The organism is Oxalicibacterium solurbis (assembly GCF_014635845.1).
Lineage (GTDB): Bacteria > Pseudomonadota > Gammaproteobacteria > Burkholderiales > Burkholderiaceae_D > Oxalicibacterium > Oxalicibacterium solurbis.
In genome coordinates this window covers 916,730-1,028,795 of the sequence record NZ_BMDP01000001.1, presented here as the reverse complement: position 1 = coordinate 1,028,795, position 112,066 = coordinate 916,730, and the positions used below count along the sequence as shown (strand labels likewise).

The 112,066-nt window shown below is 60.1% G+C and carries 110 protein-coding genes, 1 tRNA gene and 1 other RNA gene (1 of these 112 only partly in view); 65 read left to right on the top strand and 47 right to left on the bottom strand.

The features are described 5' to 3' along the window. Positions 1-69: 69 nt before the first annotated feature. Positions 70-705: a CDP-alcohol phosphatidyltransferase family protein gene (locus IEV40_RS04930; RefSeq protein WP_188419813.1), complete on the bottom strand. Its 636-nt coding sequence runs from the start codon at positions 703-705 to the stop codon at positions 70-72. A 229-nt stretch (positions 706-934) separates the two neighbouring features. Here IEV40_RS04930 and IEV40_RS04925 point away from each other — a divergent pair, with 229 nt between their 5' ends. Beyond that, positions 935-1,432 (top strand): hypothetical protein, encoded by a 498-nt coding sequence (locus IEV40_RS04925; RefSeq protein ID WP_188419812.1) that lies wholly within the window; start codon positions 935-937, stop codon positions 1,430-1,432. A 93-nt stretch (positions 1,433-1,525) separates the two neighbouring features. Here the strand turns inward: IEV40_RS04925 and queC are convergent, their stop codons facing one another. The 3 genes from queC to IEV40_RS04910 are packed head-to-tail and all read right to left on the bottom strand — an operon-like array spanning position 1,526 to position 4,166. Next, positions 1,526-2,248 carry a 7-cyano-7-deazaguanine synthase QueC gene (queC, locus tag IEV40_RS04920; protein ID WP_188419811.1) on the bottom strand — a complete coding sequence of 241 codons (723 nt, stop codon included), beginning with the start codon at positions 2,246-2,248 and terminating at the stop codon, positions 1,526-1,528. 46 nt (positions 2,249-2,294) lie between these two features. After that, positions 2,295-3,062, bottom strand: a complete 768-nt coding sequence (locus IEV40_RS04915; protein ID WP_188419810.1) for a DUF3108 domain-containing protein — start codon at positions 3,060-3,062, stop codon at positions 2,295-2,297. A 57-nt stretch (positions 3,063-3,119) separates the two neighbouring features. Beyond that, complete coding sequence (locus IEV40_RS04910; protein ID WP_188419809.1) at positions 3,120-4,166, bottom strand: DUF3108 domain-containing protein; 1,047 nt, start codon at positions 4,164-4,166, stop codon at positions 3,120-3,122. 163 nt (positions 4,167-4,329) lie between these two features. On the opposite strand from IEV40_RS04910, the gene IEV40_RS04905 reads away from it, so the two are divergent. Then, positions 4,330-5,124, top strand: a complete 795-nt coding sequence (locus tag IEV40_RS04905; protein WP_188419808.1) for a sulfite exporter TauE/SafE family protein — start codon at positions 4,330-4,332, stop codon at positions 5,122-5,124. Positions 5,125-5,157: 33 nt separating this feature from the next. Here IEV40_RS04905 and IEV40_RS04900 read toward each other — a convergent pair whose 3' ends face one another. After that, positions 5,158-5,598 (bottom strand): ProQ/FINO family protein, encoded by a 441-nt coding sequence (locus tag IEV40_RS04900; protein WP_188419807.1) that lies wholly within the window; start codon positions 5,596-5,598, stop codon positions 5,158-5,160. 125 nt (positions 5,599-5,723) lie between these two features. Here IEV40_RS04900 and IEV40_RS04895 point away from each other — a divergent pair, with 125 nt between their 5' ends. Continuing rightward, positions 5,724-6,137: a hypothetical protein gene (locus tag IEV40_RS04895; RefSeq protein ID WP_188419806.1), complete on the top strand. Its 414-nt coding sequence runs from the start codon at positions 5,724-5,726 to the stop codon at positions 6,135-6,137. A 96-nt stretch (positions 6,138-6,233) separates the two neighbouring features. On the opposite strand, the gene IEV40_RS04890 is transcribed toward IEV40_RS04895, so the two are convergent. From IEV40_RS04890 to IEV40_RS04875, 4 genes are all read right to left on the bottom strand, one after another. Continuing rightward, positions 6,234-6,950, bottom strand: a complete 717-nt coding sequence (locus tag IEV40_RS04890; RefSeq protein WP_188419805.1) for a TerC family protein — start codon at positions 6,948-6,950, stop codon at positions 6,234-6,236. Between the two features lie 286 nt (positions 6,951-7,236). Next, a complete protein-coding gene (locus IEV40_RS04885; protein ID WP_188419804.1) occupies positions 7,237-8,487 on the bottom strand; it encodes a sensor histidine kinase in 1,251 nt (416 codons plus the stop codon). Next, the gene (locus IEV40_RS04880) at positions 8,474-9,163 is read right to left on the bottom strand and encodes a response regulator transcription factor (protein ID WP_188419803.1); all 690 of its coding nucleotides are present in this window, start codon (positions 9,161-9,163) and stop codon (positions 8,474-8,476) included. The genes IEV40_RS04885 and IEV40_RS04880 overlap by 14 nt, the downstream gene beginning before the upstream one ends. A gap of 212 nt (positions 9,164-9,375) precedes the next feature. Then, on the bottom strand, positions 9,376-9,966 hold the full coding sequence (locus IEV40_RS04875) for a glutathione peroxidase (RefSeq protein ID WP_188419802.1): 591 nt from the start codon (positions 9,964-9,966) through the stop codon (positions 9,376-9,378). A gap of 254 nt (positions 9,967-10,220) precedes the next feature. On the opposite strand from IEV40_RS04875, the gene IEV40_RS04870 reads away from it, so the two are divergent. Together IEV40_RS04870 and IEV40_RS04865 are read left to right on the top strand one after the other, a co-directional pair. After that, complete coding sequence (locus IEV40_RS04870) at positions 10,221-11,072, top strand: ferritin family protein (RefSeq protein ID WP_188419801.1); 852 nt, start codon at positions 10,221-10,223, stop codon at positions 11,070-11,072. 70 nt (positions 11,073-11,142) lie between these two features. Beyond that, positions 11,143-11,610 (top strand): DUF411 domain-containing protein, encoded by a 468-nt coding sequence (locus IEV40_RS04865; RefSeq protein ID WP_188419800.1) that lies wholly within the window; start codon positions 11,143-11,145, stop codon positions 11,608-11,610. 115 nt (positions 11,611-11,725) lie between these two features. Here IEV40_RS04865 and IEV40_RS04860 read toward each other — a convergent pair whose 3' ends face one another. From IEV40_RS04860 to IEV40_RS04850, 3 genes are all read right to left on the bottom strand, one after another. Further along, complete coding sequence (locus IEV40_RS04860) at positions 11,726-12,211, bottom strand: copper chaperone PCu(A)C (protein WP_188419799.1); 486 nt, start codon at positions 12,209-12,211, stop codon at positions 11,726-11,728. 129 nt (positions 12,212-12,340) lie between these two features. Next, on the bottom strand, positions 12,341-12,823 hold the full coding sequence (gene trmL / locus IEV40_RS04855; RefSeq protein ID WP_188419798.1) for a tRNA (uridine(34)/cytosine(34)/5-carboxymethylaminomethyluridine(34)-2'-O)-methyltransferase TrmL: 483 nt from the start codon (positions 12,821-12,823) through the stop codon (positions 12,341-12,343). Between the two features lie 106 nt (positions 12,824-12,929). Next, positions 12,930-13,730, bottom strand: a complete 801-nt coding sequence (locus IEV40_RS04850) for a ComF family protein (protein ID WP_229723948.1) — start codon at positions 13,728-13,730, stop codon at positions 12,930-12,932. Between the two features lie 31 nt (positions 13,731-13,761). On the opposite strand from IEV40_RS04850, the gene IEV40_RS04845 reads away from it, so the two are divergent. From IEV40_RS04845 to IEV40_RS04820, 7 genes are all read left to right on the top strand, one after another. After that, complete coding sequence (locus IEV40_RS04845; protein ID WP_229723947.1) at positions 13,762-14,703, top strand: methyltransferase domain-containing protein; 942 nt, start codon at positions 13,762-13,764, stop codon at positions 14,701-14,703. A 229-nt stretch (positions 14,704-14,932) separates the two neighbouring features. Next, on the top strand, positions 14,933-15,394 hold the full coding sequence (locus IEV40_RS04840) for a DUF2244 domain-containing protein (RefSeq protein WP_188419797.1): 462 nt from the start codon (positions 14,933-14,935) through the stop codon (positions 15,392-15,394). A 32-nt stretch (positions 15,395-15,426) separates the two neighbouring features. Beyond that, the gene (coxB, locus tag IEV40_RS04835; protein ID WP_188419796.1) at positions 15,427-16,587 is read left to right on the top strand and encodes a cytochrome c oxidase subunit II; all 1,161 of its coding nucleotides are present in this window, start codon (positions 15,427-15,429) and stop codon (positions 16,585-16,587) included. A 17-nt stretch (positions 16,588-16,604) separates the two neighbouring features. Beyond that, on the top strand, positions 16,605-18,206 hold the full coding sequence (ctaD, locus tag IEV40_RS04830) for a cytochrome c oxidase subunit I (protein WP_188419795.1): 1,602 nt from the start codon (positions 16,605-16,607) through the stop codon (positions 18,204-18,206). Positions 18,207-18,231: 25 nt separating this feature from the next. After that, on the top strand, positions 18,232-18,348 hold the full coding sequence (locus IEV40_RS14635; RefSeq protein ID WP_229723946.1) for a cytochrome oxidase small assembly protein: 117 nt from the start codon (positions 18,232-18,234) through the stop codon (positions 18,346-18,348). A 7-nt stretch (positions 18,349-18,355) separates the two neighbouring features. Further along, on the top strand, positions 18,356-18,952 hold the full coding sequence (locus tag IEV40_RS04825) for a cytochrome c oxidase assembly protein (RefSeq protein ID WP_188419794.1): 597 nt from the start codon (positions 18,356-18,358) through the stop codon (positions 18,950-18,952). A gap of 94 nt (positions 18,953-19,046) precedes the next feature. After that, positions 19,047-19,907 carry a cytochrome c oxidase subunit 3 gene (locus IEV40_RS04820; protein WP_188419793.1) on the top strand — a complete coding sequence of 287 codons (861 nt, stop codon included), beginning with the start codon at positions 19,047-19,049 and terminating at the stop codon, positions 19,905-19,907. A 96-nt stretch (positions 19,908-20,003) separates the two neighbouring features. Here IEV40_RS04820 and IEV40_RS04815 read toward each other — a convergent pair whose 3' ends face one another. Next, entirely contained in the window at positions 20,004-20,204 is a 201-nt protein-coding gene (locus IEV40_RS04815) for a twin transmembrane helix small protein (RefSeq protein WP_188419792.1), read from the bottom strand. A gap of 55 nt (positions 20,205-20,259) precedes the next feature. Between IEV40_RS04815 and IEV40_RS04810 the strand changes: the two genes are divergently transcribed. The 5 genes from IEV40_RS04810 to IEV40_RS04790 are packed head-to-tail and all read left to right on the top strand — an operon-like array spanning position 20,260 to position 24,183. Beyond that, positions 20,260-20,967, top strand: coding sequence for an SURF1 family protein (locus IEV40_RS04810; protein ID WP_188419791.1), 708 nt, complete (start codon positions 20,260-20,262; stop codon positions 20,965-20,967). Continuing rightward, the gene (locus IEV40_RS04805; protein ID WP_229723945.1) at positions 20,954-21,559 is read left to right on the top strand and encodes an SCO family protein; all 606 of its coding nucleotides are present in this window, start codon (positions 20,954-20,956) and stop codon (positions 21,557-21,559) included. Before IEV40_RS04810 ends, IEV40_RS04805 begins: the two co-directional genes overlap by 14 nt. After that, complete coding sequence (locus IEV40_RS04800) at positions 21,552-22,652, top strand: COX15/CtaA family protein (RefSeq protein WP_371870027.1); 1,101 nt, start codon at positions 21,552-21,554, stop codon at positions 22,650-22,652. Before IEV40_RS04805 ends, IEV40_RS04800 begins: the two co-directional genes overlap by 8 nt. A gap of 51 nt (positions 22,653-22,703) precedes the next feature. Then, complete coding sequence (cyoE, locus tag IEV40_RS04795) at positions 22,704-23,588, top strand: heme o synthase (protein WP_188419790.1); 885 nt, start codon at positions 22,704-22,706, stop codon at positions 23,586-23,588. A 4-nt stretch (positions 23,589-23,592) separates the two neighbouring features. Further along, entirely contained in the window at positions 23,593-24,183 is a 591-nt protein-coding gene (locus IEV40_RS04790; protein WP_188419789.1) for an SCO family protein, read from the top strand. A gap of 95 nt (positions 24,184-24,278) precedes the next feature. Here IEV40_RS04790 and rpoH read toward each other — a convergent pair whose 3' ends face one another. The 4 genes from rpoH to ftsY form a co-directional block, all read right to left on the bottom strand. Then, complete coding sequence (rpoH, locus tag IEV40_RS04785) at positions 24,279-25,178, bottom strand: RNA polymerase sigma factor RpoH (RefSeq protein WP_188419788.1); 900 nt, start codon at positions 25,176-25,178, stop codon at positions 24,279-24,281. Between the two features lie 296 nt (positions 25,179-25,474). Beyond that, positions 25,475-26,404 carry a permease-like cell division protein FtsX gene (gene ftsX / locus IEV40_RS04780; protein WP_188419787.1) on the bottom strand — a complete coding sequence of 310 codons (930 nt, stop codon included), beginning with the start codon at positions 26,402-26,404 and terminating at the stop codon, positions 25,475-25,477. Then, positions 26,401-27,084 carry a cell division ATP-binding protein FtsE gene (locus IEV40_RS04775; protein WP_188420009.1) on the bottom strand — a complete coding sequence of 228 codons (684 nt, stop codon included), beginning with the start codon at positions 27,082-27,084 and terminating at the stop codon, positions 26,401-26,403. Before IEV40_RS04775 ends, ftsX begins: the two co-directional genes overlap by 4 nt. Before the next feature lie 9 nt (positions 27,085-27,093). Next, a complete protein-coding gene (gene ftsY / locus IEV40_RS04770; RefSeq protein WP_188419786.1) occupies positions 27,094-28,197 on the bottom strand; it encodes a signal recognition particle-docking protein FtsY in 1,104 nt (367 codons plus the stop codon). Positions 28,198-28,291: 94 nt separating this feature from the next. Here ftsY and IEV40_RS04765 point away from each other — a divergent pair, with 94 nt between their 5' ends. From IEV40_RS04765 to IEV40_RS04745, 5 genes are all read left to right on the top strand, one after another. Beyond that, positions 28,292-29,743 carry a M16 family metallopeptidase gene (locus IEV40_RS04765; RefSeq protein ID WP_188419785.1) on the top strand — a complete coding sequence of 484 codons (1,452 nt, stop codon included), beginning with the start codon at positions 28,292-28,294 and terminating at the stop codon, positions 29,741-29,743. A 109-nt stretch (positions 29,744-29,852) separates the two neighbouring features. Continuing rightward, on the top strand, positions 29,853-31,175 hold the full coding sequence (locus IEV40_RS04760) for a M16 family metallopeptidase (RefSeq protein ID WP_188419784.1): 1,323 nt from the start codon (positions 29,853-29,855) through the stop codon (positions 31,173-31,175). Between the two features lie 97 nt (positions 31,176-31,272). Beyond that, a complete protein-coding gene (rsmD, locus tag IEV40_RS04755) occupies positions 31,273-31,911 on the top strand; it encodes a 16S rRNA (guanine(966)-N(2))-methyltransferase RsmD (RefSeq protein WP_188419783.1) in 639 nt (212 codons plus the stop codon). A gap of 134 nt (positions 31,912-32,045) precedes the next feature. Further along, complete coding sequence (coaD, locus tag IEV40_RS04750; RefSeq protein ID WP_188419782.1) at positions 32,046-32,534, top strand: pantetheine-phosphate adenylyltransferase; 489 nt, start codon at positions 32,046-32,048, stop codon at positions 32,532-32,534. A gap of 66 nt (positions 32,535-32,600) precedes the next feature. Then, complete coding sequence (locus tag IEV40_RS04745; RefSeq protein ID WP_188419781.1) at positions 32,601-32,864, top strand: YfhL family 4Fe-4S dicluster ferredoxin; 264 nt, start codon at positions 32,601-32,603, stop codon at positions 32,862-32,864. A gap of 49 nt (positions 32,865-32,913) precedes the next feature. Here the strand turns inward: IEV40_RS04745 and IEV40_RS04740 are convergent, their stop codons facing one another. The 3 genes from IEV40_RS04740 to IEV40_RS04730 all read right to left on the bottom strand — a co-directional run bounded on the left by IEV40_RS04740 (position 32,914) and on the right by IEV40_RS04730 (position 36,114). Then, entirely contained in the window at positions 32,914-34,008 is a 1,095-nt protein-coding gene (locus IEV40_RS04740; protein ID WP_188419780.1) for a DUF484 family protein, read from the bottom strand. A 155-nt stretch (positions 34,009-34,163) separates the two neighbouring features. Then, positions 34,164-35,015: an MOSC domain-containing protein gene (locus IEV40_RS04735; RefSeq protein ID WP_188419779.1), complete on the bottom strand. Its 852-nt coding sequence runs from the start codon at positions 35,013-35,015 to the stop codon at positions 34,164-34,166. Positions 35,016-35,118: 103 nt separating this feature from the next. Next, the gene (locus tag IEV40_RS04730; protein ID WP_188419778.1) at positions 35,119-36,114 is read right to left on the bottom strand and encodes an aldo/keto reductase; all 996 of its coding nucleotides are present in this window, start codon (positions 36,112-36,114) and stop codon (positions 35,119-35,121) included. 199 nt (positions 36,115-36,313) lie between these two features. Between IEV40_RS04730 and IEV40_RS04725 the strand changes: the two genes are divergently transcribed. Continuing rightward, positions 36,314-37,162: a tetratricopeptide repeat protein gene (locus tag IEV40_RS04725; RefSeq protein WP_188419777.1), complete on the top strand. Its 849-nt coding sequence runs from the start codon at positions 36,314-36,316 to the stop codon at positions 37,160-37,162. A 79-nt stretch (positions 37,163-37,241) separates the two neighbouring features. Here the strand turns inward: IEV40_RS04725 and msrA are convergent, their stop codons facing one another. Together msrA and msrB are read right to left on the bottom strand one after the other, a co-directional pair. Beyond that, positions 37,242-37,982, bottom strand: a complete 741-nt coding sequence (msrA, locus tag IEV40_RS04720; RefSeq protein WP_229723944.1) for a peptide-methionine (S)-S-oxide reductase MsrA — start codon at positions 37,980-37,982, stop codon at positions 37,242-37,244. A gap of 71 nt (positions 37,983-38,053) precedes the next feature. Next, positions 38,054-38,572 (bottom strand): peptide-methionine (R)-S-oxide reductase MsrB, encoded by a 519-nt coding sequence (gene msrB, locus IEV40_RS04715; RefSeq protein ID WP_188420007.1) that lies wholly within the window; start codon positions 38,570-38,572, stop codon positions 38,054-38,056. Positions 38,573-38,725: 153 nt separating this feature from the next. On the opposite strand from msrB, the gene IEV40_RS04710 reads away from it, so the two are divergent. After that, positions 38,726-39,439 (top strand): response regulator transcription factor, encoded by a 714-nt coding sequence (locus tag IEV40_RS04710; protein WP_188419776.1) that lies wholly within the window; start codon positions 38,726-38,728, stop codon positions 39,437-39,439. Continuing rightward, positions 39,436-40,914 (top strand): sensor histidine kinase, encoded by a 1,479-nt coding sequence (locus IEV40_RS04705; protein WP_188419775.1) that lies wholly within the window; start codon positions 39,436-39,438, stop codon positions 40,912-40,914. Before IEV40_RS04710 ends, IEV40_RS04705 begins: the two co-directional genes overlap by 4 nt. A 60-nt stretch (positions 40,915-40,974) precedes the next feature. On the opposite strand, the gene ychF is transcribed toward IEV40_RS04705, so the two are convergent. Continuing rightward, positions 40,975-42,066, bottom strand: coding sequence for a redox-regulated ATPase YchF (gene ychF, locus IEV40_RS04700; RefSeq protein ID WP_188419774.1), 1,092 nt, complete (start codon positions 42,064-42,066; stop codon positions 40,975-40,977). A gap of 273 nt (positions 42,067-42,339) precedes the next feature. Here ychF and IEV40_RS04695 point away from each other — a divergent pair, with 273 nt between their 5' ends. Continuing rightward, positions 42,340-42,918: a chorismate mutase gene (locus IEV40_RS04695; RefSeq protein WP_188419773.1), complete on the top strand. Its 579-nt coding sequence runs from the start codon at positions 42,340-42,342 to the stop codon at positions 42,916-42,918. 95 nt (positions 42,919-43,013) lie between these two features. Here the strand turns inward: IEV40_RS04695 and pth are convergent, their stop codons facing one another. The 7 genes from pth to IEV40_RS04660 form a co-directional block, all read right to left on the bottom strand. Continuing rightward, positions 43,014-43,604 (bottom strand): aminoacyl-tRNA hydrolase, encoded by a 591-nt coding sequence (gene pth / locus IEV40_RS04690; RefSeq protein ID WP_188419772.1) that lies wholly within the window; start codon positions 43,602-43,604, stop codon positions 43,014-43,016. Positions 43,605-43,741: 137 nt separating this feature from the next. After that, positions 43,742-44,365, bottom strand: coding sequence for a 50S ribosomal protein L25/general stress protein Ctc (locus tag IEV40_RS04685; RefSeq protein ID WP_188419771.1), 624 nt, complete (start codon positions 44,363-44,365; stop codon positions 43,742-43,744). Between the two features lie 167 nt (positions 44,366-44,532). Then, positions 44,533-45,483 (bottom strand): ribose-phosphate pyrophosphokinase, encoded by a 951-nt coding sequence (locus IEV40_RS04680; protein ID WP_188419770.1) that lies wholly within the window; start codon positions 45,481-45,483, stop codon positions 44,533-44,535. Between the two features lie 125 nt (positions 45,484-45,608). Beyond that, positions 45,609-45,685, bottom strand: a tRNA-Gln gene (locus IEV40_RS04675). A 66-nt stretch (positions 45,686-45,751) separates the two neighbouring features. Beyond that, the gene (gene ispE / locus IEV40_RS04670) at positions 45,752-46,630 is read right to left on the bottom strand and encodes a 4-(cytidine 5'-diphospho)-2-C-methyl-D-erythritol kinase (RefSeq protein WP_188419769.1); all 879 of its coding nucleotides are present in this window, start codon (positions 46,628-46,630) and stop codon (positions 45,752-45,754) included. Between the two features lie 39 nt (positions 46,631-46,669). Continuing rightward, the gene (lolB, locus tag IEV40_RS04665; RefSeq protein ID WP_188419768.1) at positions 46,670-47,308 is read right to left on the bottom strand and encodes a lipoprotein insertase outer membrane protein LolB; all 639 of its coding nucleotides are present in this window, start codon (positions 47,306-47,308) and stop codon (positions 46,670-46,672) included. A 147-nt stretch (positions 47,309-47,455) separates the two neighbouring features. Further along, positions 47,456-49,225, bottom strand: coding sequence for a tetratricopeptide repeat protein (locus IEV40_RS04660; RefSeq protein WP_188419767.1), 1,770 nt, complete (start codon positions 49,223-49,225; stop codon positions 47,456-47,458). A 159-nt stretch (positions 49,226-49,384) separates the two neighbouring features. On the opposite strand from IEV40_RS04660, the gene mutM reads away from it, so the two are divergent. From mutM to mutY, 3 genes are all read left to right on the top strand, one after another. Beyond that, positions 49,385-50,206, top strand: a complete 822-nt coding sequence (mutM, locus tag IEV40_RS04655) for a bifunctional DNA-formamidopyrimidine glycosylase/DNA-(apurinic or apyrimidinic site) lyase (RefSeq protein WP_188419766.1) — start codon at positions 49,385-49,387, stop codon at positions 50,204-50,206. A 174-nt stretch (positions 50,207-50,380) separates the two neighbouring features. Continuing rightward, entirely contained in the window at positions 50,381-52,321 is a 1,941-nt protein-coding gene (locus IEV40_RS04650) for a dynamin family protein (protein WP_188419765.1), read from the top strand. Next, positions 52,322-53,470 carry an A/G-specific adenine glycosylase gene (gene mutY / locus IEV40_RS04645; protein ID WP_188419764.1) on the top strand — a complete coding sequence of 383 codons (1,149 nt, stop codon included), beginning with the start codon at positions 52,322-52,324 and terminating at the stop codon, positions 53,468-53,470. It begins immediately after the preceding gene. A gap of 25 nt (positions 53,471-53,495) precedes the next feature. On the opposite strand, the gene IEV40_RS04640 is transcribed toward mutY, so the two are convergent. The 11 genes from IEV40_RS04640 to ilvA form a co-directional block, all read right to left on the bottom strand. Then, a complete protein-coding gene (locus tag IEV40_RS04640) occupies positions 53,496-54,149 on the bottom strand; it encodes an LON peptidase substrate-binding domain-containing protein (RefSeq protein WP_188419763.1) in 654 nt (217 codons plus the stop codon). Between the two features lie 139 nt (positions 54,150-54,288). After that, positions 54,289-55,152: an RNase adapter RapZ gene (rapZ, locus tag IEV40_RS04635; RefSeq protein ID WP_188419762.1), complete on the bottom strand. Its 864-nt coding sequence runs from the start codon at positions 55,150-55,152 to the stop codon at positions 54,289-54,291. Positions 55,153-55,365: 213 nt separating this feature from the next. Then, positions 55,366-56,307 carry an HPr(Ser) kinase/phosphatase gene (gene hprK / locus IEV40_RS04630; protein WP_188419761.1) on the bottom strand — a complete coding sequence of 314 codons (942 nt, stop codon included), beginning with the start codon at positions 56,305-56,307 and terminating at the stop codon, positions 55,366-55,368. A gap of 27 nt (positions 56,308-56,334) precedes the next feature. Further along, on the bottom strand, positions 56,335-56,808 hold the full coding sequence (locus IEV40_RS04625) for a PTS sugar transporter subunit IIA (protein ID WP_188419760.1): 474 nt from the start codon (positions 56,806-56,808) through the stop codon (positions 56,335-56,337). Positions 56,809-57,022: 214 nt separating this feature from the next. Beyond that, positions 57,023-57,859 (bottom strand): NADPH-dependent 7-cyano-7-deazaguanine reductase QueF, encoded by an 837-nt coding sequence (gene queF, locus IEV40_RS04620; protein ID WP_188419759.1) that lies wholly within the window; start codon positions 57,857-57,859, stop codon positions 57,023-57,025. 106 nt (positions 57,860-57,965) lie between these two features. Further along, positions 57,966-58,292: a thioredoxin family protein gene (locus IEV40_RS04615; protein WP_188419758.1), complete on the bottom strand. Its 327-nt coding sequence runs from the start codon at positions 58,290-58,292 to the stop codon at positions 57,966-57,968. A gap of 25 nt (positions 58,293-58,317) precedes the next feature. Further along, a complete protein-coding gene (locus IEV40_RS04610; protein ID WP_188419757.1) occupies positions 58,318-59,529 on the bottom strand; it encodes a hybrid sensor histidine kinase/response regulator in 1,212 nt (403 codons plus the stop codon). Beyond that, entirely contained in the window at positions 59,519-60,115 is a 597-nt protein-coding gene (locus IEV40_RS04605; protein WP_188419756.1) for a chemotaxis protein CheB, read from the bottom strand. Before IEV40_RS04605 ends, IEV40_RS04610 begins: the two co-directional genes overlap by 11 nt. A 13-nt stretch (positions 60,116-60,128) precedes the next feature. Continuing rightward, a complete protein-coding gene (locus IEV40_RS04600; protein ID WP_188419755.1) occupies positions 60,129-60,956 on the bottom strand; it encodes a CheR family methyltransferase in 828 nt (275 codons plus the stop codon). Between the two features lies 1 nt (position 60,957). Further along, a complete protein-coding gene (locus IEV40_RS04595) occupies positions 60,958-64,431 on the bottom strand; it encodes a response regulator (RefSeq protein WP_188419754.1) in 3,474 nt (1,157 codons plus the stop codon). A gap of 231 nt (positions 64,432-64,662) precedes the next feature. Continuing rightward, on the bottom strand, positions 64,663-66,186 hold the full coding sequence (gene ilvA, locus IEV40_RS04590; protein ID WP_188419753.1) for a threonine ammonia-lyase, biosynthetic: 1,524 nt from the start codon (positions 66,184-66,186) through the stop codon (positions 64,663-64,665). 158 nt (positions 66,187-66,344) lie between these two features. Here ilvA and IEV40_RS04585 point away from each other — a divergent pair, with 158 nt between their 5' ends. The 21 genes from IEV40_RS04585 (at position 66,345) to IEV40_RS04485 (ending at position 91,999) form a co-directional block, all read left to right on the top strand. After that, positions 66,345-66,833 carry a YqaA family protein gene (locus IEV40_RS04585; protein WP_188419752.1) on the top strand — a complete coding sequence of 163 codons (489 nt, stop codon included), beginning with the start codon at positions 66,345-66,347 and terminating at the stop codon, positions 66,831-66,833. 161 nt (positions 66,834-66,994) lie between these two features. Then, positions 66,995-71,008: a DUF3683 domain-containing protein gene (locus tag IEV40_RS04580; protein ID WP_188419751.1), complete on the top strand. Its 4,014-nt coding sequence runs from the start codon at positions 66,995-66,997 to the stop codon at positions 71,006-71,008. Continuing rightward, positions 71,005-71,445, top strand: coding sequence for an HIT family protein (locus IEV40_RS04575; RefSeq protein ID WP_188419750.1), 441 nt, complete (start codon positions 71,005-71,007; stop codon positions 71,443-71,445). Before IEV40_RS04580 ends, IEV40_RS04575 begins: the two co-directional genes overlap by 4 nt. A gap of 51 nt (positions 71,446-71,496) precedes the next feature. After that, positions 71,497-71,919, top strand: a complete 423-nt coding sequence (locus tag IEV40_RS04570) for a gamma-butyrobetaine hydroxylase family protein (RefSeq protein WP_188419749.1) — start codon at positions 71,497-71,499, stop codon at positions 71,917-71,919. Positions 71,920-72,030: 111 nt separating this feature from the next. Next, positions 72,031-72,765 carry a bifunctional demethylmenaquinone methyltransferase/2-methoxy-6-polyprenyl-1,4-benzoquinol methylase UbiE gene (gene ubiE / locus IEV40_RS04565; protein WP_188419748.1) on the top strand — a complete coding sequence of 245 codons (735 nt, stop codon included), beginning with the start codon at positions 72,031-72,033 and terminating at the stop codon, positions 72,763-72,765. A gap of 9 nt (positions 72,766-72,774) precedes the next feature. Continuing rightward, positions 72,775-73,683: a Tim44 domain-containing protein gene (locus IEV40_RS04560; protein WP_188419747.1), complete on the top strand. Its 909-nt coding sequence runs from the start codon at positions 72,775-72,777 to the stop codon at positions 73,681-73,683. An 83-nt stretch (positions 73,684-73,766) separates the two neighbouring features. Further along, the gene (locus IEV40_RS04555) at positions 73,767-74,357 is read left to right on the top strand and encodes a ubiquinone biosynthesis accessory factor UbiJ (RefSeq protein WP_188419746.1); all 591 of its coding nucleotides are present in this window, start codon (positions 73,767-73,769) and stop codon (positions 74,355-74,357) included. Continuing rightward, positions 74,354-75,913, top strand: a complete 1,560-nt coding sequence (gene ubiB, locus IEV40_RS04550) for a ubiquinone biosynthesis regulatory protein kinase UbiB (protein WP_188419745.1) — start codon at positions 74,354-74,356, stop codon at positions 75,911-75,913. Before IEV40_RS04555 ends, ubiB begins: the two co-directional genes overlap by 4 nt. Positions 75,914-76,310: 397 nt before the next feature. Then, complete coding sequence (locus IEV40_RS04545) at positions 76,311-77,774, top strand: high affinity choline transporter 1 (RefSeq protein ID WP_188419744.1); 1,464 nt, start codon at positions 76,311-76,313, stop codon at positions 77,772-77,774. A gap of 130 nt (positions 77,775-77,904) precedes the next feature. Further along, a complete protein-coding gene (locus IEV40_RS04540) occupies positions 77,905-78,219 on the top strand; it encodes an FmdB family zinc ribbon protein (protein WP_188419743.1) in 315 nt (104 codons plus the stop codon). Positions 78,220-78,263: 44 nt separating this feature from the next. Then, on the top strand, positions 78,264-78,905 hold the full coding sequence (locus tag IEV40_RS04535) for a DUF502 domain-containing protein (protein ID WP_188419742.1): 642 nt from the start codon (positions 78,264-78,266) through the stop codon (positions 78,903-78,905). 53 nt (positions 78,906-78,958) lie between these two features. Further along, a complete protein-coding gene (gene aspS, locus IEV40_RS04530; protein ID WP_188419741.1) occupies positions 78,959-80,764 on the top strand; it encodes an aspartate--tRNA ligase in 1,806 nt (601 codons plus the stop codon). 72 nt (positions 80,765-80,836) lie between these two features. After that, positions 80,837-81,403, top strand: coding sequence for a dihydroneopterin triphosphate diphosphatase (nudB, locus tag IEV40_RS04525; protein WP_188419740.1), 567 nt, complete (start codon positions 80,837-80,839; stop codon positions 81,401-81,403). A gap of 90 nt (positions 81,404-81,493) precedes the next feature. Further along, positions 81,494-82,288 carry an endonuclease/exonuclease/phosphatase family protein gene (locus IEV40_RS04520; RefSeq protein ID WP_188419739.1) on the top strand — a complete coding sequence of 265 codons (795 nt, stop codon included), beginning with the start codon at positions 81,494-81,496 and terminating at the stop codon, positions 82,286-82,288. 57 nt (positions 82,289-82,345) lie between these two features. Then, positions 82,346-83,515 carry a phospholipase D-like domain-containing protein gene (locus tag IEV40_RS04515; protein ID WP_188419738.1) on the top strand — a complete coding sequence of 390 codons (1,170 nt, stop codon included), beginning with the start codon at positions 82,346-82,348 and terminating at the stop codon, positions 83,513-83,515. 129 nt (positions 83,516-83,644) lie between these two features. Next, positions 83,645-85,051: an MFS transporter gene (locus tag IEV40_RS04510; protein ID WP_188419737.1), complete on the top strand. Its 1,407-nt coding sequence runs from the start codon at positions 83,645-83,647 to the stop codon at positions 85,049-85,051. Positions 85,052-85,060: 9 nt separating this feature from the next. Continuing rightward, a complete protein-coding gene (locus IEV40_RS04505; RefSeq protein WP_188419736.1) occupies positions 85,061-85,432 on the top strand; it encodes an RNA-binding S4 domain-containing protein in 372 nt (123 codons plus the stop codon). A 78-nt stretch (positions 85,433-85,510) separates the two neighbouring features. Next, positions 85,511-87,301: an acyl-CoA dehydrogenase C-terminal domain-containing protein gene (locus IEV40_RS04500; RefSeq protein WP_188419735.1), complete on the top strand. Its 1,791-nt coding sequence runs from the start codon at positions 85,511-85,513 to the stop codon at positions 87,299-87,301. A gap of 91 nt (positions 87,302-87,392) precedes the next feature. Next, entirely contained in the window at positions 87,393-89,780 is a 2,388-nt protein-coding gene (locus IEV40_RS04495) for a 3-hydroxyacyl-CoA dehydrogenase/enoyl-CoA hydratase family protein (RefSeq protein ID WP_188419734.1), read from the top strand. Between the two features lie 23 nt (positions 89,781-89,803). Next, positions 89,804-91,000, top strand: a complete 1,197-nt coding sequence (locus tag IEV40_RS04490; RefSeq protein WP_188419733.1) for an acetyl-CoA C-acyltransferase — start codon at positions 89,804-89,806, stop codon at positions 90,998-91,000. Positions 91,001-91,243: 243 nt separating this feature from the next. Then, complete coding sequence (locus tag IEV40_RS04485) at positions 91,244-91,999, top strand: hypothetical protein (RefSeq protein WP_188419732.1); 756 nt, start codon at positions 91,244-91,246, stop codon at positions 91,997-91,999. A 62-nt stretch (positions 92,000-92,061) separates the two neighbouring features. Here IEV40_RS04485 and IEV40_RS04480 read toward each other — a convergent pair whose 3' ends face one another. The 3 genes from IEV40_RS04480 to IEV40_RS04470 form a co-directional block, all read right to left on the bottom strand. Next, on the bottom strand, positions 92,062-93,057 hold the full coding sequence (locus tag IEV40_RS04480; RefSeq protein WP_188419731.1) for a GlxA family transcriptional regulator: 996 nt from the start codon (positions 93,055-93,057) through the stop codon (positions 92,062-92,064). Between the two features lie 156 nt (positions 93,058-93,213). Beyond that, complete coding sequence (gene frc, locus IEV40_RS04475; RefSeq protein WP_188419730.1) at positions 93,214-94,464, bottom strand: formyl-CoA transferase; 1,251 nt, start codon at positions 94,462-94,464, stop codon at positions 93,214-93,216. 326 nt (positions 94,465-94,790) lie between these two features. Further along, positions 94,791-95,768, bottom strand: coding sequence for a GlxA family transcriptional regulator (locus IEV40_RS04470; protein WP_188419729.1), 978 nt, complete (start codon positions 95,766-95,768; stop codon positions 94,791-94,793). Positions 95,769-96,096: 328 nt separating this feature from the next. Here IEV40_RS04470 and IEV40_RS04465 point away from each other — a divergent pair, with 328 nt between their 5' ends. Beyond that, complete coding sequence (locus tag IEV40_RS04465; RefSeq protein WP_188419728.1) at positions 96,097-96,441, top strand: CidA/LrgA family protein; 345 nt, start codon at positions 96,097-96,099, stop codon at positions 96,439-96,441. After that, complete coding sequence (locus IEV40_RS04460; protein ID WP_188419727.1) at positions 96,438-97,163, top strand: LrgB family protein; 726 nt, start codon at positions 96,438-96,440, stop codon at positions 97,161-97,163. The genes IEV40_RS04465 and IEV40_RS04460 overlap by 4 nt, the downstream gene beginning before the upstream one ends. On the opposite strand, the gene IEV40_RS04455 is transcribed toward IEV40_RS04460, so the two are convergent. The 3 genes from IEV40_RS04455 to IEV40_RS04445 are packed head-to-tail and all read right to left on the bottom strand — an operon-like array spanning position 97,164 to position 99,638. Further along, positions 97,164-97,592, bottom strand: coding sequence for an NINE protein (locus tag IEV40_RS04455; protein ID WP_188419726.1), 429 nt, complete (start codon positions 97,590-97,592; stop codon positions 97,164-97,166). 31 nt (positions 97,593-97,623) lie between these two features. Continuing rightward, positions 97,624-98,934 (bottom strand): c-type cytochrome, encoded by a 1,311-nt coding sequence (locus IEV40_RS04450; protein WP_229723943.1) that lies wholly within the window; start codon positions 98,932-98,934, stop codon positions 97,624-97,626. Next, positions 98,913-99,638: a c-type cytochrome gene (locus IEV40_RS04445; protein WP_188419725.1), complete on the bottom strand. Its 726-nt coding sequence runs from the start codon at positions 99,636-99,638 to the stop codon at positions 98,913-98,915. Before IEV40_RS04445 ends, IEV40_RS04450 begins: the two co-directional genes overlap by 22 nt. Positions 99,639-99,721: 83 nt before the next feature. Between IEV40_RS04445 and rnpB the strand changes: the two genes are divergently transcribed. The 13 genes from rnpB to ftsW all read left to right on the top strand — a co-directional run. Continuing rightward, positions 99,722-100,050: RNase P RNA component class A (rnpB, locus tag IEV40_RS04440), an RNA gene on the top strand. A gap of 205 nt (positions 100,051-100,255) precedes the next feature. After that, entirely contained in the window at positions 100,256-100,405 is a 150-nt protein-coding gene (locus tag IEV40_RS04435) for a DUF3096 domain-containing protein (RefSeq protein ID WP_188419724.1), read from the top strand. Positions 100,406-100,472: 67 nt separating this feature from the next. Continuing rightward, on the top strand, positions 100,473-100,991 hold the full coding sequence (locus IEV40_RS04430; protein ID WP_188419723.1) for a DUF4124 domain-containing protein: 519 nt from the start codon (positions 100,473-100,475) through the stop codon (positions 100,989-100,991). A 183-nt stretch (positions 100,992-101,174) separates the two neighbouring features. Further along, positions 101,175-101,894, top strand: a complete 720-nt coding sequence (locus IEV40_RS04425) for a glutathione S-transferase N-terminal domain-containing protein (protein ID WP_188419722.1) — start codon at positions 101,175-101,177, stop codon at positions 101,892-101,894. Positions 101,895-102,310: 416 nt separating this feature from the next. Beyond that, on the top strand, positions 102,311-102,739 hold the full coding sequence (gene mraZ / locus IEV40_RS04420; RefSeq protein WP_188419721.1) for a division/cell wall cluster transcriptional repressor MraZ: 429 nt from the start codon (positions 102,311-102,313) through the stop codon (positions 102,737-102,739). Between the two features lie 7 nt (positions 102,740-102,746). Next, positions 102,747-103,724 (top strand): 16S rRNA (cytosine(1402)-N(4))-methyltransferase RsmH, encoded by a 978-nt coding sequence (gene rsmH / locus IEV40_RS04415; RefSeq protein ID WP_188419720.1) that lies wholly within the window; start codon positions 102,747-102,749, stop codon positions 103,722-103,724. Further along, a complete protein-coding gene (gene ftsL / locus IEV40_RS04410; protein ID WP_188419719.1) occupies positions 103,721-103,993 on the top strand; it encodes a cell division protein FtsL in 273 nt (90 codons plus the stop codon). Before rsmH ends, ftsL begins: the two co-directional genes overlap by 4 nt. Then, positions 103,990-105,738, top strand: coding sequence for a peptidoglycan D,D-transpeptidase FtsI family protein (locus IEV40_RS04405; protein ID WP_188419718.1), 1,749 nt, complete (start codon positions 103,990-103,992; stop codon positions 105,736-105,738). Before ftsL ends, IEV40_RS04405 begins: the two co-directional genes overlap by 4 nt. Next, a complete protein-coding gene (locus IEV40_RS04400) occupies positions 105,738-107,267 on the top strand; it encodes a UDP-N-acetylmuramoyl-L-alanyl-D-glutamate--2,6-diaminopimelate ligase (protein WP_188419717.1) in 1,530 nt (509 codons plus the stop codon). Before IEV40_RS04405 ends, IEV40_RS04400 begins: the two co-directional genes overlap by 1 nt. Then, positions 107,264-108,637: a UDP-N-acetylmuramoyl-tripeptide--D-alanyl-D-alanine ligase gene (locus tag IEV40_RS04395; protein ID WP_188419716.1), complete on the top strand. Its 1,374-nt coding sequence runs from the start codon at positions 107,264-107,266 to the stop codon at positions 108,635-108,637. The genes IEV40_RS04400 and IEV40_RS04395 overlap by 4 nt, the downstream gene beginning before the upstream one ends. A gap of 2 nt (positions 108,638-108,639) precedes the next feature. After that, positions 108,640-109,809 (top strand): phospho-N-acetylmuramoyl-pentapeptide-transferase, encoded by a 1,170-nt coding sequence (mraY, locus tag IEV40_RS04390; protein ID WP_188419715.1) that lies wholly within the window; start codon positions 108,640-108,642, stop codon positions 109,807-109,809. 23 nt (positions 109,810-109,832) lie between these two features. Then, on the top strand, positions 109,833-111,332 hold the full coding sequence (gene murD / locus IEV40_RS04385) for a UDP-N-acetylmuramoyl-L-alanine--D-glutamate ligase (protein WP_188419714.1): 1,500 nt from the start codon (positions 109,833-109,835) through the stop codon (positions 111,330-111,332). After that, positions 111,329-112,066, top strand: the 5' portion of a protein-coding gene (gene ftsW, locus IEV40_RS04380; RefSeq protein WP_188419713.1) for a putative lipid II flippase FtsW. 471 nt of this gene lie beyond the right edge of the window; 738 of the gene's 1,209 nt are visible here — the first part of the coding sequence; its start codon is at positions 111,329-111,331; its stop codon lies beyond the right edge, outside the window. The genes murD and ftsW overlap by 4 nt, the downstream gene beginning before the upstream one ends.

Sequence of the window (112,066 nt, the reverse complement as noted above, 5' to 3'; positions counted from 1 at the left end):
TTCAGGCTAAGGTATCGGCGCGGTAATTTCTGTGCGGAATCCCACGCTGAGCGATGTGCCGGGGGGGAGTTACAGTTTGGGAATGTGCAGCGTCTTGCTGATCATCAGCGTGCCGGACAGCGCAAACAGCAGTGCCACTGGATGCAATTCCCACGACAGGAAGGTCCAGACGCCGCCGAATAGCGCGCTGCCGATCTGCCCGTTGGAGGCCAGCCATGCCAAGATGCCGGTGAGGATGACGCTGGTGGGAATCGGCGTGCCTTCGAAATAGGCAACCTTGTCGCCATCTCCGGAAAGTTCTTCTGCCGTCACGTTGAAGCGCGCCAGACGACTGACGCCGCAGCAGACGAAATAGATCATCGCGATCCAGTCCCAGCCGCCATTCAGGCCGGCGGCAAAACCGAGCGTGGCCGGTGCAACGCCGAACGAAATCACGTCGGCCAGCGAATCGAGTTCGCGTCCCAGCGACGAGTGTTGCTGCCGCCAGCGTGCGATACGGCCGTCCAGCACGTCGAACAGGAAGGCGGCCGGCGCCATCGCGGCGGCGGCGTAGAAATGTGTCAGCGACTGGCTGCCCATGTACAGCATCGCAAGAAAGACTGCGGCGACGCCGCAGGCCGCGTTGCCCAGCGTAAAGAAGTCGGCGAGATGGAATTCGCGCAGCATCGAGAAGTGCTTGCGGCGGGAAGTTGGTGGAGAACCCATTGCGTCTCTCTTGGCGGTCAATGATGGTGAGATTGCTGGTGACTGCGGAAAGTTTTCCGCATTGCAGAATGTGCAGTCGCAAGTATGTCATCGAATGAAATGATTGTGCGCAGGAAATGCAACATTCCTCGCAACATTGCCGCTGATGGGGAAGCTTGCGTCCGCTACCGCACATACGTGGCGTCCCGTTTTTTCCTACCATGGAATTTTTCGATGACAGGAGACTGCCATGCCATTCGCTCATTGTTCGTTTTCCGTCATGTCCGCAGCCTCGCGGGCTGCGATTGCCGCCCTGGCATTCGGTCTGGTCGGTTTCTCCGGCCAGGCATTCGCGGCTCCCGCCGGCGGCAATACCTATCAGCAGGAAAGGGCGGCCTGCATGGACGGCAGATCCCAGCAGGATCGCACCACGTGTCTGCGCGAAGCGGGCGCAGCCCGTGGCGAAGCCAAGCGCGGCCATCTGACAGACAGCACCTCGTACGAGGAAAACGCGACAGCGCGCTGCAATGTGCTGCCGCCTTCCGACCGTCAGGATTGCGTCAAGCGCATTCATGGTCAGGGCACGACGTCCGGTAGTGTTGAAGGTGGCGGCATCTATCGTGAAACCACGACGACGGTCGTCGGCACGCCACCGCCGCCACCATCTTCGGTAACCCCGCCATCACCGGCACCTACTTCGGCTCCGGCACCGCAGCAGTCGTATCCGCCGATTGCGCCGCGTTATTGATACCGATTGATATTAGGTTGAGATAAGGTTGCGACAAAACGAAACGGCGGTGTTTTAAACACCGCCGTTTTTGCGTGCAGCCGGATGAATCTATCAGGCAGACTTGCCAGTCACAAAGTTTCCGTAACCGCGCGCGCGCAAGGCGCAGGCCGGGCAGGTGCCGCAGCCGTAACCCCAGTCGTGCAGTGCACCGCGCTCACCCAGATAGCAGGTGTGGGTTTCCTGGCGGATCAGGTCAATGAAAGGCCTGCCGCCCAAGTTTTCTGCCAGCGTCCAGGTCTGCGCCTTGTCGATCCACATCAGCGGTGTTTCCACTTTCAGGCGTGTGGCCATGCCGAGATTGAGTGTGACCTGCAGAGCCTTCATCGTATCGTCGCGACAATCAGGGTAGCCGGAGAAATCCGTTTCACACATGCCGCCGACCAGCACCGTCAGTCCACGACGGTAGGCGACAGTGGCTGCCACGGTCATGAACAGCAGGTTTCGACCAGGCACGAAAGTGTTCGGCAAGCCGTTTTCCTGCATCGCGATTTCGACATCCTGCGTCAATGCCGTGTCGGAAATCTTTGCGATCAGCGACAGGTCGATCATGTGGTCGTCGCCCAGGCGTTCATTCCATTCCGGTTTCAGCGCGCGCATCTTCTGCAGCACGGTCGGCCGCACGGCCAATTCGATCGCGTGGCGCTGGCCGTAGTCGAAGCCGATGGTTTCGACATGCGCATAGCGCGCCAATGCCCATGCCAGGCATGTGGTGGAATCCTGGCCGCCGCTGAACAGGACGAGCGCGCTTTCTGGTGTATTCGTGGTGTTTTTCATCGTCCGCATTATAGGGCCGACGCCATCCACAGCGGCGTGGCCGACATCAGGATTGCGGTGCGATCGAGGCAATCGTCTGTTCGATGAAGTCGCCTTCCGGTTCGGCAAAGCGGATGCGTACCGGATACCAGTTGCGCGACGGTGCGAACCAGATGTCGATCTTCTGTTCCTTGTCGCCGTCCTTGACGACCTTGCTGACTTTCACCGCGTTCAGATCGCCCAGCGGCGATTTGATCTTTTCGGACTTGCCGACCTTGAAGTGCCAGGTTTCTGCATCCTTCTGTCCGGCGACGACGATGGCAAGCGAAGCGCCGGTCTTTAGTTTCGACGGCGTGCTGCGTGCCATTGTCGCCAGTTGCCAGACGATGCTGTTGCGATCCTGTTCGCCGCCCTTGATCGGCTGGCTGTTGCCGGAAGCACTGAAGTTGATCGTGTTGGCCTGGCGGTCGAAGGTCGTGGTGGTCGCTTTCTTGCGATAGCGTTTTTCGGTGGAGGTCAGCGGCACGAGGCCGTTTGCATCGATGGTGCCTTCGCTTTTCGCTTCGAGGATCTTGCCGAGCAGCATGGCGCGCGTTTCCGTCACGATTGTGTAGTGTCCGTCCTTGTTGGTCCAGTGCACGTCGGCAGAGCCGTTGAGCGACAGGCCGTGCTGGTTGGCATTGATCGTGTAGTTCAGGTCGGCTGACGGCGGCGGGCTGGCGGTGCGTTTGCCTTGCGCTGCCGCGCCGTGCGAGGCGATCAGCGCGCAGGCCAGCAGTGCTGCATGCGCAGGACGGAAGACGGAGCCAAAGGAGCGGGAAAGGAGGAGCTTCATCGTTTTTACCGGTATGAAGAAAGAGGAAAAGAGGGAAACAAGAGCGGAAATGTCTGACTAAGGTACCGCAGAAACGTTCAAGTCGCTCAGCGTCATGTTCAGTACGTCGCCATTCGGTTCCGTGTAGCGCAGGCGCACCGGATACCACTGTATTTGCGGCGCAAGCCAGATATCGAGCCGTTGGTCGCGGCTTCGCGCGCGCGGCGCGCGCACCACATGCCATGCGCTGATCGTGTTGCCGTCGAAATCGATGTCTTCCCGGCCGATGACCTGAATCTGCCACGGCTCAGCGTCGCGCGTGCCGGTGACGATCACGTCGAAGACGGCGCCGGGTGCATAGCGTGTTTCATCGCCGCGCCCGATGCCGGCCAGTTGCCAGATGATGCTGGCGCGATCCTGCTCGGTACCGGTGCGGGGATAGCTTTTCGATGAAGTCGAAAAGCCGATCGTATTGGATTCGCGGTAGAAGTACGCATTGGTCTCGGCGCGACGGAAACGCTTTTCGCTGTAAAGCTCGGGCGCAATGCCATCACTTTCTATCGTGCCTTCGCTGTGGAAGTGCAGCGCGGTGATGAACAGGACGCCGAAATCCCCATCGATCGTGTAGCGACTGCCGTCCTGATGCCAGGCAATGGTGCCGCTGCCATAGGTGGGCTGGCCTTCGATCGGCGTCTTCTGCACGTCGTATTCCAGTTTGGCGGATGGCGGCAGATCGATTGTGTAATCCGGTTCCACCGGTTCGGCAATGTCGGCCGTCGGGCCGGTGGCAGCGCCTTGGGCGTCTGGTTGCGATATGGCCGCGGTCTGAACATCGGCAGGTTGTTCGGCCGAAGCTGTGGCGGAGGGCGGCGGTGCGGGTTTTGCCGGGGCTGGATGCGGTTTGGGGCGCGGTTTAGGTTTAGGTTTAGGCTTCGGTACCGGTGCCGGCGGAGGGGCAATCAGTTCCGCATCGATCACATCATCTTCCACTGTCGACGGAGATGGCAACCGTATCCATTCGCTGGCGTGGCCGATGACAAGCAGGTGCAGTAAAAGGGAAAAAACCAGCACGAAGAGCCAACGCAGCGATCTGCGCGTATCGGTGCTGGGGGCGGGGCGTGTCATGGGCGTTAGTGTAAACGAGCGCCTGTTCAGGTGTGCGTTCTGTTACTCTTGGGTATCCCGTTTCGGAGCGTTGTCGCATGCCAGATTCTCTGTCGATCGTTGTTCGTCCGCATGCCGTGCATGCCTTGTCGCCGACAGGTTCGCTGGCGGGAGGCGACGCCGCATGATCTGGTTCATCTCTTATGTATTGGCCGGGGCTTTCGTCGGCGTGCTGGCGGGGCTGCTCGGCATCGGCGGCGGCATGACGCTGGTGCCGATCATCGCGGCCTTGTTCGCCGCCCAACATTTCGCGCCGGATCATGTGGTGCATATGGCGCTGGCGACCTGCATGGCGTCGATCGTGTTCACCTCCAGTTCCAGTGTACGCGAGCATATGAAGTTCGATGGCGTGGACTTTCACATCGTCAAGCGGATGACGCCGGGGCTGGTGGTGGGTAGCCTGCTGGCGACGTCGGTTTCGGCCTGGATTCCGCAGCGCCATCTGGCGTTGAGCTTCGCCATCATCGTGTTCTTCGGCGCGACGCAAATTCTGCTGAACAAGAAACCGAAAGCGGCGCGGGAATTGCCCGCAAGCGGGCCGTTGTTTCTGGTCGGCCTGGTGATTGGCATCATCAGCGGCCTGGTGTCGGCTGGCGGCGCCTTTCTCACGATCCCGTTCATGCTGTGGTGCGGCGTGCCGATGAAGAAGACGATCGGCACTGGCGCGATGATGGGCATCCCGCTGGCCGTGGTGGGCACGATCGGCTACATCATTTCCGGCTGGCGCATTCCGGAACTGCCGGAAGGCACGATCGGTTTCATTTCGATTACGGCATTGATCGGCATCGTCTGCGGCAGCGTGGTGACGGCGCCCATCGGCGCACGCCTTGCGCACCGGCTGCCGGTGCCGATATTGAAAAGGATTTTTGCCTGCCTGCTCTATGTGCTGGCGGCGAAGATGCTGTGGACTTACTGGTAGCGCTCAGGACGAGCGCCGAGGTTAGGTTCCTGCTCAGTTCTTGCGCGAAAATTTCGCGGCCAGCTGATTCAGCTTGTCGGCACGGCGACGTTCCGCTTCATCGGCCTTGCGCTGGGTTTCTTCCGCCTGACGTTGTACCTTGCGCTGTTCGGCATTCTTCTTGAAGCGTTCCTTCAGCGTGGTGGTGGCATGTGCCCGGTGTTCGTCGGTCACAGCGTCGGCTTCGGTACCGTCGAGGTTGAAGCGTACCGTGGCCTTTTCCATGCTCTTCAGATAGCGCAATGAATTGGTGTGCATGCCCAGCGCCATGCGCAGCACGCGACGGCTGACGTCAGGCATCTGCGCGATCAATTGCTTGTCGATGCCGATGGCCAGCGGTTGGCAATCGCCGAAGACGGTGAATTTTTCCTGGATTTCCTTGAGCAGTGTGCGTGCGGTCTGAAAGGCGGTCGGTGCGGATTCGTTGGTCGTCATGAACGGCGAAGAACAATGGGTGGATACAGGGTGCGCAGGATATCATGCGCGCTGTGCAATTGCCTGCGACGGCGTGGTATTTATCCGACGTTGCCGTAATGAATGAAGAATGGCAGAAACGAAAAATGACGACGGATGACAATGCGGACGACGGCATCGAGGAAGCGATCGAGCGGCCGTGGATCGTTCTGAAGGATACCTACGATATCGAAACGTGGATCGATCACCAGAGCCGCCATCTGCAGCACAGGCTTGCGGGCGGCCGCATCGATACCGGCTATGGCATCGGTTTTCGATTGGCGGCAGGAGGAGAGATCTACATGCATACATCGCCGGAAGGCATGGTGCTGCTGGATGTGACGGAAGAGGCCGAATGGATTGCGCCGTTGATCGTCGCGGCGACCGGGGCGCAAATGCCGGCCGGGCGCATCTGGACCTTGTCGGTGGAGAGTCTGACGCAATTGCTGTTCGGTCTGAATGGATTGATTGCGACGACACGTATCGTGACGGATCACGATTTCCGTATTCGCAAGCGTTGAGCCAGGCGAACATCGGATAAAAAAACGGCCCGGTGAGCAATGCTCCCGGGCCGTTGTCAATCAACCACCGCGTTGCGGCAGAAGTACCGGTAATGATTACGCTGCGGTAGCAGGCTTGCTGTGGCGCTTGGCAAGGTAGGTGCCGACGATGACGACGCCGACAGCCAATGCCAGGCCAGGAATGCTCAGGTGACCAGCGCCGAACAGCGACAGTTCGTGGTGCGGAATGTTGGCTTCGATCCACGGTGCGACAGCGGTATCGGAGAACAGCATCTCACCGGCCAGATAGCCCAGCAGCGCGGCGCCCAGCGTGACGATGATCGGGAATTTTTCCATCAGCTTCAGCACCAGCGTGCTGCCGAACACGATCAGCGGAACGCTGATGGCCAGACCGATGATGAGCAGGACGATGTTGCCGTCTGCTGCAGCAGCAACGCCCAGCACGTTATCCAGACTCATCACCAGATCGGCGATCAGAATGGTCTTGATCGCACCCCACAGGTTGGATTTGCCTTCGATGTTTTCTTCGCCCTCTTCTTCTGCCAGCAGTTGCACGCCGATGTAGAACAATGCGACGGCGCCGATCAGTTTCAGGTAAGGCAGCGTCAGCAATTGCAGCGCGAAGATGGTCAGCACGATACGCAGGATGATTGCTGCGGCGCTACCGTACAGGACGGCCATTTTCTTTTGCTTTGGCGGCAGCGATTTGGCCGCCAGCGCGATCACGACCGCGTTGTCACCCGACAGCACGATGTTGATCAGAATGATGTTGCCTAGGGCGGCCCAAAAGGCCGGGGAGCTTAAGAGTTCCATTATCTTCCTCAAGTTTTCTAGCGCGCTCCGTACGGCTGAAGCGACGTTGGTCAGTGTGGCGGTCGTTTGTCGACCGTGTTGTTATCGATTATCAGAAAAATCTGAAAGATCGTTTGTGCCACACCATTTATTTGTGCACTTCATCCGGCGCCGTGCCGGATATCCGTCCACCGTCGGAACTGCATCGAATCGGTGGCGGCGGAAAGCTATATTTCCTAGGGAGATACAGCCTAAATGCACAGTCGCAGGTTATCGCCGGGAAGCTTAAGAAGACATGAAGATGATGTTAAATACTCGTTAAAGTTGTCGTAAAATCAATTCGAAAATTACTACCATTTTTGGGATTATTTTCTACATGCAAGCGGGCCCCGAGGTATTCGCAGATGCGCATCACGAGTGCCAGTCCGAGGCCGGTGCCAGCCGAGCCGATCAGCGGCTTGGTCGGGATGCCGTTACTGAGATGGGCGTGGACCGATTCCGACAGGCCGGGGCCGGTATCTTCGACGATCACGGAGTAGTCTTCCACGCGTACGGTGACGGTGCCGCGATCCGTGTATTGGCATGCGTTGCGGATCAGGTTGCCGATTGCGGAGGACAGCAGCTCCTTGTGCGCTGCAACCGCGAAATCGTTGTCGCCCTCGTAGCGTAATTCGACAGGCTTGTTGGCAAGCAACGGACGGCAGCGTGCGACCTGCTCACGGATGACGTCGTCGACATAGGTTTGCGGCCGGTTGATGCGATCCGGCGCGCGCGCCAGCATCAGCAGCACGCCGACGCATTCGGTGGCATCGCTGGCGGCGCGTAGCACGCGTTGCGCTGCAGCCTGTAGTGCCGGACGGTCGGCAGTCTGGTCGACCAGCAGTTCGGCGGCGCCGGTAATGATGGTCAGCGGCGTGCGCAGCTCATGGCTGACGTCGCCGGTGAAGAAGCGTTCGCGTGCCAGAAAGCGTTGCAGTTCGGCCGTGTGATCGGCGAAAGCGCGCGCCAGCACGCCGAGTTCGTCCTTGCTGGACAGTAGCGGCAGATTGGACGAAACGCCTTCGTTGCTGACGTAATCGGCCAGATCGATGATGGGTTCGACGAAACCGTGTGCGATGAAGCGGCCAAGGAACAGCGACAGCGCGACGAATCCGAAGAAGCCGGCGATGATCATCGCCCAGATCGTGCGTTCGATGCTCTTGTACTCGCTGGCGCGGTCGACGACGACATATTCGCCGGCGGCATCCTCGCCGATCAGTACATGGACGACCTTGCCTTCGAAGACGGGTTTGTCGACGCCGTGTTCCAAGTTGCGCAAGTCCTCGGGAATACTGTCGCCATGGTAGAAGCTGATGTCGGAGGGCATTTCGACCGGCAGGCCGGCGGCATGACGCGGCGAGGCCCAGGCGGCGATGCTGCGCAAGTGTTCGTCGACCAGCAGATCTTCGACGCCTTCGATTGCGACGGCGGCAACGATGCCGAAGAAGGTGCAGATCGCCAGCGCAAAGAACAGATACGCGATGACGATGCGGCGGCGCAGCGTGCTAGGCCGTGTCATCCGATGCCACCAATCGGTAGCCTATGCCCTGTACGGTGCGCAGCATGGCGAAGGAGTGGGACTTGTCCAGCGCCTGCCGCAGTGCGTGAATGTGCGTACGCAGCGCATCGCTGTCGGGCGGATGGTCGCCCCAGACTTCCAGTTCTAGCGTCTCGCGCGAGACGACCTTCGGCGCTTCCTTCATCAGGCAGGTCAGGATCTTGAAGCCGGTCTTCGTCAGATTGATCGGCACGCCGTTGCGGCTGACCTGATAGGTCGAAGTGTCGAATACCAGATCGCCTACCGTCAGCGCATTGGTCGTCTGGTTCTTGCCACGCGCGCGGCGGATCAGCGCTTTCAGGCGGACTTCCACTTCCAGCAGCGAGAACGGCTTGACCAGATAGTCGTCGGCACCGCTGTCGAAGCCGGCGACCTTGTCGTCCAGCGTGTCGCGCGCGGTCAGCATCAGCACCGGCGTGTCCTTCTTCAGTTCGTCGCGGATGCGGTGGCAGACGGCCAGGCCATCGATGCCGGGCAGTTTGACGTCGAGAATCATCGCGTCGTACTCGTGCTGCGCGGCCAGCGCGAAACCGGCATAGCCGTTGGTGGCCGAATCGAGTACGTAGCCGCGCGGCTCCAGGAATGCGTACAGGTTAGCGACGATGTCGGCGTTGTCTTCGATGATCAGGATGCGCATGGGTATGAAGGCGTCGGTGCGCCGTAGTCTTTCTGTTTTGTTACGGGGAATGGGATGCGCGGTGCGGCGTTTTGCGCCGGCGGCAAGACCGATCCAGCGCGTATCCTAGCATTCCGCCAGTGTGCGCCGCCAGCGGCGAGGCCGGCAGTCCGGGCTGGCCCCAGGTTGTTTGCGGTGGGTGATTATATGCGCGGATGGCGGCGCACGCGGCGTCAATTCTTCGCCAGCGCCTTTTCGATGGCCGCGATCAGCGCTGGGTCGTCCGGCGTGACTTTCGATGGATAGCTGCCGACGACATTGCCGCGACGATCGAGCAGTATCTTGTGGAAATTCCATTTCGGCTGCTGGGCGCCGACATGGAACAGCGATTGATAGAAGGCATTGGCCTGCGTGCCTGTCACCGAGCTTTTGGCAAACATCGGAAATTTCACGCCGTAGGTATTGGTGCAGAAATCGGCGATCTTGCTGTTGCCGTCGGGTTCCTGCCGGAAATCGTTGGAAGTGAAACCGAGCACGACGAAGCCTTGCGCCCCGTAGCGTGCGTACAGTTTTTCCAGCCCTTCATACTGGTTCGTATAGCCGCAGTAGCTGGCGGTATTGACGACCAGGATCACGTTGCCGGCATAGCGGCACAGGTTTTGCGGTGCTTCGTCCTGCAAGCGTGCGAGTGTGTGATTCAGCACGGCAGGGCAGGAAGCGGCAGGGGACGGTGCCGTTGCTGCGTTCTGGGCGTGGGAAGGCGCACCGAACAGCATGCCGGTCAGCAGTAGCAGTGATAAACGAAGAAGGGGTTTGAGCGTCATGGCAGATGAAAGTCTATCAGCAAGGAAGTGCTGTGCATGCAGGGAAGTGTCCTGCATCGTATTGCAATTTCATGACAAATGGCTGGCATCCGCTTTTAAACGGTCAATTTGGACAAATTGTTGCCATTCGTGAATTTCTTTCAGCGTTTTGCTTGACGAAACCTGTCGGATTTGTCGGTTGTGCGCGAATTTCTTGGTAGAATCAAGGACTTAACGCAATCCATCTCATCTCAATCCATATTAATAAGGGACGTATGCTGTACCCAGAATTGTTCAAATCGTTGGAGCAGGTTCGCTGGAACATGGAAAACGACATTCCATGGGATGAATTCGACGGTTCTAAACTGACCGACGAACAGGCACAAACGATTCGCATGAATGCGATCACCGAATGGTCGGCATTGCCGGCCACCGAGATGTTCTTGCGCGACAATCGCGGCGACAGCGATTTTTGCGCTTTCATGTCCGTCTGGTTCTTTGAAGAGCAGAAGCATTCGCTGGTGCTGATGGAATATCTGCGCCGTTTCCGTCCGGAGCTGGTGCCGACGGAAGAGGAACTACACAACGTGCGTTTCGAATTCGATCCGGCGCCCGCGCTGGAAACCCTGATGATGCACTTCTGCGGCGAAATCCGCCTGAACCACTGGTATCGCTGTGCCGCCGACTGGCATACGGAGCCGGTCATCAAGCAGATCTACAAGATCATCAGCCAGGATGAGGCACGCCATGGCGGTGCCTACCTGCGCTACATGAAGAAAGCCTTGAACGAAGTCGGCGACAGCGCGCGCGCCGCCTTTGCCAAGATCGGCGTTTTGATGGCATCGGCGCGTCGTACCGAGAAGCCCTTGCATCCGACCAACCTGCACGTGAATCAGGCGCTGTTCCCGAACGACACGGTGCAGTCGCGCCTGCCTGATCCGGAATGGCTGGAGCGCTGGCTGGATTTCCAGATCAGGTTCGACAGCGAATGGGAAAAGAAAGTGGTCGACCGCATCCTGCACAATATGTCGTTGCTGTTCGAACGCACGTTCGGCACGGTGCAGGAACTCAACCGCTACCGCAAGGAAATCGTCAATCGCATGGGTGCGCAGCCGGAACCGGCCTGAGCATCGATTTTCTTTTTCAATCCGAAAAGCCGCAATTGCGGCTTTTTGTTTATCGGCATCAGGAGTGGCAATGCAGCGACGTACGTTGATGAAGGCAATGATGGCGTTTTGCGTGTCGCCGGCTTTTGCGCATGCGGCCGGCGAACGGCGGGACGGCCCGATGATCGAGGTATACAAGAGCGAGACCTGCGGCTGTTGTACGCAATGGATTGCACATTTGCAGGAGAACGGTTTCAAGGTGAAGGCGCGCAACGTGCCCAACACAGCGGCCTATCGCGCACGCTTTGGTATACCGGCGGCCTTGGGAAGTTGTCATACGGCGGCGGTAAGCGGTTATGCGCTGGAAGGCCACGTGCCGGCGGCTGAGATACGCCGTTTGCTGGCAGAAAAACCACGAGCCGTTGGCCTGGCAGTTCCCGGCATGCCGCTCGGTTCGCCTGGAATGGAAATGCCGGGTCGCGTGGCCGATGCCTACGATGTACTGTTGTTGCGCACGGATGGGCGTCAGGAAGTGTATCGGCGCTACGGTACGCAATGAACGCCGTGGTTATACGTAAAAAAGCCCGCACGAATGAACTGACCCATAAAGTTGGGCAATCATTAGCCGGTTATGGACGGGCTTTTTTGTTTCTTTTTTCGGTCATTCTTGCGGTTCAGTGATGATGGCTCATCTCCGAGTGATTCATGCTGCCATCGTCGACAACAATGGTGGTTTCCATCTTGCCGCCTTTGCGGAAGGTCAGCGTCAGTGGCAGCCGGTCGCCAGCCTTCAATGGTGCCTTCAGGCCCATCAGCATCAGGTGATAGCCATCGCCGGGACGCATGGTGATCTTTTCGCCGGGCTTGATGTCGATCGAGCCGATTTCACGCATCCGCATCACGTTGCCGCTCATTGCCATCGTATGGATTTCCACCGATTGCGCAACGGGCGATTGTACGGCGATCAGGGTGTCGGGATGATCGCCGCGATTCTCCAGTGTCAGATAGGCGCCGCCGCTGGTCTGGCCCGGCATGGTGGCGCGCGCGTAGGAATGGTCGACGCGGATGGTGCCGGCCGGATTTTGCTGCGCGATGGCGGTCGAAGCGATCAACGCGGCCGATATGGATGCGATGAAGAACGTGACAGAGCGAAAGTTCATGATTTCTTCCGTATCGAAAACCGCAGGCGGGACGTGCCATGCGGCAGGTTGCAAAGGCGGCATGCGCCGCGGCCGCACATATCGTAGCTTAATTAAGTTTGTAATGCGGGTTCGTAGACGAGTTGCGGCTCAACTGCCGCCGGAAAAACCATTCTGCCGCCATGCCTCGTAGACCACGACGGCGACGGTGTTGGACAGGTTCAGGCTGCGATTGTCCGGGCGCATCGGCAGGCGGATGCGTTGCGCGGCAGGAAAGGAATCGCGTAACGCAGGTGCCAGGCCGCGCGTTTCCGAACCGAACACGAAGATGTCGCCCGGCTGGAACGTGACGCTGGCGAAAGGTGTCGAGCCGTGTGTCGTCAGCGCGAACATGCGCGACGGATCCAGCGGCGATTCGGGTGTGGCTGAATCGAGAAAAGCCTGCCAGTCGCGATGCACCTTCATCGTCGCATAGTCGTGATAGTCGAGGCCTGCGCGCCGCATCTTTGCATCATCCAGCGGAAAACCGAGAGGTTCGATCAGATGCAGCTGCGCGCCGGTATTGGCGCACAGGCGAATGACGTTGCCGGTATTGGGTGGAATTTCCGGCTCGACCAAGACGACATGAAACAAATGATTCTCCTTCGTGGTTCGCGCCGACGGCGCGCAATATGCATGGCGATGACGGCGATACACCACGGGCGCAATGATACTTGCCTTGCACCAGCGTTGTCGGCCGCTATTTCAGCGGTGTGCGTGCAAATACCAGATTGGTGACGCGGGAGGCGCCGCAGCGTTTCAGCGTGGCGGCGACCTCGTTAAGCGTTTCTCCTGTGGTCATCACATCATCGACGACGGCCACGTGCCGGCCTTGAATGTGTTTTGTCGCATATGGTTTCGGGACAAAGGCCTGGCGAATATTGCGATGCCGCTCGTCGGGATGTAGTCGCGACTGCATCAGCGTTTCGCGTGTACGGGCCAGCAGTTGCGGCGCAAGCGGGATTGCAAGCATGCGAGCCAGCGGTCGGGCGATTTCCAGCGCCTGATTGAAGCCGCGTTCTGTCAGGCGTTTGTCGCCCAAGGGAACGGCGGTAAGCAGCTCGGGCATCGGCATGTCGGTTTGTCGTATTGCCTGATGCAGCCGGCGGGCGAACAGCGGGGCGAGTGCGAGACGGTTGCCGAATTTCAGCGCCAGCACCAGTTGGTCGAGCGGTGCTGCGTAATCGGCGACGACGATGGTCGCATCGAAGGCGCGCGGTGTCGCCAGGCAGGTGCCGCATCGTTGCGTATGGTGGTTTTCGCTGGAAGAAACAGGCAGGCCGCATTGCCGGCAGCGATGATCGCGCGTAGCAAGAAAATGCTCGTCGCAGGTATTGCACAATGCGGTGTCTCCACTCGAACCGCACAGGATGCATGAAGACGGAATGACGCGTGACAGCGCATGCGGAATGGCAGATGGCAGGCGTTTCGCCAATTGTAGCGTCCAGTCGGAAAACCGATCGAGCATCGCAGCCTTGTCTCCATGCGTGTAAACTTGCACGCATTATCTCATTGCCTACCCTGCTGCTATCGTGCCTGTCGAACATACTCCCTCGGATTCTCACCTTAGCGCGCCCATCGATCTGGCGCGTGTACGTTCGCTGTTCGATGATCCGTCACGCATCGTCGAATCGCAATTCCTGCGCCGCGAAGTGGCGCAGCGCATGCACGAGCGACTGGCACTGATCAAGATCGAACCGCGGCACGTACTGGATGCCGGCTGTGGCGAAGGCGCGGATCTGGCGGCCTTGCAGAAACGTTTCCCTCAGGCGGAAGTGATCGGAGTGGATGCGTCGGTGGCGATGTTGAGCCAGGCGCAGTCGGTGCAACAGGAAGGATTGTCGGCATTGCATCGATTGCTGCAGCAATGGCTGCCGGGCAGAAACGGATCGGGCGGTGCACGCGGCGGACTGTTGTCAGGCAATTTTGCGCAATTGCCATTCGGTGTGGATGCGGTTGATTTGGTGTGGTCCAATCTGGCGCTGCACTGGCATCCGCAGCCCGATCGGGTATTTGCCGAATGGCGGCGCGTGCTGCGCCAGGATGGTCTGTTGATGTTTTCCTGTTTTGGTCCTGATACGTTCAAGGAATTGCGCGCCGCCTTTGCCGCTGCCGATGCCGCACCGCATGTGCTGCCATTTGTCGACATGCACGATTTTGGCGACATGCTGGTTCAGGCTGGCTTTGCCACGCCGGTAATGGACATGGAAACGCTCACCGTCACTTACGGTTCGGTCGAGCGCCTGATGGCTGATGTGCGCGCCTGCGGTGGCAATCCACTCGATACGCGCAGTCGGGGGCTGATGGGCCGCCAGGCGTGGCGGCGTGTCACGGAAGCGTTGGAAAGTATGCGATCTGCAGACGGCAAGATCCCGTTGACATTCGAGATCGTGTACGGCCATGCGTTCCGGCCGGTGCCGCGCACGACGTCGAGCGGAGAGGCGATTATTCGTTTCGATTTGCCAAAGAAATAAGAGGGATGATCTCTTCGGCAGTACGTGCCGACGTCTTGTTGCAGTGCGCAAGACGGGCGCAAAAAGACTGTGTGAAATAGGCGAAATCGGGCGCAAAGCCATGCGTGGCGTGCGCCGGGGCGCGAGATTTTTTATGCTTGATCAGTCTGACAATTCAGACTTATACTTCGACGGTTTTGCGCGATAGTGATATGGTGGGCGCAGTCCGTTCAGGCGGTGCACGATGAGTATGAACCGTGAATGGCTGCTGAGGCGTAACTGCTCCATTTCCCCGCGGCAGTTGGCGAAGGCTTATGCAATTCTGTGTACGGCATCGCTGGCGGTCGCAATCTATTTCACCTATCGCGGTGCGTGGTTCATCCTCGGCTTTTCGTTAATGGAATTGACGGCGGTTACCTGTGCATTCATCCATTACGCTCGCCACGCGACAGATCGCGAACACATCGTTCTGACGGACGACTGGCTGTTGGTCGAGCTGGTCCGGGGCGAGAAGTCGCAGCAGTTCCGATTGAAACGGAACCGGACAATCATTATTCAACCGGCTTCGCACAATCGATTGATTGGTCTGGAATCTTCCGGTATACGTGTCGATGTGGGACGATTCCTGACGGAAGGCAAGCGGCGACAGTTCCTGCAGGAGCTGCGCCGGGAACTGGGTGAGGAGACAAGCAGGTTTACCCGGTACCAATAACAAAATTCTTATTTTGGGCTTTTGGGGAAATCATGAAACATGCGAAGCGCCTTCAATCGTTGATGTTCGGTGCGTCGCTGCTGGCGGCAGGCATGCCGTCCTGGGCGGTGACCGATAGTCCCGGCGGACCGGCAGTACGTCAACTCAATTTTCAGCAGCCCGTCACGAAGATCGCCGAGGAAATCTACTCGCTGCACACCATGATGCTGATCATCTGCCTGGTGATCTTCATTGCCGTGTTTGCGGTGATGTTCTACTCGATCCTCAAGCATCGCAAATCCCTCGGTCACAAATCGGCCACCTTCCATGAAAGCACCGCAGTCGAGATCGCCTGGACTGTCGTTCCCTTCCTGATCGTCATCGGCATGGCATTGCCGGCGACGAAGACGGTGGTTGCGATGAAGGACACATCGAATGCCGACATCACGATCAAGGCCACCGGCATGCAGTGGAAGTGGGGCTACGATTACCTGAACGGTGAAGGCCAGGGCATCAACTTCCTGTCCAATCTGGCGACGCCGCGCGAGCAGATCGTCGATTCTTCCGTTGCGAAGAACGAGAACTATCTGATCGAGGTCGACAATCCGGTCGTCGTGCCGGTCAACAAGAAGATCCGCATGGTGCTGACGGCCAATGACGTCATCCATGCGTGGATGATCCCCGCCTTCGGCGTCAAGCAGGATGCGATCCCCGGTTTTGTGCGCGATACCTGGTTCCGTGCCGAGAAGATCGGTACCTATCGCGGCCAGTGCGCGGAGTTGTGCGGCAAGGATCACGCCTTCATGCCGATCGTCGTGAACGTCGTCAGCGAGGAAGACTACAAGAAATGGGTCGACGACAAGAAAAAGGAAATGGCAGCCAATGCCGACGATCCAACCAAGACCTGGACGCTGGATGAGCTGATCCAGCGTGGCGAAAAAGTCTATTCCGCCAACTGCGTGGCTTGCCACCAGGCCAACGGCAAGGGCGTGCCGGGCAGCTTCCCTGCGCTGGATGGCGGCCCGCTGGTGCTGGGGCCGAAGGCGGGGCAGATCGACATCGTGATGCACGGCAAGAATGCCATGCCGGCCTGGGGACCGGTGCTGTCTCCGACCGAGATCGCGGCCGTCATCACCTATACACGTAACAGCTGGTCCAACAAGGCTGCAGAGAACATCGTGCAACCGGCCGAAATCGTCGCCGCACGCAAGTAACAATCAGGAGACTTGAGATGAGCACAACTGCAGTCGATCACACGCACAATGCAGCGCATGGTCACGACCATGCACACGATCATCCGCACGGCTGGCGCCGCTGGGTCTACGCGACCAACCACAAGGATATCGGCACGCTGTATCTGTGGTTCTCCTTCGTCATGTTGCTGTCTGGCGGCACTCTGGCGATGTTGATTCGCGCGGAACTGTTCCATCCCGGCTTGCAGCTGATGCAGCCGGAATTCTTCAATCAGTTGACGACAATGCACGGCATCATGATGGTGTTCGGCGCCATCATGCCCGCCTTTGTCGGTTTTGCGAACTGGATGGTGCCGCTGCAGATCGGTGCTTCCGACATGGCGTTCGCACGCATGAACAACTTCTCGTTCTGGTTGCTGCCGCCGGCCGCCATCCTGCTGGTTCTATCCTTCTTTGTGCCGGGCGGCGCTACCGCTGCGGGCTGGACGCTGTATGCGCCTTTGACGGTGCAGATGGGCCCCGGCATGGACATGGCGATTTTCGCGCTGCACATCATGGGTGCGTCGTCGATCATGGGTTCGATCAACATCATCGTCACGATCCTGAACATGCGCGCACCGGGCATGACACTGATGAAAATGCCGATGTTCTGCTGGACCTGGCTGATCACCGCCTACCTGCTGCTGGCCGTTATGCCGGTGCTGGCCGGCGCCATCACGATGACGCTGACCGATCGCCACTTCGGTACCTCGTTCTTTAATGCGGCAGGTGGTGGTGATCCTGTGATGTATCAGCACATCTTCTGGTTCTTCGGCCATCCGGAGGTGTACATCATGATCCTGCCGGCATTCGGCATCGTTTCGCACATCATTCCGGCCTTCGCTCGCAAGCAGTTGTTCGGTTATGCATCGATGGTCTATGCGACGGCATCGATCGCAATCCTGTCGTTCATGGTGTGGGCGCATCACATGTTTACGACCGGCATGCCGGTGACGGCGCAGCTGTTCTTCATGTACGCCACGATGCTGATCGCGGTGCCGACTGGCGTGAAGATTTTCAACTGGGTGGCGACGATGTGGCGCGGTTCGATGACCTTCGAGACGCCGATGCTGTTCGCGATCGGTTTCATCTTCGTGTTCACGATGGGCGGCTTCACCGGATTGATTCTCGCCGTGACGCCGATCGACATCCAGCTGCAGGATACCTACTACGTGGTGGCGCATTTCCACTACGTGCTGGTGGCAGGCTCGCTGTTTGCGCTGTTCGCTGGCTTCTACTACTGGGGACCGAAATGGACCGGCCACATGTACAACGAACTGCGCGGCAAGATCCATTTCTGGGGCTCGCTGATCACCTTCAACATCACGTTCTTCCCGATGCATTTCCTGGGACTGGCCGGCATGCCGCGCCGCTATGCCGACTATCCTGCACAGTTCACCGATTTCAACATGATCGCCTCGATCGGCGGCATCGGTTTCGGCTTGATGCAGGTGTATTTCCTGTTTGCCGTGGTGTTGCCGACGATTCGCGGCGGTGCACCTGCGGCGGACAAGCCATGGGATGGTGCAGAAGGTCTGGAGTGGACGGTGCCGAGCCCTGCGCCTTTCCATACGTTCGAAACGCCGCCGACCGTCAAGTAAGCGATGGACGCCGACGGGCATCGATATGGATGTCGACATGAATGAGTTGAGACGACGCAATCTGCGCACCGCCATCATTCTGGCGGTGATCGCGGTCATGTTCATGTTTGGCGTGATCGCCAAGCATGTCTGGTTTATGTGAGACGAAGATGACAAAGCACAACGACAATGCGACGAGCCGGCTGAATGCCCGGATGTTCGGCAAGCTCATTGTCGTTGCAGTCATGATGTTCGGCTTCGGCTACATGCTGGTGCCGTTGTACAAGCAGATCTGCGAACTGACGGGCATCAATGTCCTGGCCTTTCAGGAAACGGAAGGCGTAAAGGTCAAGCCGATCGACAATTCGCAAATCGACAAGAGTCGCACGATTACGGTTGAGTTCGATGCGAATACGCAGGGGCCGTTCCGCTTCCGTCCGACGGTCAGCAGCATGCAGGTGCATCCGGGCGAAATGACGCAGGTCATGTACGAGGTGGTCAATACGCAGCCACGTACCGTGGAAGCACAGGCGATACCGAGTTATGCGCCGCAACAGGCGGCGGCGCATTTCAAGAAGGTGGAGTGTTTCTGCTTCCAGCAGCAGACGTTGACAGCCAGCCAGGCAAGACAGATGCCTGTCGTGTTTTATCTGGACAAGGATCTGCCGAAGGATGTAAAGACGATCACGCTGTCGTACACGTTTTTTGAAATCGGCGGCCGGGATAACAAGAAGGCAGAAACAAAATCGCCGGCGACGGCAGGTTGATACCGGATGGCGACTGGATATCTGCTGTTCCCGGTCCCATCGTTGCATCGCATGACTGATTGATGGATATATTCATAGATATCGGGAGATGGAGATGAGTACACAACATACGGAAGCGCCGTATTATTTCGTGCCCGGCCCGTCCAGATGGCCGCTGCTGGCCGGGATGTCGATGCTGGTCGTGATGATCGGTGCATCGGCGTGGGTCAATGGCGCCAGCTGGGGATCGTATGTCAACCTGATCGGTTTGATCGGCGTGCTGTACGTGCTGTATCACTGGTTCGGCGATGCAATCAAGGAATCGGAAAGCGGCTTGTACAACAAGCGCATCGACGTATCGTTCCGCTGGAGCATGAGCTGGTTCATCTTTTCCGAAGTCATGTTCTTCGGCGCATTCTTCGGTGCCTTGTTCTACGCGCGCAGCATCACGATGCCGTGGCTGGCCGATTTGGACCACAAGATCCTGTGGCCGGATTTTGCCGCGCATTGGGGCAATATCGGTCCAGCTGGCACCGTTGAATCCTTTGCGACGATGGGGCCGTTCTGGATTCCGACCATCAATACCGCGCTGCTGCTGACGTCCGGCATCACGCTGACGATTTCCCATCATGCGATTCGCGCTAATCATCGCAGCCAGGCTGCCATCTGGCTGTTTGCGACGATCCTGCTCGGTGCAATCTTCATGGGCTTCCAGGCATACGAATACATCCATGCCTATTCCGAGCTGAACCTGAAGCTGACCTCCGGCATCTACGGCTCGACCTTTTTCCTGCTGACGGGCTTCCACGGCTTTCACGTGACGATGGGCGCGATCATGCTGAGTGTGGTGCTGTATCGCATCCTAAAGGGCCACTTTACGCCGGATCATCACTTTGCCTTTGAAGGTGCAGCCTGGTACTGGCACTTTGTCGACGTTGTATGGCTGGGCCTGTATGTGGTTGTGTATTGGCTGTAGCGCGATACGCTGCAATGAATAAAAAAGCCGCACCTTGGTGCGGCTTTTTTACGGATGAAAATTACGGACGAAATCAGGAACGATTGAATCGAGATATCACCGGATACCGGTCGGCTGGATATAACCGAGACGCCAGGCAATCAGGATCAGGATGAACAGCGTTACCGAGAAGCCGACGCGCATGGCCAGCGCCTTCACGGTACGATTGCTTTTTCCCTTGTCGCGCATCAGGAAAAACAATGCGGAGGCGAGGCTGGACAGAATCAGGATGAAGGCAATGGCGACGAGAATTTTCATGCGTGTGACCGAATGGAAGAGCCGGCGCAGCCCTATTGAGTGAAATGACATTGTAATGCGATTCAGATTTCGGCTGGTTCCCTTTATTGCGACCGTCATTGTGATGGCGGCGGGGCTATCGCTTGCCCAGTGGCAAACACGGCGTGGCGATGAAAAACTGGCGATAGAGGCGACGATGCGGGCAAGGCAGGCCGAGCCTGCGATTCGCCTTGATGGCCGAAACGCGTCCGTGGCGGAAAGCGAATATCGCCATGTATTGTTGCGCGGCGAATTCGTGCGCGACTGGCCCATGTACCTGGACAATCGTCCGCACGACGGCATAGCAGGTTTCTATCTGCTGATGCCGTTTAAAATAGCGTCCACCGATTTGCATGTGCTGGTTGCGCGTGGCTGGATTCCGCGCAATCCGGCAGTGCGAACACAATTGCCGCCGCTAATCACGCCATCGGGATCGATGGACATCGAAGGCACGTTGCGCAGCAGTGCCGGTCATGTCATGCAACTGGGTTCGCCCGAGCCGCTGCGACCGGGGGCGATCGTGCAGAATCTGGATACAGCTGAATTCGCGGCAGCGAGCGGGTTGCATACGTATCCGATGATTGTCGAGCAGTCGAGCGATACGCATGACGGTTTGGTGCGCGACTGGCCGCTACCATCGACCGGTGTGGAAAAGCATCGTGCCTATGCCTTCCAGTGGTATGCGTTGACGGTGATGGCATTCCTCTTTTTTGTCGTGACAGGATTCAGACGTGGAAGCAAATAAGAAAATCGATAGGCCCAACAAACATGCGGGCCGCTGGAAGCTGTTCGCCGTCATCCTGGTCTGCGCATCGCCGATCATCGCCTCCTATCTGGCTTATTACGTCATCAAACCGCAGGGGCGGACCAACTACGGCGCATTCATCGATCCGCGCGATTATCCGATTCCCGATCTGCACAGCAAGGCGCTCGACGGCACGTCGATAGGACTGGACGCATACAAGGGAAAATGGATCATGCTGCAGGTGGACAAGGCGGATTGCACCGATGCCTGCCGCAAGAAACTGTACGACATGCGCCAGCTGCGCCTGACGCAGGGCAAGGAAATGGATCGCATCGAGCGGGTCTGGTTGATCACCGATGCGCAGCCGCTGGAGACGATGCTGCTGCGCGAATACGACGGTACGCACATGCTGCGCGCCAATCCCGATCTGGTGAAATCCTGGCTACCGACCGAAGACGGCACCACCGTCTATGACCATCTGTACATGATCGATCCGCTCGGCAACCTGATGATGCGGTTCCCGAAGGATGCCGATCCGAACCGGATCAAGAAGGACCTGAACAAACTCTTGAAAGCTTCATCAATTGGATAACTCCGGCCTGTTGTTTCAACTGGCGACCAAGGGCATTCTGGTCGCGCTGCTCGCATTTCTGATCGTCTGGTCCTCCAAGGATCGCAACAAGTACCGCAAGCTGGTGTGGGTCACGCTGTTCCTGACCTTTGACGTCATTATGTTCGGCGCCTTCACGCGGCTGACCGATTCCGGCCTTGGCTGCCCTGACTGGCCGGGGTGCTACGGTCATTCCAATCCGCTGCAGGCAATGGAGCATATCCGCGCGGCGGAAGCTGCGATGCCGGATGGCCCTGTCACGGTGATGAAGGCGTGGATCGAAATGATCCACCGCTATCTGGCGATGGGTATAGGCGTGCTGATCATTGCCATCGTCGTGATCTCCTGGCGATTCTGGTTACGCAGCGGCAGGACGCAATCTCAATTTTCGCCGCGCTTTCCGGTCGCATTGTTCCTGTTCGTTTGCCTGCAGGGCGCTTTCGGCGCGTGGACGGTGACGATGAAACTGCAGCCGATCATCGTGACGATCCATCTGTTGCTGGGCATGACGCTGCTGGCGATGCTGACGTGGGTTGCAGCGCGGCAGAGCGATCATCCGGTCGTCGATCGCACAGCGCTGAGGTTACGTGTGCCGGCATGCATCGCGCTGATCTTGCTGGCCATGCAGATTGCATTGGGTGGCTGGGTCAGTACCAATTATGCGGCGCTGGCTTGCATGGATTTCCCGCTGTGCCACGGAACGCTGGTGCCGCAGATGGATTTTCAGCATGGCTTCACGTTATGGCGCAGCTTGGGCAAGACGGCTGACGGCGACTATCTGCCATTCGAGGCGCTGACTGCGATTCACTGGACGCATCGGGTGTTCGCCTTTGTCGTCGCTGTCTGGATTGCATGGGTGGCCTGGCGGGCGTTGCGGATTCAAGGTCTGCAGCGAATAGGGCGTGCACTGCTGGGTGCGTTGGTGTTGCAGATCACGATCGGCATTGCGACCGTTTCGTTGAAATGGCCGCTGGCACTGGCGGTGGCGCATAACGGTTGCGCTGCGCTCCTCGTGCTGTTGACCGTCATGTTAAACTACAAGGTCAGAATTCCAGGGCGGCTCGACGAGAACTGACAGAATGGCAAGTCGTCGAACGCTTCACTGCGCCGTATCCACAAACCACGCATGACCACTTTGACCGCATCTCCCAATCGCATGGCCCAGTACTGGGCGTTGACCAAGCCACGCGTTACGCAGCTGGCCGTGTTCTGCGCGGTGATCGGCATGTTTCTTTCTACACCGGGCTTGCCGGATTTGCAGCGTGTGGTTGCGGCGACGATCGGCATCTGGCTGCTGGCCGGTGCTGCCTTCGCAATCAATTGCCTGGTGGAACGCGAAATCGATTCGCGCATGGCGCGTACGGCGCGTCGTCCGATGGCGCGCGGCGAAATCACCGTGATGCAGACGCTGGTCTTTTCCGGCGTCATCGGCGGTGCCGGCATGTGGGTACTGTACAACTTCGTCAATCCACTGACGATGTGGCTGACTTTCGCTACCTTCGTCGGCTATGCCGTCATCTATACGATGATCCTGAAGCCAGCAACGCCACAAAACATCGTGATTGGCGGCCTGTCCGGCGCGATGCCGCCGGCATTGGGTTGGGCAGCGATCGCCAACGATGTGCCGATGCAGGCGTGGATTCTGGTCATGATCATCTTCGTCTGGACGCCGCCGCATTTCTGGGCGCTGGCGCTGTATCGTCGCGATGAATATGCGAAGTCTGGTTTGCCGATGCTGCCGGTCACGCACGGCAAGGAATTCACGCAATTGCAGGTTTGGTTGTATTCGATCGCGCTGGTGGCGACGACGATGCTACCGTTTGCCGTCGGCATGAGCGGTCTCATCTATCTGGCAGTGGTAGTTGTGCTCGACATCATCTTCCTCTGGTATGCATGGCAGGTGTATCGCCATTACACCGACCGGATCTCGCGCAAGATGTTTGCGTATTCGATCGTCTATCTGTCGCTGCTGTTTGCCGCGCTGCTGGTCGATCACTATCTGTGGTTCTGACATCATGCGTCTGCGAATTCTTCTCGTCTTGTGTGCGACCGTTCTCGTGCTTGCAGCATGCGGCAAGAAGACGGAAGCTTTCCAGAACACCGATGTGACGGGATTGGCATACGGTCGCGATTTCTCGCTGCATGATCACAACGGCAAGCTGCGCACGCTGGCCGATTTTCGCGGCAAGGCGGTCGTCGTGTTCTTCGGTTTCACGCAATGCCCGGACGTCTGTCCGACGACGATGCTGGAAATGGCCAATGTGATGAAGGCGCTGGGGCCAGATGCCGATCGCGTGCAGGTGCTGTTCATTACCCTGGATCCGGAACGCGATACACAGCAATTGCTGGCGCAATATGTGCCGGCCTTCGACAAGCGTTTTCTGGGTTTGCGCGGCAGTCTGGACGAAACCGACAAGGTCGCCAAGGAATTCAAGGTGTTCTATGAAAAAGTGCCGGGCAAGACGCCGGGCAGCTATACGATCGATCACATGGCCGGCAGCTATGTATTCGATCCGCAAGGACGCATCCGCTTGTTCATCCGTCACGCGCAAGGCGTGGAGCCCATCGCGCACGATCTGAAGATTCTGCTAGCCGAAGAGTCCTGATGTAGCCAGTTGAATCCGGCATGAATCAGGAATAAAAAACGGAATGAAAAAAGCGCCTCATGGGGCGCTTTTTATTTGGAACGATTGCCGAGACCTCAGGATGCGTAGGCCGTCAACGAACCTTTCATCTTCTTCAGCGCGACGGCCTCGATCTGGCGAATACGCTCGGCGGAGACGCCGAATTCGTCGGCCAGTTCGTGCAAGGTAGCACCGGAGCCGTCGTCGTTCGCCAGCCAGCGCGCTTCGACGATGCGGCGCGAGCGCGGATCGAGCTTGCCCAGCGCGTCGGACAACCCTTCGGTCTGCAGGCGATCGTATTCCTGCGACTCCAGCACGCGCGTCGGTTCCTGCGATTCCGACGACAGGTAGGCGATCGGCGCAAACTTGTCGTCATCGTCATCGGTAGGTGCTTCGAGCGCGATGTCGCGACCGGAAAGACGGGTTTCCATCTCGATCACTTCCTCACGCTTGACCTTCAGCATTTCGGCCAGCGCATTTACCTGATCGGGCGTCATCGCATCGAGGCCGGTCTTGTGGCTGCGCAGATTGAAGAACAGCTTGCGCTGCGCTTTCGTCGTTGCAACCTTGACCAGGCGCCAGTTCTTCAGGATGTACTCGTGGATTTCAGCCTTGATCCAGTGCATCGAATACGAAACCAGGCGCACGCCCTGATCCGGGTCGAAGCGTTTGACTGCCTTCATCAGGCCGATATTGCCTTCCTGGATCAGGTCGGCATGAGGCAGGCCGTAGCCCAGATAGCCGCGCGCGATCGACACGACCAGCCGCAGATGCGACAGGATCAGTTTTTGTGCGGCAGCCAGGTCATTTTCGTCACGCAGGCGACGCGCCAGAGAAACTTCCTCTTCCTGCGTCAGCATCGGCATGCGATTGACTGCAGAAATATAGGAGTCGATATTGCCCAACGCGCCCGAAAATCCCAGTGACAACAAATTGTTGCCGGAAGGAATGATTGCGGTTGATGCAGCTGTTTTCATGGTTTCTCCTTGCATTCAGGAACGGATTTTCCGTTCAGCCAAATCCGTCAAGAACAAATATTAGCACTCTCTTTTAAGGAGTGCTAATCGATGTTTTATACCGGACTGATAGTCAAAACGCTATTGATAAATTGACTATCATTGCTCTTTGCTTCAATTGTTAGAACGGGAATTTCTGTCGAAGTTGCGTAAGTAAAGAAAACTTTACAAAACGATTGCAGCAAGTGAAGTCAGAGAAAATGAGAGGAAATAAGGGGTAAGCGGCGATAGTAACCGCTTACATTGATGAACGGCCGTCAATCGGAAAGGCGAGCCAGTTGCCGCGTGACGGACAGCAAGGCGCCGAACAGTCCGAGAAAGGCGCTGATCGCCAGCAGGATCAGCATCGCCAGCGGATCCAGCGAGACCAGACGGAATTCGGAAGCATACAGCCGGGCGAAATCGGCAATCGCCGCGTTCAGCGGATGCAGGGCCAGCGCCACGGCAATCAGCGCGACGCCGCCGGCGATCAGCCCCAGCAGGGCGCCGGTGTAATAGAAAGGGCGGCAGATGAAGGAATCGGTGGCGCCAACCAGGCGGGATACTTCGATTTCCTCGCGTTGCGTCATCACCTGCAAGCGGATGGTATTGAAAACCACGGCGACCACGACCACGCCCAGCGTGACGGCGAGGAACAGCAATACCAGGCGCATCACCTGCAGCAAGGCGGCCAAGCGCTTGATCCAGGCCGAGTCGACCTGCACGTCGCCGACGCCGTCGAGTTTCTTCAATGCGGCAGCGATTTCTTCCATCTTGCCGGCATCGTCGCCGTTCTTGAAGCCGGTCATTTTCACGACGTAGGCATCCGGCAGCGGGTTGCTGCCCAGTGTGGCAATCGCGTCTTCCAGTCCGGTGCGGTCCTTCAGTGTTGCCAGTGCCTTTTCGCGCGGAATGAAATCCAGCTGAACCTTGTGGCCGGCCTCCTGTGCGATGCGGCGGATTTCGCCGCCGATCGCGTTGGCATGGTCGCGCGTGGCGTCCATCTGCATGAAAACGCTGATTTCCGGTTCCACGGCCAACTGTTCAGAAACCGGCCGCACGTTTTCCAGCAGCGTCAGTCCGGCGAACGGCAGCGCCAGCGCGATCGCCACCACCAGTACGTTCAGCAGGAAATTGCCTGGCGTGCGAAGCAGATGGCGGAAGGCGTCGCTGAACGCGAAGGCATGATGCCTGATCCAGCCTTTCATGCGATCTCCTGCGGTGTGGCGCGGCGCCAGCTTTCGAGGATGCGGCCGTGGTCGAGATAAATCACGCGCGTCGCCGTATCGAGAAACTGTTCGTCATGGGTGGAAATGAGACAGGTGACGCCGACCGAATGGAACGCCTTCAGTGCATCCAGCACTTTGTTGGCGGCTTCGCGATCGAGATTGGCGGTCGGTTCATCGGCCAGAATGATCTGCGGTCGGTTGACGATGGCGCGCGCGATCGACACGCGCTGCTGTTCGCCGCCGGACAGCATCATCGGTGCCATCGGTGCCTTGTCGAGCAAACCGACCTTGTCCAGCGCAGCGCGCGCGCGGCGTTCGGCATCGCTGCGCGTGGCGCCGCAGACGATCAGCGGCAGCATCACGTTGGCCAGCACGCTACGGTCGTCGAGCAGGCGTTGCTGCTGGAAGATCAGGCCGAGATTGCGGCGCAGATAGGGCAGGCCGGACGGACGGATGCGGCCGATGTCGTAACCGCTGACATTGACGCTGCCTTCGGTAGGCCGCTCCATCGCGGCGATCAGTTTCAACAACGTGGACTTGCCGGCGCCGGACGGGCCGGCAAGAAAGACCAGTTCCCCTTTGTTGACCGACAGCGAAATGTCGGTCAGGGCCGCGATATTGGGCGGATAGCGTTTCGATACCTGGCGGAATTCGATCATCAAGATGGTTTATCCCAGCAACGCTTCAACGAACTCTTCGGCACTGAACGGCTGCAGATCCTCGATCTGTTCGCCGACGCCGATGAAATAGACGGGAATCGGCCGCGTGCGCGCAATGGCTGCCAGCACGCCGCCCTTGGCGGTTCCGTCCAGCTTGGTCACCACCAGGCCGGTGAGGTTCAATGCGTCGTCGAAAGCCTTCACCTGTGTCAGTGCGTTCTGGCCGGTATTGCCGTCGATGACCAGCAGCACTTCATGCGGCGCTTCCGGCATGGCCTTGGCGATCACACGCTTGACCTTTTTCAGCTCTTCCATCAGATGCAGCTGCGTCGGCAGGCGACCGGCGGTATCGACCATCACGATATCGATCTTGCGTGCCTGCGCCGATTGCACGGCATCGAAGGCGACTGCAGCAGGATCGCCCGATTCCTGCGCGATCACGGTAATGTTGTTGCGCTGGCCCCAGACCGCCAACTGCTCGCGCGCGGCGGCGCGGAAAGTGTCGCCGGCGGCCAGCAGCACCGATTGCCGGTGCGTCTGCATGTGCTTGGCCAGCTTGCCGATGGTCGTCGTCTTGCCGGCGCCGTTGACGCCGGCGATCATCATCACCAGCGGCTGATGACGGCCTAGCACCAGCGGTTTCTGCAGCGGCGACAGCATCTCGACCAGCAACTCGCGCAGCGCGGATTTGACCTGCGCGGCTTCGGTCAGCCGTTCGTTCTTCACCTTGCGTTTCAACGCATCCAGCAGGAACTGCGTCGCCTCGACGCCGGCATCGGACATCAGCAACGCCGTTTCCAGTTCGTCGTACAGATCGTCGTCGATCTTCGCGCCGACGAACAGCGTGCTCAGGTTGGAAGAGGTTTTCGACAGGCCGGCCTTCAGGCGCGCCATCCACGACTGCTTCTGCTCGACTGGGGTTTCGGCCGGGACGATTTCTTCGACAGCTTCTTCTATTGCAGCAGGGGCAGAGGCGGCGGGGGATGGCGTTTCCGTTATTTCTTCCGTAACCTTTTCTACGGCTTCTTCAATGGCCGGTTCTTCGGGCGCGCCTGCAGGTTGCGGCGCAACAGATTCTTCGGGGCGCGGTTTTTTCTTGAAGAAACTAAACATCGGGAATGGGGTCAGAGCAGCGTTTGGAGGCGGTCCGCCGCATGAATGCGAGGCCGCGGATACAATCGCCGTATTCTATCAGAGCAAAAAAATCATGAAATCGAACGTTGCAAACGTTATCAACATTAGCAGGCTGCTGGCCGCAACGGCGCTGGTGCTGGCATCCACTTCCGCCAGTGCCGTGCAGCCGGATACGGCAACCGTGGCGCAACCCGCCAGGACGACCGTCCAGACAGCCGAACATATTTCAGAACTGACGCTGAAGAACGGCATGCGCATCATCGTCAACGAGGACCATCGCGCGCCGACGGTGGCACACATGGTCTGGTATCGCGTCGGCTCGATCGACGAGCGCAACGGCACGACCGGTGTTGCGCATGCGCTCGAGCACATGATGTTCAAGGGCACGAAGAAGCTGGCGCCGGGCGAATTCAGCCGTCGTGTCGCCCAGCTCGGCGGCCGCGAAAATGCATTCACCAGCAAGGATTACACCGCGTACTTCCAGCAGATCGAAAAATCGCGACTGGAAAAGGTGATGGCGCTGGAAGCCGACCGCATGCGCAATCTGGTGGTCGACAAGAACGAATTCGCCAAGGAAATCCGCGTCATCATGGAAGAGCGCCGCCTGCGTACCGACGACCAGCCTGTCGCTTTGGTGCACGAGGCGCTGAATGCGACCGCCTTTGCCGTCGCGCCGTACCGCAATCCGGTGATCGGCTGGATGGACGATCTGCAACATCTGACGGCGGAAGACGTGCGCGACTGGTACGCGCAGTGGTATGCGCCGAACAACGCGACGATGGTCGTCTCCGGCGACGTCGATCCGCAGCAGGTGTTCAAGCTGGCGCAGAAATATTTCGGCAAATACGAACCGATGGCGCTGGTGCGCACGCGGCCGCAGAACGAGCCGCCGCAGACCGGACCCAAGCGCGTCGTCGTCAAGGCGCCGGCCGAAAATCCCTATGTCGTGCTCGGCTTCAAGGTGCCGGGTCTGCATGACGTGGACAAGGACGACGACGCACTCGCGCTCGAAGTGCTGTCCGCCGTTCTGGACGGCTACGACAATGCGCGCCTGACCGCGAAGCTGGTACGCACCGATCGTGTCGCCAATGAAGTCGGCGCTTCGTATTCCGGCATTGCGCGCGGCCCGGTGCTGTTCATGCTGGACGGCGTGCCGGCTGCAGGCACGACGACCGAACAACTGGAAAAACTGCTGCGCGCCGAAGTCGAACGCATCGCGCGCGACGGCGTATCGGAAGAGGAATTGAAACGCGTGAAAACGCAATTGATCGCCAGCCAGATCTACAAGCGCGATTCGGTGTTCGGCCAGGCGATGGAAATCGGCGTGATGGAAATGTCCGGCCTGTCGTACAAGGACATCGACCGCCTGATCGAGCGCCTGCGTGCCGTCACGCCGCAACAGGTGCAGGCCGTGGCGCAAAAATATTTCGGCGACGATGCGCTGACGGTGGCCACATTGGTGCCGTTGCCGCCGGACCGGAACAAGCCGGCGCCTGGCGCCCTGCCGGCCGATACGCTGCGATGAGTGCTGCAATGATTGTTGCGACAAATGTTGCAATGAGCGTGGTCGTTTCTCTCTCAACGAAATCAACAGAAACAAGCAGAACCCAACAGAACAAGGATCCGGAGTCATCATGTTTAGACTGATCACAGGCGCCGTGTTGTGCGCCGCATGCAGCCTGTCGCACGCTGCATTGAACATCCAGTCGTGGACGCTGGACAACGGCGCGCGCGTACTGTTCGTCGAAAACCACACGATCCCGATGCTGGATGTCAGTGTCGATTTCGATGCCGGTGATCGCCGCGATCCGGCTGGCAAATCCGGCGTGGCCGCATTGACGAATGCAATGCTGGCGCGCGGCGTGCATCAGGGAACGTCCGCTGCCGAGCCGGCACTGAACGAGGCACAGATTTCCGACGGCTTTGCCGACATCGCCGCACAGCGCGGCAATCGCGTCGAAGGCGATCGCGCCGGCCTGACGCTGCGCACTCTGACCACCGAACGCGATGCCGCGATTGCGCTGCTGGCACGCGTGCTGGCGCAGCCTAGCTTCCCTGCCGACCTGCTGGAACGCGACAAGGCGCGCACGATTGCCGCCATCCGCGAAAGCCTGACCAAGCCGGAAGTGATCGCCGACCGCGCCTTCGACAAACTGCTGTACGGCAGCCATCCGTATGGCGACAATCCTGGCTCCGAATCGATAGGCGCCATCACGCGCGATGATCTCGCCACCTTTTATGCCGGACACTATGTTGCCAACCGCGCCGTCATCGCGATGATCGGCGATGCCACGCGTGCCGATGCCGATCGCATCGCACGCCAGCTGACGATGCATCTGCCGCAAGGCGCACCGTTGCCCGATCTTCCACCGGTCGTCATTGCTGCTGGCGGCGAACAGCGCATTGCGCACAATTCGGCGCAGGCGCACATCCTGATCGGCGAACCGGCACTGACGCGGCACGATCCGGACTACTTCGCGCTGATGGTCGGCAATTACACCTTGGGCGGCGGCGGTTTCGTGTCGCGCCTGATGAATCAGGTGCGCGAAAAGCGCGGGCTGGCCTATGGCGTCTACAGTTATTTCGAACCGCTGGCGCAGCCGGGGCCGTTCCAGATCGGTCTGCAGACGAAGAGCGATCAGGCCGACGAAGCGCTGAAGATCGTGCGCGAAACGGTTGCCAGTTTTCTGCGCGACGGGCCGACCGAAGCGGAGCTGGCAGCAGCCAAGGACAATCTGATCGGCGGTTTCGCGCTGCGGCTGGACAGCAACCGCAAGCTACTGGAAAACGTCGCGATGATCGGCTTCTACGGCTTGCCGCTCGACTATCTCGATACGTGGACCGACAAGGTCTCGCGCGTCACGGCGGCGCAGATACGCGATGCATTCAAGCGCAAGCTGCAGATGGACAAGCTGTCGACCGTGGTCGTCGGCGCGGCGGCCAAATCCTCGCCCTGAACATGATGGACTGGCATGGAGCGTCTGCGGTCCTTACAATGCGCTCCTTTGCAACGAATATGCGTATCGCGCACCACGCTGCGCACTGCACCGAGCCATGGCCAAACCGTCTCCCGTGAAAAAATCGCCGCCCCGTTCGGCACCGCACCAGGTCCGCATCATCGGCGGCCAGTGGAAACGCACGCCGCTGGCGGTGCTGGACGCCGCAGGCTTGCGTCCGACGCCGGATCGTGTGCGTGAGACGGTCTTCAACTGGATCAATCACCTGATCGACGGCGGTTGGGACGGCCTGCGCTGTCTGGATGCCTTTGCCGGCACCGGCGTGCTGGGTTTCGAAGCAGCCAGCCGTGGTGCAGCCGAGGTCGTGATGGTCGAAATGCAGACACAAGCGGTACGACAGATCGAAACGATCAAAGACAAGCTGCACGCCGAGCAGGTGCGCATCCTGCGTAGTGATGCCATATCGACAATGCAGTCCTTGCAACGCAGCGGCACGCAATTCGACCTGATTTTCCTCGATCCCCCGTATCACAGCGACTGGCTGGCACGCAGCCTGCCGTTGTGCGTGCCGCTATTGCGTCCGGGCGGTCTCGTCTATGTCGAATCCGAGATGCCGCTGGCTTCCGAAACGCCGCCGGAATGGCTGCAGGGATGGCAAATTATGCGGGCCGGCAGTGCCGGCATGGTCTCTTACCATTTGCTTCAGCCTGAAAAAGGGGCCGAAGTTCAGGCATAATTCGCTTTCTGTTCAGTTGCGGCACCCCTTTTGTCGTGCCGCGCCATGTATCAGCCAGGGCAAAGATGTCCTTGCCGCGCTTGCGGCACCTGCGCCTCCATGCGCGCATGACAAGCCACCGTACGGGAGCCAATATGGTCACAGCTGTTTATCCGGGAACCTTCGATCCACTGACGCGCGGTCATGAAGACCTCGTGCGTCGTGCGTCGGGTTTGTTCGACAAACTGATCGTTGGCGTTGCCGACAGCCGCAACAAGAAGCCGTTCTTCACACTGGAAGAACGCCTGACGATTTCCAACGAAGTGCTTGGCCATTATCCGAACGTCCACGTCGAGAGTTTTTCGGGACTATTGAAGGATTTCGTGCGCCGCCACGACGCACGCGTGATCGTGCGCGGCCTGCGTGCGGTATCCGACTTCGAATACGAATTCCAGATGGCCGGCATGAACCGCTATCTGCTGCCGGACGTGGAAACGCTGTTCCTGACGCCGTCCGATCAATACCAGTTCATCTCCGGCACCATCGTGCGCGAGATCGCCAATCTGGGCGGCGACGTCTCCAAGTTCGTGTTTCCGTCGGTCGATCGCTGGCTGAAGGAGAAGATCGCTTCACAAAAGAAGTGATTGGCAGCAGCGAGAAGTAGTGAAGCATAGAATGGTGGCATCGATGTCCGAACGGAGTATTGCATCATGGCGCTGATGATCACCGACGAATGCATCAACTGCGACGTCTGCGAGCCCGAATGCCCGAACGACGCGATCTCGATGGGGCTGGAAATCTACGAGATCGATCCGCACAAATGCACCGAATGCGTCGGTCATTTCGATGAGCCGCAATGCCAACAGGTGTGCCCGGTCGAATGCATTCCGTTCAATCCTGCCTGGCGCGAGACGAAGGAAGAACTGCAGGCCAAGTACGAACATTTGCAGGCCGAAGCGAAAACCGCTTCCTGAAAAATCAAAGGGACCATCCGGTCCCTTTTTCATTTGAGTGACGTTGGCATCAGACCGCACTGACGACGCGATTTCTGCCTTCCTTCTTTGCGCGGTACAGCGCTTCGTCCGCATGCGCCAGCAGTTGCTGGGCGACTGTCGCTGCATCGTCGCTGCGTTCGATTCTGTCCAGCGTCGCCACACCGATCGAAACGGTCGCAACCAATTCCTCGCCGGTACTCAACTGCAACGGCGTGCCATTGACGCTACAGCGTATGCGTTCGGCGACGGCCAATGCGGCATCGTGCGGTGCATCGATCAGCAGCACGACGAATTCCTCGCCGCCGAAACGGCCCAGTGCGTCACTCAAGCGCAGCTCGGCCTTGATACGCGCGGCGACGGCGCATAGTACTTCGTCGCCGCCCTGATGGCCATAACTGTCGTTGACCTTCTTGAAGTGATCCAGATCGATGTACATCGCCGACAGCGCGTGGCCGTGGCGCCGCGTGCGGCCGACTTCTTCCAGCAGGCGGCGTTCGACGTAGCGCCGGTTGTTCACGCCGGTCAGCGGATCGGTCAGGCCGATATGTTGCAGGCGTTCGTTGTTGATGACGTTTTCGATACAGATCGCGACGATGGAAGCGCGGTGCTGCAGGATTTCGCTGCCGAGGCTTGGCGTGAAGCGCGTAGCGTCCAGGCTGCCCAGGCTCAACCAGCCGATCAGGCTGTTGCGGCGGATCAGCGGCAGGATGGCGACACTGGCTGGCTTCAATACCGAATCGGGAAACATGCGGCGATGCACCAGCGTATTGTAGGAGCCGAGCGAGGCGCGCCGTGCCGGATGTTCGGGATCGTGCACACCGTTCTGCTGTTCGACGAAGATCAGGTTCGGGTAATCGCTGACGTCGATGCGCAGGTCGGTCAGGATGCGGCGGATCTCGGCTTCCGGATCGATCAGCGTCAGCGTGACGACATCCAGCTCCGATGCTTCGGTCAGCGTGTCGAAGACGCTATCGATCAATTCCTGGAAGGTATTGGCGCCGATGAACTGCAGGTCGAGTTCCTGGTAGCGCTGCATGATCTGCTGGTTGCGATGCGCTTCCTTCAGCAGCAACTGAAGCTGGCTGCGCAACTGCGAATTTTCGGAAACCAGCGGGTTTGTCATGAGGCGGGCGGACTGCGGCGGCGCGGAATCGCGCAAGCGGACAGTCTACCCGGATGATTTCTGACGAGCAACTTGCAAACGGCGATGATGAGCCGAAGTTGGCGGAAATACGACGCAGTACGCCACCAGATGCATCAACAAATGTAAACGGTCTTTCAGAAGGCCAGTTCGATCTCTACCGGCTGGCCGACGCGCACGACATGGCCTTCGCCTTCCAGCAGGATCGTGTTGATGCCGAAGGTGATGCGATCCTCCACGCGTGGATTGGTGCGATAGGTCTGCAGGATATCCAGCGGATCGGGGCCGAATTCGCCGGTGGCCTGGTCGATGGACGGCATCGGGCAACGCGGGCAAGGTTTGACCGGCTTCAACAGCGCTTCGCCGATGCGGTAGGACTCGGCATATTCCTCCTCGAACGGCGGAATGTCGCCCAGCACGATGTTCGGGCGGAAGCGGTTCATCGGTAGCGCCTCGCGTCCCTGCGCCACCAGTTTTTGGTTCAGGTCGTCCAGCGAGCCGGTGCCGATTGCCAGCATCGGGAAGCCGTCGGCGAAGAAAGTTGGCACTTCCGCGCCGTCCGTCCATTTCGTGCTGGCGATGCGTTTTGCATTCGGATGGAAGCGCACCAGCCGGCACGGCGTGCCGACGGCGTTCGAGAACCACGCCGCAGTCGTTTCGTCGCAATCGTAGGCATCGACTTCGTCGTTCCACACGCGCACGCGCAGCAGGCGTTCGTCGTCCGGATGCGGCAGGTCCAGCGGAATATCCAGGCGCAGCATGCCGGGGGCTTTCACTTCCAGCATGTCGCCGCGTATGCGCGGCACGATCAATGCCATTTTCGGAAAATCGCGCTGCGTCAGCATTTCGCCGTCCGTATCGACCACCATCCATTCGCGATCGTAGATGCGCTCGTGCATCAGGCCGGTGGGCGTCAACGTCGCTTCGCGCAACGTGATGCCGGCGCAGGATTTGATCGGATACAGGTTCAGTTCGGCGAGGATGGGCATGGCAGTTTGGGTAGGGTGGCCGCACCCGTAGGTGTGGCAAAAATCATGATGGCGATCGTGGTGAAAACTGTGACGAAGATCGTGATGGCAAAAGGGTGGTCAGTCAGGCGACTTTCTTGCGCAGCGGCGGTGCCATGAATTCGGGGCCAACCGGATCGGTAACGTGTTCGGCCAACAGGGCATCGATATCGGCCAGATCTTGTGCACTCAGCTTCCAGCCGAACACGTCCGCAATGCCGTTCAGCTGATCTGGACGGCGCGCGCCCCACAGTGCAATCGTCGGCCCCTGATCCAGCACCCAGCGGATCGCCAGCGCCAGCACCGATTTGCCGTGGCGTTCGCGTGCGAATTTTTCCAGCGCATCGACTGCCGACAGGTATTGCGCAAAGCGCGGCTGCTTGAACTTGGGATCGGATTTGCGCAGGTCGTCGCCGTCGAAAGTCGTATCCGCGCGCATGCGGCCGGACAGCAGGCCACGGCACAGCGCGCCATATGCCAGCACGATCATTCCCTTGTCGCGCGCATACGGCAGTACGTCGGCTTCGATTGCACGCTCGAACAGGTTGTACGGCGGTTGCACGGTCGCCAGCGGTGCGACGGATGCGAATGCATCCATCTGTGCCGGCATGTAATTGCTGACACCGATTGCGAGAATCTTGCCCTCCTGCTGCAGCTTCAGCAGTTCGGCGGCGGTTTCCTCGAACGGCACCAGCGTGTCCGGCCAGTGCACCTGATACAGGTCGATGCGATCGGTACGCAGGCGGCGCAACGAATCCTCGATTTCCTGGCGGATGCGTTCCGGCGTCGCATTGCGGCGCACACGGCCGTCGTTCCATTCCAGTGCGACCTTGGTGGCGATGACGGCCTTGTCGCGCATGCCTTCCAGTGCGCGGCCGATCACTTCTTCCGAATGGCCGAAGCCGTAGACCGGCGCCGTATCGATCAGGTTGATGCCCTGCTCGATCGCGCCGCGTATCGTGGCAACGGAAGCTTCGTCGTCGGTGCCGCCCCACATCCAGCCGCCGATGGCCCAGGTGCCGAGGCCGACGCGGGAAACGGGAACGGGGATGTTGGTGATGCGGATGGTTTCGGTCGTCATGGAAACGTTCTTGCGAAGAAAAGTCGAGCGGCAAATATAACGCATTCGCGGGAAACGCATCGGCGGTGGCACAACAGCATGTCTATGTCTGCGCGGTCATTTTTACATTCCATTTACAGGCGGTAACGCTCTGTTTCCCTTCTTGATTCGACCGGCGCAAGGGCTAATCTGGCAACAGGCTATTGCGATGGAGGTTTTCATGTCTCGTCATCTTTTCAGTCATCTTTTTACCGGCATGACACTCAGTGCCGGCCTGTTGTTCGGCAATACAGCCTTCGCTGCCGATGCCACGATCGAACAAGTGTATGCCGCTGCGGATGGCGGCCATCTGGGGCAGGCGCAGCAGATGATGCGCGACGTGCTGCGCGATCATCCGGACAGCGGCAAGGCGCATTTCGTCGAAGCCGAACTGCTGGCGAGGCAGGGCGATCTGGCAGGTGCGCGCAGCGAACTGACGAAAGCGGAACGCCTGGCGCCCGGCCTGCCGTTCGCCAAGGTATCGGCCGTGCAGGAACTGGAAGGGCTGCTGAGAGCGGATAGCGTGCATGCTGCCGGTACTTCGCTGGCAAGAGCGTCGCACGGTGCATCTTGGGGATGGATAGTCGCGGCACTGGCCGCCGTGGCGATGTTCGCCTACTGGATACGTCAGCGTGCGCGCAATACTGAAACGGCGCCTTCCTATGGCTATAGCTATGCCAATTACGGCAGCGGCCCGGTTCCGCAAAGCGCCGGCTATGGCAGTGCACCGAACGTTTCAGGCGGGCTGGGCTCCGGCCTGTTCGGCAGCCTTGCTACCGGTGCGGCAGTCGGCGCGGGTGTGGTGGCAGGAGAGGCGTTGATGCATCGCGTGCTGGACGGCAGCAACAGCCAGTCGATGGTCGCGCCGGTGCCATCGCCGGTATGGGACGACATGCAACAGCGCGAGCGTAGCTACAGCAATTACGATATGGGCGGCAAGGACTTCGGCCTGAATGACGATACGTCGTGGGGTGATAATTCGAACGGAATTGCGGATAGCGGCAACGATTCGTACGACGACTGGGGCTGATGCAATGATGCAAACTTGAGCATGCAAACACAAAAACGCCCGATGTCCGCATCGGGCGTTTTGCATGATCGATACCGCATCACGCTGCCGGTTTCACCAGCACCGGTTCGATGCGATAGCGTTGCGGAAACAGGCGTTTGAGTTCTTCCACCTTCGGCAGATCGTTGATGACGATGTAGGGATTGGACGGATGCAGCGTCAGGAAATCCTGATGATAATTCTCGGCCGGATAGAAGCCGGTGTAGCTCTCGATGCGCGTAGCAATCGGCTCGCGGAACGATTTGGCTGAATCGAGCTGCGCGATGTAATCCTGTGCGATGCGCTGCTGCGACGCGTTCATCGGAAAGATCGCCGAACGATACTGTGTACCGACATCCGGCCCCTGGCGATTGCGCTCGGTCGGATTGTGCGCAACCGAGAAGAAAATCTGCAGCAATGTGCCATAACTTACCTTGGCCGGATCGAAGGTGATCTGCACCGATTCCGCGTGCCCGGTGCGCCCGGTTCCCACCGTCTCGTAGCGTGCCGTGTCCGCCGCGCCACCCGCATAGCCGGACACAACGCGTTGCACGCCTTGCACGTGCTGGAACACGCCTTGCACACCCCAGAAGCAGCCGCCGGCAAAGACGGCCGTCTCGCTTTTTGCCGATACTGTTTCATCGTGTGTTGGTGGCGAAATTGCGACGCCAGGCTCTGCACCGCCGGACGAATAGGCGTACTGCCAGGCGAAACCGCCAACGAGAATGGCGGCGCCGATGAGCATCAGCCATAGCGGCGAACGGTGCAAGGCGGTGGAAGATGGGGAAGGCGAGTTATGCATGGAATTCTCCTGAATCATTGTATTGCGGTCTTGCATCTGTGTCGTGGTAATGAACGACAAATGTGCATGCGCTAGGCGGACGCCGGCCGGAACGTCATCGCCACGCCATTCATGCAATAGCGCAAGCGTGTTGGCAGCGGACCATCGTCGAATGCATGGCCTAGATGGCCGCCGCAACGGCTGCAATGCACTTCGGTGCGACTCATTGCGAACGATGTGTCGCGACGGGTACCGATTGCGCCTTCCAGCGGCTGCCAGAAGCTCGGCCAGCCGGTGCGGCTGTCGTATTTCGTCTGCGACGAGAACAGCGCCTGATCGCAGCCGGCACAATGGAAAGTTCCATGACGATGCTCGTTGTTCAGCGGACTGGTGTATGGCCGTTCTGTACCCTCATGGCGCAGCACCCGGTATTGCTCTGGCGTGAGAAGCCGGCGCCATTCTTCATCGGAATGCGTGACAGTGAAGGCTTCCTCTCTGGAAGTTGGTGCTGCATGAGCAGAACGTGGCACAAGGCGCGGCGAAATCAGCGCACCTGTCACAGCGGCGGCGAGGCTGCCACCGGCAAGCAGGAATAGTCTTCTGAGTCTCATCATGCGTCTCCGAAGGCGGCAGGTTTGGGTATTCGATGACGGCAGCTTAGCCCTGCACCGGTCGCGGAATCCTCACGCAATGTTAAAAATTTCGTGATAATCCCCGGCGAAAAAGCCGGCATACTTGGCGGCAAGACCACGATCCTCCGTTCTATGGAACAACCCAAACGCATACTCCTCGTCGAGGATGATCCGCACATTGCCGATCTGCTCGCTCTGCATCTGCGCGACGAACGCTACGACGTCGTCCACAGCGCCGATGGTGCCGAAGGCTTGCGCCTGCTGGAACAGGGCGGCTGGGATGCGCTGGTGCTGGACGTAATGTTGCCCAACGTCGACGGCCTGGAAATTTGCCGCCGTGCCCGCGCGATGGTGCGCTACACGCCGATCATCATCATCAGCGCGCGCTCCAGCGAAGTGCATCGCATCCTCGGTCTGGAACTGGGCGCGGACGACTATCTCGCCAAGCCGTTCTCCGTGCTGGAACTGGTCGCGCGCGTGAAGGCGCTGCTGCGCCGCACTGAAGCATTGGAGCGCAATGTGCGGATGGATGCAGGCAGCCTCTCCATCGACGGCATCTTCATCGATCCGCTGGCGCGCAGCGCCACGCTGGACGGCCAGTTGCTGGACCTCACGCCGCGCGAATTCGATCTGCTGTACTTCTTCGCACGCCAGCCCGGCAAGGTTTTCTCGCGCATGGAATTGCTCGATACCGTCTGGGGCTACAACCACGAAGGCTACGAGCACACGGTCAACACGCACATCAACCGCCTGCGCGCCAAGATCGAAACCGATCCCGCGCAGCCGAAACGCATTCTCACCGTCTGGGGCAAGGGCTACAAGTTCGTCGCCGGAGATGTCGCATGAAACTCACGCTGACGCAGCGGCTCTCCATTGTCTTCGCGTTGCTGCTGTTGATCTGCAGCGGCACGTCCGCCTGGCTGCAGTTGCGCTCCAACGACATGCATGAGCAGGAAGTCGTGCAGGGCGTGTCGCGCGGCCTGGCCGAACACATTGCCAGCCGCACGCAGCTGATGGACGAGCAGGGTCCGATGCCCGGTGCTGTGCAGCGGCTGTTCGGCCAGCTGATGATGGTCAACCCCAGCGTCGAAGTCTATCTGCTCGATACCGAAGGCCGCATCCTCGAACATGCGCTCGGCCCCGAACTGCTGAAGCGCGATAGCGTCGATCTGGCGCCGATACACCGGCTGCTGCGCGGCGACATGTTGCCTATTCTCGGCGACGATCCGCGCAGCGCCGACGGACGTAAAGTCTTCAGCGTCGCGCCGTTGATTGTGAACGGGCACGACAAGGGCTATATCTATGTCGTGCTGCTCAGCGAAGCACACGATCGTTTCGCCGCACGCGGCATCACCGACGCGGCATTGATGACGACGTTGTGGTCAATTGCACTGGTCGCGTTGTTGTGCCTGATCGCCGGCCTCATCGCCTTCACATGGATTACGCGGCCGCTACGGACCTTGACCGAAGAAGTGCGTCGTTTCGACATCGACGCCGAACCTGTTGCGCCGGTAGCGAAAGAAAAGAAGACAAGTCGTAACGACAACGACGAAATCGCCGTCCTCGATTCCGCCTTCACGCAGATGATGGCGCGCCTGAGCGAACAATGGCGCAGATTGCGACGGCAGGATCAGGAGCGCCGCGAGATGATCGCCAACGTGTCGCACGACCTGCGTACGCCGCTGGCATCGATCCACGGCTATCTGGAAACGCTGCTACTGAAGGATGTATCGCTGACGCAAGAAGAGCGCCGTCGCTATCTCGGTATTGCGCTCGACCAGAGCAGTAAGGTCGGCGCATTGGCACGTTCACTGTTCGAACTGGTACGGCTGGAGCAGGGCTTCATCCGACTGGAGCCGGAAACGTTTTCGCTGACCGATCTGGTGCAGGATGTGTTCCAGAAATTCGAACTGACGGCGGAGACGAAACACATTGCGCTGAATGCAGCTTTTTCGCCGAACGTGCCACCGGTGCATGCCGATCTGGCGTTGATCGAACGCGCGTTGACGAACCTGATCGACAACGCGATTCGTCACACACCGGAAGGTGGCGAGGTGGAAGTTGCGATCGTGCCGGATGGTGACGATGCCGTGCATGTCACGGTGCGCGATACCGGTTCCGGTATTCCGGCGGAATTGCGTGACGGCCTGTTCGAGCGGCCGTTCAATATCAGCGGTGCACGGCGCGAAGGCGGATTGGGATTGCGGATCGTTTATCGGATTCTGCAATTGCATGGCAGCGTGCTGCGATTGCTGGATTCGGAACAGGGAGCGATGTTTGAATTCCAGTTGCCGACAAGAAAAGATAGGGACGCGTCCTGAAATAGCATAAGTAAAAAGCCCGGTGAAAACCGGGCTTTTTGTTTCATGCCGAAAATGTCGTCAGACATTGAACAGGAAATTCAACACATCCCCATCCTTCACCACATACTCCTTGCCCTCGGCGCGCATCTTGCCTGCTTCCTTCGCGCCGTTCTCACCCTTGTAGGCGATGAAATCCTCGAAGGAAATCGTCTGTGCACGAATGAAGCCGCGCTCGAAGTCGGTGTGGATCACGCCAGCCGCTTGCGGTGCGGTGTCGCCGACGTGGATGGTCCACGCACGCACTTCCTTCACGCCGGCGGTGAAGTAGCTCTGCAAACCAAGCAGCTTGAAGCCGGCGCGGATCAGGCGATCCAGGCCCGGTTCTTCCATGCCCATGTCGGCGAGGAAGTCGGCCTTGTCGGCATCGTCCAGATCGGCGATCTCGGATTCGATGGCGGCGCAGATGGCGACCACCGGCGCGTTCTGTGCAGCGGCGTATTCGGTCAGCTTGTCGAGCAGCGGATTGTTCTTAAAGCCGGAATCGGACACGTTGCCGACGTACATCGCCGGCTTGGCGGTGATCAGGCACAGCGGCTTGATCAGTTCCTGTTCTTCTTTGTCCAGGCCCATTGCGCGAACGGGTTTGGCTTCGTCCAGCTGCGGCATGATGCGTTCGAGCAGCGCAACCAGCTTGGCGGAATCCTTGTCACCGGAGCGCGCCTTCTTGTTTTCGCGATGCATGGCTTTTTCGACGGTGCCCATGTCGGCCAGCGCGAGTTCGGTCTGGATCACTTCGATGTCGGCGATCGGATCGACCTTGCCGGCGACGTGGACGACGTTGTCGTCTTCGAAGCAGCGCACGACGTTGACGATGGCGTCGGTTTCGCGGATGTGCGCGAGGAACTGGTTGCCCAGACCTTCGCCTTTCGATGCACCGGCGACCAGGCCGGCGATATCGACGAATTCGACGGTGGACGGCACGACGCGTTCCGGCTTGACGATCTCGGCCAGCGCCTGCAGGCGCGGATCGGGCACTTCCACCATGCCGACGTTCGGTTCGATCGTGCAGAACGGATAGTTCTCGGCAGCGATGCCGGCTTTGGTCAGCGCGTTGAAGAGGGTGGATTTGCCGACGTTAGGCAGGCCGACGATGCCGCATTTGAGACTCATCAAATTCCTTCTGAATTAATTGGTTCGCGTTGCTTCAGGTCGCCGGGTGGCGAGTGCGTACGCCGCATGGCGAAGGCTGGAGCAGGCTGCGCCGCAGGATGGGAAAATTGCGCGGCGCGTATCGCCCGCTATTATAGCGCCGCCCTGTGTCTATCCGGCAGGCGTTGACGGACTGGATAACAGTGCGCGGCCCAGTGAACTGCCGATCGGCAGTTCTGTCCAAGCCGGCGCATCGTGCATCCGTGCGATGTTTTTATTTAACAGGTGTTCATCATGCGTTCTCTTCATTCGATATTGCGTTTCTCTCTTGCTGCGCTGGCGCTCGGCGCATCGGCGCTTTCCCATGCGGCTTCCGTTGGTGATTCCGTGGATGCGCTGGTTGCCAGTTCGGCCGAACGGTTGACGATTGCCGAGCAGGTCGCGCTGGCGAAATGGGACAGCAAGGGACGCGTTGAAGATCCGCCGCGTGAAGCTGTGGTGATCGACAAGGCAAAGGAAGCGGGCGCGGCCAGTCAGATCGACGGCGATTGGGTGGCGGCATTTTTCCGTGCGCAGATCGAAGCGAACAAGGAAGTGCAATACGCACAGTTGGCCGCCTGGCACCGTGCCGGTGCGGCGCCGGCGCATCAACCGGTCGATCTTGTGCACGATATTCGTCCGCGCCTGGGCCTGCTGCAAACGCAGTTCATTCGACAACTGGCGATTGCTGCGCCGTTACGCATGGCGGTTAACTGCAATGCGCAAGTGGCGCAGGCAGTCGGCAACTATGCGATCGGCCACAATCTGGAGCTGGACAGTGCCCGCGTTGCGGCGCTGGATCGGGCGATGGCCGGCTTTTGCGGAGCAAAATGACGTGTGGTGAGAGTGCTGTGTTGAGAGGCCGGATAAGGCGTGCCAATGCATCGCGGATAGCGGCTGTCGATAATCAGTCCAGGCAAACCATCCGATTATTTCGCTTCCGTATGCAGTTGCGTTGATGCCTTGGCGAATTCGCCTGCGCATAGCAACGGAATGATCTTCAGGCTCTTTTCGATCGCTTCGTCGATCAGCGGCTGTTCTTCCTTGCGCGGACGATGCAACACGAAATCGACGACCGGCTGGTTCAGGTTCAGCGTGCGCGGGTGGCCGATGCCGATGCGTAGCCGCCAGTAATCCTGCGTGCCGAGCGCGGCGGTGATGTCTTTCAAGCCATTGTGTCCGCCGGACGAGCCGCCTTTCTTGAGCTTGGCGGCACCGGGCGGCAGATCGAGTTCGTCGTGCACGACGAGGATTTCGTCCGGTGCGATCTTGAAGAAGCGCGCCAGCGCGCCGACCGACTGGCCCGAACGGTTCATGAACGTCTGCGGTTCCAGCAGCCAGACTTCGTTGCCGGCGATGCTGGTCTTCGCCGCCAGCGCGTTGTATTTCGATTCGCGCACCAGATGGCAGCGGCCGATGTCGTTCGCGAGATTGTCGACCAGCCAGAAGCCGGCGTTGTGGCGGGTTTGTTCGTATTCGGCGCCGGGGTTGCCGAGGCCGACGATGAGGCGGATGGACATGGTGGGGCGCAAAAGCGTGCAAAAGGAAGGATTATCGGGGATTGCGGCGCGCTTGGCGACTGTGGCGTTCGGCTGGTACGGTACTGCAAATAAAAAACCCGTCGCGAGGACGGGTTTTTTGTTCGGCTGCGGAAGAATTACTTCTTCTCTGCATCGCCTTCCGGTTGCTCGGCTGCAGCGGCTTCGTCGGAAGCTTTGCCGGCCGGGACAGCGGCGGTAGCGATCGTCGGGTTCTCTTCGCCGCCGTGCTGGACAGCCGAGACGCCTTTCGGCAGCTTGATGTCAGCCAGGTGGATCGAGTGGCCGACGTCCAGGTTTGCCAGGTCGACTTCGACGTATTCCGGCAGGTCGCCAGGCAGGCAGCTGACGTCCAGTTCGGAAGTCACGTGGCTGATGATGCCGCCCGACAGTTTGACTGCCGGCGAGATTTCAGCGTTGACGAAGTGCAGCGGCACCTTGACGTGGATCTTCTGGGTAGCGTCGACGCGTTGGAAATCGACGTGCAGCACCAGTTGTTTGTAAGCGTGCATCTGGAAATCGCGCAGCAGCACTTTTTCTGCCTTGCCGTCCACTTCGAGGTCGAGAATCGACGAGTGGAACGCTTCTTTTTTCAATGCGTGGTACAGCGCATTGTGGTCGAGCGAGACGTTCAGCGGGGCAGCGGTGCCACCGTAGATGATACCAGGGGTCATGCCTGCAATACGCTGGCGGCGGCTCGCTCCGGTCCCCAGCTCTTTGCGTGCGAATGCAACTACTTTCATGATAGAGCTCCAATAGTGCAGAACACGGGTGTTCTGCGGTTAAATCCCCCGCGACCAGGGGATTTTGAAAAGAATGCGGCCGGAGCCGCATTCGGTTCGGATGTCCGGCGATGCCGTTTCATCCGCCACCCGCGCCATCGGCACGGGGTAAAACATTCTTGCTGTCTTTAGTCGGCGAACAGCGACATGACCGAATCGCCCTTCGTGATGCGCTTGAAGGTTTCGGCCAGCAGCGGCGCGCAGGTCAGCACGCGAATCTTCGGGCAGGCACGGGCCGCGTCGCTCAGCGGAATCGTGTCCGTCACGACCAGCTCGTCCAGCGGCGACGTCGTGATGCGTTCGATTGCCGGGCCGGACAGCACCGGGTGCGTGCAATACGCGATGACTTTCTTCGCGCCGCGTTCCTTCAATACTTCTGCAGCCTTCGTCAGCGTGCCGGCGGTATCGACCATGTCGTCCATGATCACGCAGTTGCGGCCTTCGACTTCGCCGATGATGTTCATCACTTCCGACACGTTCGCCTTCGGGCGGCGCTTGTCGATGATGGCCAGATCGCAGTTCAGGCGCTTGGCCAGTGCTCGTGCGCGCACCACGCCGCCGACGTCCGGCGACACGACCAGCAGGTCTTCGTAATCCTTTGCCACCAGATCGCTCAGCAGAACCGGCGATGCGTAGATGTTGTCGACCGGAATATCGAAGAAGCCCTGAATCTGATCGGCATGCAGATCCATGATCAGCACGCGTTCGACGCCGGCTTCCTGCAGCATGTTGGCGACGACTTTTGCCGAAATTGCCACACGCGCAGAACGTGGGCGGCGATCCTGGCGTGCGTAACCGTAGTACGGGATCGCAGCGGTAATGCGGCCGGCCGACGCGCGCTTCAATGCATCGACCATCAACATGATTTCCATCAGGTTGTCATTGGTCGGCGCGCAGGTCGATTGCAGCACGAAGACATCCTTGCCGCGCACGTTCTCGTTGATCTCGACGACGATTTCACCGTCGGAGAATTTCGAGACCACGGCCTTGCCGAGCGGAATGCCGAGTTGTTCGGTAACTCCCAATGCCAGATCCGGATTTGCGTTGCCGGTAAAAACCATCAGGTTCTCGAGTGCCATGGGGATTCCTGCTTGCAGTGGACTGTGTCGTGAAAAGGGTGAAGCCGCCAAAACCTGACTATGAAAAAGTCTTGTTATTGGCGGCTCGCACTTGTGCTTCTTACTCTTGGTACTGCCTGATTGAATGGCAGGGGAACAAGGATTCGAACCTTGGAATGCCGGAATCAAAATCCGGTGCCTTAACCGACTTGGCGATTCCCCTACACAACCTTTTTGTCTGCCGTTCTCTTCGCTTTGCAGCGGCGGAGATCGTCAAACGAATCCGGTGTTACGACTGCAGCAAGTGCGCCAGCGGATGTTGCGGGAGCGCTCTGGCTTTCCAGGCTTTCCACTTGGCGGGCATGGATGCCAGCACCGTATCAGCCTGTTGTTCTTCCATGAAGGGGCAGAACACGCATGCACCAGAACCGGTCATCCTTGCTTCCCCGTATTGCTTCAGCCATTCGATGGCGTCGGCGACCGGCGGAAACAGCTTTGCGGCCACGACTTGCAGGTCGTTTTTTCCGAAGCCGAAAGGCGTCTCAGAAAAGTCCGATATTGTGACGGGTTTTGTATCCCGTGTCAAACCTGTTGCAGAAAATATCTGCTGTGTCGGCACGCCGATGCCGGGTTCGATGACGACGTACCAGCAATCCGGTGTTGCCACTTCGATCAATTCCTCGCCGACGCCCTCCGCGAAGGCGTTGCGGCCGAACAGGAAGAACGGTACGTCGGCGCCCAGTTGCAATCCCAATGCCATCAATTCGCGGCGCGTCAGGCCGGCCTGCCACAGATGATTCAGCGCCAGCAGTGTGGTGGCGGCATCCGAGGAACCGCCGCCGAGTCCGCCGCCCATCGGCAACTGCTTCTCGACAGAAATATCGGCGCCGGGCCTGCCGTCGATATGGCGACCGGAGTGTCGTTGCTGCACGGCCTGCTGCAGCAGGCGCGCGGCGCGCACGACCAGATCGCTTTCCTCCGGTACGCCGGGCAGGTCGCTGGTGCGGTGGATGCGGCCGTCGTCGCGCGTGGCGAAATGCAGCGTATCGCCGCGATCGATCAACTGGAAAACGGTCTGCAGCAGGTGATAGCCGTCGGCACGCCGGCCGGTCACGTGCAGGAACAGGTTCAGCTTGGCTGGTGCGGGGCAGTCGTTCAGTGCAGGCATGGAAACATGATGAGGCGTGATGGGTAAGCGCGGTCCGGATCAGTGCGTCTGCCAGTTGTCGATGACGATGCGGATGGAAACGTTGCCGGCCTGTTCCGTTTCACGTTCGAGATCGAGGCGCCGCGGGTGGGTGTCGGCCGGATCGCTTTCGTCCCAACTGACGTAATGCAGGCGCCAGCCATCGTCGGTGGTGACGCTGTTGGCGTTCGGCGAGGCGATGAAACGCTTGCCGTTTGCATCGGTGGCGTATCCCTGCAGCCAGTTGCGCAAGCCGGCGACAGGTAGCGGCCAGCCCAGCGATTGCGCCGCCAGCGCGTCGACATCGGATGCTGTGCGTGGTGCCTTGCCGGATTCCGTCAGGGTGGCGCTGCCGGGTTCGACCGTGATCGTGGCCAGTGTTTGCCCGAGCGGCGACAGCAGCGTGATCGCATTGCGCTGCGCGGTCTGGCGCCACGTGAAGCTGCCGTGCAGCGCTTCATCCTGATTGTTGCGCTGATACTGAACGGACAGGCGGCCGTCCAGGTCGAGCGTGTTGCGATAACGGTGTGGCGTCGTGGCCTGTGCCGTGACGTCGGTATCGGTGCGCGGCGCAAGTTCTGCGCAGCCCGCCATCAGCAGTATCGGCAGCGCGAGCGTGGCAATGCCAAATGGTGAACGCAGGCGGAGAAGATTCGTCATTGTGTCGATGTCGGAAAGAGCAGTTAATAGGGTAATTGGGTAATTAATTAACCAGGATAGTCAGGCAGTTGCCAATGCAGTCGCAATGAAAAAAGGCGGCAGTCAATCTTGATTGCCGCCTTTTTTGTATTGGCGCGATTTTGCGATCTACAGATCGACGCGCAGGCGTGCCAGCGTGCTTTTCAGCAGATCGTTCAGCGGGTCTTTCTGGCTGGCGTCGCGCCAGAATTGTTGAGCGCTATCCTTGTCGCCTCTGGTCCACAGCACTTCGCCCAGATGCACGCCGATTTCGACGTCAGGCCGGATCGCATAGGCGCGGCGCAGGTAATCTTCAGCCTGCTGCAGATTGCCGAGGCGGAATTGCACCCAGCCCATGCTGTCGAGGATGAAAGGATCTTCCGGTGCCAGTTCCAGTGCCTTTTCGATCAGCGAATACGCTTCCTTCAGGCGGATGTTGCGGTCGGCCAGTGAATAGCCGAGGGCGTTGTAGGCATGCTGGTTCTGCGGGGCGAGCTGGATGACCTTGCGCAGCAGCGTTTCCATCAGGTCCATGCGATCGGCTTTTTCCGCCAGCATCGCGTAGTCGTACAGCAGGCTGGTGTCCTGCGGGAAGCGTTTCTCGCCGGCGGCCATCACGGCCAGCGCTTCCTGCATGCGGCCGGCATCGCGCAGCAATTGCGCTTCGACGACGATGACCTGTATCTGTTCGCGCTGTCCTTCCGGCGACAGATGTGCCAGCAGATTGCGTGCGCCGTCCATGTCGCCGCTTTCCGCCATGATTTGCGCGCTGCGCAACTGCGCTTCCATATAGGCCGGGCCGGGGTCGACCTGCGACAGCCATTTCAGCGCTTCCGGGTATGCCTTGCGGTCTTCGGCGATCTGCGCCAGGATCAGCAGCGCCTGCGCCGGGTCGCGCGTTTCGTCGGGCGTTTTTTCCAGTTGCGCCAGATAGGCGGTCAGATATTTTTCGGCCATCGCGCGGTCGTTCATCTGCGCGCCGAGAATGCCCATCGCATACAGAATGGTCAGGTCGTTCGGTTTTTCCTGAAGCAGCGTGTCGAGCTGCTTGTGCGCCGTGTCGTACTGCTTGTCGTCGATCAGCAGCTTGGCGTAGGCAATGCGTACGTCGCGCGCCTTCGGATGCGTATCGAGATACGACGACAGGTATTGCAGCGCATCGTCGCGATTCGTCATTGTCTGCGCCACCATCAGCGCGGCGATTTCGAGATCGGGCTTGATCTTCAGTGCCTGTTCCGCTTCGAGGCGGGCGCGTACCGGTTCCTTGTTGGAATAGGCGCTCTGCGCCAGTGCCAGATGGCTTTCCACCAGATCGGGATAGGGCTCGACCAGTTCTTCCAGCAGCGCAAACGCGGCTTCCTTGTCCTGCGAATTGGCGAGCAGGCGCTGCACCTGCAGGATCATCAGGCCACGTGCCTGCGGCCGTACTTCCTTCAGGCGTGCGGCGAGGATGGGTTTGGCTTCGTCCAGATTGTTGCCCAGCACGGACAGGCCCAGATAGAACTGGTTGGCCTCGTCGGAATTCGGTGCCAGTTCGCGCCACAGGCGGACGGCGGACAGTGCTTCGTTGGGACGCTTGACGCTCAATGCGATTTCGGCGGCGCGATGTGCAAGACGAGGATCGCGCGTCTGCTGCGCGGTCGTCATCATCGTGACATAGCCGAGCTGCCAGTCGCCGCGCTGCAGCGCAAACTCGCCGCGCAGGATCTTGTACATCAATTCATCGGTCAGTTCGAGCGACGGCAGGCCGGCTTCTTCCTTGTTGTCGGCATCGTCCTTGCCAGCAGCTTGCGCGCCATCCGATTTCGCCGGATTCGGCGACGTATCGTGATCTGGAGCGGCAACGGCGGATACGGAAAGAAAGGCGGACAGCGTTACAATGACGAGTGCATTTTTCAATTGAAGAAGCCCAGACTGATAGCAGATTTTCCATTCTACGCTGAACCGCCCGGCGATGCGTATCGCGCATATGCGGGAGGCGTGTCGGGTGCGCGTGCCGCCCGGTTGTGATCGATATTGCCGCTATCGTTTTTTCGTCTTTCCCAGAATTGCGTTCCCATGCCTGAATTGCCTGAAGTCGAAGTCACGCGCCGCGGTGTTGCACCGTATCTGGAGGGGCGGATTGTCGGCAATGTGACACTGCGTCATACGGGCCTGCGCTGGCCGTTTCCGCCGGAGCTGCCGCGTATCCTGACCGGCCGTACGGTGCGCGGCACGGGGCGGCGCGGCAAGTACCTGCTGGTTCGTTTCGACCACGGTACGCTGATCATCCATCTCGGCATGTCGGGGCATATTCGCATCCTGCCGCAGGACGTGCCGCCGCAGAAACACGATCATTTCGACATGCAGATCGGCGGCCAGGTGCTGCGGCTGACCGATCCGCGTCGCTTCGGCGCCGTGCTGTGGCATGCGGCCGAGGATGGCGACGTCGAGAATCATCTGCTGCTGCGCGCATTGGGTGTGGAGCCGCTGGAAGAAAAATTCACAGCGCAACTGCTGCATAGTCAGACGCGGGCCCGCACGGCGGCGATCAAGCAGGTGTTGCTGGCCGGCGACATCGTGGTCGGCGTCGGCAACATCTATGCATCGGAAAGCCTGTTCCGCGCGCGCATCAATCCGAAGACGCCGGCGCACCGCATCAGCCTTGCGCGGTACGAGCGGCTGGCACAGGCGATTCGCGAAGTGCTGGCCGAAGCCATCGCGCAGGGAGGCAGCACGCTGAAGGATTTCATTTCGGTCAACGGCCAGTCCGGCTATTTCCAGCAAAGCTATTTCGTCTATGCGCGCACTGGCGAGCCTTGCCGAATTTGCAATGCGCCGATACGTCAACTGGTGCAAGGGCAGCGTTCGACCTTTTATTGCGCAAATTGTCAAAAATGACGGCCGGTGCTAGTGTCCCGTTACTATGGATTGCGATCGGCGACCCTGGTCGCATCGCTGGCCGTACCTGCAGACGGTAATGACGAGACAAGAACAAGAACGGCAGCAATAAAAACGACAACAATAAAACGACGTTAACAATAACGGCAATGCGCCGCTTGAAGCGAGGTTCATGTGAGCAATCTGGTGCAGAAATTTCAGGAATACGGCAGCTGGCGCGACAACGTGCGGCAGGCGCTCGAACGCTATCGCGATTGCGTGCAGGAATTCGAACTGTCCGATGCCGCCAGCGAACAGCGCATCCAGCATGCGTTGACGCGCCTGAACGAAGACAAGCTGTCGATTGCCTTCGTCGCCGAATTCTCGCGCGGCAAATCTGAACTGATCAACGCGATCTTCTTCGCCGATTACGGCCAGCGCATCCTGCCGACGTCGGCAGGCCGCACGACGATGTGCCCGACCGAACTGCTGTACGACGAAACCTTTCCGCCGTCGATCCGTCTGCTGCCGATCGAGACGCGTGCCGAGGCGCAATCGACCAGCGACTACAAATCGCAAAGCCAGGTATGGACCGTGCTGCCGCTGGATACCGCGAGCGGTGACGGCATGCTGGAAGCGTTCAAGCAGGTCGGTTTGACCAAGCGCGTGCCGGTCGCCGAAGCGGCGCAGTACGGCCTGTACGACGAAGACGATCCTGACATGGCGCTGGCGGTCGATGAAGACGGTACGGTCGAAATCTCGCGCTGGCGGCATGCGATCGTCAACTTCCCGCATCCGTTGCTGAAGCAGGGGCTGGTGATCGTCGATACGCCGGGGCTGAACGCGATCGGCACCGAGCCGGAGCTGACGCTGAACCTGATTCCGAACGCGCACGCGGTGCTGTTCATCCTTGCTGCCGATACCGGTGTGACGAAGAGCGACATCGAAATCTGGCGCGACCACATCGGCGGCACCGGCGCCGGCCGTCTCGTCGTGCTGAACAAGATCGACAGCATGTGGGATGAATTGCGTTCCGAGGATGAAGTTGAACGCCAGATCGCGATGCAGGTCGCAAGCGTGGCGCAGACGCTGGAACTGACCGAGCGCCAGATATTTCCCGTCTCCGCGCAGAAGGGGCTGGTCGGCAAGATCAACGACGATGCGCCCTTGCTGGAAAAGAGCCGCCTGCCGGTGCTGGAAAATGCGCTGTCGAGCCGCCTGATCCCTGCCAAGCAGGACATCATCCGCTCGCAACTGCTGGCAGAGGTTGCCGAACTGGCGGCATCCAGTCATGCACTGCTGTCGTCGCGTTCGCGCAATGTCGTCGAGCAGTTGATGGAACTCAAGAGCCTGCGCGGCAAGAACCAGAACATTCTCGAGCACATGATGAAGCGCATCGACATGGAAAAGCGCGAATTCGACGGCAGCCTGTTCAAGCTGCAGGCGACGCGTGCAGTGTTTGCGCGGCTGTCGACCGAGGTGTTCACCAGCCTCGGCATGGGCGTGCTGAAGCAAAACGTTCGCGTCACGCGCGATGCGATGGAAAACAGCAAGTTCACGGCCGGCCTGCGTCAGGCCGTGCGCGAATTCTTCGAACAGGTGCAGGACAGTCTGAAGCAGTCGTCGCAGAAGACCGAAGAGATTGGCGAGATGATGTCGGTGATGTACCGCAAGTTCTCGACCGAGCATGGCCTCGCACTGGCGACGCCGATGCCGTTCACGCTGGAAAAGTACATGAAGGAAGTCGCGATGATCGAACGGCTGTATCACAAGCAGTTCGGTGCGGCGGCCGTGCTGACGACGCCGCAGGTCGTGCTGATGCAGAAGTTCTTCGATTCGATCGCATCGCGCGTCAAGCAGACGCTGCTGCAGGCGAACCGCGATGTCGAAGCGTGGCTGAAGGTCGTGATGGCGCCGCTGGAGGCGCAGATCGGCGAGCACAAGCTGCAATTGAAGCGTCGCAAGAAATCGATCGAAAAGATCCATGTCGCTACCGACAGCCTGGAAGAAAAGCTGCTGTCGTTCGAGCAGATGCAGATGGACATGGACATGCAGCGCGCGCAGCTGACGCGGCTGGAAAACGACCTGAAGGCTGCCGTTTCGGCGCCGCTCGGCACGATGAGGGCTGCGGCGTAGATGAAACGTGTAGTGGAGCGGGAAGGTGCGGCTGCATCGTTCCGCAAGCAGGTCAGGAAGACTTCAGAGGTTGTTGCACACGAAGCAGATCCGGGATTTTCCCGCGATGTGATCGACTGGCAGAAACGCCACGGTCGTCACGCGTTGCCGTGGCAGAACACGCGCGATGCCTATCGCGTCTGGCTGTCCGAGATCATGCTGCAGCAGACGCAGGTGTCGGCCGTCATTCCCTACTATCTGCGCTTTCTCGAAACTTTCCCCACGGTGCAATCGCTGGCTGCCGCGCTGCCCGAGCAGGTGATGGCACTCTGGAGCGGGCTCGGCTACTACTCGCGTGCGCGCAATCTGCACAAGTGCGCGCAGACGGTGGTCGCCGAATATGGCGGCGTGTTTCCGCACGATCCGGCGCTGCTGGAGCAGTTGCCCGGCATCGGCCGTTCGACGGCGGCGGCGATCGCTGCCTTTTCATACGGTGCGCGTGCCGCCATCCTGGACGGCAACGTCAAGCGCGTGTTCGCGCGTGTGTTCGGCATCGATCGCTTCCCTGGCGAGAAGGCAGTGGAAAACGATCTATGGCAACGCGCGGCCGTGCTCCTGCCGGAGCAGGATATCGAATCCTACACGCAGGGTTTGATGGACCTTGGCGCGACGCTCTGCACGCGCAGCAGCCCGGCCTGCCAGCGCTGTCCGCTTGCGCATCGCTGCGTGGCGTTCGCGACAGGACGCACGGCGGAACTGCCGGTGCGCAAGCCCAAGCAGAAAGTGCCGGAGAAGGAAACGGCGATGCTGGTGATCTGCCACCAAGACCGCGTGCTGCTGGAACAGCGGCCGGACAGCGGCATCTGGGGCGGATTGCTGTCGTTGCCGGAAGTGCCGGCGGATGAAAACGGAATCGATGCCGATCGTGCAGTTGCGCGTTTCGGCACGGCGGCACAGATGCAGAAGCTGGCGCCGTTCTCTCACGTCTTCACGCATTTCAAGCTGCACGTTTCCCCTTGGCGTATCGATCTGGCGCAGCGTCTGCTGGTCGTTGCGGAAGGCGAGCACGTCTGGCTGCCGGTAGATGATGTGCAAAATGCGCCATTGCCGGCGCCGGTCAAGAAACTGTTGCTGGCAGTGTTCGCCGCCGAACCCGATCTGCTGTCTTGAGGATGTCGGCTGCTCTATGATGCGTTCAGATGATGCGGTGTTGCAGCAGATATTGATGGATGATTTCCAGCCTGTTCTGCGGATCGGGTAGTTCCAGCAGTTTCTGTCGTGCTTTCAACGGAATCGGCAGTACTTCGCTCCAGCGGTTGGCGACCCAGCCGGCATCGTCCAGTCGCAGGTCAGGCGGAAAGGGATCGTCGAAATCCTCGTCCCTTTCTTCATCCATTGTTTCTTCATCCGGTTTTGTGCGGCTGCCGTTGCGCAGATCCGCGATGACCAATCCAAGCGTCGCGGCACAGGCTTCGTGCTTTTGCGTGACGGGCGACGGTGCATCGGGCGCGATCAGCTCGATGCGCGCTTCCAGATGCTGATCCTTGTGCACGCGCGTTTCGATGATACGAAACCGCTGCCCGCCTTGCGTGCGCAGCATCAGCAGTCCCAGTTGTTCCGCATCCCATTCCTTGATGTGCGCCAGGCAGCCGACGTCTTCCGGTTCGGCGGCGACGCCGACTTCCTTGCCCGAGCGGATCAGCACGGCACCGAAGGGAATTTCGCGTCGCATGCAATCGCGCACCATGTCGATGTAGCGGGTTTCGAAAACCTTCAGCGGCAGAATCCCGTCGGGAAACAGCACGGCGTGCAGGGGAAACAGCGGCAGCCAGGTCGGGATGTCAGGCATGGCGGATGAAAAGTTGGGCGACGTGCGGCGATGGCATGCCGCATTGCGTTCGACGAAAATGCCGGCTTGCGGCCGGCATGTGATTGGAGTGTGTGGCGGCTGTCAAGTTCGCGCAGTCGGGTTCGCTTGATAAGGTTTCTCAATCAAGCTCGCGATGGCGCAGCAGCACGTGTTCGGTAGGCCGGAAATGCGCGGCCAGCCGTTCGACGAAATAGACGGAGCGATGCTGGCCGCCGGTGCAGCCGATGGCCACCGTCAGGTAACCGCGATTGTCCTTCTTGAAGGCGGGCAGCCATTTATCGACGAAGCCGCGGATGTCGGCCAGCAGTTCGACCGCGTCCGGCTGTGCGGCGAGGAATTCCTGCACCGGTGCGTCGCGGCCGGTCAGCGGACGCAATGCTTCGTCGTAATGCGGATTGGGCAGCGTGCGCACGTCGAACACCAGATCGGCATCCAGCGGTACGCCGAACTTGAAGGCGAACGATTCGAACAGCAGCGTCAATGGCGCATGGCCGGTATCGGCAAAGGCCTTGATCCAGGCGCGCAGCTTGTTGGCGCGCATGCCGGAAGTATCGACGACGTGGCTGATTTCCTCGATGCCGGCCAGCATTTCGCGTTCTTCGCGTATGCATTCGGTCAGCGTGCGGCGTTCGGTTGCGTTGTCGCTGACGTAGCTGCGATGCGACAGCGGATGGCTGCGGCGCGTTTCGGAAAAGCGCGCGATCAGCGAATCGGTCTTTGCTGTGAGGAACAGAACCTTGACGTCATGCCCCTGGTTGCGCAGCCATTCGAGGTCGGCAGGCAGGCCGATCAGCGAACGCGCGCTGCGCGCATCCATCGATACGGCAAGCATGTCGCCGCCTTCTTCCTGACGGGCGGTGACCAGCGCGCGCAGCAATGGCGGCGGGAGATTGTCGACGCAGAAGTAGCCGGCATCTTCGAGCGCCTTCAGCCCGACCGATTTGCCGGAGCCAGAGATACCGGTGATGAGAATGATGCGCATGGCGGCCATGATACCGCAAGCATGGAATGCCGTCGGACGATGAATGGCCTGACGGCCTGCAATATGGAAACCGGAAACCGTGGTTGAAGTCGGTGATGGCCGACTTGGGATGGACGCCGGTGGCTGCTGTTTGGCGCTGGCTTGCGTTAACTATGGCGGCTGATTATTGCCGCCGATCAGCGCAGCCAATGTACATCCGCGATGTGCACCTGATTACTCGTCGCTTTCCATTGCCTTTTGCTGGCGCACGATGAAATCCTTCAGCGTATCGATGCCGCGCATCTGCAGAATGGTATTGCGCACGGCGGCTTCCAGCAGCACCGCGATGTTACGGCCGGCTTCGACCGGAATCACGACCTTGCGGATAGTCAGACCGAGAATTTCTTCCGACTGCGAAGACACCGGCAGGCGCTCGTAGTTTTCTTCCAGCGTCTTGCGGCGAACCAGATGCGCGATCAGGTTCAGCCGCATCTTGCGGCGCACGGCGGTCTCGCCGAAGATGGTGCGGATGTCGAGCAGGCCGAGGCCGCGCACTTCCAGCAGGTTCTGCAGCAGCGGCGGGCAGCGGCCTTCGATCATGTTCGGCGCGATGCGCGCGAACTCGACGGCGTCATCTGCCACCAGGCCGTGACTGCGCGAAATCAGTTCAAGGCCGAGTTCGCTCTTGCCGAGGCCCGATTCGCCGGTGATCAGCACGCCCACGCCCAGCACATCCATGAAGACGCCGTGCATCGTGATGCGCTGCGCGAGCTTCTTCGACAGGTAGACGCGCAGATAGTCGATGACCTGCGCTGCCGGCAGCGGCGTGGAGAACAGCGGAATGTTCTTCTGGTCGCAGATCGTCATGATGTCGGCCGGCGTTTCCAGGCCCTGCGCAATGATGACGGCCGGCGGCTGGCCGGCGATCAGTTCGGCCGTGTGATAGGCGCGTGCGCCCGGCGACAGCCGTTCGTAGTATTCGGTTTCCTGATGGCCGAAGACCTGGATACGGCCCGGATGGATCAGATTCAGGTGGCCGACCTGGTCGGCGGCCGAGGTGGCGTCGCCGGAGATCAGGCGCTCGCCGCCGGGAAAGCCTGCGAACCAGCCAAGCTGCAGCGATTCGCGATTGTCGTCGTAGATTTGCTGGATCGAGAGCGGGGTCGGTAGAGGCATGGGCATCTGCGCCTTGCGGCGCGGGAATCAGTCTGCGCCTTGCAGACTGGGTTGCCAGGTGATCAGGCGAGCATGCACGGCGGATGCATCGGTGGCGGTCGCCAGCATCGTGCGGAAGCTTTCGTCGGAAAACATTTCTGCCAGTTCGGACAGAATTTCCAGGTGCTGCTGCGTGACGTGATCCGGAATCAGCAGGAAAATCAGCAGGCTGACCGGCTGGCTGTCCGGCGATTCGAACGGGATCGGCTGCGCCAGGCGCACAAAGGCAGCCAGCGGCGCTTTCAGGCCCTTGATGCGTCCGTGCGGAACCGCGACGCCATGGCCGAGACCGGTGGAGCCGAGGCGCTCGCGGGCGAACAGATTGTCGGAAACGTCGGAGCGGGCGATGCCGCAGTTGTTCTCAAAAATCAGGCCGACCTGTTCGAATGTACGCTTTTTGCTGGAGACGTCGAGATCGAGCACGACATTGGCAGGGGGAAGAATCTGACTTAGATGGTTCATTGATGCAATGCACAAAAAAGGACTCTGCGAGGAATTATAGGCTTATTTTTTCCGATCAGGTCCGAAACGGGCGGGATGACCGGAAAGCCGGGGCGAATTGTTGTTCGTTGGATGCGTTTTGTTAAAAACCACACACGGATTGCTGTGGCGGCTTGACGTTTGCGATGCCGGATGCTTGCGGCGGCCGGTATCGCAAATATCAATATGCAAACGTTCATTGCCGTGCGTTGCGAATGTTCGACGGCGGCTGGCCGGTGCTGAAATTGCTGCGCCAGGGATTGATGTCGAGTCCGCCGCGGCGCGTGTAGCGTGCATAGACGGCCAGTTTCTGCGGCCGGCACTGGCGCAGCACGTCCATGAAGATGCGCTCGACGCATTGTTCGTGGAATTCGTTGTGCTCGCGAAAGCCGATCAGGTAGCGCAGCAGGCCTTCGTGGTCGATCGGCGCGCCGACGTAACGAATCTGCACGCTGGCCCAGTCGGGCTGGCCGGTGACCAGGCAGTTCGATTTCAGCAGATGCGACACCAGCGTTTCCTCGATCGGCGCTTCTTCGTGGTTGGCGCGCAGCACGGTGGCGTCCGGCTGGTAGCTGTCGACTTCGATGTCGAGGCGATCCAGCGGCATGCCGTCCAGTTCGCCCATCGTCACCTTGCCGAAGCCGTCCGGCGTCGTCAGCGTGATCTGCACCGGTGCGCCGAAACCGTTCGACAGGTCGGCGCGCAGCAGTTCCAGCAATGCTTCGGTGCCGCCGAGCTTGGTCTGGTTGAACGAGTTCAGGTAGAGCTTCAGCGATTTGGATTCGACGATGCTAGGCGAATCGGCCGGCACCATGAAGCGCGCGATCGCCACCTGCGGCTTGCCGCGCATGTTCAGCCACGACAGTTCGTAGGCGTTCCAGATATCCATGCCGAAGAAGGGCAGTGTGCCGGCGAGGCCGAGTTCGTCGCGTTTTTGCTGGCGCGGAATCGAAAAAAGCAGCGACGGATCGTATTGCGCGCAATAGACGGTGGGTTTGCCGAGCGGCGAAGACGAAGGGGAAGAATCAGTCATGGGGAAATGTTGTCCGAAGTGCATGCCGTCGATGACGGCGCAGGTGCGATTTTAAAACGTATCGGTAAAGCGTATCGGACGACGCCATCGACGCGAGGACTTGAGGTCAACCGTCGATTGCCGACATCGCATGTGCGATATCGCTGGCGCTGTCCGGGCGGACCAGGCGGGAAACTTCCACGCCGTCCTTCATGAAGACTAGCGTCGGCCACAGCTTGATGCGGAACGAGCGCCCCAGCCGCCGGCGCGGGCCGTCTTCAATCTTGATGTGCCGCAGGCCGGGGTGCGCGTCGAACGCATCGGACAGCAGCGGTTGCGCGCGCAGGCAATGCGGGCACCACGGCGCGCCGAATTCGATGACCGTGGCGTCCGGCAGCGCATCGATCGTCTCGCGTGCCGGTTCGATGTTCGCGTAAGTGTGATTCATGGCCATGCTGTTTCCCTGCTTCAGTGTGCCGTCACGCTTCGGGTGCCTGATGATGCTCGGGCGACAGCGGCAGCGTGACGGTGAAGACCGTACCGTTGTCCGGATTGCTTTGCACTGCGATTGCGCCGTTGTGCGCTTCGACCAGCTGGCGTGAAATGTACAGCCCGAGCCCGAGCCCCGCCGACACGCTGTTGCCGGCGCCGCGCTCGAACGGTTCGAAGATGCGCGCCTGATCTGCCGGCGAAATGCCTGGCCCCCGATCCTTCACATAAAAGCGCGCGCTGTTGGCTGTCTTGACGAGGTTGATCTCGATCGGCTTCTTCTGGCCGTAACGGATCGCATTGGTCAGCAGGTTGACGATCACCTGTTCGATGCGGAATTCGTCCCACAGGCCATGCACATGTTCGTAGGCGTTCAGCGTAATCGTGGTGCCGGCGGAAGCGGCCTGCGCGGTCAAATCGCCGACGATACGCGCCAGCAGGCCGGACAGTTCGGTCTCCGTCGGTCGGATCGACAGTTTGCCGCTGCGCATGCGCGAGACGTCGAGCATGTCGTCGATCAGCCGGATCATGCTCTGGATCTGGCGGCCGTCGCGCGCGACCATCTTTTCCAGGCGCTCCGTATTGAAGGTGGCGATGTCGCCGCGTTCCAGCTGCATCTTGCGCATCTGCGTTTCGAGAAACAGCGTGTTGAGCGGTGTGCGTAATTCGTGCGCGACTACCGACATGAATTCGTCGCGCATGTGCACGGCATTCTGCAGACGCTTCTGCGTCACGTGCAGTTCGCGCATCAGGATTTCCTGTTCCTGCCGGCTTTTTTCCAGAGCGGTGACCTGGCGGCGAATCTCGTTGCGTTGCTGATAAAGATCGACGAAAACATTGACCTTGCTTTGCACGGCGTAATAGTCGAGCGGCTTGTACAGAAAATCGACGGCACCGCTTTCATAGCCCTTGAAGGCATAGTTCAGTTCGCGGCCGGCTGCGCTGACGAAGACGATCGGAATGTGGCGGGTCTTCTCCGTGCCGCGCATCAGTTCGGCCAGTTCGAAGCCATCCATGCCGGGCATCTGCACGTCGAGAATGGCAAGCGCGAATTCATGTTCGAGCATCAGTGTCAGTGCTTCCTCGCCGGAACGGGCTTCGTGGATTTCCCGGTCGTCGTGGCGGATCAGTGCATGCAGCGCGCGCAGGTTTTCCGGCAGATCGTCGACGATCAGCAGCTTGGTGCGTTCTTCAGGTGGCATGGCGGTGGTCCAGTGTCAAAAGCAGAGTGCGAATGTCACGCAATTTCAGGATGCCGTCCGGTATGCACAGATCGAGCGCGGCGGCCGGCATCGTGGCCACTTGCGCTTCGGATGGGTCCTGCACGATCGTCATGCCGCCGCGTTGCTGTATTCGGCACAGTCCGGCGGCACCGTCATCATTGGCGCCGGTCAACAGGATGCCGAGCAGGTTGGTGCCGTAGGCGTCGGCTGCGGATTCCATCAGGATATCGATCGACGGTCGCGAGAAGCGCAGCGGCGGCTCGCAGCTCAACGAAAAGCTGCGATCCGCCTCAATGGACAGATGGTAGCCTGAACCTGCGAAGTAGACGGTGCTGGCGGCGATCGCTTCCTTGTCCGCCGCTTCGCGTACCGGCATGTCCAGCCGCAGCGCAAAGATGTTTGCCAGCAGGCTGTCGCGTTCGTCCGGCAAGTGCAGCACGACGACGATGGGCAAGGGATAATCCGCCGGCAAGCCGGGCAGCAGTTCCAGCAACGCATCGATGCCGCCGGCAGAACCGCCGATGACGATCGCTTCGATGGTATGGCCCGGATCGCGCGGAGTCATCTCGATTCGCCGTTCAGAGTTTGCGGAATATCCGCTCCTTGCGGATGAGCGGTTCGAAGCTGCCGGCATAGGCCGAGAAATCGATGCTTTCCTTGCTGCCCAGTCCGAGAAACCCACGATGGCACAGCGATTCGTGGAACAAGCCGAAGGCACGATCCTGCAGAGTCTTGTTGAAGTAGATCAGTACGTTGCGGCAGGAGATCAGTTGGGTTTCGGCGAACACGCTGTCGGTCGCCAGACTGTGGTCGGCGAAGGTGATGTTCTCGATCAGCGAGCGATCGAACAGCGCAGCGTCATAGGCGGCAGTGTAGTAATCGGAAAATGCACGCGTGCCGCCCGCCTTCTGATAGTTGGCAGTGTAGGTTTTCAGGTGTTCGAGCGCGAATACGCCCTTGCGCGCCTTGTCCAGCGATTCGGGATTGATGTCGGTGGCATAGAGGATGGTACGGTCCAGCAGGTCTTCCTCCTTCAGCAGGATCGCCATCGAATAGACTTCCTCGCCGGTGCTGCAGCCGGCAATCCAGATCTTCAGCGACGGATAGGTCTTCAGGAAGGGAACGACTTCGCGCCGCAATGCCAGGAAGTATTCCGGATCGCGAAACATCTGGCTGACCGGAATTGTCAGGTATTGCAGCAATTGCATGAAGATGCCGGGATCGTGCAGTATTTTTTCCTGCAGCGCGGAAATCGTCGGGCAGTTCAACTGGCGCAATGCATGCAGCACGCGCCGCTTCTGCGACGTGCCGGCATAGTCGCGGAAATCGTAGCTGTACTTCAGATAGATCGCCTCCATCAGCAGGCGCAATTCGATATCGACGTTGGCAATGTTCCGGTGCGGCATGTCAGATGCGTTCCATGTTCGGCATCCAGACGCGCAGCAGCGAATACAGACGATCCAGATGTACGGGCTTGGCGAGGTAGTCGTTGGCGCCGGCGCGCATGCATTGTTCCTGGTCGTCCTTCATCGCCTTCGCGGTGATGGCGATGATCGGCAGTTGCGTGAAGCGGGCATTGGCGCGGATGCGGCGTGTTGCTTCCAGGCCGTCCATGCCCGGCATCATCACGTCCATCAGCACCAGATCGATGTCGTCGCCGGAAACGTCCAGCTTGTCCAGCGCTTCGAAGCCGTTGCGCGCGACGTCCACCGACAGGCCTTTTTGCTCGAGCACGCTGGTCAGCGCAAAGATGTTGCGTACGTCGTCGTCGACCAGCAGGATGCGGCGGCCCTCGAATACGCGATCGCGATTGCGTACCGTTTTCAGCATCGTTTGCCGTTCGCTGGACAGTTCGGATTCCACCTTGTGCAGGAACAGCGTGACTTCGTCGAGCAGACGCTCCGGCGAGCGCGCCCCCTTGATGATGATGGAGCGCGAATACTTGAGCAAATCCGCCTCCTCGTCGCGCGTCAGGTTGCGACCGGTGTAGACGATGACGGGAGGAAACGAGCAGATTTCCTCGGTGGACATGTGCTGCAGCAGTTCATTGCCCTGCATGTCGGGCAGCTTCAGGTCGATGATCATGCAGTCGAAGATCGTTGCGCGCAGCAGGCGCAACGCTTCGTCGCCGCGTTCGACCGCCGTGATTTCGACGTCGCTGTCCCCGATCAGCTGCACCACGCTGTCGCGCTGGCGTTCGTCGTCCTCGACCAGCAGCACACGCTTGATCTTCTGCGTAAATTTTTCTTCCAGTTTGCGGAACACATCCATCAACTGTTCCTGCGAGGTGGGTTTGACTGCATAACCGATCGCACCCAGGTGCATGGCGGCATCGGCACGGTCGAAGGCGGACACGATATGTACCGGAATGTGGCGCGTCAGCGAATTTTCCTTCAACTGTTGCAGCACGCTGAGGCCGGAACGATCCGGCAGTTGCATGTCGAGCAGGATGGCGTCCGGTCGGCAGGCCGATGCCAGCTGCAGGCCGTCTTGTGCATCCTGGGCGACAACGCAGTGGTAATGCATCTGGTGCGCGAGGTCATACAGGATGCCGGCAAAGGCCGGATCGTCTTCGATGACCAGCACCGAGCGATCGTTGCCGCGTTCCTTGTCGCGGTCGTCGTCGAACAGCGGTACGGATGCTGCAGGCGTGCCCGTTTCCGGTTCATCGAGGTCCTCGATAGCGACGGCAGAGGTTTTGATGGAAACGGCAGGCTGTTCATTCTGCGACGGCTGCTCCTGCCAGACCGGCGGCAGCACCAGCGTGAATGTGCTGCCTTCCCCTTGTTCGCTGCAGACGTGAATGGTGCCGCCGAGCAGAACGGCAAGATCTCGCGAGATCGACAGTCCGAGGCCGGTGCCGCCGTAGCGGCGGCTGGCGGTGCCGTCGGCCTGATGGAAGGCGTCGAAGATCAATTGTTGCTGGTCGGCTGGAATGCCGATGCCGGAGTCCTGCACGGCGAAGCGCAACTGGCGATGCTCGTCCTGCGACACGTGCAGTTCCACATTGCCGCTGGTGGTGAACTTGATCGCATTCGACAACAAATTCTTCAGGATTTGCTCCAGCCGCTGGCGGTCGGTGAAAATATGCGAAGCAGTGTCTTCTGCGATCGTCATTTTGAAACCCAGCTTCTTCTGCGCGGCCAGCGGTTCGAACGTCATCTTCAATCCGTCGATCAGCTTGCGCAGCGGGATTTCTTCCGGCGCCAGTTCCAGCTTGCCGGCTTCGACTTTGGAGATATCGAGGATGTCGTTGATCAGGTTCAGCAGATCGTTGCCGGCCGAATAGATGGTCTGCGCGAATTTGACCTGTTCGTCGTTCAGATTGCCTTGCGGATTGTCGGACAGCAGCTTGGCCAGAATCAGCGAACTGTTCAGCGGCGTGCGCAGTTCGTGCGACATGTTGGCGAGGAATTCGGACTTGTAGCGGCTGGCGCGCTGCAGTTCTACGGCGCGTTCCTCCAGCTGTGTTTGCACCTGATTCAGCGCGGTGTTCTTCTGGTCCAGCAGCGCGGTCTGCGCGGAAAGCTGTTCGTTGGTCTGCTCCAGTTCGGCCTTCTGGTTTTCCAGATGCGCCTGCGATTCTTCCAGCACGCGCGATTGTTCTTCCAGTTCTTCGTTGCTGGTGCGCAGTTCTTCCTGCTGCACTTGCAGCTCTTCGTTCAACTGCTGGGTTTCGGCCAGCACATCCTGCAGCCGCTGGCGATAGCGTGCGGCTTCGATCGATACGCCGATGTTGCCCGCGACCAGCGTCAGGAACTCGATATCGCGCGGTGATGCCGTATGCAGGAATCCGAGTTCGACGACGCCGTTGATCGTACCTTCGTTGTCGACCGGCGCCACGATGATGTTGGTGGCCGCGCCATTACCGAGGCCAGAATTGACCTTCAGATAATTGCCAGGTGCGCTATCCAGATGGATCGTGCGGTTTTCGGCGGCGGCCTGGCCGACCAGGCTGTCGCGGTCATGAAAGAGGCGGCCGAACGATTCGTCTTCGTGACTGAATCCGTATGCGGCAATGCGGCGCAGCGTGCCGTCTTCCTCGCGCATGTACAGCGCGCCGATCTGTGCTTTCACGTAATGCGACAGAAAATCAAGAAGGGCGCTGCCCAATGCGGGCAATGCAAGGCGTCCGATGCTGCGTTCGGCCAGTTGCGTCTGGCCGCTGCGCAGCCATGCCTGATGTTGCAGCTTGGCCGCATGCTCCGCCTGCTCTCGCAATGCGTCGCTGTAGGTGGTCGACAGCTGCAGCAGTTCGCGCCGGCCGAGATAGGCCAGCAGGCCGCTGATGGCCAGGCTGAGGAAGACGAAGGCGGCGATGGCGATGTATGTCACCTTGCGCGCATCGTCGTTGCGCTCCTTGCGCAGCCGCTGTTCGGTCTCGAGGAAGGTTTGCATTTCCTCGCGGATCTGGTCGAACTGCACCTTGCCGATGCCTGCGTCGAGCTGGCTCCGGAAATCGCCGTTCGTGCGGCGCAGCTTGATCATTTGCTGTGCGTATTCGTCCCATTGCGCATGTAGTGCGGCGATACGATTCAAGCGGGCCACCTGTATCTGATTGTCGGCCACGCCCTCGCGCAGTTCGCCCAATTGAACGGCGAAGCGCGGCTTGCCCAGCAAATAAGGTTTGAGCGATGCGTCATCTCCGGTCAGCAGGTAGCCGCGCATGCCGGTTTCCATGTCGACGGCGAGTTTGTTGACTTCGTTGGTGGTGCCGATCACGCGTTCGCTGTGCTCGACCCACGTCATCACGGACAGCAGGTAGAGGATCAATCCGACGAAGGCCAGCGAGGTGACGAATCCCGCCACGAGCGGAACCGAGATATTGCGCATCAGGATGCGTCGGAACGCCTTCTGGTCGCCCGTGAGTACGTCGGTCATTGTTTCTCCCCTTGAATGACAGCAGCGGCGAATGCGCAGGCCGGCTCGCTGTTTCCCGCCATGCGTCATGGCATGGATGGGAATGGATGAACCGGGTGACTCTTGTCGGTGGCGCCGCGCAAACTCAGTCGCGTGGCAGAAGCAGGGGCGCAAGGATGCGACCGGCAAAGCCAAGATGCGACTGAGCGCGCATCTTAGGACGGCACTGCCGCAGCCGCAAGACTGTAAATTTTACAAAAACAACTTGTAGGCAGGATTGTCGGACTCGTCCCAGTGGCGATAACCGAGGCCGGCGAGAAAAGCGCGGAAATCCTTCATCTCTTTCTTCGGCACCTGCAAACCGACCAGAATACGGCCGACATCGCTGCCCTGGTTGCGATAGTGGAACAGGCTGATGTTCCAGTTCGGTGCCATGCTGTCGAGGAAACGCATCAGCGCGCCCGGACGTTCCGGAAATTCGAAACGGTACAGCAGTTCGTTCTGTGCCAGTTCGCTCTTGCCGCCGACCAGATGGCGGATGTGGCTCTTGGCCAGATCGTCGTGCGTCAGGTCCAGCGCCTTGAAGCCGTGCTTCTCGAAGTTCTTCGCGATCCGGGCCGATTCGTCGCGATCGGCGATCTGGATGCCGACGAACACGTGCGCCTGGCTGGCATCGCTGATGCGGTAGTTGAACTCGGTCACGTTGCGCGGGCCGATCAATTGGCAGAAGCGCTTGAAGCTGCCGCGCTCTTCCGGAATCGTCACGGCCAGCACGCCTTCGCGCGCGGTGCCCACATCGGCCATTTCGGCGACGAAGCGCAGGCGGTCGAAGTTCATGTTGGCGCCGCTGGCGATGGCGACCAGCGTGGCGTTCTTGAGCGGCCGTTTGTTCGCCTGTTCGCGTTCGATATACGCCTTGGCGCCGGCGATCGACAGCGCGCCGGACGGTTCCAGGATGCTGCGCGTATCCTGGAAGACATCCTTGATCGCGGTGCAGACCTCATCGGTCTCGACGACGATGACTTCGTCCACGTATTTCCTTGCGAGACGAAAGGTTTCCTCGCCGGCCAGCTTGACGGCAGTGCCGTCGGCGAACAGGCCGACATCCGGCAGCGTCACGCGGCGGCCGGCCTTCAGGCTGCGCGCCATCGCATCGGAATCGACGGTCTGCACGCCGATGACCTTGATTTCCGGACGCACTGCCTTGACGTAGGCGGCGATGCCGGCGATCAGGCCGCCGCCGCCGATGGGTACGAAGATCGCGTGAATGGGCCCCGCATGCTGGCGCAGGATTTCCATGCCGATCGTGCCCTGGCCGGCGATCACGTCCGGATCGTCGAACGGGTGGACGAAGGTGAGCTTGTGTTTTTTCTCCAGCGTCAGCGCGTGCTGGTAGGCATCGGAATACGAATCGCCGAACAGCACCACTTCACCGCCGCGCGCCTTGACTGCTTCGACCTTGACCGAAGGCGTGGTGGTCGGCATCACGATCACGGCGCGGCAGCCGAGCTGGGCGGCGGACAGCGCCACGCCCTGCGCATGGTTGCCGGCCGACGCGCAGATCACGCCGCGCTTGAGCTTTTCCGGCGGCAGTTGCGCCATCTTGTTGTAGGCGCCGCGCAGCTTGAAGCTGAACACGCTCTGAATATCCTCGCGCTTGAAGTAGATCTGGTTGCCGTAGCGTTTCGACAGCGTCGGCGCCAGTTCCAGCGGCGATTCCACGGCGACGTCATAGACGCGCGCGGTCAGGATTTTTTTCAGGTAGTCGGTCGTCATAAGCGCAATGTGAGGGACGCATGCCGGATTCGCATCACGGCAGGGTCGCGGCATCTTCGAAGCCCATCATTATAATGGACGCCCTTTCAACGTTTGAGCGACGCCTGCCATGAATGCACAAATGCGCAGAATGCGCTGCTGCCTGCCACGATAACTTCATGATCGAATCCGCCGTCCAGTGGCTGCTTGCCGTGCTGTCCGTTCCCCAGGTAGGCTTGTGGTCGGTCTTCATCATCAGCCTGGCGTCGGCCACCATCCTGCCGATCGGCTCCGAACCGGCCGTGTTCGCGGTCGTGAAGGCCAATGCGGCGCTGTTCTGGCCGGCGATCCTGGTCGCCACCGCCGGCAACACAATGGGCGGCATCATCGATTACTGGATGGGATATGGCGCCAAGCGGGTGTTTGCAAGGGAACGGGAAACGCGCTGGTTCGGCTGGCTGCAGCGCTACGGCGCGAAGACGATGGTGCTGTCGTGGCTGCCGGGCATCGGCGATCCGATCTGCCTGCTGGCCGGCTGGTTGAAGCTGCCATTCTGGGAGTGCGTGGTCTATATGGCGATCGGCAAGTTCTTGCGTTACCTGACGATGACCGGATTGCTGCTGTTCGTGCCGGACGGATTCTGGCATGCGCTGGTGCATCTGTTCTAGCGCCGAGGTTGGGCCGGAATCGAGCCGAAAAACGGCGCAAAAAGCGGGTTGGGCTTCTGCAGAATGCCTGTTGGGCGCCCGCCGAATGTCCGTTTCCTCACCGACGGCGGCTATCGCAATCGGCTAGAATGCGTCTTTAGCATCAGTTCGCGTGATCCTCGATGAACGCCCCAGCACAGTTTCAGACCCTCCTAGCCGACGCCCCGGATGGCCACACCGCTACGCGCCTGCGTGAAATTCCGTACAACTACACGTCGTTTTCCGATCGCGAGATCGTTATCCGCCTGCTGGGCGAGGAGGCGTGGCAGTTGCTGGACGAATTGCGCGGCGAACGCCAGACCGGCCGTTCAGCGCGCATGCTGTACGAAGTGCTGGGCGATATCTGGGTGGTGCGCCGCAATCCGTACCTGCAGGACGACATGCTGGACAACCCGAAGCGGCGCCAGGCATTGATCGATGCGTTGAATCACCGCTTGGGCGAAGTCGACCGGCGCCGCAAGAACGATCTGGCGGCACACGACGATGCGGCGGCACAGCGCCGTGCGGCTGCCGTCGAAGCGCTGGTGCAGGCGGCCTGCAAGGCGGTTGCCGATTTCGGCGAGGAATTCCGCAATACCTGGGACCTGCGCAAGCGCGCCACGCGCGTGCTGGGCCGCTATACCGACCGCGGCAACGTCAAGTTCGACGGCCTGTCGCGCGTGTCGCACGTGACGGACGCAACCGACTGGCGCGTCGAATATCCGTTCGTCGTGCTGACGCCGGACGACGAGGACGAGATGGCCGGCCTGGTCAAGGGCTGCATCGAACTCGGCCTGACCATCATCCCGCGCGGCGGCGGCACCGGCTACACCGGCGGCGCGATTCCGCTGACGCCGATGTCGGCCGTCATCAATACCGAAAAGCTGATCGGCCTGTCCGCCGTCGAAATGACACGCCTGCCGGGCGTCGACCGCGACTACGCGACAATCTATTCGGGTGCAGGCGTCGTCACCAAACGCGTGGCCGATGCGGCGGAAAAGGCGGGCTTCGTGTTCGCCGTCGATCCGACTTCGGCCGAAGCTTCGTGCATCGGCGGCAACATCGCGATGAACGCCGGCGGCAAGAAGGCCGTGCTGTGGGGCACCGCACTGGACAATCTCGCCAGCTGGAAAATGGTCGACCCGAACGGCGACTGGCTGGAAGTCACGCGCATCGAACATAACCTCGGCAAGATCCACGATGCGCCGGTGGCGAAGTTCAAACTCGAATGGACGCACCCGAACGAAAAGGGCCGCAATCGCAACACGCCGTTCAGGACCGAGACGCTGGATATTCCGGGTCGCATCTTCCGCAAGGAAGGCCTCGGCAAGGACGTCACCGACAAATTCCTCGCCGGCCTGCCGGGCGTGCAGAAGGAAGGCTGCGACGGCCTGATCACATCGGCGCGCTGGATTCTGCACCGGATGCCGAAGCACACGCGCACCGTCTGCCTCGAATTCTTCGGCCATTCGCGCGATGCGGTGCCGTCCATCGTCGAAATCAAGGATTACCTCGACAGCCTGCCGGCACGCGGCGGCGCATTCGAGAGCGTGCGGCTGGCCGGCCTCGAACATCTGGACGAACGTTATCTGCGTGCAGTTGGCTATGCGACCAAGTCCAAACGCGACATGCTGCCGAAGATGGCATTGTTCGGCGACATCGTCGGCGACGACGAAGATGCAGTCGCGCAGGCGGCGTCGGAAGTTGTGCGTATCGCCAATCAGCGCGTCGGCGAAGGCTTCATCGCCGTCAGCCCGGAAGCGCGCAAGAAATTCTGGCTCGACCGCGCGCGTACCGCAGCGATTTCAAAGCACACCAATGCGTTCAAAATCAACGAAGATGTGGTGATTCCGTTGAATCGCATGGGCGAATACTCGGACGGCATCGAGCGCATCAACGTCGAGCTGTCGATCAAGAACAAGCTGCAGTTCCTGGCCGAACTGCACAACTTCTTCGTCGCCGGCAATCTGCCTCTGGGCAAGAGCGACGATGCGGAGGGCGATGCGATTCCGCCGGCCGAACTGCTGGAAGATCGCGTCAACCAGGCCGAACAGCTGATCGAGGATACGCATGCACGCTGGTCCTTCCTGCTGTCGAATCTGGATACGCCGCTGCGCGATGCAAAGGACAGGATGCAAGCGCTCGGCGTGCAGGCGCTGAACGGCACTTTCGACGAACGGCTGGCAAAGCAGCCGGATGCGACCGTGTTCGACATCGTGCAGGATCGCACCGTGCGCGTGTCGTGGAAGACCGAAGTGCGCGCGCACCTGCGCCAGATCTTCGGCGGCGTCGCGTTCCGTCTGATCCTCGACGAAGCCGCTGCGATCCACAAGCGCGTGCTGCGCGGCCGCGTGTTCGTCGCGCTGCACATGCATGCGGGCGACGGCAACGTGCATACGAACATCCCGGTCAATTCGGACCACTACCAGATGCTGATGGATGCGCACGAAACGGTGGCGCGCATCATGAAGTTCGCGCGTTCGCTGAACGGCGTGATCTCCGGCGAGCACGGTATCGGCATCACCAAGGTCGAATTCCTGACCGATGAAGAACTGGCCGACTTCCGCGCCTACAAGCGCCGCGTCGATCCGGAAGGCCGCTTCAACAAGGGCAAGCTGATGGACATGCCGGAGCTGCGTGCCGATCTGCGCAATGCCTACACGCCGTCGTTCGGCCTGATGGGGCACGAATCGCTGATCATGCAGCAGAGCGACATCGGCGCGATCGCCAACAGCGTCAAGGATTGCCTGCGCTGTGGCAAGTGCAAACCGGTCTGCACCACGCACGTGCCGCGCGCGAACCTGCTGTACTCGCCGCGCAACAAGATCCTGGCGACGTCGCTGCTGGTCGAAGCCTTCCTGTACGAAGAGCAGACGCGCCGCGGCGTGTCGTTGAAGCACTGGGAAGAGTTCGAGGACGTCGCCGATCACTGCACGGTTTGCCATAAATGCGTGACGCCGTGCCCGGTCGATATCGATTTCGGCGACGTCTCGATGAACATGCGCAACCTGCTGCGCAAGATGGACAAGAAGTCCTTCAATCCGGGCACGGCGACCGCGATGTTCTTCCTGAACGCGACCGATCCGGCGACCATCAATGCAACGCGGCAGGCGATGGTCGGCTTCGGTTACAAGGCGCAGCGCTTCGGCCACGATTTCTTCCGCAAGCTGGGCAGGAAGCAGACCGCCGCACCGAAATCGACGATCGGCAAGCCGCCGATCAAGGAGCAGGTGATCCACTTCGTCAACAAGAAGATGCCGGGCAACCTGCCGAAGAAGACGGCGCGCGCGCTGCTGGATATCGAAGACAACAAGATCGTGCCGATCATCCGCAATCCGCAGAAGACGACGGCGGACAGCGAAGCGGTGTTCTATTTCCCCGGTTGCGGTTCCGAGCGGCTGTTCTCGCAGGTCGGTCTGGCGACGCAGGCGATGCTGTGGAACGTCGGCGTGCAGACCGTGCTGCCGCCGGGTTATCTGTGCTGCGGCTATCCGCAGCGCGGTACCGGCGATTACGACAAGGCCGAGAAAATCATCACCGACAACCGTGTGCTGTTCCACCGGATGGCGAACACGCTGAACTACCTCGATATCAAGACCGTGGTGGTGTCGTGCGGTACCTGCTTCGATCAGTTGCAAGGCTATGAATTCGACAAGATATTCCCAGGCTGCCGCATCATCGACATCCACGAATACCTGATGGAGAAGGGCGTCAAGCTGGAAGGCGTGTCCGGCGTGCGCTACATGTACCACGATCCTTGCCATACGCCGATGAAACTGCAGGATCCGCTGAAGACGGTGAATACGTTGATCACGACCGCCGATGCGCAGAAGATCGAAAAGAACGACCGCTGCTGCGGCGAATCCGGCACGTTCGCCGTATCGCGCCCGGACATTTCGACGCAGGTGCGCTTCCGCAAGCAGGAAGAAATGGAGAAGGGCGCCGACAAACTGCGCGCCGACGGCTTTGCCGGCAAAGTGAAGGTGCTGACGTCCTGCCCGTCCTGCCTGCAGGGCCTGTCGCGCTACAAGGAAGACACCGGCGCGGATGCCGACTACATCGTCGTCGAGATGGCCAAGCATCTGCTGGGCGAGGATTGGTTGCAAAACTACGTTGCCAACGCCAACAACGGCGGCATCGAGCGCGTGCTGGTATGACGGCGGTTTGCGAACTGTGCCGCGAAGAAGACGGAAGCGGCGGCGAAATCCTGTTCCGCAACGACAAGCTGCGCGTGGTGCTGATCGATGACGGCAATTACCCCGGATTCTGTCGCGTCATCTGGAATGCGCACGTTGCCGAAATGACCGATCTGCCGCCGGCCGATCGTTCGCTGCTGATGCGTACCGTCTGCCAGGTGGAAGAAGCGTTGCGCCAAGTGATGAAGCCGCTCAAGATCAACCTCGCCAGCCTGGGCAACATGGTGCCGCATTTGCACTGGCACCTGATTCCGCGCTATGCGGACGATGCGCATTTTCCGAATCCGGTATGGGCGCCGGCGGCCAGGCAGACTGCGCCGGACGTGCTTGCTGCGCGGCAGGCGCTGTTGCCGGCGTTGCGTGCAGCAGTCAAGCAGTACGCCGGATGCGCGGACTGAAGCATCATGGTGTCGGCTGTGCCGATGCCGCACTTTATTGAAAGGTCAACGATGAGCAAGCAGCCGCAACCAACCGAACTGACCGTGCGTAAACAGTCGCGCGTGCTGGAAATCGCCTTCGACGACGGCGCCGCCTTCTCGCTGCCGTTCGAATTCCTGCGCGTGTATTCGCCGTCGGCTGAAGTACGCGGACATGGCCCGGGACAGGAAACGTTGCAGACCGGCATGCGCGAAGTGGGCATAGCCGCGGTCGAACCGGTCGGCAACTATGCGATCAAACCGGTGTTTTCCGATGGCCACGACAGTGGCATCTACTCATGGGAATATCTGCACCATCTCGGTACGGATCAGCATGCGCTGTGGGAAGACTATCTGCGCCGGCTGGAGGCCGCCGGCTTCACCCGCGAATCCGGCCGCGATGCGCCGATGGACAAGGCCGCCGCCGCCGGAACCGGTTGCGGCCATCATCATTGATGCGTGAATATCGGCGATATTGCCAACAATTTGCCAATGTTTCCGTAAATTAATTCTATTTTCACGTTTTCTTAACATGCCGTATAATCACTTTCACTGGATTGCATTGCCATGACCAATTCCACCCATTTCGGTTACCAGACGGTCGCCGAGGAAGAAAAAGTCCACAAGGTCGCCGAAGTGTTCCATTCGGTCGCCGCCAAGTACGACGTGATGAACGATGTCATGTCGGCCGGGCTGCACCGCCTGTGGAAGGCATTCACGATCGCGCAGGCGGGTATCCGCCCCGGCTTCAAGGTGCTGGATATCGCGGGCGGCACGGGTGACCTGGCCAAGGCATTTGCAAAGCGCGCGGGATCGACTGGTGAGGTGTGGCTGACCGACATCAACGAATCGATGTTGCGCGTTGGACGCGATCGCCTGTTGAACAATGGGATGATCATCCCCACGTCCTTGTGCGATGCGGAGAAATTGCCGTTTCCCGACAACTATTTCGATCGGGTATCTGTAGCGTTCGGATTGCGCAACATGACGCACAAGGATGCCGCGCTGGCGGAGATGCGCCGTGTGCTGAAGCCGGGCGGCAAGCTGCTGGTGCTGGAATTTTCGAAGGTGTGGGAGCCGTTGAAGAAGCCCTACGACCTGTATTCGTTCAGCGTGCTGCCGTGGATGGGCAAGCGGATCGCCAACGATGCCGACAGCTATCGCTATCTGGCCGAGTCGATCCGCATGCATCCGGACCAGGAAACGCTGAAGAAAATGATGGAGGACGCGGGATTGGAGCGCGTCCAGTATTTCAATCTGACCGCAGGTGTGGCGGCATTACACACCGGAATCAAACTTTAGGAGAAAGCAATGAAGAGATTGTTGATGGCGTTGGCCGTCGTGACCAGTTCGATGATGTTCATCGCGCCCGAGGCGGAAGCCAAGCGCATGGGCGGCGGCGGTTCGTTCGGCAAACAGTCGCAAAGCTACAAGCGTGCGGCGCCGCCACAGCAATCGCAGGCAACGCCGTCCAAGCCTGACGCGACGGCTGCTGCCGGCGGTGCAGCGGGCGCTGCGGCCAAGCCGAGCATGATGCGCAACATCCTCGGCGGCGCGCTGCTTGGCCTCGGCCTCGGCGCATTGCTGTCGCACCTGGGTATCGGCGGTGCACTGGCCAGCATGATCAGCACGATCCTGATGGTGGCGCTGCTCGCATTCGCTGCGATGTTCATCTTCCGCATGATTCGCAACCGCAGTGCCGGCAATCAGCCGCAGCCGGCTTTCCAGCATGGCTATTCGGCGCGTTCGCAGACGCCGGAAATCGGTTCCGGCATCGCCAATAATCAGCCGGCTGCGCTGCAGTCGTCCGGTGCGATGGTTTCGGCTGCCGCTGTCGATGCCAATGAAGTCCCGGCGGATTTCGACGTTGAATCGTTTCTGCGCAATGCGAAGAGCTACTTCATCCGCCTGCAGGCGGCATGGGATCGCGGCGACGTCAACGACATCCGCGAATTCACGACGCCGGAAATGTTTGGTGAACTGCGCCTGCAACTGCAGGAACGCGGTGATACGAAAAACGTTACCGACGTGGTGTCGCTGGATGCGGTGTTCTACGGCGTGGAAAAGGTCGGCGACGAATACATCGCCAGCGTGAAGTTCAGCGGCATGATCCGTGAAGCCGATCACGCACCGACCGAGCCGTTCACCGAGGCATGGAACCTGGTCAAGCCGATCAACGGCGATGGCGGCTGGGTACTGGCCGGCATCCAGCAACTGTAAGAACGATCGCTGGCGGCACTGCGCCGCATGCTGCTAAACTTGAGCCGCCCGTGAATGGTCACGGGCGGCTTTGTTTTTTGACGATGATTTTTCGCTCTCCCGCCGATTTCCTGCCCGCCGCCATCAATCACCTGCTCGCGCAGGAAGCATGGGCGCGCGCGAAACTGATGCCGCATGCGGGAAAGATTGCCGTGTTCGATGCCGGTCTGGTGACAGTGCGTCTGCAAGTTACCGCCGACGGCATGGTGGAGGCGGCAAATCGCGATGAAGCGGCGGCGGTGACGATACGCGCGCAACTGTCCGATCTGCCGTTGATCCTGCAGAACCGCGAACGCGCCTTTTCCTACGTGAAGATCGATGGCGATGCCGATTTCGCCAATACGATTTCGCAACTGAGCCAGTCGCTGCGCTGGGATGCGGAAGGCGATCTGGCCGGTATGGTCGGCGATATCGCCGCGCGCCGCATGGCCATGGGGGCGCGTTCGGCGTTCGATGCCGCCAAATCCCTGCAACGCTCGGTCAGCGAAAACGCGGCCGAATACTTTCTGGAAGAAAATCCGATGCTGATGCGTCCGCAGGCGATTGCCGGTTTTACCCAAGACGTGACGAAGCTGCGTGACGATGTCGCACGGTTGTCCAAGCGCATCGAGAAGCTGAAGGACGCCGCGCGATGATCATGAAATTCCTGCGCGTATTCAAGATCATCCGTGTCGCTATCCGTTACGGGCTGGACGACATTGCGATGTCCGGCCTGACGATTCCGCGTACCACCCGGTTGCTGAACGCCATTCTGTTCTGGCGCGATATTTCCGCGCCGCGCGGCGAACGGTTGCGTCGTGCGTTGGAAGACCTCGGTCCGATCTTCGTCAAGTTCGGCCAGGTGTTGTCGACGCGGCGCGATCTGATGCCGATGGATATTGCCGACGAGCTGGCGCGCCTGCAGGATCGCGTGCCGCCGTTCCCGACGGAACAGGCGATCGCGCAGATCGTTCGTTCGCTGGGTGCGCATCCGGATCAGCTGTTCGCGCAATTCGAACGCGAGCCGGTCGCTTCGGCGTCGATCGCGCAAGTGCATTTCGCGCAATTGAAGAACGGCCGCAACGTCGCGGTCAAGGTGCTGCGCCCCGGCGTGCGTCGTTCGATCGACGACGATCTGGCGCTGATGCGCATCGTCGCCGGCATGGTCGAGCGCTGGTGGGCAGACGGGCGTCGGCTGAAGCCGCGCGAGGTCGTCGCCGAATTCGACAAATACCTGCACGACGAACTGGACCTGATGCGCGAGGCGGCCAATGGCAGCCAGCTGCGCCGCAATTTCGCCGATTCGCAGTTGCTGGTGGTGCCGGAAATGTTCTGGGACTACTGCTCGACTTCCGTCATTACGATGGAGCGCATGACGGGCATTCCGATCTCGCAGACCGAGCGCCTCCTCGCTGCCGGTGTCGATTTGAGGAAACTCGCCAGCGACGGCGTCGAAATCTTTTTCACGCAGGTGTTCCGCGACGGCTTCTTCCATGCCGACATGCATCCGGGGAACATCCTGGTTTCCACCGAACCGGCGACCTTCGGCCGCTACATCGCGCTGGATTTCGGCATCGTCGGCACGCTCAACGATTTCGACAAGGATTATCTGGCGCAGAACTTCCTCGCCTTCTTCCGCCGCGACTACAAGCGCGTGGCTGAAGCGCACATCGAATCCGGCTGGGCGCCGAAGGAAACGCGCATCGACGAGCTGGAAGCGGCGGTGCGCGCCTGCTGCGAACCGATCTTCGACCGGCCGCTTTCCGATATCTCGTTCGGCCAGGTGCTGCTGCGTTTGTTCCAGACCTCGCGCCGCTTCAATATCGAAGTGCAGCCGCAACTGGTGCTGCTGCAGAAAACGCTGCTGAACATCGAAGGCCTGGGCCGCCAGCTCGATCCGGAGCTGGATCTATGGAAGACCGCCAAACCGTATCTGGAACGCTGGATGAACGAGCAGATCGGCTGGCGCGGCTTCTATCAGCGTCTGAAAGTCGAAGCGCCGCGCTACAGCAAGCTGCTGCCGGAATTGCCGCGTCTGGCGCATCAGGCGCTGACGAAGGCCACCGAAGCGGAACGCCATACCGATGAACTGCTGAAACTGGTATTGCAGGAACAGCGCCGCACGAATTTGCTGCTGGGCGTGGCGATCTATTTCGGCGGGGGGCTGGTGGCCGGCGGAGTATTGGCGCTGGTTCTGTTTGCATTCGGATAAGACTGTTTGCGCCGCGCGCATGCGCGCGAACCGAGCTCGTCAAAAATGCCGCACCGATGCCTCATTCCGGTGCGGCATTTTTTTGGAAATGCGCCCCCGCGATTTGCTACAATTCCGCGGCTTTTCAACCTCCGTTACCTTCCCGACCCGACTCGGAACACGGGATGATGCTTGTCGACACGCGTCATCTTCACCATTGTTCGGTGATTTTATTTCGGTCAGGACCGGAGAATCCATCGGCTGAAGTTTGCCGGCGTTGTGCGCGTATTGTGCTTCGTACTGGTGGTGCGGAGGCTTGGCATGGCACATGCATCGAACATGGTGCCGCCTGCAAGCCATTTGGAATACAGGGGCTTCTCTTTATATAACCGGCCGTTTTTCTACGGAGCGAACCGAGTTGGACTACACGCTGATTTCCTTTGTGGTGCTCTATATGACAGGCACGCTGGCGCTCGGCGTCTGGGCGGGTACGCGTATCCGGAACACCAGCGACTTCGCGGTGGCCGGCCGCAGCCTGCCGCTGATCATGGTGATCACGACCACGTTTGCGACCTGGTTCGGCGCTGAAACGGTCATGGGCATTCCTGCCCGCTTCGTGCAAGGCGGGTTGAATGCCATCGTCGAAGATCCGTTCGGTGCCGGCACCTGCCTGATTCTGGTCGGCCTGTTCTTCGCCGCACGTTTGTACAAGCAGAACCTGCTGACCATCGGCGACTTCTATCGCCTGCGCTACGGCAAGGGTGTTGAAGTGTTTTGCTCGGTGGCGATCATCATCAGTTATCTGGGCTGGGTGGCGGCGCAGATCACCGCGCTGGGCCTTGTTTTCAATGTGCTGACCGGCGGTGCGATGTCGGAAACGACGGGTATGATCGTCGGTACGCTCGCCGTGCTGATCTATGTCGTGATCGGCGGTTTCCTCGCGGTGGCCTGGACCGATTTCATCCAGATGATCGTGCTGGTGATCGGCCTTTCCATTATCGCGCTGTTTTCGGCGCATCTGGCCGGTGGCGCCGAGCATGTGCTCGCGCTGGCGAGCGAGAAGGATATGTGGAAATTCCTGCCCGAGCCGTCCTTCACCGAAATGGCGGGCTTCGTTGCTGCCGGCCTGACCATGATGCTGGGCAGCATCCCGCAGCAGGACGTATTCCAGCGTGTGATGTCCGCCAAGGACGCGGCCACTGCACGCAAAGGTGCCGTCATCGGCGGCGTCAGCTACATCCTGTTTGCTTTCGTGCCGATGTTCATCGTGTCGGCCGCCATCGTCGTGATGGGAACGAGCGCGATGGATATGATCAACGACGATTATCAGCGCCTGCTGCCGACCTTCGTGCTGACCAAGATGCCGCTGATCATGCAGATTTTCTTCTTCGGCGCCTTGCTGTCCGCGATCAAGAGCACGTCTTCGGCGACGCTGCTGGCGCCGTCGACCAGCTTTGTCGAAAACATCCTCAAGAACCTGCGCCCGCGCATGAGCGATCGCGAGCAGTTGTTCGCCATGCGCGCCACGATCGTGGTTTTCGCGGTACTGGTGCTGATCTACGCCATTGCCATGCGCGGCACGTCGATCTACGACATGGTGTCTGCGGCTTATCAGGTCACGCTGGTCGGCGCCTTTGTGCCGCTGGTCATGGGCCTGTACTGGAAACGCGCTACCACGCAAGGTGCGATTTTTTCGCTGACTGCAGGTGTGTTTGTCTGGGTGTTGTGCTTTCCGGAACTGACGAACTGGGGCGAGTTATTCCCCGGCCAGCTTGCCGGCTTGATCGCTGCCTTTGCCGGCATGATCGCCGGCTCGCTGCTGCCGCAGATGCTGCGCGATCGCCAGGAACCGAAGCCGCCGGTGGAAGGCATGGTGGTTTGAGAAAATCGCCGGCCACCGGCGCGTGTCGCCCGGTATTCGTTGCGTCAGTCGCAAGCCCGCATCATGCTGCGTAAAACGGTCCAGAAAGCCTTATAATTCAGGGTTTTGTACGATTTTTGCAGGAACACACATGCCGATTTACGCCTATCGCTGTGAAGCATGCGGCTTTGCCAAGGACGTATTGCAAAAGATATCAGACCCGGTATTGACCGATTGCCCGGCTTGCAGCAAATCCAGTTTTCGCAAGCAACTGACGGCAGCGGGTTTTCAATTGAAAGGTACCGGCTGGTATGTAACCGATTTCCGTGGTGGCCAGGGCGGTACGTCCGCTGCGGCGACCGGTGCCAAATCCGAGCCGCAGCCGGCATCGTCCGAGACGGCATCTGCCGCATCGAGCGGCACGTCGGCAAACGCATCGGTCAATACCTCGACCAGCACCGACTGACCGTGCGCGCCGGTTTCCGGCGCACCATTTGAAAAAGATCCGCCATGCGCAAATATTTCGTCACCGGCCTGTTGATCCTGGTTCCGCTTGCGATCACGCTGTGGGTGCTGAACCTGATCGTCAGCACGATGGACCAGTCGTTGCTGCTGTTGCCGGCCAGATGGCGTCCGGAAGCCGTGTTCGGTTTTGCGATTCCCGGCCTGGGCACCATCCTGACGTTGCTGGTCATTTTCCTGACCGGCCTGGCCACGCGCAATTTCATCGGCAAGCGTGTGGTGCTGGTGTGGGAAGCCGTCCTGCGCCGCATTCCGGTCTTCAACACGATCTATTCCAGCGTCAAGCAGGTGTCCGACACGCTGTTCTCGTCGTCGGGCAATGCCTTCCGCAAGGCGCTGCTGGTGCAGTATCCGCGCCAGGGTTCGTGGACGATTGCCTTCCTAACCGGTACGCCGGGCGGGGATGTGTGTAACCATCTTACCGGCGACTACGTCAGCCTGTATGTGCCGACTACGCCGAACCCGACCTCCGGCTTTTTCCTGATGGTGCCGCGTGCGGACACGATCGAACTCGACATGACGGTCGACGAGGCGCTGAAATATATCGTCTCGATGGGCGTCGTCACCCCTGACCATTTCGACAAGTCGAACATCATCGATCCGAAGAAGGTGCCGGATCCCAAGCAATGACGGCAGCACGACCGCCGAACGAATACAAGAAAACTGAAACTGGAAACCTGAACATGTCTATGCGAACTGAATACTGCGGCCTCACCACCGAAGCGCTGCTTGATCAAACCGTCAGCCTGTGCGGCTGGGTGCATCGTCGCCGCGATCACGGCGGCGTCATCTTCATCGACCTGCGCGACCGCGAAGGCCTGGTGCAGGTTGTCTGCGATCCGGATCGTGCCGACGTGTTCAAGAAGGCCGAATCGGTGCGCAACGAATTCTGCCTGCGTATCACCGGCCTCGTGCGCCACCGTCCGGAAGGCACGACGAATGCCAACCTGACTTCCGGCAAGATCGAAGTGCTGGCGCACGATCTGGAAGTATTGAACCCGTCCGTTACGCCACCGTTCCAGCTGGACGACGACAACCTGTCGGAAACGACGCGCCTGACGCATCGCGTGCTGGACCTGCGCCGTCCGCAGATGCAGAACAACCTGCGCCTGCGTTACAAGGTCGCGATGGAAGTGCGCAAGTATCTGGACGAAAACGGCTTCATCGACATCGAAACGCCGATGCTGACCAAATCGACGCCGGAAGGCGCGCGCGATTACCTGGTGCCGTCGCGCGTCAACGCCGGTCAGTTCTTCGCGCTGCCGCAATCGCCACAACTGTTCAAGCAGCTGCTGATGGTTGCCAACTTCGATCGCTACTACCAGATCACCAAGTGCTTCCGCGACGAAGACCTGCGTGCTGACCGCCAGCCTGAATTCACGCAGATCGACTGCGAAACCTCGTTCATGACCGAACAGGAAATTCGCGACCTGTTCGAAAACATGATTCGCCTCGTCTTCAGGAAAGTTCTGGACGTCGAACTGCCGAACCCGTTCCCGGTGATGGATTACGCGACGGCGATGGGCCTGTACGGTTCCGACAAGCCGGACATGCGCGTCAAGCTGCAGTTCACCGACATGACCGACGTGATGAAGGATGTGGACTTCAAGGTCTTCTCCGGCGCCGCCAACATGGAAGGCGGCCGCGTGGTCGCGCTGCGCGTACCGGGCGGCGGTGCGATGCCGCGTTCCGAGATCGATGCCTACACGCAGTTCGTCGCCATCTACGGCGCCAAGGGCCTGGCCTGGATCAAGGTCAACGAGAAAGCCAAGGGCCGCGACGGTCTGCAGTCGCCTATCGTCAAGAACATCCACGACGCAGCGCTGTCGCAGGTCATCGAACTGACGGGTGCGGAAGACGGCGACCTGATCTTCTTCGGTGCCGACAAGGCGAAGGTCGTCAACGACGCGATCGGTGCGTTGCGCGTGAAGGTCGGCCACAGCGAATTCGGCAAGAAGAACGGCCTGTTCGACGACGACTGGCGTCCGCTGTGGGTCATCGATTTCCCGATGTTCGAGTTCGACGAAGACAACCAGCGCTGGTCGGCGGTGCATCATCCGTTCACCGCGCCGAAGGACGGTCATGAAGACCTGATGGAAGCCGATCCGGGCCGTTGCATCGCCAAGGCCTACGACATGGTGCTGAACGGTTGGGAACTGGGCGGCGGTTCGGTGCGTATCCATCGCGCCGAGGTGCAGAGCAAGGTGTTCCGCGCGCTGAAGATCGGCGCCGAGGAAGCGCAGTTGAAGTTCGGCTTCCTGCTGGATGCGCTGCAATACGGCGCGCCGCCGCACGGCGGTCTGGCATTCGGCCTCGATCGCCTGGTGACGATGATGTGCGGCGCGGAATCGATCCGCGACGTCATTGCCTTCCCGAAAACGCAGCGTGCGCAGGATCTGCTGACGCAGGCGCCGTCGGAAGTCGACGAGAAGCAATTGCGCGAACTGCACATCCGTCTGCGCAACGTGGAACCGGCTGCCAAGGCCTGATTGCCAATTACGGCATAATGAAGGCGCGGATTTCCGCGCCTTTTTTATTTTGCTTCGATTTCCGTTCGATTCATGCAGAAGAACCAGCCTGCGCAGACCAAACCGTACAAGATTCCCCAGTCCGTGCTGGTGGTCATTCATACGCCCGAGCTTGATGTGCTCATGCTGGAGCGTGCGGACCGGCCCGGCTTCTGGCAATCGGTGACGGGTTCCAAGGACGCGATCGAAGAGCCATGGGCCGAAACCGCGATCCGCGAAGTGGCCGAGGAAACCGGCATTGCGATCGTCGCCGATGGCAAGATCGACAAGTCAGCAGCGGTTTCCATCGAACATCTGCACGACTGGCAACTTTCCAACGTCTATGAAATCTATCCGGTGTGGGGCTATCGCTACGCGCCGGGCGTCACGCGCAACACCGAGCATGTGTTCGGCCTGCGCGTGCCGCGCGATATCGCGGTCACGCTGTCGCCGCGCGAGCATCTGCGTTACGAATGGCTGCCATGGCGCGAGGCGGCCGATCGCTGCTTTTCCGCTTCGAATGCGGAGGCGATCCTGCAATTGCCGGAACGTTACGGCGACGGCCGCGCCGATTTCCTGCATGTCTGCGTGAGCCATCGAACCGATGCATTGAAAGAATGACGATAACGTCGCGCATGCAGGCATGTGCGGTGTGCCGGGTGGCTGTCTGTTGGATTTGACTATGCATTGTTTGCCGGATATCCGATCTGCATGAAACTTAAAATCACGACCTACAACATTCACAAGGGCGTCTCTTCCTTCGGCGCGCGACCGCGCGTGCATGCGCTGAAGCAGGCCATCAGCGGGATGCAGTCCGACATCCTGTTTCTGCAGGAAGTGCAGGGGCGGCACGATCTGCATGCGATCAAGCATGCGACCGACTGGCCTGAATTGTCGCAGCAGGATTTTCTGGCCGGCGATTCGCATCAATGTGCATACGGCATGAATGCGGTCTACGATCACGGCCATCACGGCAATGCGCTGCTGAGCGCGTTTCCGATCGTTTCGTACGCGAACAGGAATATCTCCGATCACAAATACGAATCGCGCGGCATTCTGCATTGCATCGTGCGCGCGCCGGATGTCGAGGTGCATTGCTATGTGATCCATCTCGGCCTGTTTGCAGGCAGCCGCAAGCGCCAGACCGATGCGCTGATCGAAGCAGTCAATGAAACGGCAGGCAAGGATGCGCCGGTCATCATCGCTGGCGATTTCAACGACTGGGGCAACAAGCTGAGTGAAGACCTGCGCGGCGAACTCGGCGTCAATGAAGTGTTCGACGAGAATCTGTCGCGCCGTGGTTTCGGCACCTATCTGCGGCAGTTGAGCGGGCGCGGCCCGAGAATACAGCCGGCGCGCACTTTTCCTGCCGCCATGCCTTTCCTGCAACTGGACCGCATTTATGTACGCGGCTTCAAGGTAGAATCCGCCGAAGTCCTGCACGGCGCGATCTGGGCCAAGCTGTCGGACCATGCGCCCATCGTGGCGACGCTGAAGCTGAAATAAAACAAGAAAGGCCGCCTGCATCGTGGCGCGCCGCCTTCATTGCGAGGATCCGGGCGCATGCGCGTGGTCAATTTCATCGGCGAGAACGACATTCAACTGCTGCATTGCGGTGCCGATTACTTTCCGGCACTGATCGCAGCGTTCGATGCGGCACGCGTCGAAATCTATCTGGAAACCTACATCTTCGCCGACGACGAGACGGCGCGCGCGATCAAGCAGGCGCTGGTACGCGCCGCCGCGCGCGGCGTCGCCGTCAATCTGGTAACGGACTGGGTGGGAACCGGCAACCTGTCGTCCAAAGCTCTGCAACGCGAATGCGATGCGGCCGGCATCATGTATCGCAGCTTCAATCCGTGGTTCGTGCGTGGCATCGCACGCATGCATCGCAAGTTGTGTGTGGTGGATCGGCAGGTGGCATTTCTCGGTGGGCTGAACATCGTCGATGACATGCATGACGATGACGATCCGCGCATCATGCTGCCGGCTCCGCGATGGGATTTCGGCGTGCGCATCACGGGACTGCTGGTGGCAAGCATTCATTGGGAAATGGCCTTGTACTGGGCGCGCATGGGAAATTTGAGCTGGCGCACGCGCTGGGCGACGTTTCGTGAGCAGCGTCGCCGTCGCCGTTATGCCGATGCCGGCCGGCCGATGGTGGCGGGCCTGGTGGTGCGCGACAACTTGCGCAATCGCCGCACGATACAGACGGCCTATCTGAAGGCGCTGGGCGGCGCACGGCATGCGGCGCTGCTGGCGAATCCGTATTTCGCACCGGGGCGCCGCATGCGCAACGGACTGGTGGCAGCGGCCAGACGCGGCGTTGCCGTGACCTTGCTGCTGGGTGTGGGGCAGTATCGTTTCCAGGACGTGATTGCGCGCTCCTACTATCCGAAGCTGCTGAAATGCGGCGTGCGCATCGTCGAATACCGCAAGACGCAACTGCACGGCAAGGTCGCCGTCGTCGACGATCGCTGGGCCACGGTCGGTTCCAGCAACTACGATGGCTTCAGCCTGTTCGTCAATCAGGAAGCCAATGTGGTCGTGCTCGACCAGGCATTTGCGCAGACCTTGCGTGCACATATCGAAGACGGCATTGCTGAAGGCGTGGAAGTGACGCTGGAGGAATTCGCCGGCGTGCCGTGGTACAGGAAAGCCTTCCATCGCGTGGCTTACCTGATTTATGCCAGCGTGCTGCGGCTGATCACCTGGGGCAAGTCGGCCGAATAATCCGCATCCGGTGGCACCGGCAGCAAGCCTGGTCAAATCGTTCTACACTATGCGCTTGCAAGCGGCGCCATCGGGAAAATCACCCGGCGGCGCCGCTATTGTTTCCGATGCAACAGACGAGTGAGAAGAATGCTCAAGCAGAGTGCCGATGTGCGTGCGCAGGCGACGCTGGACGGTGAAGGCCTGCCGCTGCCGGAGCGGAACTGGGCCATCCTGTCGGTCGCGATGGGTGTGTCGATGTCGTCGCTCGATACGGCCATCGCCAACACTGCATTGCCGGCGATGGCGGCACAACTGCATACGACGCCGGCCGATTCGGTCTGGATCGTCAATATCTATCAGCTGGCGATGGTGGCGACGCTGCTGCCGTTTGCGGCCTTGGCGGAAATTCTCAGCTTCCGCCGCGTCTTCATCTTCGGCCTGCTCCTGTTCACGCTGGCGTCCGCTGCCTGTGCACTGGCATGGTCGCTGCCGACGCTGGTCATCGCGCGTTTCTTCCAAGGCGTGGGCGGCGCTGCCGTGATGGGCATCAATACCGCGCTGCTGCGCTCCATCTATCCATCGAGCATGCTCGGCCGCGGCCTTGGCACCAATGCGCTGGTGGTCGCGGTGTCGTTCGCAGTCGGCCCGACGATCGCATCCACCATCCTGTCGCTGTGGTCGTGGCCGTGGCTGTTCGCGATCAACGTGCCGTTCGGCATAGCGGCTTTCATTCTTGCGCGCCGCTTTCTGCCGGAAACGAAGCGCGCCACGCATCGTTTCGATGCGCTGACGGCGTTGTACAACGGCGCCGCTTTCGGCCTGTTGATTCTCGCCATCGGCGAAGGCGCGCATCTGGCTGGCACAGGTACCGTGTTGCTGGAGGCCGGCGGTGCATTGCTGTTCTTCATCCTGCTGTTGCGTCGGCAGAAAGGGCATCAGGCGCCAATGCTGCCGGTCGACCTGTTTCGCCGGCCGCAGTTTTCGCTGTCGGCATTAACGGCTGTCTTCACGTTCGGCGCGCAAGGTCTGGCGTTCGTTTCGCTGCCGTTCTACTTCGAATCGGCGCTAGGGCGCTCGGCGGTCGAGACGGGTTTTCTGCTGACGCCATGGGCGGTACTGGTCGGCATCATGGCGCCGATTGCCGGCCGCCTCAGCGATCGTTATCCGGTCGGTATTCTGGCCGGAATCGGCACGGCCATCCTGTCGGTTGGCCTGATGCTGATGATCGTGATGCCTGTCGATGCATCGACCTTCGATATCTGCTGGCGCATGGCACTGTGCGGTGTCGGCTTTGGTTTCTTCCAGGCGCCGAACCTGCGTTCCATTCTCAGTAGCGCACCGCCCGAGCGTGGCGGCGGTGCCAGCGGCATCGTCGCGACCTCGCGACTGATCGGGCAGGCATCCGGTTCGGCGCTGGTGGCGTTCTGCTTCATCATTTCCGCGTTGCATGGAGAGAAACTGGCGCTCGGTCTGGGGGCAGCCTTTGCGGCTGCTGCCAGCATTGCCAGTTTTTCGCGCATGTTCGTTACGAAGAATGTGACGTCGACTAAATAGAGCTGAACGATGGAACAGGTTCGCATCGACAAATGGCTGTGGGCGGCACGCTTTTTCAAGACGCGTTCACTGGCGACTGAGGCAGTCGATGCCGGCCGCGTCCGTCTCGACGGCGAACGCATCAAGCCGGCGCGCAACGTCAAATGCGGCGACTTGCTGCAGATCGACAATGGGTCGACGGAATGGGAAGTGGAAGTGCGCGCACTGGCTGACAAGCGCGGCTCCGCCGAAATCGCGCAGAAGCTGTATGCGGAAACTGCATCCAGCATCGCGAAGCGCCAGCAGGAAGCCGAGCGCCGCCGCTATTTCCATGAGCCGGCGCAGGAGATCAAGGGCCGGCCGACCAAGCGCGATCGACGCATGCTGGATCGCTCGAAATAATGTCACGGCGCCGACACGATAGTCTGCGCATCATGCGGTAGTATTGACCCGATAGACTAACCGCAAGGAGATAGTTTCATGGGTCAATACACAGCCCCGCTGCGCGACATGCAATTTGTTCTGCATGAATTGCTGAATGTTTCGGAAGAGCTGAAGCAGTTGCCGAAATATGCGGACATCGATGCCGACACCGTCAACCAGGTGCTGGAAGAGGGTGCGAAATTCACGTCGGAAATTCTGTTCCCGCTCAACCACATCGGCGACCGTGAAGGCTGCAAGCTCGATACGGCGACGCATGAAGTCACGCCGCCGACGGGCTTCAAGGATGCCTACGACCAGTATGTTTCCGCCGGCTGGCCATCCTTGTCGGCCGATCCCGAATTCGGCGGTCAGGGCCTGCCGACCGTGGTGCAGACCGTCTTCCTCGAAATGCTCAATTCCGCCAATCAGGCGTGGACCATGTATCCGGGCCTGTCGCACGGCGCCTATGAATGCCTGTTGAAGCACGGCACCGACGAACAGAAAACGCTGTACCTGCCCAAGCTTGTCTCCGGCGAATGGACCGGCACCATGTGCCTGACCGAAGCGCATTGCGGAACCGATCTCGGCCTGCTGCGTACGAAGGCCGAGCCGCAGCCGGACGGTTCGTACAAGCTGACCGGCAGCAAGATCTTCATCTCCGCCGGCGAACACAATATGTCGCACAACATCGTGCATCTGGTGCTGGCACGCCTGCCGGATGCGCCTGCCGGCACGCACGGCATCTCGCTGTTCGTCGTGCCGAAGTTTCTGCCGAAGGCAGACGGCACGCCGGGCGAACGCAATCCGATTTTCTGCGGCGCGCTCGAAGAAAAGATGGGTATCCACGGCAATGCGACCTGCCAGATGAATATCGACGGCGCGCAAGGCTGGCTGATCGGCGAGCCGAACAAGGGCCTGAACGCGATGTTCGTGATGATGAATGCGGCACGCCTCGGCGTCGGCATGCAGTCGCTCGGCTTGACCGAGGTCGCCTATCAGAATGCGCTGGTCTACGCGAAAGATCGCCTGCAGATGCGCAGCCTGACCGGACCGAAGGAAACCGACAAGCCGGCCGATCCGATCATCGTGCATCCGGACGTGCGCCGCATGCTGCTGACGGCGAAAGCCTATGCGGAAGGTGGCCGCGCATTCAGTTCCTACGTCGCGCTGCAGATCGACCGCGAACTGAACCATCCGGACGAAAAGGTGCGCGAGGAAGCGGCCGACGAGGTCGCGCTGCTGACGCCTATCGTCAAGGCCTTCCTCACCGATAACGGCTGGATCGCCGCATCCGAATCGATGCAGGTTTACGGTGGCCACGGCTACATTGCCGAGTGGGGCATGGAGCAGTACGTGCGCGATGCGCGCATCAACATGATCTACGAAGGCACGAACACGATCCAATCGCTGGATCTGCTGGGCCGCAAGATTCTGCAGGACAACGGCGTCAAGCTGCGCAAGCTTGGCGAGAAGATTCGCGGCTACATCGAGGAAACCGGCCTGGACGAATCGATGTCCGAATTCATCACGCCGCTGGCCGATCTGGCGGCGAAGGTGGAAAAGCTGACGGCCGAGATCGGCATGAAGGCGATGAAGAACCCGGACGAAGTCGGCGCAGCAGCCGTGCCTTATCTGCGCGTGGTCGGCCATCTGATCTATGCGTACTTCTTCGCGCGCATGGCGCAACTCGCACTGGCGAAGCAGGATGGCGGCGATCCTTTCTACAAGGCCAAGCTGGCGACTGCGCGTTTCTACTTCGCGCGCCTGCTGCCGGAAACGGCGATGCTGATCCGTCAGGCGCGCGCCGGTTCGGACAGCCTGATGGAACTGGACGCCGAGCTGTTCTGACGCCGCATTTCCTGCTGTGTTCTCCGCCGTGTTCGGCATGCCGCCGGCGCGGCTGCATCATCCGAGAGACATTCTTCGTAGAGGTTCAGGCATGTCAAATTTCATCGTCAGAAAAGTGGCGGTCCTCGGCGCCGGCGTGATGGGCGCGCAGATCGCCGCGCATTGCGTCAACGCGAAAGTGCCGGTCGTGCTATTCGATCTGCAGGCAAAGGAAGGAAACAAGAACGGCATCGTGCTGCGCGCAATCGAGAATCTGAAGAAACTCAATCCTGCGCCGCTCGGCAATCCGGATCAGGCAGCATTGATCGAGATCGCCAACTACGACGACGATCTGGCGAAGCTGGCCGAATGCGACATCGTCATCGAAGCAATCGCCGAGCGCATGGACTGGAAGCACGATCTGTACAAGAAAGTCGCGCCGCATCTGTCGCCCGCCGCGATCTTCGCATCGAACACTTCGGGCCTGTCGATCACCGAGTTGTCCGAAGGCTTCGACGCAGATCTGAAGAAGCGCTTCTGCGGCGTGCATTTCTTCAATCCGCCGCGCTACATGCATCTGGTCGAACTGATTCCGACCGCCGCAACCGATCCGGCCATTCTCGACCGTCTGGAAGCTTTCCTCACGACTACGCTCGGCAAGGGCGTGGTGCGTGCGCTCGATACTCCGAACTTCATCGCCAATCGCGTCGGCATCTTCAGCATGCTGGCGACGATGATCGAGGCGGAAAAATTCGGACTGACGGTCGATGTCGTCGATGACCTGACCGGCAGCAAGCTGGGGCGCGCAAAGTCCGGTACTTTCCGCACCGCCGACGTGGTCGGCCTCGACACGATGGCGCACGTAGTCAAGACGATGCAGGACAATCTGCAGGGCGATCCGTTCTACGCCGTCTATCGCACGCCGGATATTCTGACCAAGCTGATCAGTGGCGGTGCGCTCGGCGCGAAGGCCGGCGCGGGTTTCTACAAGAAGGTCGGCAAAGACATCCTGCGCATCGATCCGTCCAGCACCGATTACGTGCCCGGCGGCGGTAAGGCCGACGACTTCATTGTCCGCGTGCTGAAGGAAAAGGATGCGGCGAAACGTATCAAGGCACTGCACGATTCGAAGAATCCGCAGGGCCAGTTCCTGTGGGCGATCCTGCGCGACATCTTCCATTACATCGCCGTGCATCTGGAATCGATCGCCGACAATGCGCGCGATGTCGATTTCGCGATGCGCTGGGGATTTGGCTGGTCGCAGGGACCGTTTGAACTGTGGCAGGCCGCCGGCTGGAAACAGGTGGCGGACTGGATCAATGAAGACATCGCAGCTGGCAAGACGCTGAGCGATGCGCCGCTGCCAGCGTGGGCGCTTGGTGATCGCAGCGGCGTGCATGCGGCAGATGGCTCGTGGTCGCCGAAACAGAAGTGCAACGTGCCGCGTTCGGCGCTGCCGGTCTATGAACGACAGGCGTTCCGCGCCGGTCTGTTCAGCGACGGCAACGCAAACGGCGCGACGGCCGGCACGACCGTGTTCGAGGACGAGTCGGTACGCCTCTGGCATCAGGACGACAATGTGCTGATCCTGTCGTTCAAGACCAAGATGCACGTGATCGGTCCGGGCGTGATCGCCGGCATGGAAAAGGCGATTGCCGAAGCGGAAAGCAATTACAAGGGGCTTGTGATCTGGCAGACCGACGCGGCCGAAGGCGGCGCCTTCTCGGCCGGCGCCGATCTGCAGGCGATGCTGCCGCTGTTCATGTCCGGCGGCGTGGCGGCGATCGAACCGATGGTGTCCAAGCTGCAGCAGGCGCATCAGCGACTGAAATACGCGAACGTGCCGGTGGTGGTTGCCGTTGCCGGTCTGGCGCTCGGCGGCGGCTGCGAACTGCTGCTGCATGCGGCACGCCGTGTCGCATCGCTCGAATCGTATATCGGTCTGGTCGAAGTCGGCGTCGGCCTGATTCCGGCAGGCGGCGGTCTGAAGGAAGCGGCGGCGCGTGCCGCGCACAACGCGAAGGGCAACGACATCCTGCAGTTCCTGAAAAACGATTACATGCAGGCGGCGACGGCGGCCGTTTCGCGTTCCGCACTGGAAGCGCAGACGATGGGGTACCTGAAGGCCGATGACGTGATCGTCTTCAATCCGTACGAACTGCTGCACGTGGCGAAGACGCAGGCGCGTGCAATGCACGATGCCGGCTATCGTCCGCCGTTGAAGACGACGATTCCGGTGACAGGCCGCTACGGCCTGGCGACGATCGGTGCGCAGCTGATCAACATGCGCGACGGCGGCTTCATTTCGGCGCACGACTACAAGCTCGGCATGATGATCGCCGACGTCGTCACCGGCGGCGAGATCGAGAACGGCAGCCTGGTCGATGAGCAATGGCTGCTGGATCGCGAACGCCGCGCCTTCATGGAATTGCTGGCGCATCCGAAGACGCAGGAACGCATCATGGGCATGATGCAGACCGGCAAGCCGGTGCGCAACTGAGCGGATAGCGAAAGGAAACGAACATGAGCAAACAATTGCAGGAAGCCTACATCGTTGCCGCCACCCGCACGCCGATCGGCAAGGCGCCGCGCGGCATGTTTCGCCACACGCGCCCCGACGATCTGCTGGTACGCGCGATGCAGTCGGCGCTGTTGCAGGTGCCGTCGCTCGATCCGAACGTGATCGAGGACGCCATCGTCGGCTGCGCGTTCCCGGAAGCGGAGCAGGGGCTGAACATGGCGCGCATGGGCGTGCTGCTGGCCGGCTTGCCGAAGACGGTCGGCGGCGTCACCGTCAACCGTTATTGCGCCTCCGGGCTGACGGCGCTGGCGATGGCGGCCGACCGCATTCGCGTCGGCGAAGCGGATGCGATCATCGCTGCCGGCGCCGAGTCGATGTCGATGGTGCCGATGATGGGCTATCACCCGTCGATGAACATGGGCATCTTCAAGGACGAGAACATTGGCATGGCCTACGGCATGGGCCTGACCGCGGAGAAGGTTGCCGAACAGTGGAAGGTGTCGCGCGAGGCGCAGGATGCCTTTTCGCTGGAATCGCATCGTCGTGCGATTGCCGCCCAGCAGAGCGGCGAATTTGGCAACGAGATCACGCCGGTAGAAGTGATCGAGCGCTTGCCGAACCTGCAAAGTGGCGAGATCGACATCAAGACGCACACCGTCAATCTCGACGAAGGCGCGCGCGCGGATACCAGCATGGAAGCGCTGGCAAGGCTGCGGCCGGTGTTCTCGCCGAAAGGCTCGGTCACCGCCGGCAACAGTTCGCAGACGTCCGACGGCGCCGGCGCACTGATTGTCGTCAGCGAAAAAATCCTCAAGCAGTTCAACCTGGTGCCGCTGGCGCGTTTCGTCTCCTTCGCCGTGCGCGGCGTGCCGCCGGAAATCATGGGCATCGGCCCGAAGGAAGCGATTCCCGCCGCGCTGCGTGCGGCCGGTTTGAAACAGGATCAGATGGACTGGATCGAACTGAACGAGGCTTTCGCCGCGCAATCGCTGGCCGTGATCGGCGATCTGGGCCTCGATCCGGCGAAGGTCAATCCGATGGGCGGTGCGATCGCGCTCGGCCATCCGCTTGGTGCGACCGGTGCGATCCGTTCGGCGACGGTCGTGCATGGTCTGCGCCGCCGTAATCTGAAGTACGGCATGGTGACGATGTGCGTCGGCACCGGCATGGGAGCGGCGGGGATTTTCGAGCGGATGTAAAACGCCTTTTCTGAAAAGGAAAAGCCGCATGCGTGACTGCATGCGGCTTTTTTGTTAACGGTTTTCCTCCGATTGACGATCTCTGTCCCATAAATATGGGTTGTTGCTCCATGCGCATTTCCGTACCGTTTCTCACTTGGGAAAACGGCAGAGAGGCGCTCCTGACGACGATTGCAGACTGTTCGTCGTGAGCCATGCAATCACGTCTTCCGGAACGACTTCACATCACTCAGGGAAATCATAATGAAAAGAACGGCAGGATCGATTTTGATCGTCTTATTGGCAAGTGGGCTTGCTGCTTGCGCTACCAAGCCAGTTATATCCGATGCTCAATTAAAAGAAAAAATGATGGTGAGCAATGTGCGTGTTGCGCCTATCGAAACACCTGCGCGATTGACGGAAAGAACCAAATCTCAGGCGGTCGGAAATTTCCTGATTTCTTCTGTTGTAGGTAGTGTTGCAGGCAGCACCGGTAACGCGGGAAACATGCAACAGATGCAGGCCAACATGGAGATAAGCCGGGCATTCAGCGAGAATCTGAGCCGGACCTTGCCGCAAAATTACGCTGTCGAGTCTGGCCGGGGTGTCGATCTGGCATTGGCTAAAAAAATGTCCGATTATTTTGATGCTTCAACCGGGGCGCTTCCCAAAACCCAGGAGCTCTATATTTCTGTATCAGCTCCCTTGTGGGAACTGGGTTACACGTCTTTTCTGACCAGCGAGGATTACAACCTGAGTTATGGTCTGAACCTGAATGTTCAGGAAAAACTGAATGATCAACTCAACCCTGTTACGGCAATCAGTTGTTCGGGTGTCGCGAAAGAGACAATGCCGCTTGAAGCGTGGCAGGCAGATGACTACAAGAACGTGAATGTCGCGGCAGAAGCCATCGTTAATAAATGTTTTACTCAGTTCATGACTGCAATGGGTTTGCCTGTCATCGATAAGTCGATAGATGGAAGCAACCAGGCCCAACTGCAAAAAACGCAAGCACCTTAGAATGTAAGCACTTTTCCAGACCTTGGGAAAAAGCCGCATGCAAGAAATTGCATGCGGCTTTTTTATGCAGTTTCCTCTTCCAGCTGCGCCCCTTCGTCCGAATGAAAGCGCTGCCGATAATCGAAGGGGCTGATACCCAGCCGACGGCCGAAGATGCGTCGGAAAGTCGCCGCATTGCCGAAGCCGCAGCGGCGGGCGATTTCCGTCAGGCCGAGATCGGTGGATTCCAGATAGCGGCGCGATGCGTCGATGCGCGCATCGTTGACGAAATTCATCACTGTCATTCCGCATTCCTGCTTGAATACGCGCGACAGGTGGCGCGCGCTCATTTGCATCTTCTCCGCAATCGACGGCAGCGTGTGTTCGGTTTCCAGGTTGCCGAGGATGTAGCCCTGCACGGCGGCGACTGGCGAATCGTTTTCGACCTGCAGTTCCAATAGCGGGCTGAATTGCGATTGGCCGCCGGCGCGGCGCAGGTAGACGATCAGGTACTTGGCGACGTCGATCGCCATCTTCTTGCCGAAATCCTCTTCGATCAGCGCCAGCGACAGATCGATGCCGGCGGTGACACCGGCGGTCGTGTACAGCGAACCGTCCTTGACGTAGATGCGATCCGGTTCGACCTTCGCCCTGCGGAACATTGTCGACAGGCGCGCCGCGTCCATCCAGTGCGTGGTGACGGTCTTGCCGCCGATGATGCCGGCAGCGCCGAGCGCGAAGACGCCGTTGCAGATGGCGCCGATGCGGCGGCAGTTTTCGTTCTGCATGGCCAGCCAGTCGGTCAGCGTGGTGTCTTCGAGAATGTCGAACACGCCAAGGCCGCCCGGCACGATCAGCGTGTCGAAGTGCGGTGTCGGGTCGAAGATGGTGCGGTCCGGTGAAATCGTCAGTCCGCTGGAGGTCTGGATCGGCCCGCGCGTGGTGGCGACGGTCATGATCTCGTATTCGCATTCGCCGTTGCTGAGCACCTTCACTTCGGCGAAGGCATCGCCGGGGGCGGCGATGTCCAGCATCTGGAAGCGCGGGAAGACCAGCAGGCCGACGGTGATTTTTCGCATGACGAACAGGAATGGCAAAAGTGACTGAAGGAATTGCGGCGATCATATCAAGTTTGCCGCGACGCATGAGACGAAGCGGCAAACCTGCATGAGCGAATACGCAGGAAGAATGGTCGCTGTGACTATTCTTCCTGTCGGCTTGCACGTTATTTCACGTTACACAGCCTTGGATGCATGCAGCGCGGCGATCTGCTCTGGCGTATAGCCGAGGCGCTTCAGCACTTCGTCGGTGTGTTCGCCGAGCAGTGGCGAAGGCTTGATCTCCGGCTTCAGTTCGGAGAACTTGATCGGGCTGCCGACGGTCAGGTACTTGCCGCGTGCCGGATGATCGACTTCGACGATGGAACCGCTGGCGCGCAGCGACTTGTCTTCGGCGATCTCTTTCATCGACAGCACCGGCGCACACGGGATGTCGTACTTGCGGAAGATGTCGACCGCTTCGAACTTGGTCTTGTCCTTCAGGAAGTTTTCGATGAAGGCGAAGATGTCGAAGATCTTGTCCTGGCGTGCTCGCGGCGTGTTGTAGTCCGGATCGCTGATCCATTCTTCCTTGCCCAGCGCACGGCAGATCGGCTCCCACGCATGGCCCTGGATGGTGAAATAGATGTAGGCGTTCGGATCGGTTTCCCAGCCCTTGCACTTGAGCACCCAGCCCGGCTGACCGCCGCCGCCGGCATTGCCGCCGCGCGGCACGACGTCGGTGAACTTGCCGTTCGGGTACTGCGGATATTCTTCCAGATAGCCGACCTTTTCCAGGCGTTGCTGATCGCGCAGCTTGACGCGCGTCAGGTTCAGCACGGCGTCCTGCATCGAGACGGACACCTTCTGGCCCTTGCCAGTTTGCTGGCGGCCCATCAGCGCGGTCAGGATGCCGATCGCCAGATGCATGCCGGTGTTGGAATCGCCGAGCGCCGCGCCGCTGACGGTCGGCGGGCCGTCCCAGAAGCCGGTGGTCGAGGCTGCGCCGCCGGCGGCCTGTGCGACGTTTTCATAGACCTTCAGGTCTTCGTAATGGTGGCCGTCGGAGAAGCCCTTGACCGATGCCAGGATCATGCCGGGATTGATTTCCTGAATGCGTTCCCACGAGAAGCCCATGCGGTCCAGTGCGCCCGGTGCGAAGTTCTCGACCAGCACGTCGGATTCCTTGATCAGTTTTTCCAGCACTTCTTTGCCTTCCGGCGTTTTGGTGTCCAGCGTCAGCGATTTCTTGTTGCTGTTGAGCATCGTGAAATAAAGCGCATCCACGCCGGGGATGTCGCGCAGCTGCGACCGCGTGACGTCGCCGGAGCCGGGACGTTCGACCTTGACGACGTCGGCGCCGAACCAGGCCAGCAACTGGGTGCAGGCCGGGCCGGCTTGCACGTGGGTGAAATCGATGATCTTGATGCCGTTGAGTGGGGTGTTCATGTATTTCCCTTTCTGTCGTGAAGTGCCGCGTGTCCGTTTTTAGACGATGTGGCGTCAATAAAAACGGCCGCATCCGCACGGAATTGGCCAGCTTTCGATCGTGTTCCGCAAGGTGCTCGGGGGAGGCGATACGTCTGGTTCGAATTGATTCTGCCGAGGCTTTTTATGCGTTTCCACGCTTATTTTTCGGCTGGCTGGCAATGTCCGGAAGGTGTCGGAGATGCGGCGAAGGAGTGGCCTGATTTGTTTGTAAGTGAAAATCAGGACATGGCGTGAATGTCCGTTTTTCGTCAAAACGGACTGACTGAAAAGAAGGAAAGCGAGATTTACGGACGGGCGGTTTTGCCGAATGCGGCGAAATTGGCGCGGTACTGCAACGCGGTGATACCCAGTCGTTTGACGAATACCTGCCGCATCTGGTCGGGAGTGCGGAAGCCGCAGCGCCAGGCGACTGTCTTCAGCGGTTCCGAGGTGGTTTCCAGTAGTGCGCGGGCGGCATCCAGCCGTGCGCTTTCGATGAATTCGGCGGGCGTGGTCTTCGCGTCGCGTGCGAAGACGCGGGCGAAATTGCGCGGACTCATGGAGACGACGGCGGCCAGCGATTCGACCGTGAGACTTTCCGTCAGATGCTCGAGCACGTACTGGAGTGCGATGGCGACCGGCGAGCTTTCCTCGACATAGGGCGTGAGATAGGGGCTGAACTGAGATTGACCGCCCTGGCGCTGCGTGAAGACGACGAGGCGCCGTGCGACATGCAGCGAGACTTCCGGCCCGCAATCGGCGGATAGCAGGAACAGCGACAGATCAATGCCGGCAGTTACGCCGGCCGATGTCACTAGTTGCTCATCCTGCAGAAAGATGCGATCGGCATCGACGCGGGCTTGCGGGAACATGTCGGCCAATGCCGCAGCATCGTTCCAGTGTGTGGTGACGGTGCGGCCGTCGAGCAATCCGGCATGGCCGAGCAGGAAGGCGCCATTGCAGATCGAGCCGTGGCGGCCGCTGCGCCGGGCCGCATGACGCAGCCAGTTGCAGACTGATTCATCGCGCGTCTGCTGCGGCAATGCCGGGCCGCCGGCGACCAGCAGCAGGTCGTAATGTTCGTCGACTTCGCTGTAATGGCGGTGCGCGGCAATCGGCAGACCGTTCGAACATGGAATCAAGCCGCGTTCGGTGCCGAGTACGTCGAGCCGGTATTGCCGCTCCGGCGGCAGGATGCGGTTGGCTTCGGCGAACACGTCGAGCGGACCGGTGACGTCCAGCGCCTGTACGCCTGGGAAAACAAGGATCGCAACGCTGGGCATGGGCATTCTCCATTGATCGGTACCGTATTTTCGGCAGGAGAGATGTTACAGGCAAGGGCATGAACGCGAGCATGTAGGTGAATGCGCTTGCCTGCAGTGTGTAGAAGTGGTGATGATGGATGGTGACCCATGCATTGCAGCATTTGCTGCATGAAGATAAAAGCAGGATGCCGATGACTGCTGAAAATATTTCATCGTGTAATCGACAGGCTGAGAAGGAAACGGCTGCTACGATAGGCGGCAAGAAAAATCCGAACAGGAGCGTGCATCGATTCGCGCACGATCCACATTTCTTTTCGTCCTCCTTTTTCCTTTCCGTTTTTCTTTCATGCTCAATACGCTGCTGACGCTTCTTGTATTTCAGACGCTGGGCGAGGGCCTGGTTTATGTGTTGTCGCTGCCGGTTCCGGGGCCGGTGATCGGCATGCTGCTGTTGCTGTTCTATCTGATTCTGAAGAAGGATACTGCGGCCAAGCTGGCGCCGAGCGCATCGCAATTGCTGTCGAATATGGCCTTGCTGTTCGTGCCCGCCTGCGTCGGACTCAGCGTGCACCTGCATCGCATCGGGCAGGAATGGCTGGCGATTGCGGCGGCGCTGATCGTCAGCACGGTGGTGTCGCTGGTCGTCACCGCGTTTGTCATCAAGAGTCTGAAGCGCCGGAGCGAAAAATGATGCCGCACCTGAATACTGTCTGGGTCTATCTCGCGGGTTCGCCGCTGCTGTGGCTGACGGCGACGCTCGTTGCCTACAAGATCGCGATGTGGATCTACGAGCGCAGCGGACGCAGCCCGCTTGCCAATCCTGTGGCGATTTCGGTGGCATTGCTGATTGCCGTGCTGTATGCGACGGATACGCCGTACAAGACGTATTTCGACGGCGCGCAATTCGTGCACTTCCTGCTGGGTCCTGTCACCGTTGCATTGGCGATTCCGTTGTATCAGCAACTCGATAAATTGCGACGCCACTGGTTTGCCTTGCTGGCCGGTGCGCTGGCCGGTGGTGCTGCCGCGATCGTCAGTGCAATGGGCGTTGCATGGTTGCTGGGTGCGTCGCCGCTGACGGTGCTGTCGATGGCGCCGAAATCGGTGACGATTCCGATCGCGATGGGCATCACGGAAAAAATCGGCGGCCTGCCGACATTGACAGTAGTGATGGTGATGCTGACCGGTGTATTCGGTGCAGGCATCGCACAGTATGTGTTCCGTCTGATCCGCATCGACGATGACATCACTTGCGGTTTTGCGCTGGGTGCGACGGCGCACGGTGTCGGCACCGCGCGCGCGTTTCAGGTCAGCGAGGAGATGGGTGCATTCTCCGGTCTGGCAATGGGTATATCCGGCATCCTGACGGCCTTCCTGCTGCCGTTGGCGCTGAAGCTGCTGGGCGTGATCTGATCAGCCGAATGCGCCGCCGGTCAGGTACAGATCGGTGACGCGCGCGATGCTGGCGATCATGGCCGTGAAGCAGAGCGCGAACGACAGCACGAGGATGACGGCGATCGGCCACTTCGATGTCGTCTTGCCGGCCGATTGCGGATTGTGTACCGCATCCCACTTCTCATCCGGCGTGACGCCGATGATGAGCGCTTCGATCAACCCTGCATAAACCGAGAACGGAAATATCGCCAGCACGAGAATCGGCAGCGACTGATGCGTGCGCATCAGCGATATGGCCGACAGGAAGAGGACAAAGGCGATCAGGTAGTTCCAGCCCCAGAAGTCGCGCCAGCCGTGCAGGTAGAAGCGGTGTGCGCCGATGCCGCCGAGCAGCGCGGCGAGGAGGGTCGTCAGGGTCTTGCTCTTGTGTTTGCGGGTTTCAGTCATGGATTTCAGCGATGGTCTGCAGTGTTGATATTCAGGGAAGTGGTCGGGAACGATAACGGTTGACGTCGACGGGCGAGACGGCATTGGCCTCGTTGCCCCAGGCATTGCGGATGTAGGTGACGACGGCGGCAACTTCATCGTCGCTCAGCGACTGTGCAAATGGCGGCATGCCGTAAGGACGCGGATTGCCGGCCGTGCTCGGCGCGAAGCCGCCATGCAGCACGACGCGAATGACGTTGGCGATAACCGGCGATGTAACGGTGCGATTGCCGGCCAGTGCAGGATAGACGGACGGCACACCGCGTCCCGATTCCTGATGGCAGGCAGCGCAGTTGTCCTTGTACAGTTTCGCTCCGGCAGAAATCATCGCCTTTTTGCCTTCGTCGCGCAGATCGGGGCCGGCAAGCGGCGGTGCGCTTTGCTGCGGCAGCGATTGCAGATAGCCGGCGATGGCGCGCGCGTCGTCGCTCGTCAAATGTTGCAAGCTGCCGGCGACGACTTCGGCCATCGGCCCGGTCGCTGCGCGCTGTGGCGTGATACCGGTTTGCATGAAGGCGGCGATGTGTTCGATTTCCCATGCGCCGAGGCCATCCTGCCTGTCGCCATTCAACGGCGGCGCATACCAGTTCAATACCGGGATCATGCCGCCGCCGAGCGCGGTTTTCTCGTCGATGCCGCCGAACCGGTTGCGCGTCGAATGGCAGGCGGCGCAGTGCCCCAGGCCCTGCGTCAGGTAGGCGCCGCGGTTCCATGCGACGGAACGGCTGTCGTCGTTCGCATATTGTCCCGGACGGAAATACAGCGCGCGCCATGCATACAGCAGCCAGCGATTGTCGTAGGGCGAGCGCAGTTCGGGCGCGCGGTTTTGCTGATTGACGGACGGCAGCGTCTGCAGCCATGCAAAGATCGCATCCGAATCGGCGCGCGTGACCTTCGTGAAGCTGGTGTAGGGGAAGGCCGGATACAGCAGCGAGCCATCCTTCGAGCGGCCGTCGTGCATCGCGCGCCAGAAGTCGTCGCTGTTCCAGTCGCCGATGCCGGTTTGTTTGTCCGGCGTCAGGTTGGACGCATAGATGTCGCCGAACGGCGTCGGTATGGCGCGGCCGCCCGCGTAAGGCTGGCCGCCGCGCGCGGTATGGCAGCTCATGCAGTTGCCGATGCGTGCGAGATATTCGCCGCGCGCGATTTGCTGTTTTGCATCGGCGGGCGGTGTCGATGGCTGGTTCAGATCCGGATTGCGGTTTCCAACGAACAGCCAGATCGCGATGGCGCTGACGATCGCCAGCATCAGCCAGCCGAGCAGACGAAGCGCGCGCCCGATCATGGCGACAGCTTGCCGCATTCGAGCGGCAGTTTGGCGGTGAGCCGAGGCGCAGGCGACGCATCGGCCGGCACATGCTGTTCGGCCAGCCATGCGGTGGCGGCGCTGATGTCCGCGCTGCTCATTTTCTGCACGATCTGCGCCATGCAATCGGGCTGGGCCGCATGGCGCGTGCCGATTTTCCATGCGCCGATCTGGCCGAGCAGGTAGTCGCGCGGCAGTCCGATCAGTCCGGGAATCGCTGGCGCGGTGCCGGTCAGTTTTGTGCCGTGGCAGGCGATGCAGGCCGGAATGCCTTTGGCCTTGTCGCCTTCATGTACGAGCTGACGGCCGCGTTCCAGTTCCGCTGCAGTGGCCTGTGTCGGCTGCGGCGGCGGATAGGGCGGATGCTGGTCGGCGAAGTATTGCGCGATCTCGCGCAGATAGGCATCGGACATATTGTCCAGCATGGCCGTCATGACCGGATAGGTGCGCTTGCCGTCGCGGAAATTGACGAGCTGGTTGTAGAGATAGCCCGCCGGCTTGCCGGCCAGGCGCGGATAGTAGCCGTCGCTGCCGGCGCGTCCTTCCTTGCCATGGCAGACGGTGCAGGCCGCCACGCGCTGTGCAATTGTGTCCAGCGTGTCCGGCACGACGCTTTGCTGGGCGGACGCGGCCTGTGCCGCGAACAGCAGTGCCGTTGCGAACAGTTGAGGCCAGGCAAAGGGAAGAAACGGCTTGCTCATTTATAGGTCTGGTTGTGGGCAAATGCGCGATCGACCGGCACATGATACTGCAAGCATGCCGCCGGCAGACTACAATGTCGGCTGAAGCAGGACAAGACAACCGCTGGCCGCCTTACGGCGGCGGGAGGAAGGTCCGGACTCCACAGAGCAGGGTGACGGCTAACGGCCGTCCGCCGAAAGCCGAAAGGTATAAGGCGAGGAACAGGGCCACAGAGACGAGCGTATTAAGTTACGGTGAAACGCGGTAACCTCCACCTGGAGCAATTCCAAATAGGCACGCGTTGAGGCGGCTCGCGGAGCGTGCGGGTAGGAAGCTTGAGCCGTGGAGTAATTCACGGCCTAGAGGAATGGTTGTCATAGCAGGCGGCGACGCCTGCCGTAACAGAATCCGGCCTATCGGACTGCTTCATTTTCTTTCGGACGGCGCGCATTCTTGCGCGCCGTTTTTTCATGCGGGCGGCAATGACGTATTGCTGCTGGGCGGGACGTGTGTGGCGGGATGTGTGCGATGTGATGTAACGCACAGAAAAATTCCATCCGTTCCGGCAGGCTGTTGCCGTTCCCCGTGGCATTTGTTCCGCTATCGTCAGTGGGCATGCAGGGGAGGGAGATGCCCCATGAACCTCTATCTTTCCATCGGCCCTCTGGTGTCGCTGATCGCCGGCATTTTGATTCTCGTCGTGCCGCGCCTGCTCAATTACATTGTTGCGATTTACCTGATCATCATCGGCCTGATCGGGCTGTTCGGCCACGGTTCGATTCGATAAGGCGGCTGCCGTCCGTCGCGCCTTCGTGCTATAACTGGCGCAGGACAAACCGTTGCGAGGCGACCGGATGAAACGCTCTTTCCTGCTGCTGGGATTGCTCGCGCTGGGAAGCGTTGCCGGCGCTGCCGACCTGTATCGCTGGGTCGACGAGAACGGTCGCACGCATGTGTCCGATATCGTGCCGACGCGGTATCACGATGTAGCCACGAAGATCGACACCAGCGCTTCCGAAATTTCCGAAAGCCAGCGGCAGGAAGCATTGGCGCGCGCGGCTCGCGAAAAGCAACTGGTCGAAGAGCGAATGCGCGCTTCGCCACCGCCTCCTCCACCTGTCTCTGCAAGACCCAAATCCAAAGCCGCCGAATTGACGCCGGATAACGGCGACGCAGAATGCGCCGAGCTGATTCGCGCTTATCGCGAAAGCCAGGAATGCTTCGCGCCGTTCATGGTGACGCGTCGTGACGGCCGGCATCATAGTCGCGGCTGGGTGCGCCCCGAGGCCTATCGCTATTGCCAGCGCGTGCAAAGCCCGTATGCGAAATGCGGGCCGCCGTCGCATTCGCCGAGCGATTTTCCCTATCCTTGAGCGCACTCGCGCCGGTCTTTCACGTTCCGCCCGATGTGTGCTGTGGCAATTCGTCTATCGCTCTTCTGCACATACTGATTTCCGAGCCTGGCTTCATTGCGTGGTCGATGACTATCCATTCGACCATTTCGATGTCGCCTGATACGGTGCGACAATCAGCAAATTACGCATAGAGGATTAGTCATGAAAATTGAACCAGGCGTTTCACTATCCGATTTCCCCATCACGCAAAAATGGCCTGTGCAACATCCCGAGCGGCTACAGCTCTATTCGCTGCCGACTCCCAACGGCGTCAAGGTATCGATCATGCTGGAGGAGGCGGGCTTGCCGTACGAGGCGCACCTGGTGAGTTTCGACAGCAACGATCAGAACTCGCCGGAGTTTCTCTCGCTGAATCCGAACAATAAAATCCCGGCCATCATCGATCCAAATGGGCCGGACGGCAGGCCGCTTCCCTTGTTCGAATCCGGCGCCATTCTTGTTTACCTCGCGGAAAAGACCGGCAAGTTCATGCCAAAGGATGCGGCAGGCCGTTACGAAACGTTGCAGTGGGTGATGTTCCAGATGGGCGGTATCGGCCCGATTTTCGGGCAGGTGGGTTTCTTCCACAAATTCGCGGGCAAGGACTATGAAGACAAGCGTCCGCGTGACCGCTACGCCGCCGAATCCAGGCGCTTGCTTGGCGTGTTGAATCAGCGCTTGACGGGACGTGACTGGATCATGGGCAAGGAGTACGGCATTGCCGACATCGCCGTTTTCCCATGGGTACGCAACCTGGTTGGCTTTTATGGCGCGCGCGATCTCGTGGGTTTCGACGATTTTCCGGAAGTGCAACGCGTACTGGATGCGTTCCTTGCGCGCCCTGCGGTCGTCAGAGGTCTGACGATTCCGGCAGCATCCTGAATCGATTCGGGTGACTGTCGCAGTGTGCGACAGGAGCGAAAAGCGGGCGATGTTTCATCGCCCGCTTTTTTTGCGCAAAACGCGAAGCGGCGCGCGTTTTCTCCACATTTGTCGTGCGGCGCAAGATGGGCAAACTACTGTAAAACACATGTGTTTTGCTGATGTTGCACTTTTACAGTCTCCTGTAAGTACTTAATTCTTATGTGAATTTGGTGTGCGATGTTGCGTCAACGTAATGCGCTAAGTCCTTGACTTCATTGGAAAAAATCCTGTTTTTACCCCTGAAATTCTCTTGACCGGTATCAAGCCATCCTCTAAAGTGGGCGACAGTGTGAAAAAGTGTAGTTTTGTGGGGATTTTTTCCTGCGGATTGCATGTCTGTCACCAGCAACGCATACCGACAAAAGGATTACAGGGTGTTTCAAGGCGCGTCTTCTCTCAATCTCGATGCCAAGGGCCGGATGACCATCCCCGCCCGTCATCGCGACGCATTGCAGCTGCAGTGCGAGGGACGCGTCACGCTGACGAAGCATCCTGACGGATGTTTGCTTCTCTTCCCGCGTTCCGTGTGGGAAACCCGCCGCGAAGAAATCGCCAAGTGGCCGATTTCCGCGCGCGCCTGGCAACGCATCTTCCTCGGCAATGCCGTGGATGTCGAATTCGATACCGCCGGCCGCATCCTGATTGCGCCTGAATTGCGCGCAGCAGGCGGCCTGACGCGTGACGTCATGCTGATGGGCATGGGCAGTCATTTCGAGATTTGGGATGCCGAAAAACTCGCCGAAAGCGAATCCAGTGCGATCGCTGCCGGCGTACCCGACGTATTGAACGATTTTTCCTTCTGACGCCGTGATGAATGCAGATGCGGTGCAGCAATACCAGCACAAGACGGTGTTGCTGGAGGAGGCAGTGAATGCGCTGGCGCTGGATGGGGCGCGCGCCGACGGCATCTATATAGATGGCACGTTCGGCCGCGGCGGCCACAGCCGCCTGATTTTGCAGCGTCTGGGAGCGAAGGGCCGGTTGATCGCGTTCGACAAGGATGTGCAGGCGATTGCGGAAGCATCTTCCATCGCCGATCCGCGCTTCGAGATCGAGCACGACAGTTTTGCGACGCTGGAACAGGCACTGGCAGCGCGCGGCATCGGGCAACTGGATGGGGTATTGCTGGATCTGGGGATATCGTCGCCCCAAGTCGACGACGCGGCACGCGGTTTCAGTTTCCGTGCCGACGGTCCGCTGGACATGCGCATGGACACCACGCGCGGCATGTCGGCGGCCGAGTGGCTGGCCACGGAAACCGAACAACAAATCGAAAAGGTGATACGCGATTATGGGGAAGAACGGTTTGCTTTTCAGATTGCAAAGGCGATTGCTGCTCGCAGGGCAGTCCAGCCGATTTCAACCACACGACAGCTTGCCGAGATCGTGGCAGGCGCCGTCAAGACTCGCGAGAAAGGCAAGGATCCGGCCACTCGCACATTTCAGGCTATCCGGATTTTCATCAATCAGGAGCTTGAAGAACTCGAAGTAGTACTGGCAGAGGCATTCAGGCGTCTGGCGCCGCACGGGAGACTGGTCGTGATCAGCTTTCACTCGCTGGAAGATCGCATCGTCAAACGGTTCATGGCCGACAAGGCCAGTGTGCCGCAGCCTGACCGCCGCCTGCCGATTCGTGCTGTCGACTTGCCGCAGCCGGAAATGAAACTCATCGCACGCATCAAGCCATCCGATGCGGAAATCGCTGCCAATCCGCGCGCACGTTCAGCTGTCATGCGGGTGGCGGAACGCCTGCCGGTCGTTACACATGCTGCCGGAGTACCGCAATGAGCGGCCGCATCGCCTTCGTGCTGACGACCGTGCTGGTGTTGTGCGCACTGTCGCTGGTCAATGCGCAGTACAAGGCGCGCAGTCTATTCATCGCGCTCGAACGCGCGCAATCGCAGGCGCGCCAGCTCGACATCGAATGGGCGCAACTGCAGCTGGATCAATCCACGCTGGGCAAGCACGCACGCATCGAACTGGCGGCGCGCCGTGATCTGCACATGGTGCCGGTCACGCCGGCCGTCACGCAATACCTGACGATGGGAGGCAAATGACACGCAGCGCGGCATCGAAAGGTGTGCCTTTCGCTTCGAACCCGATGCTGGCAGCCAAGCTGCCGGCATGGCGTTCGCGCGTCGTGCTGTTCCTGATGTTCGCCGCCTTCGTCGCGCTGGCTGCGCGCGCGTTGTGGCTGCAGGGCATGTCCACCGATTTCCTGCAGAAGCAGGGTGCGGCGCGTTATGCCCGCACGCTGGAACTGCCGGCCATCCGCGGCAAGCTCACCGATCGCAATGGTCAGGTGCTGGCATCGTCGATCCCGGTACGCGCTGTCTGGGCGATTCCCGACGACGTGCTGGAAGCGCCGAAGGACAAGCTGCGCCAGCTGGCGAAACTGCTCGACATGTCCGAGCGCGAGCTGTACCGCAAGCTGGATTCGGATCGCAGCTTCGTCTACCTGAAGCGCCAGGTAGAACTCGATACGGTAGACAAGATTCTCAAGCTCGGCATCGCCGGCATCGATACGCGCAAGGAATACAAACGCTATTACCCCGAAGGCGAGGTGATGGCGCATATCGTCGGCTTCACCAATATCGAGGACAAGGGTCAGGAGGGCATGGAGCTGGCCCTGCAGAAGACGCTGGCCGGCGTGACCGGCAGCCGCCGCGTGATCAAGGATCGTTTAGGCCGCATCGTCGAGGATATCGAAGCGGTGCGCGAACCGCATGACGGCAAGGATGTGGCGCTGTCGATCGACAGCAAGATCCAGTACATCGCCTTTTCACAGTTGAAGGAAGCGGTCGAGAAGAGCAAGGCCAAGGCCGGCGGCATCGTCGTGCTCGATGCCAAGACTGGCGAAGTGCTGGCGCTGGCAAACATGCCGACGTACAACCCGAACGACCGCTCGGTGCTGACCGGCGCGCAATTACGCAACCGTGTGTTGACCGATACCTACGAGCCGGGCTCGACGATGAAGCCTTTCACGGTTGCGCTGGCACTGGATCATAAGGTGATTACGCCGAATACGACAATCCAGACCGCGCCCGGCAAGATGACGATCGGCACCGCGACGATCGGCGATGCGCATGCGGAAGGGTTGTTGACGGTGGCCCAGATCATCGAGAAATCTTCCAATATCGGTACCGCCAAGATCGCGTTGCAGATGCAGCCGCATGACATGTGGGACATGTTCACGTCAGTCGGCTTCGGCCAACAGCCGAAGGTCGGCTTCCCGGGAGCCGTTGCCGGTCGTGTGCGTCCGTACAAATCGTGGCGTCCGATCGAGCAGGCGACGATGAGCTACGGTCACGGCATTTCCGTTTCGTTGCTGCAGATGGCGCATGCCTACACGATCTTCGCGCGCGGCGGCGATCTGATTCCGCTGACGCTGCTGCGTTCGACCGACCGGCCGATCGGTCAGCGCATCATCAGCGAGAAGACGGCCGGCATCATGCGCGACATGCTGGAGCAGGCGGCCGGCCCTAACGGCACCGCGCCGCAGGCGCAGGTACCGGGTTACCGCGTGGCAGGCAAGACCGGTACCGCCTACAAGATCGAACATGGCAAGTATGTGCGGAAATACGTCGCGTCCTTCGTCGGCTTTGCACCGGTTTCCGATCCGCGCATCATCGTCGCGGTGATGATCGATGAACCGATGGCCGGCAAGCACTACGGCGGTCAGGTTGCCGGTCCGGTCTTTTCGACGGTGACGGCCAATGCGCTGCGCGCGCTGAACGTGCCGCCGGATTCGACGATCACCAACGTCGTCATTCCGGAACAGCCATTGCAGGAGGCACTGTGATGAGCGCCGCGGCGATGACCGTCCCTAAGATTCTCGACTGGCTGCGTGTCAATGCGCCGGACGCTGCGCTGGTGTCGGATTCGCGCGCCATTCGCAGTGGCGACGTCTTCGTCGCATATCCGGGCGATGAGGTCGACGGACGTGCTTATATTTCCGATGCGATCGCGCGCGGCGCACGCGCCGTATTGCATCAGGCCGGCGGCAGTGCAGACGATATCCAGTGGGATGTGCCGCATTACGCGGTCGAGAATTTGAAAGCGCATGCCGGCGAAATCGCTGCAGCGTGGTACGGCCATCCGGATCGCGCGATGCTGACGGTTGCCGTTACCGGCACCAACGGCAAGACTTCCTGCACGCAATGGCTGGGCAACGCACTGTCGCGTCTGGGACGGCCAACCGCCGTCATCGGCACGCTGGGCATCGGCATCTTCCGCGACGGCCGGGCCGGCAGGTTCGATGCGACCGGCTACACGACGCCGGATGCCGTGCTGCTGCAGCGCGAACTGGCGAACCTGCATCGCAACGGCGCTGTCGCGCTGGCGATCGAGGCTTCGTCGATCGGCCTGCATCAAGGACGCATGTCCGGCATGCATGTCGATACGGCACTGTTCACCAATTTCACGCGCGATCATCTGGATTACCACGGCGACATGGCGGCCTACGAAGAAGCCAAGGCCATGCTGTTCGACTGGCCGGGACTGCGCCACGCGATCGTCAACCTCGACGATCCGATGGGGCTGCGACTGGTGCAGCGCCTGCAAGAACGCGCGTCGTCGGTCGCGATCACCGGCTACAGCCTTGTCGGACGGAACGTGGACGGCATTGCACTGCTGCATGCGACCGACGTGCGCAGCAGCCAGAACGGCACGCTGTTTCAGCTGGAATCGACATGTGGCGGTGCGGCGCAGATTCGTACGCAACTGGTCGGCGATTTCAACGTCAGCAATGTGCTGGGCATCGTCGGTGTATTGATGGCGAACGGTATTGCATGGAAGGACGCGATCGCCGTCATCGAATCGCTGACTGCGGTGTCGGGTCGCATGCAGCAACTGGGCGGCAACGATGCGCCGCTGGTTGTCATCGATTATGCGCACACGCCCGATGCATTGGAGAAGGCATTGTCGACCTTGCGCAATGTCGCGGCGGAGCGCGGCGGCAAGTTGTGGTGCGTGTTCGGCTGCGGCGGCGATCGCGATCAGGGCAAGCGTCCGCAAATGGGCAAGGCATCGATGGCGGCCGATCACATCATCCTGACGACCGATAACCCGCGCAGCGAGGAACCGGCCGACATCATCAAACAGATCATCGCCGGCATGACGACCGCAAAAAGTGGTGTGCAGACCATCGAAGATCGTGCGGCAGCCATCCTGTCGGCGATCCGCAATGCAGGCAGGCAGGATGTGATCCTGCTGGCGGGCAAGGGGCACGAGGCATACCAGGAAATCAAGGGCAGGAAACAGCCTTTCCTCGATGCCGATCATGCGACGCTGGCGCTGTCGGCACGCGCAATGCAGGGAGGCGGCTCATGAAGGCGACGCTGTCCCTGCTGCAGGCCGCAGTGTGCGGCGCGACGTTGCACGGTGATGCCACCTTCGACGGCGTGTCGACCGACAGCCGCACGGTGGTTTCCGGCAATCTGTTCGTCGCCTTGCGCGGCGAGCGTTTCGATGCGCACGATTTTCTGCCGCAAGTGGCATCGCGCGGCGTGGCCGCAGTGATAGCCGAACGTGCGCCAGCCGATCTCGCGGTGCCGGCGCTGATCGTGCCGGACACGCGCGTTGCGCTCGGCGAAATTGCGCAATGGTGGCGCAACCGTTTCGATCTGCCGCTGATCGGCGTGACCGGCAGCAACGGCAAGACCACGGTCAAGGAAATGATCGCGGCTATTCTCGAGGCGGCATGCGGCGCGGACAACTATCTGGCCACGCGCGGCAATTTCAACAATGACATTGGTGTGCCGCTGACGCTGATGCGTCTCGATGAACATTGCAAGGCAGCCGTCGTCGAACTTGGCATGAACCATCCGGGCGAGATTGCCGTGCTGTCGCGCATCGCGCAGCCGACGGTTGGCCTCGTCAACAACGCGCAGCGCGAACACCAGGAATTCATGGCCAGCGTGGAAGCGGTGGCGATGGAAAACGGCAGCGTGCTTCGCGCACTGCCGGCCGGCGGCGTTGCCGTATTCCCGGCGAACGACACGTATACGTCGCTGTGGCGCGATTACGCGGCGCATTGCAAGACGCTGACGTTTGGTTTGTCCGACGATGCCGACGTGCGTTGCACGTATAGCGCTTCCGCTTTCGGCAGCACGCTGCAGGTGAGAGCCGGTGATGAAGCATTCACGATCGAACTGCAGGCCGCCGGCATCCATAACGTACGCAATGCACTGGCGGCGATCGCCTGCACGAAAGCGATCGGCATTGCGACCGAAGCCATCGTGCGTGGCTTGCAGGCATTCGCGCCGGTCAGCGGCCGGCTGCAACGCAAGACCGCGACCAACGGTGCGCTAGTCATCGACGACACCTACAACGCCAACCCGGATTCGGTGCGTGCAGCGATCGACGTACTGGCAGGCGCATCGTCACCGCGCATCCTCGTGCTGGGCGACATGGGCGAAGTCGGCAACGACGGTCGCGCCTATCACGAAGAAGTCGGCGCCTATGCGAAGACGCAGGGCATCGATCGCCTGTTGACGCTGGGCGAACTGGCACGTCATACGAGCGACGCCTTCGGTGTGCAGGGTGCGCATTTCGGCGACGTCGAACAACTCGATGCGGCGCTGGACGCTGTAATCAATTCTCAGGCAACAGTGCTCGTCAAGGGATCGCGTTTCATGAAGATGGAACGCGTCGTGCAGCATCTGCTCGGTCAACACAATCAGAATCAGGAAGGCCATTAATCATGCTGCTCTGGCTGGCACAACATTTTCAGGACGAGATCGGCCCGATGCGGATCTTCAACTTCATCACGTTCCGCGCAGTGTTCGCGACGATGACGGCGCTGGTGATCGGCTGGGTCTTCGGCCCGATGGTGATCCGCATGCTGACGCGCCTGAAGGTCGGCCAGGCGGTGCGCACCGACGGTCCGCAGACGCACCTGATCAAGAGCGGCACGCCGACGATGGGCGGCGCACTGATCTTGCTGTCGATCGGCATCTCGACTTTGCTGTGGACCGATCTGGAAAACCGCTTCATCTGGGTCGTGCTGATCGTTACGCTGGGTTTTGGCGCTGTCGGTTGGGTCGACGATTACCGCAAGGTGGTCTACAAGGATCCGAAGGGCATGTCGTCGAAGGAAAAATATTTCTGGCAGTCGGTGATCGGCCTGTTCGCCGCCGTCTATCTGGCGTTTTCGGTTTCCGCGCCGAGCAATGCGCAGTTCCTCGATCTGTTCCTGGCGTGGATCGAATCCGGCTTCAGCATGGACCTGCCGCCGAAGGCCGACCTGATCGTGCCATTCTTCAAGACGATCAGCTATCCGCTCGGTGTCTGGGGTTTCATCGCGTTGACCTATTTCGTCATCGTCGGCACCAGCAACGCGGTCAACCTGACCGACGGTCTGGACGGTCTGGCGATCATGCCGACCGTAATGGTCGGCACCGCGCTCGGCCTGTTCGCTTATCTGACCGGCAGCGCGACCTATGCGAAATACCTGTTCATTCCGCATATTCCGGGCGCCGGCGAACTGCTGATCTTCTGCGGCGCGATGGCTGGCGCTGGCCTGGCCTTCCTGTGGTTCAACGCGCATCCGGCGCAGGTCTTCATGGGCGACGTCGGTGCGCTGGCACTGGGCGGCGCGCTCGGCACGATCGCCGTCATCGTGCGGCAGGAAGTGGTGCTGTTCATCATGGGCGGCGTGTTCGTCGTCGAGACGCTGTCGGTGATGCTGCAGGTCGGCTATTTCAAATACACGAAGTGGCGCACCGGCACCGGCCGACGCATTCTGTTGATGGCGCCGTTGCATCACCACTACGAACAGAAGGGCTGGAAGGAAACGCAGGTCGTGGTGCGTTTCTGGATCATCACGATGATGCTGGTGCTGTTCGGCTTGTCCACGTTGAAGCTTCGTTGATTGAAAGTAGATAAGCAGAAAAGATGAATTACACAGGCAAACACGTTCTGGTTCTTGGTCTCGGCGAGTCGGGGCTGGCGATGGCACAGTGGCTGGTCCACTGCGGTGCATCGTTGCGCGTCGCCGATACGCGCGCAGAACCGGAGCGTCTGCCGCAGTTGCGCGAGATTGCACCGCAGGCTGAATTCGTCGGTGGCGATGGTTTTGCAACGTTTGCCGCTTCGCTGCTGGATGGCATCGATTTCGTCGCCGTCAGCCCCGGTCTGATGCCGGCGCGCGAACTGGCCGATATCACACCTGCTGCGGCAGAAAAGAACATTCCGGTATGGGGCGAGATCGAATTGTTCGCGCAGGCGCTGGCCGCACTGAAAGAAGAACGCGGCTACGCGCCGAAGATTATTGCGATCACCGGCACCAACGGCAAGACGACGGTGACCAGCCTGACCGGCCTGCTGTGCCGCCGCGCCGGCCTGAGCGTGACGGTGGCCGGCAACATCAGCCCTGCCGCACTGGATCGTCTGCATGACGCAATGGTGAACGATCAATTGCCGCAGGCATGGGTGCTGGAATTGTCGAGCTTCCAGCTGCACACGACTTTCAGCCTGCAGGCCGATGCCGCCACCGTGCTGAACGTGACGCAGGATCATCTGGACTGGCACGGCGACATGGAAGCCTATGCGGCCGACAAGGCACGCATCTTCGGCAACGGCACCGTGCGCGTGCTGAACCGCGACGATGTGCTGGTGATGCAGATGACCAGCCCGTTGGCGAAGGTCGTCACTTTCGGTGCGGACGAAGCAGAGGAAGCGGGCAGCTTCGGTCTGGTCGACGAGAACGGCATGCGCTGGCTGTCGGTCGCCATCGAGGCGGAAGAGCCGCAGAAGAAGCGCCGCAAGAACGAAGTCGTCGAAGTGCCGGTAATGACGAGCAAGCTGATGCCGATGGATGCGCTGAAAATTCGCGGCCAGCACAACGCCGTCAATGCACTGGCTGCATTGGCATTGTGTCGTGCGATCGACCTGCCGATGGCGCAACTGCTGCACGGCCTGCGCGAATACAAGGGCGAACCGCATCGCGTCGAACAGGTGATGACGATCGCCGGCGTCGATTACTACGACGACAGCAAGGGAACCAACGTTGGTGCCACGGTGGCGGCGCTGGTCGGACTTGGTTCCGGATCGTCGCAGCAACTGGTATTGATTGCCGGCGGCGACGGCAAGGGGCAGGATTTTGCGCCGCTGGTCGATCCGGTCGCCAAGTATGTGCGTGCAGTGCTGCTGATCGGCAAGGATGCCGGTGCAATCCGTACCGCGCTGGCATCGACGAATATCGATATGGTCGATTGCGCGACACTGGAAGAAGCGACGCACAAGGCAGCCGAACTGGCGCAGACGGGCGACGCGGTACTGCTGTCGCCGGCGTGCGCCAGTCTCGACATGTTCAAGAATTATGCGCATCGCGCGCAGGTGTTCGTCGATACCGTGCGCGAGATCGGTCTGGAACGTGGGGAGGTCAGCGCATGAAGCTCGCCCTGCCGATGTTCTCGCGCGCCGCGACGAAAAAAGTCGCGGGCAGTCTGGACCAGCGTTCCAAGATGATGGCCTACGACCAGCCGCTGGTGTGGGTCGTCGTGCTATTGATGCTGTTCGGCATGGTGATGGTGTATTCGGCATCGATCTCGCTGCCGGATTCGCCGAAGTATGCGCGTTACGACAATGCGCACTTTCTTGGACGGCAGGCGATCTTCATCGCGTTGTCGCTGGTTGTCGGGTTGCTGGCATTTCGCGTGCGCATCGAAACCTGGCAAAAATGGGCGCCTTATCTGTTTGCGGGCACACTGATCCTGTTATTGCTGGTATTGATTCCCGGCGTCGGCAAGGGCGTCAACGGCGCGCGTCGCTGGCTGTCGTTTCATGTTTTCAATCTTCAGCCGTCGGAACTGATGAAGCTGTTCGTCGTGCTGTACGCGGCCGATTACACGGTGCGCAAGCAACAGGTGATGCACAAGCTGACCAAGGGCTTCATGCCGATGACGGTGGCGATCGGTTTCGCCGGTCTGCTGCTGCTGCTGGAGCCGGATCTCGGAGCATTCGGCGTCATCGTCTGCATCGCAATGGGCATCCTGTTCCTGGGCGGCGTCAACGGCATCTGGTTCGGCGGCATCGGCACGATGCTGGTCGGCATCTTCAGCCTCGTCATCGTGCTGTCGCCGTGGCGGCGTGAGCGCATCTTCGCCTATCTGAATCCATGGGAAGAA

What these genes read in the sequence shown, in the direction of transcription:
- IEV40_RS04730 (WP_188419778.1), bottom strand. Translation starts at nt 36,114, where the DNA reads ATGACGACCGAAACCATCCGCATCACCAACATCCCCGTTCCCGTTTCC.
- aspS (WP_188419741.1), top strand. Translation starts at nt 78,959, where the DNA reads ATGTCTATGCGAACTGAATACTGCGGCCTCACCACCGAAGCGCTGCTT.
- ftsL (WP_188419719.1), top strand. Translation starts at nt 103,721, where the DNA reads ATGAGCGGCCGCATCGCCTTCGTGCTGACGACCGTGCTGGTGTTGTGC.
- rpoH (WP_188419788.1), bottom strand. Translation starts at nt 25,178, where the DNA reads ATGAAAACAGCTGCATCAACCGCAATCATTCCTTCCGGCAACAATTTG.
- IEV40_RS04395 (WP_188419716.1), top strand. Translation starts at nt 107,264, where the DNA reads ATGAAGGCGACGCTGTCCCTGCTGCAGGCCGCAGTGTGCGGCGCGACG.
- pth (WP_188419772.1), bottom strand. Translation starts at nt 43,604, where the DNA reads ATGTCCATCCGCCTCATCGTCGGCCTCGGCAACCCCGGCGCCGAATAC.
- IEV40_RS04570 (WP_188419749.1), top strand. Translation starts at nt 71,497, where the DNA reads ATGAGCAAGCAGCCGCAACCAACCGAACTGACCGTGCGTAAACAGTCG.
- IEV40_RS04860 (WP_188419799.1), bottom strand. Translation starts at nt 12,211, where the DNA reads ATGAACTTTCGCTCTGTCACGTTCTTCATCGCATCCATATCGGCCGCG.
- IEV40_RS04640 (WP_188419763.1), bottom strand. Translation starts at nt 54,149, where the DNA reads ATGCCTGACATCCCGACCTGGCTGCCGCTGTTTCCCCTGCACGCCGTG.
- rsmH (WP_188419720.1), top strand. Translation starts at nt 102,747, where the DNA reads ATGAATGCAGATGCGGTGCAGCAATACCAGCACAAGACGGTGTTGCTG.
- msrA (WP_229723944.1), bottom strand. Translation starts at nt 37,982, where the DNA reads ATGCATAACTCGCCTTCCCCATCTTCCACCGCCTTGCACCGTTCGCCG.
- IEV40_RS04825 (WP_188419794.1), top strand. Translation starts at nt 18,356, where the DNA reads ATGACAAAGCACAACGACAATGCGACGAGCCGGCTGAATGCCCGGATG.
- IEV40_RS04495 (WP_188419734.1), top strand. Translation starts at nt 87,393, where the DNA reads ATGTCAAATTTCATCGTCAGAAAAGTGGCGGTCCTCGGCGCCGGCGTG.
- IEV40_RS04870 (WP_188419801.1), top strand. Translation starts at nt 10,221, where the DNA reads ATGCTGTACCCAGAATTGTTCAAATCGTTGGAGCAGGTTCGCTGGAAC.
- lolB (WP_188419768.1), bottom strand. Translation starts at nt 47,308, where the DNA reads ATGACGAATCTTCTCCGCCTGCGTTCACCATTTGGCATTGCCACGCTC.
- IEV40_RS04840 (WP_188419797.1), top strand. Translation starts at nt 14,933, where the DNA reads ATGAACCGTGAATGGCTGCTGAGGCGTAACTGCTCCATTTCCCCGCGG.
- IEV40_RS04500 (WP_188419735.1), top strand. Translation starts at nt 85,511, where the DNA reads ATGGGTCAATACACAGCCCCGCTGCGCGACATGCAATTTGTTCTGCAT.
- IEV40_RS04680 (WP_188419770.1), bottom strand. Translation starts at nt 45,483, where the DNA reads ATGGCACTCGAGAACCTGATGGTTTTTACCGGCAACGCAAATCCGGAT.
- IEV40_RS04925 (WP_188419812.1), top strand. Translation starts at nt 935, where the DNA reads ATGCCATTCGCTCATTGTTCGTTTTCCGTCATGTCCGCAGCCTCGCGG.
- IEV40_RS04710 (WP_188419776.1), top strand. Translation starts at nt 38,726, where the DNA reads ATGGAACAACCCAAACGCATACTCCTCGTCGAGGATGATCCGCACATT.
- IEV40_RS04930 (WP_188419813.1), bottom strand. Translation starts at nt 705, where the DNA reads ATGGGTTCTCCACCAACTTCCCGCCGCAAGCACTTCTCGATGCTGCGC.
- mutY (WP_188419764.1), top strand. Translation starts at nt 52,322, where the DNA reads ATGAAACGTGTAGTGGAGCGGGAAGGTGCGGCTGCATCGTTCCGCAAG.
- coaD (WP_188419782.1), top strand. Translation starts at nt 32,046, where the DNA reads ATGGTCACAGCTGTTTATCCGGGAACCTTCGATCCACTGACGCGCGGT.
- IEV40_RS04900 (WP_188419807.1), bottom strand. Translation starts at nt 5,598, where the DNA reads ATGACGACCAACGAATCCGCACCGACCGCCTTTCAGACCGCACGCACA.
- IEV40_RS04810 (WP_188419791.1), top strand. Translation starts at nt 20,260, where the DNA reads ATGCGATTCAGATTTCGGCTGGTTCCCTTTATTGCGACCGTCATTGTG.
- IEV40_RS04585 (WP_188419752.1), top strand. Translation starts at nt 66,345, where the DNA reads ATGATCGAATCCGCCGTCCAGTGGCTGCTTGCCGTGCTGTCCGTTCCC.
- ubiB (WP_188419745.1), top strand. Translation starts at nt 74,354, where the DNA reads ATGATCATGAAATTCCTGCGCGTATTCAAGATCATCCGTGTCGCTATC.
- IEV40_RS04695 (WP_188419773.1), top strand. Translation starts at nt 42,340, where the DNA reads ATGCGTTCTCTTCATTCGATATTGCGTTTCTCTCTTGCTGCGCTGGCG.
- IEV40_RS04705 (WP_188419775.1), top strand. Translation starts at nt 39,436, where the DNA reads ATGAAACTCACGCTGACGCAGCGGCTCTCCATTGTCTTCGCGTTGCTG.
- IEV40_RS04465 (WP_188419728.1), top strand. Translation starts at nt 96,097, where the DNA reads ATGCTCAATACGCTGCTGACGCTTCTTGTATTTCAGACGCTGGGCGAG.
- IEV40_RS04765 (WP_188419785.1), top strand. Translation starts at nt 28,292, where the DNA reads ATGAAATCGAACGTTGCAAACGTTATCAACATTAGCAGGCTGCTGGCC.
- IEV40_RS04815 (WP_188419792.1), bottom strand. Translation starts at nt 20,204, where the DNA reads ATGAAAATTCTCGTCGCCATTGCCTTCATCCTGATTCTGTCCAGCCTC.
- IEV40_RS04480 (WP_188419731.1), bottom strand. Translation starts at nt 93,057, where the DNA reads ATGCGAAAAATCACCGTCGGCCTGCTGGTCTTCCCGCGCTTCCAGATG.
- murD (WP_188419714.1), top strand. Translation starts at nt 109,833, where the DNA reads ATGAATTACACAGGCAAACACGTTCTGGTTCTTGGTCTCGGCGAGTCG.
- IEV40_RS04760 (WP_188419784.1), top strand. Translation starts at nt 29,853, where the DNA reads ATGTTTAGACTGATCACAGGCGCCGTGTTGTGCGCCGCATGCAGCCTG.
- IEV40_RS04915 (WP_188419810.1), bottom strand. Translation starts at nt 3,062, where the DNA reads ATGAAGCTCCTCCTTTCCCGCTCCTTTGGCTCCGTCTTCCGTCCTGCG.
- IEV40_RS04425 (WP_188419722.1), top strand. Translation starts at nt 101,175, where the DNA reads ATGAAAATTGAACCAGGCGTTTCACTATCCGATTTCCCCATCACGCAA.
- rsmD (WP_188419783.1), top strand. Translation starts at nt 31,273, where the DNA reads ATGGCCAAACCGTCTCCCGTGAAAAAATCGCCGCCCCGTTCGGCACCG.
- nudB (WP_188419740.1), top strand. Translation starts at nt 80,837, where the DNA reads ATGCAGAAGAACCAGCCTGCGCAGACCAAACCGTACAAGATTCCCCAG.
- mutM (WP_188419766.1), top strand. Translation starts at nt 49,385, where the DNA reads ATGCCTGAATTGCCTGAAGTCGAAGTCACGCGCCGCGGTGTTGCACCG.
- IEV40_RS04445 (WP_188419725.1), bottom strand. Translation starts at nt 99,638, where the DNA reads ATGAGCAAGCCGTTTCTTCCCTTTGCCTGGCCTCAACTGTTCGCAACG.
- IEV40_RS04775 (WP_188420009.1), bottom strand. Translation starts at nt 27,084, where the DNA reads ATGATCGAATTCCGCCAGGTATCGAAACGCTATCCGCCCAATATCGCG.
- IEV40_RS04615 (WP_188419758.1), bottom strand. Translation starts at nt 58,292, where the DNA reads ATGGCCATGAATCACACTTACGCGAACATCGAACCGGCACGCGAGACG.
- queC (WP_188419811.1), bottom strand. Translation starts at nt 2,248, where the DNA reads ATGAAAAACACCACGAATACACCAGAAAGCGCGCTCGTCCTGTTCAGC.
- IEV40_RS04600 (WP_188419755.1), bottom strand. Translation starts at nt 60,956, where the DNA reads ATGCCGCACCGGAACATTGCCAACGTCGATATCGAATTGCGCCTGCTG.
- IEV40_RS04790 (WP_188419789.1), top strand. Translation starts at nt 23,593, where the DNA reads ATGCGTCTGCGAATTCTTCTCGTCTTGTGTGCGACCGTTCTCGTGCTT.
- IEV40_RS04605 (WP_188419756.1), bottom strand. Translation starts at nt 60,115, where the DNA reads ATGACTCCGCGCGATCCGGGCCATACCATCGAAGCGATCGTCATCGGC.
- msrB (WP_188420007.1), bottom strand. Translation starts at nt 38,572, where the DNA reads ATGAGACTCAGAAGACTATTCCTGCTTGCCGGTGGCAGCCTCGCCGCC.
- IEV40_RS04820 (WP_188419793.1), top strand. Translation starts at nt 19,047, where the DNA reads ATGAGTACACAACATACGGAAGCGCCGTATTATTTCGTGCCCGGCCCG.
- IEV40_RS04580 (WP_188419751.1), top strand. Translation starts at nt 66,995, where the DNA reads ATGAACGCCCCAGCACAGTTTCAGACCCTCCTAGCCGACGCCCCGGAT.
- IEV40_RS04685 (WP_188419771.1), bottom strand. Translation starts at nt 44,365, where the DNA reads ATGAAAGTAGTTGCATTCGCACGCAAAGAGCTGGGGACCGGAGCGAGC.
- IEV40_RS04555 (WP_188419746.1), top strand. Translation starts at nt 73,767, where the DNA reads ATGATTTTTCGCTCTCCCGCCGATTTCCTGCCCGCCGCCATCAATCAC.
- IEV40_RS04725 (WP_188419777.1), top strand. Translation starts at nt 36,314, where the DNA reads ATGTCTCGTCATCTTTTCAGTCATCTTTTTACCGGCATGACACTCAGT.
- ilvA (WP_188419753.1), bottom strand. Translation starts at nt 66,186, where the DNA reads ATGACGACCGACTACCTGAAAAAAATCCTGACCGCGCGCGTCTATGAC.
- IEV40_RS04575 (WP_188419750.1), top strand. Translation starts at nt 71,005, where the DNA reads ATGACGGCGGTTTGCGAACTGTGCCGCGAAGAAGACGGAAGCGGCGGC.
- hprK (WP_188419761.1), bottom strand. Translation starts at nt 56,307, where the DNA reads ATGCCTCTACCGACCCCGCTCTCGATCCAGCAAATCTACGACGACAAT.
- IEV40_RS04745 (WP_188419781.1), top strand. Translation starts at nt 32,601, where the DNA reads ATGGCGCTGATGATCACCGACGAATGCATCAACTGCGACGTCTGCGAG.
- IEV40_RS04485 (WP_188419732.1), top strand. Translation starts at nt 91,244, where the DNA reads ATGAAAAGAACGGCAGGATCGATTTTGATCGTCTTATTGGCAAGTGGG.
- frc (WP_188419730.1), bottom strand. Translation starts at nt 94,464, where the DNA reads ATGAACACCCCACTCAACGGCATCAAGATCATCGATTTCACCCACGTG.
- queF (WP_188419759.1), bottom strand. Translation starts at nt 57,859, where the DNA reads ATGACTGATTCTTCCCCTTCGTCTTCGCCGCTCGGCAAACCCACCGTC.
- ispE (WP_188419769.1), bottom strand. Translation starts at nt 46,630, where the DNA reads ATGCCTGCACTGAACGACTGCCCCGCACCAGCCAAGCTGAACCTGTTC.
- IEV40_RS04540 (WP_188419743.1), top strand. Translation starts at nt 77,905, where the DNA reads ATGCCGATTTACGCCTATCGCTGTGAAGCATGCGGCTTTGCCAAGGAC.
- mraY (WP_188419715.1), top strand. Translation starts at nt 108,640, where the DNA reads ATGCTGCTCTGGCTGGCACAACATTTTCAGGACGAGATCGGCCCGATG.
- IEV40_RS04470 (WP_188419729.1), bottom strand. Translation starts at nt 95,768, where the DNA reads ATGCCCAGCGTTGCGATCCTTGTTTTCCCAGGCGTACAGGCGCTGGAC.
- IEV40_RS04625 (WP_188419760.1), bottom strand. Translation starts at nt 56,808, where the DNA reads ATGAACCATCTAAGTCAGATTCTTCCCCCTGCCAATGTCGTGCTCGAT.
- IEV40_RS04460 (WP_188419727.1), top strand. Translation starts at nt 96,438, where the DNA reads ATGATGCCGCACCTGAATACTGTCTGGGTCTATCTCGCGGGTTCGCCG.
- IEV40_RS04910 (WP_188419809.1), bottom strand. Translation starts at nt 4,166, where the DNA reads ATGACACGCCCCGCCCCCAGCACCGATACGCGCAGATCGCTGCGTTGG.
- IEV40_RS04905 (WP_188419808.1), top strand. Translation starts at nt 4,330, where the DNA reads ATGATCTGGTTCATCTCTTATGTATTGGCCGGGGCTTTCGTCGGCGTG.
- rapZ (WP_188419762.1), bottom strand. Translation starts at nt 55,152, where the DNA reads ATGCGCATCATTCTCATCACCGGTATCTCTGGCTCCGGCAAATCGGTC.
- IEV40_RS04865 (WP_188419800.1), top strand. Translation starts at nt 11,143, where the DNA reads ATGCAGCGACGTACGTTGATGAAGGCAATGATGGCGTTTTGCGTGTCG.
- IEV40_RS04435 (WP_188419724.1), top strand. Translation starts at nt 100,256, where the DNA reads ATGAACCTCTATCTTTCCATCGGCCCTCTGGTGTCGCTGATCGCCGGC.
- IEV40_RS14635 (WP_229723946.1), top strand. Translation starts at nt 18,232, where the DNA reads ATGGATGTCGACATGAATGAGTTGAGACGACGCAATCTGCGCACCGCC.
- IEV40_RS04510 (WP_188419737.1), top strand. Translation starts at nt 83,645, where the DNA reads ATGCTCAAGCAGAGTGCCGATGTGCGTGCGCAGGCGACGCTGGACGGT.
- coxB (WP_188419796.1), top strand. Translation starts at nt 15,427, where the DNA reads ATGAAACATGCGAAGCGCCTTCAATCGTTGATGTTCGGTGCGTCGCTG.
- IEV40_RS04490 (WP_188419733.1), top strand. Translation starts at nt 89,804, where the DNA reads ATGAGCAAACAATTGCAGGAAGCCTACATCGTTGCCGCCACCCGCACG.
- IEV40_RS04450 (WP_229723943.1), bottom strand. Translation starts at nt 98,934, where the DNA reads ATGCGGCAAGCTGTCGCCATGATCGGGCGCGCGCTTCGTCTGCTCGGC.
- IEV40_RS04610 (WP_188419757.1), bottom strand. Translation starts at nt 59,529, where the DNA reads ATGCCACCTGAAGAACGCACCAAGCTGCTGATCGTCGACGATCTGCCG.
- ftsY (WP_188419786.1), bottom strand. Translation starts at nt 28,197, where the DNA reads ATGTTTAGTTTCTTCAAGAAAAAACCGCGCCCCGAAGAATCTGTTGCG.
- IEV40_RS04535 (WP_188419742.1), top strand. Translation starts at nt 78,264, where the DNA reads ATGCGCAAATATTTCGTCACCGGCCTGTTGATCCTGGTTCCGCTTGCG.
- IEV40_RS04880 (WP_188419803.1), bottom strand. Translation starts at nt 9,163, where the DNA reads ATGCGCATCCTGATCATCGAAGACAACGCCGACATCGTCGCTAACCTG.
- IEV40_RS04505 (WP_188419736.1), top strand. Translation starts at nt 85,061, where the DNA reads ATGGAACAGGTTCGCATCGACAAATGGCTGTGGGCGGCACGCTTTTTC.
- IEV40_RS04895 (WP_188419806.1), top strand. Translation starts at nt 5,724, where the DNA reads ATGACGACGGATGACAATGCGGACGACGGCATCGAGGAAGCGATCGAG.
- ctaD (WP_188419795.1), top strand. Translation starts at nt 16,605, where the DNA reads ATGAGCACAACTGCAGTCGATCACACGCACAATGCAGCGCATGGTCAC.
- IEV40_RS04430 (WP_188419723.1), top strand. Translation starts at nt 100,473, where the DNA reads ATGAAACGCTCTTTCCTGCTGCTGGGATTGCTCGCGCTGGGAAGCGTT.
- IEV40_RS04455 (WP_188419726.1), bottom strand. Translation starts at nt 97,592, where the DNA reads ATGACTGAAACCCGCAAACACAAGAGCAAGACCCTGACGACCCTCCTC.
- IEV40_RS04515 (WP_188419738.1), top strand. Translation starts at nt 82,346, where the DNA reads ATGCGCGTGGTCAATTTCATCGGCGAGAACGACATTCAACTGCTGCAT.
- IEV40_RS04405 (WP_188419718.1), top strand. Translation starts at nt 103,990, where the DNA reads ATGACACGCAGCGCGGCATCGAAAGGTGTGCCTTTCGCTTCGAACCCG.
- cyoE (WP_188419790.1), top strand. Translation starts at nt 22,704, where the DNA reads ATGACCACTTTGACCGCATCTCCCAATCGCATGGCCCAGTACTGGGCG.
- IEV40_RS04400 (WP_188419717.1), top strand. Translation starts at nt 105,738, where the DNA reads ATGAGCGCCGCGGCGATGACCGTCCCTAAGATTCTCGACTGGCTGCGT.
- IEV40_RS04735 (WP_188419779.1), bottom strand. Translation starts at nt 35,015, where the DNA reads ATGCCCATCCTCGCCGAACTGAACCTGTATCCGATCAAATCCTGCGCC.
- ftsX (WP_188419787.1), bottom strand. Translation starts at nt 26,404, where the DNA reads ATGAAAGGCTGGATCAGGCATCATGCCTTCGCGTTCAGCGACGCCTTC.
- IEV40_RS04740 (WP_188419780.1), bottom strand. Translation starts at nt 34,008, where the DNA reads ATGACAAACCCGCTGGTTTCCGAAAATTCGCAGTTGCGCAGCCAGCTT.
- IEV40_RS04890 (WP_188419805.1), bottom strand. Translation starts at nt 6,950, where the DNA reads ATGGAACTCTTAAGCTCCCCGGCCTTTTGGGCCGCCCTAGGCAACATC.
- ubiE (WP_188419748.1), top strand. Translation starts at nt 72,031, where the DNA reads ATGACCAATTCCACCCATTTCGGTTACCAGACGGTCGCCGAGGAAGAA.
- IEV40_RS04520 (WP_188419739.1), top strand. Translation starts at nt 81,494, where the DNA reads ATGAAACTTAAAATCACGACCTACAACATTCACAAGGGCGTCTCTTCC.
- IEV40_RS04875 (WP_188419802.1), bottom strand. Translation starts at nt 9,966, where the DNA reads ATGACGCTCAAACCCCTTCTTCGTTTATCACTGCTACTGCTGACCGGC.
- ychF (WP_188419774.1), bottom strand. Translation starts at nt 42,066, where the DNA reads ATGAGTCTCAAATGCGGCATCGTCGGCCTGCCTAACGTCGGCAAATCC.
- IEV40_RS04595 (WP_188419754.1), bottom strand. Translation starts at nt 64,431, where the DNA reads ATGACCGACGTACTCACGGGCGACCAGAAGGCGTTCCGACGCATCCTG.
- IEV40_RS04560 (WP_188419747.1), top strand. Translation starts at nt 72,775, where the DNA reads ATGAAGAGATTGTTGATGGCGTTGGCCGTCGTGACCAGTTCGATGATG.
- IEV40_RS04885 (WP_188419804.1), bottom strand. Translation starts at nt 8,487, where the DNA reads ATGACACGGCCTAGCACGCTGCGCCGCCGCATCGTCATCGCGTATCTG.